76 protein-coding genes and 1 tRNA gene are annotated in these 83,922 nt (G+C 71.7%); 37 read left to right on the plus strand and 40 right to left on the minus strand.

The features are described from left to right. Positions 1-53: 53 nt before the first annotated feature. Entirely contained in the window at positions 54-1,172 is a 1,119-nt protein-coding gene (locus AB0J42_RS16645; protein WP_364294691.1) for a helix-turn-helix transcriptional regulator, read from the minus strand. A 341-nt stretch (positions 1,173-1,513) separates the two neighbouring features. Between AB0J42_RS16645 and AB0J42_RS16650 the strand changes: the two genes are divergently transcribed. Next, positions 1,514-1,660 (plus strand): hypothetical protein, encoded by a 147-nt coding sequence (locus AB0J42_RS16650; RefSeq protein WP_364294694.1) that lies wholly within the window; start codon positions 1,514-1,516, stop codon positions 1,658-1,660. A gap of 449 nt (positions 1,661-2,109) precedes the next feature. Here the strand turns inward: AB0J42_RS16650 and AB0J42_RS16655 are convergent. The 7 genes from AB0J42_RS16655 to AB0J42_RS16685 form a co-directional block, all read right to left on the minus strand. Continuing rightward, positions 2,110-2,181, minus strand: a tRNA-Val gene (locus tag AB0J42_RS16655). Between the two features lie 15 nt (positions 2,182-2,196). Beyond that, a complete protein-coding gene (locus tag AB0J42_RS16660) occupies positions 2,197-3,147 on the minus strand; it encodes an ROK family protein (RefSeq protein WP_364294697.1) in 951 nt (316 codons plus the stop codon). 54 nt (positions 3,148-3,201) lie between these two features. After that, the gene (locus AB0J42_RS16665) at positions 3,202-3,516 is read right to left on the minus strand and encodes a hypothetical protein (RefSeq protein ID WP_364294700.1); all 315 of its coding nucleotides are present in this window, start codon (positions 3,514-3,516) and stop codon (positions 3,202-3,204) included. 12 nt (positions 3,517-3,528) lie between these two features. Continuing rightward, the gene (locus AB0J42_RS16670) at positions 3,529-3,981 is read right to left on the minus strand and encodes a peroxiredoxin (protein WP_364294703.1); all 453 of its coding nucleotides are present in this window, start codon (positions 3,979-3,981) and stop codon (positions 3,529-3,531) included. Between the two features lie 38 nt (positions 3,982-4,019). Then, a complete protein-coding gene (locus AB0J42_RS16675; protein ID WP_364294706.1) occupies positions 4,020-4,448 on the minus strand; it encodes a DUF3052 domain-containing protein in 429 nt (142 codons plus the stop codon). A gap of 117 nt (positions 4,449-4,565) precedes the next feature. Beyond that, complete coding sequence (locus AB0J42_RS16680) at positions 4,566-4,973, minus strand: secondary thiamine-phosphate synthase enzyme YjbQ (RefSeq protein WP_364294709.1); 408 nt, start codon at positions 4,971-4,973, stop codon at positions 4,566-4,568. A 9-nt stretch (positions 4,974-4,982) separates the two neighbouring features. After that, positions 4,983-5,165 carry a DUF1918 domain-containing protein gene (locus tag AB0J42_RS16685; RefSeq protein ID WP_364294712.1) on the minus strand — a complete coding sequence of 61 codons (183 nt, stop codon included), beginning with the start codon at positions 5,163-5,165 and terminating at the stop codon, positions 4,983-4,985. Between the two features lie 509 nt (positions 5,166-5,674). Here AB0J42_RS16685 and aceE point away from each other — a divergent pair. The 3 genes from aceE (at position 5,675) to AB0J42_RS16700 (ending at position 10,838) form a co-directional block, all read left to right on the plus strand. Next, a complete protein-coding gene (aceE, locus tag AB0J42_RS16690) occupies positions 5,675-8,422 on the plus strand; it encodes a pyruvate dehydrogenase (acetyl-transferring), homodimeric type (RefSeq protein WP_364294715.1) in 2,748 nt (915 codons plus the stop codon). Positions 8,423-8,572: 150 nt separating this feature from the next. Then, a complete protein-coding gene (locus AB0J42_RS16695) occupies positions 8,573-10,087 on the plus strand; it encodes an alpha/beta hydrolase (RefSeq protein WP_364295232.1) in 1,515 nt (504 codons plus the stop codon). Between the two features lie 10 nt (positions 10,088-10,097). Next, positions 10,098-10,838 (plus strand): maleylpyruvate isomerase family mycothiol-dependent enzyme, encoded by a 741-nt coding sequence (locus tag AB0J42_RS16700; protein WP_364294718.1) that lies wholly within the window; start codon positions 10,098-10,100, stop codon positions 10,836-10,838. A gap of 101 nt (positions 10,839-10,939) precedes the next feature. Here the strand turns inward: AB0J42_RS16700 and AB0J42_RS16705 are convergent, their stop codons facing one another. Genes AB0J42_RS16705 through AB0J42_RS16715 form a run of 3 tightly spaced genes read right to left on the minus strand, consistent with a single transcriptional unit; the run spans position 10,940 to position 12,956 of the window. After that, positions 10,940-11,302, minus strand: coding sequence for a VOC family protein (locus AB0J42_RS16705; RefSeq protein WP_364294721.1), 363 nt, complete (start codon positions 11,300-11,302; stop codon positions 10,940-10,942). Next, positions 11,299-12,096 (minus strand): YafY family protein, encoded by a 798-nt coding sequence (locus AB0J42_RS16710; RefSeq protein ID WP_364294724.1) that lies wholly within the window; start codon positions 12,094-12,096, stop codon positions 11,299-11,301. Before AB0J42_RS16710 ends, AB0J42_RS16705 begins: the two co-directional genes overlap by 4 nt. Continuing rightward, positions 12,093-12,956, minus strand: coding sequence for a PHP domain-containing protein (locus AB0J42_RS16715; protein ID WP_364294727.1), 864 nt, complete (start codon positions 12,954-12,956; stop codon positions 12,093-12,095). Before AB0J42_RS16715 ends, AB0J42_RS16710 begins: the two co-directional genes overlap by 4 nt. Positions 12,957-13,046: 90 nt before the next feature. Between AB0J42_RS16715 and AB0J42_RS16720 the strand changes: the two genes are divergently transcribed. The 9 genes from AB0J42_RS16720 to AB0J42_RS16760 all read left to right on the plus strand — a co-directional run bounded on the left by AB0J42_RS16720 (position 13,047) and on the right by AB0J42_RS16760 (position 21,178). Next, entirely contained in the window at positions 13,047-13,442 is a 396-nt protein-coding gene (locus AB0J42_RS16720; RefSeq protein WP_364294730.1) for a hypothetical protein, read from the plus strand. A gap of 3 nt (positions 13,443-13,445) precedes the next feature. Next, the gene (locus AB0J42_RS16725) at positions 13,446-14,594 is read left to right on the plus strand and encodes a glutathionylspermidine synthase family protein (RefSeq protein ID WP_364294733.1); all 1,149 of its coding nucleotides are present in this window, start codon (positions 13,446-13,448) and stop codon (positions 14,592-14,594) included. Then, on the plus strand, positions 14,591-15,022 hold the full coding sequence (locus AB0J42_RS16730; RefSeq protein ID WP_364294736.1) for a DUF350 domain-containing protein: 432 nt from the start codon (positions 14,591-14,593) through the stop codon (positions 15,020-15,022). The genes AB0J42_RS16725 and AB0J42_RS16730 overlap by 4 nt, the downstream gene beginning before the upstream one ends. A 70-nt stretch (positions 15,023-15,092) precedes the next feature. After that, positions 15,093-16,211 carry a helix-turn-helix domain-containing protein gene (locus tag AB0J42_RS16735; RefSeq protein WP_364295235.1) on the plus strand — a complete coding sequence of 373 codons (1,119 nt, stop codon included), beginning with the start codon at positions 15,093-15,095 and terminating at the stop codon, positions 16,209-16,211. Between the two features lie 107 nt (positions 16,212-16,318). After that, positions 16,319-17,215 carry an ACP S-malonyltransferase gene (locus tag AB0J42_RS16740; protein WP_364294739.1) on the plus strand — a complete coding sequence of 299 codons (897 nt, stop codon included), beginning with the start codon at positions 16,319-16,321 and terminating at the stop codon, positions 17,213-17,215. After that, entirely contained in the window at positions 17,212-18,168 is a 957-nt protein-coding gene (locus AB0J42_RS16745) for a beta-ketoacyl-ACP synthase III (protein WP_364294742.1), read from the plus strand. Before AB0J42_RS16740 ends, AB0J42_RS16745 begins: the two co-directional genes overlap by 4 nt. Positions 18,169-18,242: 74 nt before the next feature. Beyond that, positions 18,243-18,482 carry an acyl carrier protein gene (locus tag AB0J42_RS16750; protein ID WP_364294745.1) on the plus strand — a complete coding sequence of 80 codons (240 nt, stop codon included), beginning with the start codon at positions 18,243-18,245 and terminating at the stop codon, positions 18,480-18,482. Positions 18,483-18,520: 38 nt separating this feature from the next. After that, complete coding sequence (gene fabF / locus AB0J42_RS16755; protein WP_364294748.1) at positions 18,521-19,753, plus strand: beta-ketoacyl-ACP synthase II; 1,233 nt, start codon at positions 18,521-18,523, stop codon at positions 19,751-19,753. Further along, positions 19,754-21,178: a carboxyl transferase domain-containing protein gene (locus AB0J42_RS16760; protein ID WP_364294751.1), complete on the plus strand. Its 1,425-nt coding sequence runs from the start codon at positions 19,754-19,756 to the stop codon at positions 21,176-21,178. It begins immediately after the preceding gene. Positions 21,179-21,252: 74 nt separating this feature from the next. Here AB0J42_RS16760 and AB0J42_RS16765 read toward each other — a convergent pair whose 3' ends face one another. Further along, positions 21,253-21,747 carry a DUF3145 domain-containing protein gene (locus AB0J42_RS16765; protein WP_364294754.1) on the minus strand — a complete coding sequence of 165 codons (495 nt, stop codon included), beginning with the start codon at positions 21,745-21,747 and terminating at the stop codon, positions 21,253-21,255. 176 nt (positions 21,748-21,923) lie between these two features. Here AB0J42_RS16765 and AB0J42_RS16770 point away from each other — a divergent pair, with 176 nt between their 5' ends. From AB0J42_RS16770 to AB0J42_RS16785, 4 genes are all read left to right on the plus strand, one after another. Further along, positions 21,924-22,937, plus strand: a complete 1,014-nt coding sequence (locus AB0J42_RS16770) for a S8 family serine peptidase (RefSeq protein WP_364294757.1) — start codon at positions 21,924-21,926, stop codon at positions 22,935-22,937. 73 nt (positions 22,938-23,010) lie between these two features. Then, a complete protein-coding gene (locus AB0J42_RS16775; protein WP_364294760.1) occupies positions 23,011-23,547 on the plus strand; it encodes a sigma-70 family RNA polymerase sigma factor in 537 nt (178 codons plus the stop codon). Then, positions 23,544-23,990: a hypothetical protein gene (locus AB0J42_RS16780; protein ID WP_364294763.1), complete on the plus strand. Its 447-nt coding sequence runs from the start codon at positions 23,544-23,546 to the stop codon at positions 23,988-23,990. The genes AB0J42_RS16775 and AB0J42_RS16780 overlap by 4 nt, the downstream gene beginning before the upstream one ends. Before the next feature lie 162 nt (positions 23,991-24,152). After that, entirely contained in the window at positions 24,153-27,017 is a 2,865-nt protein-coding gene (locus AB0J42_RS16785; protein WP_364294766.1) for a CHAT domain-containing protein, read from the plus strand. Here AB0J42_RS16785 and AB0J42_RS16790 read toward each other — a convergent pair. The 4 genes from AB0J42_RS16790 to AB0J42_RS16805 form a co-directional block, all read right to left on the minus strand. Beyond that, positions 26,957-27,772: a sulfurtransferase gene (locus AB0J42_RS16790; RefSeq protein ID WP_364294769.1), complete on the minus strand. Its 816-nt coding sequence runs from the start codon at positions 27,770-27,772 to the stop codon at positions 26,957-26,959. The genes AB0J42_RS16785 and AB0J42_RS16790 overlap by 61 nt on opposite strands. Continuing rightward, positions 27,769-28,890 (minus strand): nucleotide pyrophosphatase/phosphodiesterase family protein, encoded by a 1,122-nt coding sequence (locus tag AB0J42_RS16795; RefSeq protein WP_364294772.1) that lies wholly within the window; start codon positions 28,888-28,890, stop codon positions 27,769-27,771. The genes AB0J42_RS16790 and AB0J42_RS16795 overlap by 4 nt, the downstream gene beginning before the upstream one ends. Positions 28,891-28,933: 43 nt before the next feature. Then, positions 28,934-29,524 (minus strand): DUF5998 family protein, encoded by a 591-nt coding sequence (locus tag AB0J42_RS16800; protein WP_364294775.1) that lies wholly within the window; start codon positions 29,522-29,524, stop codon positions 28,934-28,936. A gap of 76 nt (positions 29,525-29,600) precedes the next feature. Then, positions 29,601-32,504, minus strand: coding sequence for a GNAT family N-acetyltransferase (locus AB0J42_RS16805; RefSeq protein WP_364294778.1), 2,904 nt, complete (start codon positions 32,502-32,504; stop codon positions 29,601-29,603). A 172-nt stretch (positions 32,505-32,676) separates the two neighbouring features. Here AB0J42_RS16805 and AB0J42_RS16810 point away from each other — a divergent pair, with 172 nt between their 5' ends. After that, a complete protein-coding gene (locus AB0J42_RS16810; RefSeq protein WP_364294781.1) occupies positions 32,677-33,567 on the plus strand; it encodes a sugar kinase in 891 nt (296 codons plus the stop codon). A gap of 78 nt (positions 33,568-33,645) precedes the next feature. On the opposite strand, the gene AB0J42_RS16815 is transcribed toward AB0J42_RS16810, so the two are convergent. Continuing rightward, entirely contained in the window at positions 33,646-35,733 is a 2,088-nt protein-coding gene (locus tag AB0J42_RS16815; protein WP_364294784.1) for a RecQ family ATP-dependent DNA helicase, read from the minus strand. Positions 35,734-35,945: 212 nt separating this feature from the next. On the opposite strand from AB0J42_RS16815, the gene AB0J42_RS16820 reads away from it, so the two are divergent. Further along, the gene (locus AB0J42_RS16820; RefSeq protein ID WP_364295238.1) at positions 35,946-38,432 is read left to right on the plus strand and encodes a DNA topoisomerase IV subunit A; all 2,487 of its coding nucleotides are present in this window, start codon (positions 35,946-35,948) and stop codon (positions 38,430-38,432) included. Here the strand turns inward: AB0J42_RS16820 and AB0J42_RS16825 are convergent. Continuing rightward, positions 38,359-39,507: a serine hydrolase domain-containing protein gene (locus tag AB0J42_RS16825; protein WP_364294787.1), complete on the minus strand. Its 1,149-nt coding sequence runs from the start codon at positions 39,505-39,507 to the stop codon at positions 38,359-38,361. The two genes, AB0J42_RS16820 and AB0J42_RS16825, sit on opposite strands and share 74 nt — an antisense overlap. Positions 39,508-39,650: 143 nt before the next feature. On the opposite strand from AB0J42_RS16825, the gene AB0J42_RS16830 reads away from it, so the two are divergent. Next, entirely contained in the window at positions 39,651-40,118 is a 468-nt protein-coding gene (locus tag AB0J42_RS16830) for a helix-turn-helix domain-containing protein (RefSeq protein ID WP_364294790.1), read from the plus strand. 87 nt (positions 40,119-40,205) lie between these two features. Here AB0J42_RS16830 and AB0J42_RS16835 read toward each other — a convergent pair whose 3' ends face one another. Continuing rightward, the gene (locus AB0J42_RS16835) at positions 40,206-41,447 is read right to left on the minus strand and encodes an FAD-dependent oxidoreductase (protein ID WP_364294793.1); all 1,242 of its coding nucleotides are present in this window, start codon (positions 41,445-41,447) and stop codon (positions 40,206-40,208) included. A 71-nt stretch (positions 41,448-41,518) separates the two neighbouring features. Beyond that, positions 41,519-41,887 (minus strand): VOC family protein, encoded by a 369-nt coding sequence (locus AB0J42_RS16840; protein WP_364294796.1) that lies wholly within the window; start codon positions 41,885-41,887, stop codon positions 41,519-41,521. 35 nt (positions 41,888-41,922) lie between these two features. Between AB0J42_RS16840 and AB0J42_RS16845 the strand changes: the two genes are divergently transcribed. Further along, positions 41,923-42,483: a thioredoxin family protein gene (locus tag AB0J42_RS16845; protein WP_364294799.1), complete on the plus strand. Its 561-nt coding sequence runs from the start codon at positions 41,923-41,925 to the stop codon at positions 42,481-42,483. Positions 42,484-42,540: 57 nt separating this feature from the next. Here AB0J42_RS16845 and AB0J42_RS16850 read toward each other — a convergent pair whose 3' ends face one another. Further along, entirely contained in the window at positions 42,541-42,876 is a 336-nt protein-coding gene (locus AB0J42_RS16850) for a hypothetical protein (RefSeq protein ID WP_364294802.1), read from the minus strand. 146 nt (positions 42,877-43,022) lie between these two features. Here AB0J42_RS16850 and AB0J42_RS16855 point away from each other — a divergent pair, with 146 nt between their 5' ends. Next, positions 43,023-43,514, plus strand: coding sequence for a carbonic anhydrase (locus AB0J42_RS16855; protein WP_364294805.1), 492 nt, complete (start codon positions 43,023-43,025; stop codon positions 43,512-43,514). Between the two features lie 12 nt (positions 43,515-43,526). On the opposite strand, the gene AB0J42_RS16860 is transcribed toward AB0J42_RS16855, so the two are convergent. Continuing rightward, positions 43,527-45,593, minus strand: a complete 2,067-nt coding sequence (locus AB0J42_RS16860; protein WP_364294808.1) for a DNA topoisomerase IV subunit B — start codon at positions 45,591-45,593, stop codon at positions 43,527-43,529. A 248-nt stretch (positions 45,594-45,841) separates the two neighbouring features. Here AB0J42_RS16860 and AB0J42_RS16865 point away from each other — a divergent pair, with 248 nt between their 5' ends. Then, entirely contained in the window at positions 45,842-46,072 is a 231-nt protein-coding gene (locus tag AB0J42_RS16865; RefSeq protein WP_364294811.1) for a hypothetical protein, read from the plus strand. Positions 46,073-46,157: 85 nt separating this feature from the next. On the opposite strand, the gene AB0J42_RS16870 is transcribed toward AB0J42_RS16865, so the two are convergent. Further along, on the minus strand, positions 46,158-46,862 hold the full coding sequence (locus AB0J42_RS16870) for a GNAT family N-acetyltransferase (RefSeq protein WP_364294814.1): 705 nt from the start codon (positions 46,860-46,862) through the stop codon (positions 46,158-46,160). Positions 46,863-46,934: 72 nt separating this feature from the next. On the opposite strand from AB0J42_RS16870, the gene AB0J42_RS16875 reads away from it, so the two are divergent. Further along, positions 46,935-47,651, plus strand: a complete 717-nt coding sequence (locus AB0J42_RS16875) for a peroxide stress protein YaaA (RefSeq protein WP_364294817.1) — start codon at positions 46,935-46,937, stop codon at positions 47,649-47,651. A 54-nt stretch (positions 47,652-47,705) separates the two neighbouring features. Here AB0J42_RS16875 and AB0J42_RS16880 read toward each other — a convergent pair whose 3' ends face one another. The 3 genes from AB0J42_RS16880 to AB0J42_RS16890 all read right to left on the minus strand — a co-directional run bounded on the left by AB0J42_RS16880 (position 47,706) and on the right by AB0J42_RS16890 (position 52,455). Beyond that, positions 47,706-49,355 carry an RNA polymerase sigma factor gene (locus tag AB0J42_RS16880; RefSeq protein ID WP_364294820.1) on the minus strand — a complete coding sequence of 550 codons (1,650 nt, stop codon included), beginning with the start codon at positions 49,353-49,355 and terminating at the stop codon, positions 47,706-47,708. A 242-nt stretch (positions 49,356-49,597) separates the two neighbouring features. After that, positions 49,598-51,691 (minus strand): SpoIIE family protein phosphatase, encoded by a 2,094-nt coding sequence (locus AB0J42_RS16885; protein WP_364294823.1) that lies wholly within the window; start codon positions 51,689-51,691, stop codon positions 49,598-49,600. A gap of 194 nt (positions 51,692-51,885) precedes the next feature. Next, complete coding sequence (locus AB0J42_RS16890; RefSeq protein WP_364294826.1) at positions 51,886-52,455, minus strand: HhH-GPD-type base excision DNA repair protein; 570 nt, start codon at positions 52,453-52,455, stop codon at positions 51,886-51,888. 152 nt (positions 52,456-52,607) lie between these two features. On the opposite strand from AB0J42_RS16890, the gene AB0J42_RS16895 reads away from it, so the two are divergent. The 6 genes from AB0J42_RS16895 to AB0J42_RS16920 all read left to right on the plus strand — a co-directional run bounded on the left by AB0J42_RS16895 (position 52,608) and on the right by AB0J42_RS16920 (position 57,755). Beyond that, positions 52,608-52,832: a hypothetical protein gene (locus AB0J42_RS16895; protein WP_364294829.1), complete on the plus strand. Its 225-nt coding sequence runs from the start codon at positions 52,608-52,610 to the stop codon at positions 52,830-52,832. Between the two features lie 123 nt (positions 52,833-52,955). After that, positions 52,956-54,452: a hypothetical protein gene (locus AB0J42_RS16900; protein WP_364294832.1), complete on the plus strand. Its 1,497-nt coding sequence runs from the start codon at positions 52,956-52,958 to the stop codon at positions 54,450-54,452. Positions 54,453-54,461: 9 nt separating this feature from the next. Further along, positions 54,462-55,220, plus strand: a complete 759-nt coding sequence (locus AB0J42_RS16905) for a thioesterase family protein (RefSeq protein ID WP_364294835.1) — start codon at positions 54,462-54,464, stop codon at positions 55,218-55,220. 102 nt (positions 55,221-55,322) lie between these two features. Beyond that, positions 55,323-56,078, plus strand: a complete 756-nt coding sequence (locus tag AB0J42_RS16910) for a 5-oxoprolinase subunit PxpA (protein WP_364294838.1) — start codon at positions 55,323-55,325, stop codon at positions 56,076-56,078. A 37-nt stretch (positions 56,079-56,115) separates the two neighbouring features. After that, entirely contained in the window at positions 56,116-56,901 is a 786-nt protein-coding gene (locus tag AB0J42_RS16915; protein ID WP_364294841.1) for an allophanate hydrolase subunit 1, read from the plus strand. Further along, complete coding sequence (locus AB0J42_RS16920) at positions 56,898-57,755, plus strand: biotin-dependent carboxyltransferase family protein (protein WP_364294843.1); 858 nt, start codon at positions 56,898-56,900, stop codon at positions 57,753-57,755. Before AB0J42_RS16915 ends, AB0J42_RS16920 begins: the two co-directional genes overlap by 4 nt. Before the next feature lie 210 nt (positions 57,756-57,965). On the opposite strand, the gene AB0J42_RS16925 is transcribed toward AB0J42_RS16920, so the two are convergent. The 7 genes from AB0J42_RS16925 to AB0J42_RS16955 all read right to left on the minus strand — a co-directional run bounded on the left by AB0J42_RS16925 (position 57,966) and on the right by AB0J42_RS16955 (position 68,300). Continuing rightward, positions 57,966-59,075 (minus strand): winged helix DNA-binding domain-containing protein, encoded by a 1,110-nt coding sequence (locus AB0J42_RS16925; RefSeq protein WP_364294846.1) that lies wholly within the window; start codon positions 59,073-59,075, stop codon positions 57,966-57,968. Positions 59,076-59,266: 191 nt separating this feature from the next. Next, complete coding sequence (locus AB0J42_RS16930; RefSeq protein ID WP_364294849.1) at positions 59,267-60,967, minus strand: ABC transporter family substrate-binding protein; 1,701 nt, start codon at positions 60,965-60,967, stop codon at positions 59,267-59,269. 27 nt (positions 60,968-60,994) lie between these two features. Beyond that, positions 60,995-63,007 carry an ABC transporter ATP-binding protein gene (locus tag AB0J42_RS16935; protein ID WP_364294852.1) on the minus strand — a complete coding sequence of 671 codons (2,013 nt, stop codon included), beginning with the start codon at positions 63,005-63,007 and terminating at the stop codon, positions 60,995-60,997. Continuing rightward, a complete protein-coding gene (locus AB0J42_RS16940; protein ID WP_364294855.1) occupies positions 63,004-63,921 on the minus strand; it encodes an ABC transporter permease in 918 nt (305 codons plus the stop codon). Before AB0J42_RS16940 ends, AB0J42_RS16935 begins: the two co-directional genes overlap by 4 nt. After that, positions 63,918-64,904 (minus strand): ABC transporter permease, encoded by a 987-nt coding sequence (locus AB0J42_RS16945; RefSeq protein WP_364294858.1) that lies wholly within the window; start codon positions 64,902-64,904, stop codon positions 63,918-63,920. Before AB0J42_RS16945 ends, AB0J42_RS16940 begins: the two co-directional genes overlap by 4 nt. A 92-nt stretch (positions 64,905-64,996) precedes the next feature. Next, on the minus strand, positions 64,997-67,339 hold the full coding sequence (locus AB0J42_RS16950) for an AAA family ATPase (RefSeq protein ID WP_364294861.1): 2,343 nt from the start codon (positions 67,337-67,339) through the stop codon (positions 64,997-64,999). A 64-nt stretch (positions 67,340-67,403) separates the two neighbouring features. Next, positions 67,404-68,300, minus strand: a complete 897-nt coding sequence (locus tag AB0J42_RS16955; RefSeq protein WP_364294864.1) for a haloalkane dehalogenase — start codon at positions 68,298-68,300, stop codon at positions 67,404-67,406. Positions 68,301-68,524: 224 nt separating this feature from the next. Here AB0J42_RS16955 and AB0J42_RS16960 point away from each other — a divergent pair, with 224 nt between their 5' ends. Continuing rightward, positions 68,525-70,054 (plus strand): MFS transporter, encoded by a 1,530-nt coding sequence (locus AB0J42_RS16960; protein ID WP_364294867.1) that lies wholly within the window; start codon positions 68,525-68,527, stop codon positions 70,052-70,054. A 35-nt stretch (positions 70,055-70,089) separates the two neighbouring features. Beyond that, entirely contained in the window at positions 70,090-70,788 is a 699-nt protein-coding gene (locus tag AB0J42_RS16965) for a DoxX family membrane protein (RefSeq protein WP_364294870.1), read from the plus strand. A gap of 4 nt (positions 70,789-70,792) precedes the next feature. On the opposite strand, the gene AB0J42_RS16970 is transcribed toward AB0J42_RS16965, so the two are convergent. Continuing rightward, complete coding sequence (locus AB0J42_RS16970; protein ID WP_364294873.1) at positions 70,793-71,044, minus strand: hypothetical protein; 252 nt, start codon at positions 71,042-71,044, stop codon at positions 70,793-70,795. Positions 71,045-71,197: 153 nt separating this feature from the next. Here AB0J42_RS16970 and AB0J42_RS16975 point away from each other — a divergent pair, with 153 nt between their 5' ends. From AB0J42_RS16975 to AB0J42_RS16985, 3 genes are all read left to right on the plus strand, one after another. Next, positions 71,198-71,635 (plus strand): hypothetical protein, encoded by a 438-nt coding sequence (locus AB0J42_RS16975; RefSeq protein WP_364294876.1) that lies wholly within the window; start codon positions 71,198-71,200, stop codon positions 71,633-71,635. Positions 71,636-71,715: 80 nt separating this feature from the next. Further along, entirely contained in the window at positions 71,716-72,168 is a 453-nt protein-coding gene (locus AB0J42_RS16980; protein WP_364294879.1) for a carboxymuconolactone decarboxylase family protein, read from the plus strand. Between the two features lie 294 nt (positions 72,169-72,462). Beyond that, on the plus strand, positions 72,463-72,636 hold the full coding sequence (locus AB0J42_RS16985) for a hypothetical protein (RefSeq protein WP_364294882.1): 174 nt from the start codon (positions 72,463-72,465) through the stop codon (positions 72,634-72,636). On the opposite strand, the gene AB0J42_RS16990 is transcribed toward AB0J42_RS16985, so the two are convergent. Both AB0J42_RS16990 and AB0J42_RS16995 read right to left on the minus strand, forming a co-directional pair. Beyond that, positions 72,633-73,259 carry a pyridoxamine 5'-phosphate oxidase family protein gene (locus tag AB0J42_RS16990; protein WP_364294885.1) on the minus strand — a complete coding sequence of 209 codons (627 nt, stop codon included), beginning with the start codon at positions 73,257-73,259 and terminating at the stop codon, positions 72,633-72,635. The genes AB0J42_RS16985 and AB0J42_RS16990 overlap by 4 nt on opposite strands. A gap of 62 nt (positions 73,260-73,321) precedes the next feature. Next, positions 73,322-74,419: a PrsW family intramembrane metalloprotease gene (locus tag AB0J42_RS16995; protein ID WP_364294888.1), complete on the minus strand. Its 1,098-nt coding sequence runs from the start codon at positions 74,417-74,419 to the stop codon at positions 73,322-73,324. A gap of 130 nt (positions 74,420-74,549) precedes the next feature. On the opposite strand from AB0J42_RS16995, the gene AB0J42_RS17000 reads away from it, so the two are divergent. Beyond that, a complete protein-coding gene (locus AB0J42_RS17000) occupies positions 74,550-74,948 on the plus strand; it encodes an ester cyclase (RefSeq protein WP_364294891.1) in 399 nt (132 codons plus the stop codon). Here the strand turns inward: AB0J42_RS17000 and AB0J42_RS17005 are convergent. From AB0J42_RS17005 to AB0J42_RS17020, 4 genes are all read right to left on the minus strand, one after another. Continuing rightward, positions 74,914-75,921: a PQQ-binding-like beta-propeller repeat protein gene (locus tag AB0J42_RS17005; RefSeq protein ID WP_364294894.1), complete on the minus strand. Its 1,008-nt coding sequence runs from the start codon at positions 75,919-75,921 to the stop codon at positions 74,914-74,916. The genes AB0J42_RS17000 and AB0J42_RS17005 overlap by 35 nt on opposite strands. Before the next feature lie 56 nt (positions 75,922-75,977). Beyond that, positions 75,978-78,785, minus strand: coding sequence for a vitamin B12-dependent ribonucleotide reductase (locus AB0J42_RS17010; protein ID WP_364294897.1), 2,808 nt, complete (start codon positions 78,783-78,785; stop codon positions 75,978-75,980). Further along, positions 78,782-79,237: a transcriptional regulator NrdR gene (gene nrdR, locus AB0J42_RS17015; RefSeq protein WP_364294900.1), complete on the minus strand. Its 456-nt coding sequence runs from the start codon at positions 79,235-79,237 to the stop codon at positions 78,782-78,784. The genes AB0J42_RS17010 and nrdR overlap by 4 nt, the downstream gene beginning before the upstream one ends. A 326-nt stretch (positions 79,238-79,563) precedes the next feature. Further along, the gene (locus AB0J42_RS17020) at positions 79,564-79,851 is read right to left on the minus strand and encodes a LysM peptidoglycan-binding domain-containing protein (protein WP_364294903.1); all 288 of its coding nucleotides are present in this window, start codon (positions 79,849-79,851) and stop codon (positions 79,564-79,566) included. A 2,865-nt stretch (positions 79,852-82,716) separates the two neighbouring features. Between AB0J42_RS17020 and lexA the strand changes: the two genes are divergently transcribed. Then, complete coding sequence (gene lexA / locus AB0J42_RS17025; RefSeq protein ID WP_364294906.1) at positions 82,717-83,424, plus strand: transcriptional repressor LexA; 708 nt, start codon at positions 82,717-82,719, stop codon at positions 83,422-83,424. Positions 83,425-83,922 lie beyond the last annotated feature (498 nt).

An 83,922-nucleotide genomic window follows, 5' to 3' on the forward strand; every position in this document is an offset into this window, starting at 1 on the left:
ACCAACATCGCCGCCGCCACCGATCACTACCGCAGCCACCCAGCCGACGGCCTTCAGCTACTCGGTCTCACCATCTGAGAACGCTTCGACCCTGGCCGGGCGTGGACGATGCCGAGGTCTATGTGGGCATCGGCTACTCGCATGGGAGCGTTGGAGCTGCCGTCTGGGCGGGTGTGCATTTGAATGGTTTCGCGGGCGTGTTCTTCGGCGCGATCATCGTCGGCGAGCCAGGTGTAGCAGGTGGCGGCGTAGAAGATCCACTTGGCGTGGTCGAAGACGAAGTGGTGATCCGGGTGCTCGGGTATGGGGAGGCGGCCGAGGACTTCGGCTCCGCGGGTCAGGGCGCGGTCCGCTTGGCGGCGGTCACCGATGCGGGCCAGACCGCGAGCCTCCTGCAAGGTGAGCTGGACCATGGCGCTGCTGGTGCCGGCCACTGCCTGCCCCATTCGAGCGGCGGTCACGACATCCTCGTACCGGCCCTCGACCAGGGCGAACCAAGCGGCCATTTCGTGTGCCCAGCCCACTAGCTCCCCGTGCCCGACCTGGCGGCCCATCTCGAACGCGGTCCGTCGCGCGGTCTCGGCCTCCTCCCTCTCCCCCAAGTCGTAGTGCACGCATCCCAGCAGGGCGGTAAGCCACCCGGTGATCACCAGCAGTTCGCGGTGCTGGTCAAGGGTGAGGCGTCCGGCGAGTAGACGGTTGATCTGGGCGAGGCGCTTCTGTGTACGGTCGCGTAGCGTGATTGCGGGCACGACCGGATAGGCACGACACAGCAGATCGACGGCTTCGGCCAGAGCCTCCAGCGTTCCACTACCCACGTCCGATGCCTGGAGTTGCTGGGCGAGTTCCATCGTGCCGTACAGCTCGGCCTCAGCCCTCAAGGCATCCACTGGCGTCAGGTGGGGCTCGATGAGGCTGTGTGTCCGCCTGTTCTGCGAGAACCCCAGCGCCTCAGGTTCCAGGCCGGTCAGTTGGGAGAGCGCCAGCCGGTAGGGCGTACGGGGCCATCGGACTTCACCGGTCTCCCAGCGCCGGATTCGCTCCTCGTCACATGCCAGTCGTTCGGCGATGCCGGCCGGAGTGGCGTTGATCTTCTCGGCTATCTCCATCCGGGAGAGACGCTGCTCGTTGCGCCAGGCCCGAAGGCGAACGTTGGGGATGTAGTCGGGCATCGGCGGGCCTTCCTCCCAGCTGGGGGATCGAAAGGAGAAACAAGGGAGCCGATCAGGGGTCCTGCGCAGACACGGTTGCCGGTGGACCTGTCATCAATCAACCACGGTACGTCACACGGCCTCCCGCACACAGGGAGCGCCGGATGAACGAGGAGATGGCCAGCCTCGACTGCCCCGGAGGCAGCCGGGCCGAAGGGAGCGCGATATGAATTCGATCATGGCGGTGGTGGCCGGTTATCCCACCGATCATGAGGAGGCCGACGCGCTGATCCGGTTGCGGGATCGGCTCGTGGGCCTCAGGCGTCAACGCCGAACTGCGCCACAACAGCACCGCCCTGTTGGTGCACCGGCCCGATCCGGGACTGCCGGTGTGGGTGTTCGTCGGGTACGGCGGGGCCTACTACTCCTGGCAGAACGCCGAGAGGCGGCACCCGACCAGCGATGTCGAGGGCGCGGCGAACGTCCTGGCGGAGCACGTCGCCAGGTGAAGACGGACGCGACGATGCTGGTGATGGAGTCCCGCCGGGAGGGGACGGGCCGTCACTCGTGCCTCGTCGCGTCCCCTGTCCCGGCAGGTGGTCTCAGCGGCGCCCCCGCGGCTACCCTTCCAGGCCGGCCGCTACGCCACCTGCCGGGCTTTCTCACGTACGGCTTGACCTCGGGTGCGATGATCATCCGGGCCTGCCGCTCCTGGCAGAACGCCGAAATGCCGGGTACGCGGTCCTGGCAGAGTACGTCCCCCGTGACAATGCCGGTCCATGCCCACCGGTGACACCGACCTCACCCTGTCTCAAACGCTCAACCTGGGGCGACAGCCGCCGGGCGAAGCCCGGCACCAAAGAAAACGCCCGAGCGCAGCGAGGCCCTTTGTGGACGGGCGGGCTGACGGGGTCAAGGGATGCCCGGGGCAACGGGTGGGCGGAGCAGAGGGTCAGGGTGGGCGGTACTGGGTTCGAACCAGTGACCCCTCGCTTGTAAGGCGAGTGCTCTACCGCTGAGCTAACCGCCCCTGATCGGCACAACCTTACGACACCAACGGAGTGGCTCGCACATCCACCTCCCAGCCCGGCCCGAGTTCGGGCCGCCCGGCCGCGCGCCATCCCAGGAGGGCCGCGCCGAGCATGCCCGCGTCCACGCCGAGGGCGGCCGGCAGCAGCGGCGGCGCCTCTCTGAAGGACAGGCGCTTGACGAGCCGGGTCCGTACGGGGTCGAAGAGGGCGGGCCCGGCCTGGGAGAGCCCGCCGCCGAGCACGATCATGGCGGGGTCGAGCAGGAGCGTGTAGGTGGCCAGGGCCAGCGACAGGGCTTCGACGGCCTCGTCCCAGACTTCGATGGCGATGGGGTCGTCGGAGGTGACGACCTGTTCGGCCTTGACGCCTTCCTGGCCGGTGCGCTGGCTGTAGCGCCGGCCGACGGAGGCGGCGGAGGCGTAGGTCTCCAGGCAGCCGTACTGGCCGCAGGCGCATTCCTCGCCGTCGGGGAAGACGGGGATGTGGCCGATCTCGCCGCTCCAGCCGGCCGTCCCCTCGTACGGGGCGCCGTTGACGATCATGGCGCCGGCGATGCCGGTGCCGATGGGGAGGAAGAGGAAGTCGGAGGCGCCGCGGCCGGCGCCGAGGACGCTTTCGGCGAGGCCGCCGGTGCGGACGTCGTGGCCGAGGACGACGGGGACGCCGAGGTCGGTGAAGTCCTTGGCGGGGACGTCCCGCCAGCCGAGGTTGGCGGCGTAGAGGGCGGTGTCCTCCGACACCAGCCCGGGCACGGCCAGGCCGACTCCTGCCGGGCTGCCGTCGCCGGTCTCGGCGAGGTGGCGGATGAAGTCGCGGATGGCGGCCACGACCGCCTCAGGACCGTCCGTACGGGGGGTGGGGCGCCGTTCGGAGAGCAGGACGGCGCCGTTCTCGCTGACCAGGCCGCCCTTCATGGACGTGCCGCCGACGTCGAGTGCGACGACGTACGCAGGTGTGTGGGACACGGAAGGAGACGATAGCGCAGCTCAATGTTTGTCTGGAAAAGTCCCCCGGATCATTCAGGCACGGCCGAGCACCCGGTTGAGGGCGGCCTCCACCTCGGCGGAGAGGCCGGGCGGCGATCCGGTGGAGAGCACGACCGGCGCGCCGGACCTGGCGGCCCGTACGGCTCCGCAGGCGCGGCATTCCACCTCTCCGAGCCGGCAGATCAGCGCCACGGACCCGCACCCGGCGCAGGTGTCGAGTTCGAGGTCGTGCGTCCGCTGGCAGTCGGGGCAGATCAGCACCTGGGAATCGTGACGGACGCCGCGCTTCCACGGGCTGACGCCGCGGACCGGGTCCGTCTGCCGGGCCCCGCAGCGGTAGCAGGGCATCGTCTCCTCCGTTCAGGCGAGGTCGGCGAGTGCCTTGAGGTAGTCGGCGACGTCTCGCGGCTCGCCGATCGGGTTGACCACCGACCAGCGGATCACGCCGTCGCCGTCGATGACGAAGGTCCCCCTGCGGGCGACGCCCTTCTCCTCGTCGAAGACACCGTACGCCCGAGCGACCTGTCCGTGTGGCCAGAAATCGGAGAGAAGCGGGAAAGCGTAGCCCTCCTGGTCCGCCCACGCGCGCAGCGCGAAGAGCGAGTCGACGGAGACGGTGAGCAGCTGCGCGTCGGCCGGAAACGAGCGCAGCGCCGACAGCTCACCGTGACAGATCCCGCTGAAAGCCAGCGGGAAGAAGACCAGCACGACTCGTCTGCCCTTGAACTGGGACAGCCGGACCGGGCTGCCATGCTGGTCCTGGAGCTCGAAATCCGGAGCGGTCGCGCCGACCTCGGCAGGATGTCCGTTCACACCTCTAATCCTGCCGTACGGTGCGGCGCGCTCGCCCCTTACCGCCTGCCTTTGGGCGGCACGAGCCGGGTTCCCGACCAGTCTGGCGCCGCGGAGATGGTGCTGGTCTGCGAGAGACCCGCGGTGATGGCGTCCTCGCCGATGTCGCTCGGCTCCACATGGCCTTCGCGCCCGGCCTTGGGAGTCAGCAGCCAGATCTGGCCGCCCTCGGCGAGTGATCGCATGGCATTGGTCAAGGCGTCGAAGAGATCTCCGTCTCCGTCGCGCCACCACAGCAGCGCCACGTCGACGACGTCGTCGGTGTCTTCGTCGAGCAGTTCGTTGCCGGTCAGGTCTTCGATGGACTCGCGGAGGTCCTCGTCGACGTCCTCGTCCCAGCCGATCTCCTGCACCACCTGACCCGGCTTGAGGCCGAGCCGTTCGGCCAGGCCGCGCTCGCCCTGCGCCTGACCCGCGGTCGCGCTCACGTTTATCCCTCCTGCTTGAGTGGCCCCGCATATGCGGTTATTCGCTTCGGGACAGTCCACACGCTGTGACCCTCGGTCGTCAACGGTCGCCACGGGTGCGGCCGTACTCGATCACGCTCAACCCGGCAGGAACGAGAGCCGAACCTGGCGTTGCGGATTGTCGACGTTCAGGTCGACGAGGGCGACGGACTGCCAGGTGCCGAGCGCCATCCGGCCGCCCAGCACCGGGATCGTGGCGTAGGGCGGGATGAGCGCGGGCATGACGTGGGACCTGCCGTGACCTGGTGAGCCGTGCCGGTGACGCCAGCGGTCGTCGGCGGGCAGCAGGTCGCGCAGCGCCGCCAGCAGGTCGTCGTCGCTGCCCGAACCGAGTTCGAGCAGGGCGACGCCGGCCGTCGCGTGCGGGACGAAGACGTGCAGCAGCCCGTCCTCGCCTGCCGCGCGGACGAAGTCGGCGCATTCGGCGGTGATGTCGTGCACCGTCTCTCGTGAACCCGTGGCCACGGAAATCAGTTCGGATCTCACACGCGGATCCTAGTGGGGCACGATGACGGCGTCCGGGCCCGGAAAGACCAGCCCGGTGTGGCCGTCGTCGAACCGCACCACGTACGGCGGGCCGCCGTCCGGGCCCTGGACCTGGATGATCTCCCCAGTCCGGTCCCTCTCGCCGACCGTGTTCGCGCGCACCAGGAGCCGGTCGCCTACCGTCGCATTCATAGCTCCAGACTCGTACGAAGGACGTCCGGGGGAAAGAGGGGATTCGTCCACGCTTGCCCAAGGGTCGGTAAGCACGATCACCCTCAAGCTGAGACTTTCCTGGCAATCTCCGCGAGAGCGGGACTTCCCTCGTTCAAGCGGGCACGGGAACAGGCAGTCGCCACTCCGTGGGAGCGGGATCCCCACGGCCCGTTCATCCCGGCACGGAACGGGTAGGGGCCGTCGCAGGGCGCGTTGTGGGCACCCGGGAGGTGACGAGGTGCCCTGCCGGGGGGATACTCATCGTATGAGGCAAAATTTCGTAGGTTTTCCCGTCTTGTTAAATTGACGGGCCGTTGTACCCTTGGCCCTTGATTCGTCCTACCATCGGTGGTCTAGGCCACCGGTGACCGCCCTGCCAGCAGGGACGTCCTGGTTACTCGGCGGTAGAGATGCACTTTCGACCGTGAGCGACCAGGATGGAAAGCGACCCAGACCAGACATCAGTCATCCTCGGAAGGCGAGACCCAGTGGCTTCCGGACGCCAGCGTTTCTCGATCATCAGCGACGGCCTACCCAGCCAGTTGCCTGATGTCGATCCCAGTGAGACCAACGAGTGGCTCGAGTCCCTCGACAACGTCGTCAAGACGGCAGGCCGCACCAGAGCTCGCTATCTCATGCTCCGCATCCTGGAGCGGGCCCGCGAGCACCAGGTCGGCGTGCCGGGGCTGCGCAGCACCGACTACATCAACACGATCCCGCCGGAGCGCGAGCCCTGGTTCCCCGGCGACGAGCACGTCGAGCGGCGCATCCGCGCCTACATCCGCTGGAACGCGGCGATCATGGTGTCGCGGGCCAACGCCCGCACCAACGTCGGCGGCCACATCGCGACCTACGCCTCCGCCGCGTCGCTCTACGAAGTCGGCTTCAACCACTTCTTCCGCGGCAAGGACCACGGCGAGTCCGGCGACCAGGTGTTCTTCCAGGGTCACGCGGCGCCCGGCATCTACGCCCGCGCCTTCCTCGAAGGCCGCCTCAACGAGGCTCAGCTCGACGCGTTCCGGCAGGAGCTGTCGCACGGCTTCCACGGCCTGCCCTCCTACCCGCACCCGCGGCTCATGCCCGACTTCTGGGAGTTCCCGACCGTCTCGATGGGCCTGGGCCCGATCAACGCGATCTACCAGGCGCGGTTCAACCGCTACCTGCTCAACCGCCAGATCAAGGACACCAGCCGCAGCCACGTCTGGGCGTTCCTGGGCGACGGCGAGATGGACGAGCCCGAGTCGCTGGGCGCGATCGGCGTGGCCGCCCGCGAGGAGCTCGACAACCTCACGTTCGTGATCAACTGCAACCTGCAGCGGCTCGACGGCCCGGTACGCGGCAACGGCAAGATCATCCAGGAGCTGGAGTCGTACTTCCGCGGCGCCGGCTGGAACGTCATCAAGGTCGTGTGGGGCCGCGACTGGGACCCGCTGCTGGCCGCCGACGTCGACGGTGTCCTGGTCAACCAGATGAACACCACCCCCGACGGCCAGTTCCAGACCTACTCGGTCGAGTCGGGCGCCTACATCCGCGAGCACTTCTTCGGCACCGACCCGCGGCTGCGCAAGATGGTCGAGCACCTAAGCGACGACGACATCCGCAAGCTGTCGCGCGGCGGCCACGACTACCGCAAGGTCTACGCGGCCTTCAAGGCGGCCCGCGAGCACGTCGGCCAGCCGACGGTCATCCTGGCCCAGACCATCAAGGGCTGGACGCTCGGCAAGGACTTCGAGGCGCGCAACGCCACCCACCAGATGAAGAAGCTCACCAAGGCCGAGCTGAAGGAGTTCCGCGACCGGCTCTACCTGCCGATCCCGGACTCGGCGCTGGAGGGCGACCTGCCGCCGTACTACCACCCGGGCGAGGACGACCCGGAGATCCAGTACATGAAGGAGCGGCGCGCGGCCCTCGGCGGCGTGCTGCCCAAGCGGGTCAACCGCGCCAAGCCGCTCAAGCTGCCCGGCGACGAGGTCTACAAGGGCTTCACCAAGGGCTCGGGCAAGCAGCAGGTCGCCACCACGATGGCGTTCGTGCGGCTGCTCAAGGACCTCATGCGCGACAAGGAGATCGGCCACCGGTTCGTGCCGATCATCCCGGACGAGGCCCGCACGTTCGGTCTCGACGCGATGTTCCCGACCGCGAAGATCTACTCGCCGCACGGCCAGATGTACGAGGCCGTCGACCGTGAGCTGCTGCTGTCGTACAAGGAGGCCGTGCAGGGCCAGATCCTGCACGAAGGCATCAGCGAGGCGGGGTCGATGGCCTCCGCGACCGCGGCCGGGACCGCGTACGCGACGCACGGCGAGCACATGATCCCGATCTACATCTTCTACTCGATGTTCGGGTTCCAGCGGACCGGCGACCAGATGTGGGCCCTGGGCGACCAGATGGGCCGCGGCTTCCTGCTCGGCGCCACGGCCGGCCGCACCACGCTCAACGGCGAGGGCCTGCAGCACGAGGACGGCCACACGCCGCTGATCGCCTCCACCAACCCGGCGGCGGTCATCTACGACCCGTCGTGGGCGTTCGAGGTGGCCCACATCGTCAAGGACGGCCTGCGCCGCATGTACGGCGACAAGCCGGAGGACATCTTCTACTACCTGACCGTCTACAACGAGCCCTACCTGCAGCCGGCGCAGCCCGAGGGCATCGACGTCGACGGCCTGCTGAAGGGCCTCTACAAGTACGCGGACGGCCCGCAGACGCAGGGGCCGAAGGCCAACATCCTGGCGTCCGGCGTGGCCGGGCCGTGGGCGATGGAGGCCCAGCGGATGCTGGCCGAAGACTGGGGCGTGTCGGCGGCCGTCTGGTCGGCCACCTCCTGGACGGAGCTGCGCCGCGAGGCGCTGGCCTGCGACGAGCACAACATGCTCAACCCCGACGCCGAGCCGCGGGTGCCGTACGTCACCCGCGCGCTGTCGCAGGCGGAGGGCCCGTTCGTGGGCGTCAGCGACTACATGAAGGCCGTGCAGGACCAGATCGCGCAGTGGGTGCCGGGCGACTGGTCCTCGCTGGGCACCGACGGGTTCGGCCTGTCCGACACCCGCTCGGCGCTGCGCCGCCACTTCCACGTCGACGCCGCCTCCATCACGCTGGCCGTGCTGACCAGCCTGGTCAAGCGGGGCGAGCTCGACGAAGAGGTGCTGAACGAGGCGGTGGCCCGCTACCACCTCAAGAACGGCGTGACCGAGGCCGGCGGCGCCGAGAGCAACGACACCCAGTCGATGGGCGTCTGACGCTCCCGCGCCCCCGCGGAGAGGTCTCCGCGGGGGCGCCCGATTCCGGAAGGCGGCGCGGCCGATGGGGTGGCGCCGCCGATTCCCGCGCATGATCCCGTATCGTGGGCAGGGCTTCCCCCGGCAACGACAGGGGGAGACTGTTCCGTGATGCGCCGTGTCCTGGCCACCGCACTCGTGGCCACCACCGCCACCGTGACCGCCGGTTGTGTCAGCACCGCCCGCACTGCCAGCGACGGCACGCCGGAGAAGACGACCGGCGGGCAGATCGCCTGGGGCCCGTGCACCGACATCCAGCGCGGCGACGGGGAGCCGCCCGCCCGGCAGGACCAGAACGTGCGCTGCGGGAAGCTGCGGGTGCCGCTCGACTACTCCGACCCCGGCGGCGAGCAGATCGAGCTCGCCATGATCAAGATTCCGGCGGTCGACCAGCGCGCCCGGATCGGCTCGCTGGTGTTCAACTTCGGCGGGCCGGGCGGCTCCGGCGTCGACACGCTCGACCAGGCGTCCAAGGCGCTGTCGTCGCTGCGCGCCCGCTACGACCTGGTCAGCTTCGACCCGCGCGGCGTCGAGCGCAGCGCGGGGGTGCGCTGCGGCACGCCCGCCGACCTGGACGAGTTCATCGCGATGGACACGCTCCCGCCCGGCGAGCAGACCCGCCGCAAGCTCGCGGCGGCCAACCGGAAGTTCGCCGACCTGTGCCAGCGTGACTCGGGCAAGGTCCTGCCGTACGTCGGCACCGTCAACGCCGCCCGCGACATGGACCGGATGCGGACCGCGCTGGGCGACGAGAAGCTCAACTACTTCGGCATGTCGTACGGCACCCAGCTCGGCGCCGTCTACGCCACCCTGTTCCCGAAGAACGTCGGCCGCATGGTGCTCGACGCCCCGCTGGACCCGTCGGTCAGCTTCGAGGAGCGCACGCTGGCCCAGACGCGCGGCTTCCAGCAGGTCTACGAGAGCTTCCTGAAGGCGTGCGTCAAGGAGCAGTGCGAGCTCGGCCCCACCGTGAGCAGCGCCAACAAGAACGTGGAGAAGCTGCTCAACGACCTGACCAAGCGGCCGCTGAAGGTCGGCGACCGGGAGCTCACCCAGGGGCTGGCCTCCACCGGCATCGTGTCGGCGCTCTACTCCGAGGTGACCTGGCCGTTCCTGGAGACCGCGCTCGGGCAGGCGCTCAAGGGGCAGGGCGGCGCGCTGCTGTATCTGGCCGACTCCTACACCGGGCGGAACGAGGACGGCACCTACTCCACCCAGATGACCAGCTTCCCGGCCATCACCTGCGTCGACACGGCCGAGCGGCCCGACGAGGCGACGCTGCGCCGCACCGAGGAGGCCGCGCTGAAGATCTCGCCGCTGTTCGGCAGCGAGGGTTCGGGCGGGCTGTGCAGCATCTGGCCGGCGCAGGGCAGCGACAAGGCCAAGCGGGTGGACGCCACCGGCTCGGCCCCCATCCTGGTGGTCGGGGGCAAGAACGACCCGGCGACTCCGTACGAGTGGGCGCCGAAGCTGACCGCGCAGCTCAAGACGGCCACGCTGGCGACCTACGAGGGCGAGGGGCACGGCGCCTACCTGTCGGGCAGCAAGTGCGTGACCAAGCTGGTCGACGCCTACCTGCTCGACGGCGAGATGCCCTCCCGGGGCTCGACCTGCCCGGCGGCCTAGGCTCTGTCGTGTGACGGACTACATCTCCCTGGTGGAGAGCGAGACGGCGCGGCTGGCCGAGCTGGCCGCCGCGCCGGCCGGGACGCCGGTGCCGGGCTGCCCCGGCTGGACTCTGGGCGACCTCATCACGCACCTGGGCACCATGCACCGCTGGGTGACCCACATGGTGTCCACCCGCAACCAGGACCGGCTCTGGCCCGGCCAGGTGCCCAACGGGCTGGCCGAGGGCGCGCACGGCGACCCGGCCTGGCTGGCGGAGGGGTCGGCCGAGATGGTGCGGACGCTGCGCGCCACCGACCCCGCGACGCCGCTGTGGACGTGGGGCCCGGGCGGGACCGCGGGCTGGTGGGCCAGGCGGATGGCGTTCGAGCTGGTGGTGCACCGGGCGGACGCCGAGCAGGCGCTCGGCCTGGAGCCGGAGGTGGACGCCGCGGTCGCCGCCGACGGCGTGGAGGAACTGCTCGCCAACCTGCCGGGCGCCCGCTGGGTGACCAGGCGGCTGGCGGAGCTGGGCCTGGAGGGCGCGACGTTCCACCTGCACGCGACCGACCTGACCGGCGAGTGGACGTTCACGCAGGGGCCCGGCGGCACGGTCACGTGGGAGCGCGGGCACGTCAAGGGCGACGCCGCGGTGCGGGCGCCCGCCCGCGACCTGCTGCTGATGATGTACGGACGACGCTCGTGCGACGGGCTGACCGTGTTCGGCGACCGTGAGTCGCTGGAGCGGTGGCTGTCGGCGGGCGGGCTGTGAGCCCCGGGCGCGCCGCCACTCGGCGGTCGGCGGCGTGCCCGGGGCGGAGGGCCGGACGCGGGCCCGGGAGGCGGGGAAGGCGCCTGCCCGGCCCGCGGCGATCAGCCCCGGCGGTGGAAGATCCCGAAGAGGCTGCCGGCGGGGTCGCGGAGGTAGGCGAAGTCGGTGCCGGCGCCGTCGTCGATCACCATCCGCTGCACCTCGCCGCCGAGCGACTCCACCTGCGCGCAGGTCTTCTCGACGTCGGCCACCTGGACGTGGAAGACGGCGTGCGGCGGGAAGCCGCCCTCGGAGTTGTAGAGGCCGCCCGCCGGGGCGCCGCCGTCGGCGCCGGTGATCAGGCGGTAGTCCATGGGCCCCTCGTCGCGGGCGAACGTCCACCCGAACAGGCCGCCGTAGAAGCGCTCGGCGCCGTCGGGGTCGTCGGTCGCGACCTCGAACCAGGTCACGGTGTTGTCACTCATTCGGTCTCCTCGTCGTTTCCTGACGAGACAAGAATGTGGCGGCCCGGCGACACCCCTATGTCGGTGTTTTCGAACTCGTCATCGAGAGAGGTGCCGTGGACGATCATGTCGGGCACGTCGGCGAACCTCTCCACCGGCCGGTCGGGGCAGCGCTCGCCGGTCACGGCTGCGCCGGTGATGCGGTCGAGGCGGAAGACGCGCACGTCGTCGCGGAGCCTGCACCAGCCCACGAGATACCAGAACCCGCCGCGGCCGCCCAGGAAGACGCCGGGCTCCACGTCGCGGGAGGTCAGCGCGCCCTTGGCGTCGGCGTAGTCCAGGCGCAGCACCCTGCGGCGCAGCAGCGCCTCCTCGATGACGCGGGAGACGCCCTCGGCGCCGAGGGGACGGGCGGGCTCCTCCGGCTCGGAGATGTGCAGCACGCGGCGGGCCAGCTCACGGGCCAACTCGCCCTCGCGGCCCGGCATGGCGGCCACGACCTTGCGTAACGCGCTGCGGGCCTGGCGGCCGAACGGCTGGTCACCGGCCCGGCTCAGCGCCACCGCGATGGCCACCGCCTCGGCGGGGGTGAAGTTGAGCGGGGGCAGCGACATCTTCTTGTCGAGCGCGTACCCGCCTCTGCGCCCCGGCGCGGCGTAGATCGGCACGCCGGACTCCTGCAGCGCCGCGATGTCGCGCTCGATCGTACGGACGCTCACCTCGAACCGCGCGGCCAGCTCGCGGGCCGAACGGCAGCGCGGCGAGACGGCGCGCAGGTGCTCGACGAGCGCGTAGAGCCGGTCGGTGCGGTTCACGCTTGTGACGGTACGCCCCGGCACCGACAATCGTCAGCGGGCCCACTCCAGGAGCTCGTCCAGCGGCCAGGTGTTGACGATCCGCTCCGGCTCCACCCCGCACTGGGCGGCCCGCTCGCAGCCGAAACGCTGCCAGTCGAGCTGGCCGGGCGCACGATCCGGCCGGTGCAGTGGCCGAGCACGTCGACGCGCGGGTTCGCGATCGCGGTGACCATCCTGCGGGTCATCTCCGTACGGTCCATCCGCAGCTGGGAGTGGACGCTGGCGACCACCACGTCGAGCCGGTCGAGCAGCTCCGGCTCCTGGTCGAGGCTGCCGTCGGGGTTGATGTCGACCTCGATCCCGGTGAGCACGCGGAACGGCGCGAGCCCGCGGTTGACCTCGGCGACCGCGTCGAGCTGGGCGCGCAGCCGGTCGGCCGACAGGCCGCGGGCGACGGTGAGACGCGGCGAGTGGTCGGTCAGTGCCAGGTAGTCGTGCCCGAGCGCGCGGGCGGCCCCGGCCATCTCCTCCATGGGCGAGCCGCCGTCGGACCAGTCGGAGTGGCTGTGCAGGTCGCCCCGGAGCGCGGCCCGCAGCGCGGCGGCCTCCTCCCCCAGGTCCTCGCCCTCGGTCGCGCGCAGCCTGCGCAGGTACGTCGGGACCTTCCCGTCCAGCGCCTCACCGATCACCGTGGCGGTCACCTTGCCGATGCCGGGCAGCTCGGTCAGCGTGCCCGCGGCGGCGCGCCGTACCAGCTCCTCGCGCGGCAGGTCCGTGACCACGGCGGCGGCGCGGCGGAAGGCGCGCACCCGGTACGTGGGCTCGCCCGCCCGCTCCAGCAGGAAGGCGATCTCCCGGAACGCCTCGACCGGTTCCATACGTCCATCCTTACCCGAGCGGCCCCCGGCAGGATTGAACGGCCGGTCGCGCCCCCGCTAGGCTGTGCGACCGCAAGAGACAGGAGCCCGATGGCGCAACACCCCAGTCACGCCCCCGTACCGAGCAAGCCGAAGAAGTCGTCCAACGTCGTGACCCTCTCCGTCATCGGCGCCGTGTCGGTGATGGTGGTGGGCTACTGCGCGGCCACCTCCGGCGCCAAGAGCGTCACCGCCGACTGCGTCGACTCCAGGCGGGCCGCCGACGGTTCCTACACGGTGGTCGAGGACCGCTACTGCGACGACGACGCCCGCTACTACGGCGGCTCCCGGGGGGCCTACCACTGGTACTACGGCGGCACCAGGGTCGGCAGCCGGGTCCACGGCGGCAGGACGGTCCGCCCGCACGGCGTCGAGATCACCAGCCGCAACGGGCGCGCGATCCAGCGCGGCGGGTTCGGCGGCGGCTCCCGCACCGGCGGAGGCTGAGCGGTGCGGCGCGAGCGCGGCCCGGTCCGCCAGGGCTGGGACAAGATCATCGAGAGCCAGGGCCTGGCCTTCCACCGGGCGGCCCACCCCGAGCACCTGACCAGGCCCTACTGGGACGAGTCGGTGCACTACGTCCTGTCGATGGCGGAGGTGGAGTCGCTGGAGGAGCAGGTCGAGGAGCTGCACGAGATGTGCCTGCGGGCGGCCGGCCACGTGGTCGAGACCGGGCGCTTCGCCGACTTCGCCATCCCCGAGTGGGCCGCCGAGGACGTGGCCCGGTCCTGGGAGCGGCGCGACGCCCACCTGTACGCCCGCTTCGACCTGCGCTACGACGGCACCGGCCCGGCCAAGCTGCTGGAGTACAACGCCGACACGCCGACCGCGCTGCTGGAGTCGTCGGTGATCCAGTGGTTCTGGCTCCAGGACACCCATCCCGGCGACGACCAGTGGAACTCCATCCACGAGCGGCTCATCGACCGGTGGCGCGAGCTGCCGCTGCCGCCCGGCCCCACCCACTTCGCCTGGACCAACATGGACGAGACCGGCGAGGAGGTCATGACGCTGGCCTACCTCCAGGAGACCGCCGAGCAGGCGGGCTTGCGGACGGTCGCCATGGCGATGGAGGACATCGGCTGGGACTCTCTCAACCGGTGCTTCGTCGACCTGGACGAGCAGATGATCCGCTCGGTGTTCAAGCTCTACCCGTGGGAGTGGATGCTGGCCGAGCCGTTCGGCCGGCACGCCGTGCGCCACGCCACCTGGATCGAGCCGCTGTGGAAGGCGCTGCTGTCGAACAAGGCGCTGCTGGCCGTGCTGTGGGAGCTGTACCCCGGCCATCCCAACCTGCTGCCCGCCTACCTCGACGGCCCGCGCGAGCTGGATTCGTACATCGCCAAGCCGCTGCTGGGCCGTGAGGGCGCCTCGATGCGGATCGTCACCCCGGCGTACACGGAGGAGACGTCCGGCTCCTACGGCACGGAGGGCTACGTCTTCCAGGGCTTCGAGGCGCTGCCGGAGTTCGACGGCCAGCGGCCGGTGCTCGGCGCCTGGGTGGTCGCCGACGAGGCCGCCGGGCTGGGCATCCGGGAGACCACCGGGCTGATCACCGACGACACCTCATCCTTCGTCCCTCACCGAATCGAGCTCACATGACCCTGCTGGACTATCTCGTCCGCGGCGCGGGCGCCATCGCCTCCTACGCCGCCGTCGGCGTCATCCTGATGATCATCGGCTTCTACGTGATCGACCTGGCCACGCCGGGCCGGCTGAGCCAGGTCATCCGCACCCAGCGCAACCCGAACGCCACGCTGCTGGCCTCCTCGGCGATGGCCGCGGTGGGGCTGATCGTCGCGGCCTCGATCTGGTCGTCCGGCGGGCGGCTGGCCGAGGGCCTGGCGGGCACCGCCGTGTTCGGCCTGGTGGGCATCGTGGTGCAGACGCTGGCGATGCTGCTGTTCGACCGGGTGGCGGGAATCTCGGTGCGTGAGCTGGTCAAGGAGCCGGAGCTGCAGCCGGGCGCCAAGCTGCTGGCGGTCACGCACATCGCGATCGGCCTGATCACCGCCGTCGCGGTCATATGACCGGACCTGGCACTCTAGGAGCGTGACAGACCGGACGCGGGAGGACACCACACGAAGGCTCGAGCGGGCCATGGGCGCGCTCGGCACCGCCGCCATGGCCCGCATGGACGATCAGCTGCCGTGGTTCCGCGCGCTCAGCGCCGAGGACCGCTCGTGGGTGGGGCTGGTGGCCCAGGCGGGCATCGCCGCCTTCGTGGAGTGGTTCCAGCACGCGAGCGAGGACCGGCCCACGCCCAGCATCGAGTTCTTCGGCACCGCGCCGCGCGAGCTGAAGCGCTCGATCTCGCTGCAGCAGACCGTCGACGTGGTCCGGGTCGTGGTGGAGGTGGTGGAGGCGCAGGTCGACCAGCTGGCCGCGCCGGGCGGCGAGGCCCAGCTCCAGCAGGCCATGCTCCGCTACACCCGCGACGTGGCGTTCGCCGCCGCCCAGGTCTACGCCCGCGAGGCGGAGGCCAGGGGGGCGTGGGACGCCCGGCTGGAGGCGCTGATCGTGGACGCGCTGGTGCGGGGCGAGGTCGACGACGGCCTCCACTCGTGGGCGGCCGCGCTCGGCTGGACGTCCTCCCCCGTGGTGGTGATCGCCGGTCACGCCCCCGACGGCGACCCGCGCGAGGTGATCGACGGGCTGCGCGAGCGGGGCCGCCGCATCGGCATGGAGCTGCTCGCCGGGGTGCAGGCCGACCGGCTGATCGTGATAGTGGGCGGGGCCGGCAGCGTGAACGACGCGGCCCGCCAGGTCGTGGCCCGGTTCGGCGAGGGCCCGATCGTCATCGGGCCGGAGGTGCCCGACCTGCACGCCGCCGCCAAGTCGGCCAGGGCCGCGCTGGCGGGGCTGCGGGCGAGCGCCGGCTGGCCCGACGCGCCGCGCCCGGTGCACGCCGAGGACCTGCTGGCCGAGCGGGCGCTCGACGGCGACGAGGACGCCAGGCAGCAGCTCGTGGAGAACGTCTACCTGCCGCTGGCGGGCACGCCGCTGCTCGACACGCTCGCCACGTACCTGGAGCAGGGCACGTCGCTGGAGGCGACGGCGCGGCTGCTGTTCGTGCACCCGAACACGGTCCGCTACCGGCTGAAGAAGATCACCGAGCTGACCGGATACCAGCCGACCGAGGGCCGTTCGGCCTTCACGCTGCAGGTCGGGCTCATCCTCGGCAGGCTCGCGGAAAGCGCCGTGTCGTGGCGGCCATAACGTAGTCGGCGCGAACCCGAACTGTAGGCTTCCTACAAAGCACCACGGACAAAGTGTGTGCAGATCTTCATCAGCGTGTCGGACTCCTACAGGGCATGGTGGTTTTCGTGCTTGTACTCGTCGCGCCCGGCCAAGGCGCCCAAACACCTGGCTTCCTCACTCCGTGGCTCGAACTTCCCGGCGTGGCGGAGCGGCTGGCCGCCTGGTCCGACATCACCGGGATCGACCTGATCGCCTGCGGCACCACCGCGGGAGCCGACGAGATCCGCGACACCGCCATCGCCCAGCCGCTGCTCGTGGCCGCCGCCCTGGCCTCCGCCGAGGTGCTCGGCGCGACGCCCGACGTGCTGGCCGGCCACAGCGTCGGCGAGTTCGCCACCGCGGCGCTGGCCGGCGTGCTCACCCCGGAGCAGGCGCTGGGCCTGGTCCGCGAGCGCGGGCAGGCGATGGCCAAGGCCGCGGCGATCACCGAGACCGGCATGACCGCCGTGCTCGGCGGCGCCGAGGACGACGTGCTGGCCGCGCTCGCCAAGCACGGCCTCACCCCCGCGAACATCAACGGCTCCGGCCAGATCGTCGCCGGCGGCACCACCGAGCAGCTCGCCGCGCTGAAGGAAGAGCCTCCGGCACGCGCCCGGCTGATCCCGCTGTCGGTCGCCGGCGCCTTCCACACGGCCCACATGGCGCCCGCCGTCGAGCAGCTGCGCGAGGCCGCCGGGCAGGTCGAGCCCGCCGACCCCAAGATCACGCTGCTGTCCAACGCCGACGGCGCGGCCGTCACCGGCGGCGCGGAGGTCATGCGCCGCCTCGTCGACCAGGTGAGCAACCCCGTCCGCTGGGACGCCTGCATGGCCACCATGGCCGAGCTGGGCGTCACCCGCATGATCGAGCTGCTTCCCGGCGGCACGCTGACCGGCCTGGCCAGGCGCGGGCTGCGCGGCGTCGCCACCGTGGCGCTCAAGACCCCCGACGACCTCGACTCGGCCAGGGAGCTGATGAAGTGAGGATCCTCGACACCGCACCGGGGGCGAAGCTGCTGGCGCTGGGCCACTACCAGCCCTCCACCGTCGTCACCAACGACGAGCTGTCCAAGACCATGGACACCAGCGACGAATGGATCCGCTCGCGCGTCGGCATCCAGGAGCGCAGGGTCGCGGGCGCCGACGAGTCCCTGGAGGACATGGCCGTCCACGCGGGCGGCAAGGCGCTGGCCGCGAGCGGGCTGGCCGCCTCCGACATCGACCTGGTGATCGTGGCCACCTGCACGATGGAGAGCCCGATCCCCAACGCCGCCGCCGTCGTGGCGCACCGCCTGGGCATCGAGGCTCCCGGCGCGTTCGACGTCAACGCCGCCTGCGCGGGCTTCTGCTACGCGCTCGCCACCGCCGACGCCTCCATCCGCGCGGGCTCGGCCAGGAACGTGCTGGTCATCGGCGCCGAGAAGCTGACGCAGTGGCTCGACTGGACCGACCGGTCCACCGCGGTGATCTTCGCCGACGGGGCGGGCGCGGCCGTCGTCGGCCCCTCCGACACCCCGGGCATCGGCCCGGTGGTCTGGGGCAGCGCGGGCGACAAGGCCGACGCCATCAAGATCCCCGACCGTACCGACCACCTCCGCCAGGAGGGCCAGACCGTGTTCCGGTGGGCCACCACCGCCCTCCACCCGGTCGCCAAGCAGGCGTGCGAGCGCGCGGGCGTCGACCCGTCGGAGCTGTCCGCCTTCATCCCCCACCAGGCCAACCTGCGGATCATCGAGGCGATCGCCCGCAGGCTGGGAGCGGACAAGGCCGTCGTCGCCCGCGACATCGTACACGCCGGCAACACCTCGGCCGCCTCCATCCCGCTCGCGCTCTCGCGCATGCTGGAGCGCGGCGAGGTCCGCTCGGGCGGGCTCGCGCTCGTCCTCGGCTTCGGTGCCGGTCTCACGTACGCGGGTCAGGTCATCGAGATCCCCTAGTCCCCCGTACGATCTCTCAGAGCTTGCACGGCCTGACCGTGCAGAACCCAGGAAAACTAAGGAGAACCAACGACATGGCTGCCAGCGAGCAGGACATCCTCGAAGGCCTCGGCAAGATCATCAACGAGATCACCGGCATCCCGGCCTCCGACGTGACTCCCGAGAAGAGCTTCGTGGACGACCTCGACATCGACTCCCTGTCCATGGTCGAGATCGCCGTGGCCGCCCAGGACGAGTTCGGCGTCGAGATTCCCGACGACCAGCTCAAGAACCTGAAGACGGTCAAGGACGTCCTCAACTTCATCCAGAACTGAGTCCGGCAAGACCAGCTGATCGACAAGGAGTGCGGAACGTGAGTGCAAACCGGGTACGTGTCGTCGTCACCGGGCTCGGCGCGACTACGCCCGTCGGTGGAGACGTCACCTCCTCCTGGTCGGCGCTCCTCGCCGGTCAGTCGGGCGTCGCCACGCTCACCGAAGACTGGATCGACACCGTCCCCGTGACGTTCGCGGGGACGGCCGCTGTCGACCCGGCGGAGGTGCTGCCCCGCCCCGAGGCCCGCAGGCTCGACCGCAGCGAGCAGTTCGCGATGGTCGCCGCCCGTGAGGCCTGGCAGGACGCCGGAGCCCCGGAGGTCGCGTCCGAGCGGCTTGGGGTGGTGGTGTCCAGCGGCATCGGCGGCATCAACACGACCCTGTCCGCCTACGACACCTACAAGGAGCGCGGCTGGAACCGGCTGTCGCCCTTCACGGTGCCGATGCTCATGCCCAACGGGCCGGCCGCCTGGATCGGCCTCGACCGGGGCGCCCAGGCCGGGGTGCACGCCACCGTGTCCGCCTGCGCCTCCGGAGCCGAGGCCATCGGCTACGCGATGGACATGATCAGGGCCGGCCGGGCCGACGTGGTGATCGCCGGCGGCACCGAGGCCGCCATCCACGGCCTCAACATCGCGGCATTCGCCGCCGCCCGCGCCATGTCCACCCGCAACGACGACCCGCAGGGCGCGTCGCGGCCGTGGGACCGCGAGCGCGACGGGTTCGTGCTCGGCGAGGGCGCCGGCATCGTGGTGCTGGAGAGCGAGGAGTTCGCCCGGGCGCGCGGCGCGCGGATCTACGCCTACGCCGCCGGGGTCGGCTACTCGGCCGACTCCCACCACATCACCCAGCCCGAGCCGGAAGGCCGCGGCATCATCACGGCGATGACGCAGGCCCTGACCGACGCCGACCTGACGGGCCAGGACGTCAAGCACGTCAACGCGCACGCCACCTCGACCCCCGCGGGCGACGTCATCGAGGTGCAGGCCGTGGCCAAGGCCATCGGCACCCACCCGCTGGTGACGTCCACCAAGTCCATGACGGGTCACCTCCTGGGCGGAGCCGGCGGCATCGAGTCCGTCTTCGCCGTCAAGGCGCTCCACGAGCGGATCGTCCCCGCCACCATCAACCTCAACGACATCGACGACGGCATCGAGGTGGACCTCGTCCACGGCGAGAACCGCCCGCTGCCGGACGGCGACATCGCCGCGGTCAACAACTCGTTCGGTTTCGGCGGCCACAACGTGACCGTCGTGTTCAAGGGGGCTTAAATGACCGTGCTCGACAACAGGGTGGCCGCCGACGGCTCCGATGCGGAGCCCGCCGATCCCCGCGACCCCGCCGTACGGCTCGCCGCGCTGCTCGACGAGGGCTCGGTGCGGCTGATCACTCCCCAGGACAAGAGCGGCGTGCTCGCCGCCATGGGCCGCGTCGAGGGTGTCCCCGTCGTCGCCTTCTGCAGTGACGCCCGCTTCCAGGGCGGTGCGATGGGCAGCGAGGGCTGCGAGCACATCGTGCACGCCTACGACGTGGCCGTCCGCGAACGGGTGCCGATCCTCGGGATCTGGCACTCCGGCGGTGCGCGACTCGCCGAAGGCGCCGAGTCGCTGCACGCCGTGGGCCGCGTCTTCGCGGCCATGACCAAGGCGTCCGGCGTGGTGCCGCAGATCTCGGTCGTGGTCGGGCCCGCCGCCGGCGGCGCCGCCTACGGGCCCGCGCTGACCGACCTGGTGATCCTGGCCGACTCCGGCCGCATCTTCGTCACCGGCCCCGACGTGGTGCGCAGCGTCACCGGCGAGAGCGTCGACAGCGCCGCGCTGGGCGGCACCGAGCCGCACAGCAAGCGCAGCGGCGTCGTCCACGTCACCACCAAGACCGAGACCGACGCGCTGCTCAAGGCGCGCCAGCTCGCCGTGCTCCTGGGCCACCAGGGGCGGGTGCGCCCGGGCGACATCGAGGAGACCGACTTCTCCACGCTGCTGCCGGAGTCGGCGCGCCGCGCCTACGACGTCAAGCCGCTGATCAAGGGCCTGCTCGACGAGCCCGGCATCGAGCTGCACCCCAAGTGGGCGCCGAACATCGTCACCTCGCTCGGGCGGCTCGGCGGCCGCACGGTCGGGGTGATCGCCAACAACCCGATGCGGCTGGGCGGCTGCCTCGACGCCACCTCCGCCGAGAAGGCGGCCCGGTTCGTCCGCATGTGTGATGCCTTCGGGGTGCCGCTGGTCGTGGTCGTGGACGTGCCCGGCTACCTGCCCGGCGTCGGCCAGGAACACGACGGCGTGGTGCGCCGCGGCGCCAAGCTGCTGCACGCCTTCGCCGAGGCCTCGGTGCCGCGGATCACGCTGGTCACCCGGAAGGCCTATGGCGGCGCGTACATCGCGATGAACTCCCGCTCGCTCGGCGCCACCAAGGTGTTCGCCTGGCCGACGGCCGAGATCGCGGTCATGGGCCCGGTGGCGGCGGTGCGCATCCTCAAGCGGCGCGAGCTGGCGGCGGCGCCCGAGGAGGAGCGGGCCGAGCTGGAGCACCGGCTCGCCGAGGAGCACGAGAAGCTCGCCGGCGGGCTCACCCGCGCGCAGGAGCTGGGCGTCGTCGACGAGGTGATCAAGCCTGAGGAGACCCGGGGCGCGATCGCCAAGGTCCTCGCCCAGGCCACCCCGGCCAGGGGCGCGCACGGCAACATCCCGCTGTAACCACGCGTTTCAAGAGGGCCCCGCACCGGCACGGTGCGGGGCCCCTTCGCGTGTTCGGGCGCGGCGGACGGCGGTCACACGGCGGCGTGCAGCCAGCGGACCGGCGCGCCGTCGCCGGCGTAGCGGAACGGCTCCAGCTCCTCGTCCCAGGGCTTGCCGAGCAGCTTGTCGAGCTCCTCCTCCAGCACGCACCGCCCCTGCGCCGCCATGAGCATGACGGCGCGCAGCCGGTCCTCCGGGATCATGATGTCGCCCGAGGCGCCGATGACCGCGCTGAACGCGCCGAGCGTCGGCGTGTAGGCGTGACGGGACCCGTCGACGCCCGGCGAGGCGTCCTCGGTGATCTCGAACCGCAGCCGCTGCCATCCCATGAGAGAGGACGCGATGGCGGCCGCGATGCCCGCGCGGCCCTCCCACTCCGCCTGCGCCCGCACAACGTTGGGCGCGGCGGGTTGCGGCGTCCACGTCAGGTCCACGGGCACGCCAAGGACACCCGCGACCGCCCATTCGATGTGAGGGCACAGCGCGGGCTGGGCCGAGTGGACGTACAGCACGCCACGAGCAGACACCGGACCTCCCGATCGGTACGAGGTGCGCCTTCCCCAACGGCCTCATACAGCGGGATGATCACAAGTGACTAGGGAGAGACTATCGTCGGTCGCAATCGGACACCAGAGGGGGGCCATACCAAGTTGGTGCGTGTGTGACACGTGACAGCCGCTCCATGGGGGATACATACCCGCACATGGAGATCCAAGCGGCAGGTCACGCGCTCATCCGCCCGGCCCAGGTGCTGACCGACCGCGCCGCGCTGTCGGTGGCCGGGCGGTGGACTCAGGCCGTGTCCGAGGCCGACGGCGTCTGCGTGGTGCATCTCTCGTCGGGCGTCGACCCGTGCGAGGTGACCGCCGACCTGCGGGAGCACGGCTTCCGGGCCTCCCCCAACCACGTGTTCACCGGCCAGCCGCTGTTCTTCGGCGGGCCGGCGTCGCGGCCCTTCCCCGCCGACCCGATCCACTACAGGCCCGGGCGGGCGCGGACGGACGTGACAGTCGGCCTGCTGGACACCGGCGTCGCCGAGCACCGGTGGTGGGCGGACACCGACTGGTACGAACGGGTCCCCGACGAGGCCCGCGACGCGACGGAGGGCGCGCAGGCCGGCCACGGCACGTTCATCGCCGGGCTGCTGGCCCGCCAGGCGCCCGGCGCGTCGATCCGGGTGAGCCGGGTGCTCGACGGCGACGGGCTGGGCGACGAGGCGACCGTCGTCCGGGCGCTGCACCGGATGCGCGACCGGCCGCCGCAGGTGCTCAACCTGTCCTTCGGCGGCCACACCTTCGACGACCGGCCGCCGCCCCTGCTTGCCGACGCGCTCGCCGAGCTGCCCGGCACCGTCGCGGTGGCCTGCGCCGGCAACACCGGGTCCGACCGGCCGTTCTACCCCGCCGCGCTGGGCAGCGTGGTGGCGGTCGGCGCCGTGGACCCGGACGGGCACGGGCGCGCTCCATACTCGGCTTACGGGAAGTGGGTGGACGCCTGCGCCCGCGGCGACTGGCTGACCAGCAGCTTTCTCGTACGGGACGAGTTCGCCGGATACGCGGCCTGGAGCGGGACGTCCTTCGCCACCGCCGTGGTCGCCGGGGCCATCGCCGCCGCCGCCTGCGACCGGCCGGCCACGCAGGCGGCCGACGAACTCCTCGATCTCCGGGAGGCCCGGCAAATTCCCGATCTGGGAGTTCTGGTTCCGTCGAGTCTGTAGAGTTTACGCTCGGTCCACAGGCGATCACGAGGAGGCAAAATGCGCCCCCTCCGCCGGTCGGGAAGGAGGCCGCATGCCTGATCCGCGCCAGCCCGCGGAATTGCTCCTCGCGGCCGCCTCCGGCGAACAGGACGCCTGGGACGCGCTCGAAGCCCGGTTCGGCCCCCGCATGTGGGCGGTCGCCCGCGCCTGCGGGCTCAACGAGCAGGACGCCGCCGACGCGGTCCAGGGAGCCTGGCTGCGGCTGCTGGAACACCTGCACGACATCAGGGAACCGGCCGGAGTGGGCGCGTGGCTCGCCACCACCACCCGCCGCGAAGCCCTCCATCTGATCAAGAAGGCGAAGCCCGCGCCCGTCACCTTCGACGTCATCCACACCCCCGACCCGGAGTCAGCCGTCCTGGAGGCCGACGGCAACCGCATGCTCTGGCAGACGGTCTCCACCCTCAAGGAGCCCTGCCGCAGCCTGCTCACGCTGGTCGCCAGCGACCTCGGCAGCCGTCAAGTTGCTGTGCGGCTGGGCCTGCCCTTCGGCAGCGTCGGCCCGACCAGGGCCCGCTGCCTGGAGAAACTGCGCACCCTGATCTCACTACAGGAGACGGTGCAATGATGGACGACGAGTACTTCCTGGCGGCCATCCGGCTCGCCACCGGGCAGGACCCGATCCCCGGCCACGTGTCCGCCGCCGCCCGCGAGGCCTTCGCCTTACGAGTCCCGCACGCGGTGACCGCCCTGCCCACCGGCTACACCCCCGCGCGGGGCGTCCGGGGTTCCGAGTGGCCGCAACTGGTCCGGTTCGTCACCGACGGTCTCACCTTCGACCTGGAGGTGACCATCGGCGACGGCCTCCTCGACGTGGCCGGGCAGATCTGCCCGCCGCCCGGCGAGGGCTGCCACGTCGACGTCCGCACCCCCCACCTCACGCTGACCAGGCACCTCGCCCCCACCGGCCACTTCGCGGCCACCGGCCTGCCTCCCGGCTGGCTCAGCGTGGTCTGCCACCGCCCCGGCCGCGCCCCCATTCAAACCAGATGGGTACGCGTCCGACCGTAACCCGAGGGGTCCCCTGTCACCCGTCGTGGCAGCGCCCAGCCCGGTGGGCACAGTCCGCGGGGTCGCTCCCCCTGTTTGCACCCGCCGGATGCGCGTCAGACCGTCACCCCGGCCGCCCTCCTAGGCAGCACATCATCCCGTCCGTTCCCCCCGAGGCAGTGCATGGCGACACCGGAGCTCATCCGTACCCTGGAACGTTCCCCCGGCAGCCCGCTGCTGGTCCGCGCGGCCGAGATGGCGGTGCAGCGCTCGATCATCGATCCGGCCCAGGCGCTGCGGGCGGGCCGCACGGTGCTGGCGGCGGCCGAGAAGGCCGGTGACGGCGAGGCTGCGTCGGTGGCACTGCGCGCGATGGCGCTGGCCTCGCGCGAGCTGGGCGATCTTCAGGACGCCGAGCAGCGGCTCTGGCAGGCCATCCAGACACCGGGCGCGCCCGCTAAACGGATCGCACAGGCCAGGCTCTCGCTCGTCACCGTACGGACCGAACGCGGCCACCCGCTGCAGGCGCTCCGGCTGGCCACCTTGGCGTGGGCCCACCTGTCGCCCCTCGATCGGGCCAAGCTCGACACCCAGCGCGCCGTGGCCCTCGCCCACCTCGGCCGCTACCAGGAGGCGATCGCGTCCTGCGACCGGGCGGTGCGGGCGCTGGTGGCGGCTCCCGGCACCGTCGACGACCGCCGGTTCCTGGCGGGCGGGCTGCTCAACCGCGGGCTGGTACACGCCTACCGTGGCGGCTGGGACCAGGCGATGCGCGACATCACCGCCTGCCTGCGGATCGCCCGCCAGGCCGGGTTGTCGCACCTGGTGCGCCTGGCCGCCGCCAACCTGCCCTTCCTGGCCGTGCGGAGGGGCGACATCGGCGCGGCGTTCACCCACTACCGGCAGGCCGAAGACAACCTGTTCGAATATCCCGAGCGGCTGGCGACGATGCGGGCCGACTTCGCGGGCGCCCTGCTCGCCGCCCACCTGCCCGGCGAGGCTCGGGCCCTGCTCCACCTGGCCGTCCCCGACCTGGAAAAGTCCGGAGCGCGGGTGGCGCTGGCCGAGGCGCGGCTCAAACTCGCCCAGGTAGAGCTCCTGACAGGCGATGCGCGAGAGGCCGTCGCGGTGGCCGAGCGGGCCATGCACGACCTGTCGGCGCAAGACCGCCAATCGTGGCTGCCGCTCGCCAGGGAGGTGGTGCTACGCGCCCGGCTGGCACTGACGCCACCGACCCCGGCGCTGCTGGTAGATCTGGCCGCGTGCGCCGACGACCTGGAACGGAACGTCGCCCAAGTGTCGGAGGGCGCCGCCCTGCGGCTGACGGCGGCCGAAACCGCGCTCGCCCTCGGTGACAAGGACACAGCGGCAGCGCACCTGTCCCGGCTGACCGCCCGGCCCCCACAGGCGTTCCCGCCGCGCGAACTCCGCACCCCACCCACCCAAACCGAGGATGCCGCAGCGACACCAGTCCCCTTGGACGGGCACCACACCCCGCCCGCACATACCGGAGATGGCACAGCGACGCCGCTTTCACCGGACGAGCACCACACCCTGCACGCTTCGCCTGCGTACACCGGTGATGCTACGGGGGCGCCGGTTCCGCTGCTGGTGAGGCAGCACGCGTTGGCTCTGGAGGCGGAGCTGGAAGGGGATGTGTCGGCTGCGTTCGGGGCCGTGCGGGACGGGCTGGCTGGGGTTGGCAGCCAGGTGGACGGTCTGGACGATCCGGCGCTGCGGGCACACGTGGCCCGGGCGGGGGCGCGGCTGGCGGCTTTCGGGCTGGGGCTGGCGGTGCGCGGCGGGTGCGCGGAGGAGGTGTTCGAGTGGGCGGAGCGCTGGCGGGCCGTCACCGCGCCCGTCCATGGCCGTTCCTGTGACGGTGTGCGCGTGGCGGACGTGCGGGCGGTGCTGGGGCGGGCGGCGCTGGTCGAGTACGTGTCGGATGACAGTTCGTTGTTCGCCGTGGTGGTGACGGGTGGGCGGGCGGTGCTGCGGTCGCTGGGGGCGCTGCGGCCGGTGCACGAGGGGCTGATCCGGTTGCGTTACTCGCTGCGCCGGTCGGTTCTGTACGACGGGGCGGCGGGGGCGGAGTCGGTCACGGCCGCCGGTACGGATCTGGAACGCCTCCTGCTGGCCCCGCTCGCTGCCGACCTCGGTGACGGCCCCCTGGTGGTGGTGCCTACGGGGATTCTGCACACCCTTCCGTGGGCGGCGCTTCCGTGCATGCGCGGGCGCCCGGTGACGGTGGTGGCCAGCGCCCAGTCCTGGCTCAGCACACCCTTCGGCCCCGTCACCGCACACCAGGCTCGCACGCTGACCCCCTCCCGCCCCCGAGTCTCACCGAAGGACGGGCCGGGGCTGAGGGTGGCCGCGGCGGCGGGGCCGGGGCTGAGGCATGCGGCCGAGGAGGTGGAGCGGGTGGTGGCCTGCCATGCGGGGGCGCGGCCGGTGGCGGCCCGGCGCGAGGAGGTGCTGGAGGCGCTGACCTCTTGTGACGTGGTGCATCTGGCGGCGCACGGGGTGTTCCATGCCCGCAGCCCGCTGCTGTCGAGCATCACGCTTGAGGACGGCCCGCTCATGGCCTACGACCTGCTCGGAAGGTCGCCTATGGCCCGGTTGGTGGTGTTGTCGGCGTGTGACTCGGGGATGGCGCGCACGCCCACGGACGGCGCTCCGCTGGGGCTGGCGGGCACGTTCCTGGCTGAGGGAGCGGCGTGTGTGATCGCCGGGATGGTGCCGGTGGCCGACGAGGACGCACTGACCGTGATGAGCCGGTTCCACGAACTGCTCGCAACCGGGCAGACTCCGGCGTCGGCGCTCGCGCTGGCGTCGGCGCAGACCGGTATCACGGTGTTCACCTGCTTCGGCGCCGGTGACCGGCCCCTGGTTCCGGACTCCGGCCGCTCGGCGGATACCCAGCCTCGGACGAGACAAGGCCACAGTCAGCAACCCATGAGTCAGCCGCGAAGGGTCCCCTGCCGAGGTCAGCCGGTGGCGACCGGTCTGGACGAGTCGGTGACCCATTCGGACCAGGAGCCGACGTAGAGGGCCGCCTGAAGCCCGGCCACCTCCAGGGCCAGCACCTGGTGGGCGGCCGTGACGCCGGAGCCGCAGTAGGCGCCCGCGGGGACGTCTTCGCGGACGCCCAGGTCGGCGAAGCGCTTCCGCAGTTCCTCGGGGGGCAGGAAGGTGCCGTCGGGGGTGATGTTCTCCGTGGTGGGGGCGCTGACCGCGCCGGGGATGTGACCGGCCACCGGGTCGACCGGCTCGACCTCGCCCCGGTAGCGCTCGCCCGCCCGGGCGTCGAGCAGTACGCCCGAGGAGGCGAGGTCCGCCGCCGCCTCGGCGTCGAGCACGGGCATCGCGCCCGGCCGGGCGGTGAAGTCGCCGGGCGCGGGCACGGATTCCTCCTGGACGATCGGGAGCCCGGCCGCTTCCCAGGCACGCAGTCCGCCGTCGAGGACTCGTACGTCCTGATGACCGAAGTAGCGGAGCGTCCACCAGGCGCGGGCCGCCGCGGTCGAGCCCGTGTCGTCGTACACCACGACCGGGCGCGCGTCGGAGACGCCGAGCCGGCGCATCGCCCGTTCGAACGCGTCGGTGGCGGGCAGCGGGTGGCGTCCGCCTTCGCCGGGCGGGCCGGCCAGGGCGCCCTCCAGATCGCAGAAGACGGCGCCGGGCAGGTGGCCCTGGCGGTAGAGCTCCAAGCCGGGCGGGCCGCCGAGCCGCCAGCGCACGTCGAGCAGGGTGACGTCGTCGAGCGCGGCGAGTTCGGACGGGGTGATCAGCGGGCCGGTCACCGGGTGCTCACCTCCAGGAGCGGGATGTTCTGCTCGTGTGCGGTCATCGAGCCGTGGTAGCCGACGAAGATCGCTTCGATCTTGTGTGTGGTCGGGGCGATGATGGCCAGGTCGGTGTACGGGACCGCGACCACGTCGCCGATGCGGCCCAGCCATTCGGTCCGCACCCGCGGGCCGAACCAGCCGGACTCGACGGCCTCCTCCCGCGACACTACCCACGCCCGGCCGCGCAGCACCTCGCTCCAGGCGGCGAGGACCTCGGCGGCCGCGCCCTCCTGCGCGTAGACGTGGCGTGCCCTGGCCTCGCCGCCGAGCAGCGCGACCCCGTGGGTCAGCTCGGGAGTGGCCTCGGCGTCGAGCTTCTCGGAGGCGTTGACCATGCCGTGGTCGGCCGTGATGTAGAGAGCCGAGCCGGGCGGCAGGCCGGCGGCGAGGCGCTCGGCCATACCGTCGACGATGGCGAGCTGGCCCAGCCACTCCTCGCTGCCCCAGCCGGTCATGTGGCCCATCGCGTCGAGGTCGCCGTAGTAGACGGTGACGTGCGCGCGGGGCTGCCGCAGCTCGGCGAGCGCCCGGGCGACCCGCTCGTCGGGGGTCTCGGCGGCGGCGTAGCGGACGCCCCGGTAGACGGCGCCGGTCAGGCCGGTGCCCTCGAACTCGGCGGGCGCCACGTAGACGGCGTCGATCCCGGCCGCCGCGGCGCGCTGGTAGACGGTCTCGCCCGGCTGCCATTCGAGCGGGTCCATCGGCACGCCGGACCAGCGCAGGCAGTTGAACAGGCGGCCGGTGCCGGGGACGGCCAGGGTCAGGCCGAGCATGCCGTGCTCGCCCGGCGAGACGCCGGTGCCGAGCGAGCACAGGCTCGTGACGGTGGTGGCGGGGAATCCGGCGGTGAGCGTACGGGACGAGTCAACCAGGCTCGACAGGAACGGCGCCGCGTCGGCGTGCGCGGCCAGGAGCTCGGCGCCGAGGCCGTCGACCAGGAACAGACAGGTGCGCTCGGCGGGCGGGATGCCCAGCGGGTTGGGCCCGTCCAGGCCCAGCGACGCCAGCAGCGACCGGGACAGGTCGGGGAGTGACCCGGCGCCGTACGCGGGAACCAGGGGCCCGTTGGTCATGCCCCAGATCCTAGCCGTCCCGCTGCCGGGCGGGATCGGCGTGTCAGGCGGCGGCGCGGGCGGTGGCTTCGGAGAGCGCCTTGGCGAAGGACAGGACGTGGGCGACCGCCTCGGGACCGTCGGCCGCCTCGCTGACGCGCAGGGACAGGTCGTCGGCGGTGATGGCGCCGGTGTAGCCGTGGTCGGCCTCGCAGTTCTCGTCGCCGCAGGTGGCCGGCTCCAGGTCGACGTGGGAGATGGCACCCCACCCTATGGTGAGCGTCACCTCCGTCGGGGGGACGCCCGGGACGTACGAGGCCGGCTCCGGGACGACTCGGGTGACCGCCACCGACTGGATGCGGTTCAGCTGGACGGCCTCGGTGGTGGTGGAGGCGTGCGCCGCCGAGACGCCCTCCACGGCGGGATGCTCGTCGGTGTGACAGACCAGGAGCCTCGTGCCGGTCAGCACCAGGACGGTGACGTGCCTGCGCACCTCCATCGCCGGATCGAAGGTGGCCTCGTGGTGGACCACGTAGGCCGCGACGGCTTCCTTGCCCAGCGCGGACTCGACCGCATCGGTGACGAGGTCGGGATAGTAGCCGCTGCGCTCGATCGCTTCACGCAGGCCCGCGGCTGAGACTCGGGTTTCCCTCATGGCTCCAGTTTGCCAGGGCCGCAGGGTGCAACCACCCGCCTGATGTAACGCTCTATAACGTCTCCAGGGGCGTCGATCAGCTGAGCCTGCGGGGGCCGCCGTCGAGCCGCGGGCCCGCCGGGGTGCGCAGGACGGCCCGGGCGCCGAGGATCGTCACGTCCTCCTCGCCCACCAGCAGCGGGTCCAGCACGAGCAGGTTCAGCTCCGGGAGGTCGTGGGCCAGGCGGCTCACCCTGAGGAGCAGGTCCTCCAGGGCGTCCACCGCCACCGGCGGGTAGCCGTACTCGCCGAACAGCAGCGGCGCGGCCCGCACCGAGCGGACCAGCCCGGCGGCGTCCTCGCGGGTGAGCGGCGCCAGCCGGAAACTCCGGTCCTGCAGCAGCCGTGCGGTCACGTCGCCCAGCCCGAACGACACGACGGGGCCGAACGCCGGGTCCTCCACGACGCGCACCACCGTCGGCACGGCGGGCTGCGGCGCCATCCGCTGCACGGCCAGCTGCGCGTCGCCGAACTGCCTCGTGAGCTCCTCGTACGCGTGACGCACGGCGTCGGCGGTCGGCAGGCCGAGACGTACCGTCCCCGCCCGGCGGGAGGCCTCCGGGCCGGCCACCTTGAGCACGACGGGCCACCCGAGCCGTTCCGCCGCCCGGGCGGCCTCCTCGGCCGACCCGACCGCCTCCGAAGGCCACACGGTCAGCCCGTAGCAGGCCAGCAGCTCGGCGGCGTCCGCCTCCACCGGCGGCCCGGCCTCCGCGAAGTACGGCGCCCGCCCACCGACCGGCCTGCCCTCCCCCTCCGATGCCTCCGCGGAGAGACCATCCGCAGGACCGCCTGCCTCCGCGCCGACGGGCGGACCAGTCGTCGGAGCAGGAGCACCCGCCGTCTCTCCCTCCGAGGAGGTTCGCCCGGCAGAGGACTCCGCTGATTCTTCAGGGGAGGTCGCGGAGACATGCGCGGTCGTACCACCGGCGGCGGGGAGGGCCTCTGAAACGCTTGTGGGGGTTTCCGGCTCGTCCTGAGGAGTGTGCGGGGCGAGGGCGCGGGCGAGCGTGCGGGAGGTGAGGGTGCGGGCGCGGGTGGTGTCGGCGTCCTCCAGTTCCGGCGGCGGTGAGGCCGGTTCGGAGCGCCAGCGGGCGTAGCGGACCGCCTGCGCCAGGGCCCGCACCGCTTCCTCGGGCGCCGCGTACGAGGGGATGGAGCCGCGCTGCGGCGTGGAGCCGACCCGCAGATAGGGGTGCATGCCGAAATGCCCCTGGAAGGTGGCGAGGACCGGCTTCGTGGAATTTTCCGCCGCCTGGAGCAGTGCGGCCGCCACTCCGGCCGCGTCGCCGGGGATGGGGGGCATGTAGATGACGACCGCCGCGTCCACCTCGGGTGAGGCGAGCTCGCCCGCGAGTCCCGTACCGAACTCGGACGGCCCGGCCCCCGCACCCAGGTTGACCGGCGCGCGGGGCGACAGGCCGGCGGCGACGCAGGCGTCGGCGGCGAGCAGGCCGAGCGCGTCGGAGTTGGTCACCACGGCGACGCGGGGCCCGGCGGGCAGCGGCTGGTAGGCCAGGAGCTGGCCCACGTCGAAGAGCTGGATCAGGTCGTCCACCCGGATCAGCCCCGACTGCTCGAACAGCGAGCTGATCGCCGAGTCGGGCAGGCCGAGCTCCTGGGCGGAGTGGCCGGACGGGGTGCCGCCGCTCTTGACCACCACGATCGGCTTGCTGCGGGAGATGCGCCTGGCCAGCCGGGTGAACTTGCGCGGGTTTCCCAGCGACTCGAGGTAGAGCAGGATCACCTCGGTCGCGTCGTCCTCCTCCCAGTACTGCAGCAGGTCGTTGCCCGACACGTCGGCCCGGTTGCCCGCGGAGACGAACGAGGAGATGCCCATGCCGCGCTGGGCGACCCGCTGCAGCAGGGCGGTGCCGAGCGCGCCCGACTGGCTGAAGAACCCGACCGTCCCCCGGCCGGGGACGGTGGCGGCGAGGGTGGCGTTGAGCTTGACGGCGGGGTCGGTGTTGGCGATGCCGAGGCAGTTGGGGCCGACGACGCGCAGGCCGTGGGCGCGGGCCATGCGGGCCAGCTCGTCCTGTCTGGCGCGGCCCTCCTCGCCCAGCTCGCCGAAGCCGGAGGAGACGACGACCAGGCCGTGCACACCCTTGCGGGCGCACTCCTCGACCACGTCGAGCACGCCGTCGGCGGGGACCGCGACCACGGCCAGGTCGACCTCGTCGTCGATGGCGCCGATGCTCGGGTACGCGCGCACGCCGGCCACCGCGCGGGCCTTGCGGTGCACGGGGTAGATGGGGCCGGCGAAGTCGGCGGCGAGCAGGTTGCGCAGCACGGTCTGGCCGACGCCGCCGGGCTCGCGGGAGACGCCGACGACGGCGACCGAGCCGGGGCTGAGCAGCCGGGCGATGGACCGGGCCTCGGCGCGGTGCTCGCGGGCGATGGTGACCTCGGTGGAGGTCTCGGTAGGGGTCAGGTCGAGCGTCATGCGGACGACGCCGTCGGCGAAGCTGCTCTCGGCGGTGTAGCCGGCCTGGCGCAGCACGCCCATCATCTTCATGTTGGCGGGCAGCACGTCGGCGACGAAGCGTTCGATGCCGCGTTCGCGGGCGGTGGCGGCGAGGTGTTCGAGCAGCACCGAGGCCACTCCCCTGCCCTGGTGGGCGTCCTCGACCAGGAACGCCACCTCGGCCTCGCCGGGCGCGATGCGGTCGTAGCGGATCACCGCCACCATGTCGGGCCCGATGGTGGCGATCAGCGCGACCCGGTTGACATAGTCGACGTGGGTGAACCACTCCACCTCGCGGTCCGTCAGCCGGGGCCGCGGCCCGAAGAACCGGAAGTAGATGGACTCGTCGGACAGCCGCGAGTAGAAGGCGCGCAGCCGGTCGGCGTCGGCGGGCCGGATGGGTCGCACGTGGGCGGTGCCACCGTCGGCCAGGACGACGTCCGCTTCCCAGTGGGACGGATATTGTGCCTCCACAGTCCCTAAACTAAACCCGTATCCCACATGCCAAGAATCCACGGGCTGTTTGGGCAACGGATATGCATCGACTCAGGCCGGGTGTCGGGGGTCCGCCCCACGAGCAGCCCGGAAGCTGTTAGTTTTGCCGTGGCCAGGCTCGATCCGTAGCAGCAAGCAAGGTGGTGGCATCATGACGCGGGTCGTCGTGGTGGGCGATCTCATGACCGACGCGGTGGCGCGCGCCCGTTATGCGCTCGCCAGGGCGAGCGACACACCCGCGATCGTGACGATGCACGGAGGCGGTTCCGGCGCGAACATCGCCTCCTGGCTGGCGGTGGAGGGCGCGGAGGTGGCCTTCATCGGCCGCCGGGGCGCCGACATCACCGGGCGCAACCGCGACATGGAGCTGATGGGCTACGGCGTCGACGCCCGGCTGGTCATGGACCCGGAGCGCCCCACCGGCACCTGCGTCGTGCTCGTGACGCACAAGGGCGAGCGCACCATGCTGTCCGACCCCGGCGCCAACGCCGCGCTGGCCCCCGAAGACCTGCCGCGCGACCTCTTCGGCGGCGGGCATCTCCACCTCTCGGGCTACACGCTGATCAACGAGGGCTCGCGCGACGCGGGTCTCGCCGCGCTCGACATGGCCCACCGCGCGGGGATGTCGATCTCCGTCGACTGCGCCTCCGCGGCTCCTCTTGAGCGTACGGGGGCGGAGCCGTTCCTGGAGTGGACCGGCGGCGCCAAGCTGCTCTTCGCCAACGCCGACCAGGCCAAGGTGCTGACCGGCCGCGACGAGCCCGAGGCTGCGGCCAAGGTGCTGACCGCGTGGTTCCCCGAGGTCGTGATCAAGATGGGTGCCGAGGGCGCGCTGTGGTACGGCAACGGGCGCCCCGAGCCGGTGCGGGTGCCCGCCGAGCCGGTCGAGCGCGTCGTCGACGGCACGGGCGCCGGTGACGCGTTCTGCGCCGGGTTCCTGCCCGAGTGGCTGGCGGGCAAGCCCCCGGCGGAGGCGCTGAGCGCGGGCTGCGGCCTGGCCGCCAAGGCGCTCATGCACCTGGGAGCCCGGCCGCGCCTCTAGGCCCTGCCGGTGGACAGGCGCGGCGGTCGCTCTCTGTTGCAGGTCGGCGCGTGATCCGCCGGACAGGAGCCGGCGCGCTCAGGAGTTGACGGCCAGGGCCAGCGGCAGGACTGCCGGGGCTCCGGCGTGGCGGATCAGGGCGGCGCCCAGGGTCATCGTCCAGCCGGTCTCGACGCGGTCGTCGACCAGCAGCACCGGGCCGCCGCACGCCGCCACGGCCGCGCCCAGGTCCTTCGGCATGGCGAGCGTCGACCGTACGGCCTGGACCCGCTTGGCGCTGTTGAACTGGCGGCCGGGCGGCCCCGAACGGTAGCCCAGCTCCCCGAGGTAGGACAGGCGGCCGACCTGCGCCAGCCGCTCGCCGAAGGCGCGCACGAGCTGCGGCCTGGTCGAGGAGGGCACGTTCACCACGGCCACCGGCCGCTGCGCCCACTCCCAGGAGGCCAGCACCTTGACCACGGCCGCGAACATGTCGTCGGGCATCGGCCCGTCGGGGCCCTGGAACAGCTCGCGCAGCCGGTTGCCCCAGCCGATGTCGGTGAGCCGGCCGAGGGCGCGGCCGGGCTCGGCGCCGAGGCCGGCCTTGATCCTGCCGGACAGGTCGGGCAGGCCGGTCGGCCACTGCTTGCGCGGGTCGATCTCCACGCCGGGGCGGGCCAGCCGTTCGCGGGCGTGCTCGACGGCGGGGGCGGCGATGTCGGGCGAGCGGTGGCGGCCGGTGCAGTTGTCGCAGCGCCCGCACGGCTCGGCGGCCTCGTCGTCGAGCAGCTCGCGCAGGTACTGTTCGCGGCAGCGGTCGGTGGTCAGGTAGGCCAGCATGGCCTCCTGCTCGGCCTTGCGCTCGGCGGCGATGCGGGAGTAGCGCTCGGCGTCGTAGGACCACGGCTCGCCGGTGGCCTCCCAGCCGCCCTTGACCCGGCGGACGGCACCGTCGACGTCGAGCACCTTGAGCATCATCTCCAGGCGGCTGCGGCTCAGGTCGACGGCGGTCTCCAGGGCCGCGGTGGACATGACGCCCCGCTCTTCCAGGGTCGCGAGCACGGTCCTGACGACCGGCTCGGGCGGGAAGGCCAGGGAGGCGAAATAGGCCCAGATCTCGCGGTCCTCGGTGCCGGGGAGCAGGATCACCTCGGCCCGTTCGACGCCGCGCCCGGCCCGGCCGACCTGCTGGTAATAGGCGACCGGCGACTGCGGCGCGCCCACGTGGACGACGAACCCCAGGTCGGGCTTGTCGAAGCCCATGCCGAGCGCGCTCGTCGCCACCAGCGCCTTGATCTTGTTGGCGAGCAGGGCCTCCTCGGCCGCCAGCCGCTCGGCCGGGTCGGTCTGGCCGGAGTAGGCGGCCACCTCGTGGCCCTGGTCGCGCAGGTAGCCGGCGATCTCGTGGGCGGCGGCGACGGTGAGGGTGTAGACGATGCCGGAGCCGGGCAGCTCGTGGAGCGTCTGGGCCAGCCAGGCCAGCCGCTGCTCGGCGCTCGGGAGCCGGACGACGCTCAGGTGGAGGCTCTCGCGCTCCAGCGGGCCGCGCAGCACCAGGGTGTCCTCGCCCATCTGCTCGGCCACGTCGCGGGTGACGCGGGCGTTGGCGGTGGCGGTGGTGGCGAGCACCGGGATGCCGGGCGGCAGCTCCTCAAAGAGGGTGGCCAGCCTGCGGTAGTCGGGGCGGAAGTCGTGACCCCAGTCGGAGATGCAGTGGGCCTCGTCGACCACGACCAGGCCGGCGCTCTCGGCCAGCTCGGGCAGGACGTTGTCGCGGAAGTCGGGGTTGTTGAGCCGTTCGGGGCTGACCAGGAGCACGTCGACCTCGCCCTCGGCGACCCGGGCGTAGATCTCCTCCCACGCCTCCGGGTTGGCCGAGTTGATCGTCACCGCGCGGATGCCGGCATGCTCGGCGGCGGCGATCTGGTTGCGCATCAGCGCCAGCAGCGGCGAGACGATGACGGTGGGGCCCTCGCCCAGCTCCCGCAGCAGCGCGGTGGCGACGAAGTAGACGGCCGACTTGCCCCAGCCGGTGCGCTGCACCACCAGCACCCTGCGCCGGTCGACCACGAGCGCCTCGATGGCGGTCCACTGGTCGTCGCGCAGCCGGGCGTGCTCGCCCGCCAGCGCCCGCAACTGCTCCTCGGCCTGCTCGCGCAGCATCGCCGCGCCGGGGGCGTCAATCATGGGTTCCTTGTTACCAGGTCCGCCCGACTGTTCCGACCCGACCCGGGGGAACACCTCGCGTTTCGTCTTCTCGGTGATGGTGAGCCGCCTGGCGGCCGGGGCGGGACATCGCGTACGAGGTCGTACCGTTCGTCCTTTTCGTCGGGTCGCAGCTCGGCTGAGGCGGGCCGCCGCCGGGGACGTGTCGCATGCACTGGCGTTTCTTCGGCACAATGTTCGACATGGCCCGACGCACGACCGCACCCCCTCCCGAGGACTTCGAGGAGCGCATCGTCGACATCGACGTGTCGTCAGAGATGCGCACCAGCTTCCTGGAGTACGCCTACTCCGTCATCTATCAGCGGGCGCTGCCCGACGCCCGCGACGGGCTCAAACCGGTGCAGCGGCGCATCCTCTACTCGATGAGCGAGATGGGGCTGCGGCCCGACCGGGGGCACGTCAAGTCCTCGCGCGTGGTCGGCGACGTGATGGGCAAGCTCCACCCGCACGGCGACAGCGCCATCTACGACGCGCTGGTGCGGCTGGCGCAGCCGTTCTCGATGCGGCTGCCGCTGGTCGACGGCCACGGCAACTTCGGCTCGCCCGACGACCTGCCGGCGGCGATGCGTTACACCGAGGCCAGGCTGGCCCCGGCGGCGATGCTCATGGTGGAGTCGATCGACGAGGACACCGTCGACTTCAAGCCCAACTACGACGGGCAGGAGACCGAGCCGACGGTCATGCCGTCGGCGTTCCCCAACCTGCTGGTCAACGGCACCACCGGCATCGCGGTCGGCATGGCGACCAACATGGCGCCGCACAACCTGACCGAGGTCGTCGCCGCCGCCCGCCATCTGATCAAGAAGCCGACCGCGACGCTCGACGAGCTGATGAAGTTCGTGCCCGGTCCCGACCTGCCGACCGGCGGCACGATCATCGGGCTGCAGGGCATCCGCGACGCGTACGAGACCGGGCGCGGCACCTTCCGCATGCGGGCCACCTGCACGATCGAGCAGATCACGCCGCGCCGCAAGGGCATCGTCGTCACCGAGCTGCCCTACAACGTCGGCCCGGAGCGCGTGGTCACCAAGATCAAGGAACTGGTGACCAGCAAGAAGCTGCAGGGCATCGCCGACCTGAAGGATCTCACCGACCGGCACAAGGGCCTGCGCCTGGTCATCGAGATCAAGAACGGTTTCATCCCCGAGGCGGTGCTGGAGGAGCTCTACCGGCTGACGCCGATGGAGGAGACCTTCGGCATCAACAACGTCGCGCTGGTCGACGGCGAGCCGCGCACGCTGGGCCTGCGTGAGCTGCTGCACGTCTACGTCAACCACCGGCTGGACGTCGTCCGGCGGCGCTCGGAGTTCCGCCGCCGCAAGCGCGAGGACCGGCTCCACCTGGTCGACGGCCTGATCATCGCGCTGCTCAACATCGACGAGGTCATCCAGGTCATCCGTTCCTCCGACGACTCGGCGCAGGCGCGCGAGCGGCTGATGAGCGTGTTCGAACTGACCGAGGTGCAGGCGGCCTACATCCTCGACACGCCGCTGCGCCGCCTCACCCGCTTCGACAAGCTGGAGCTGGAGCGCGAGAAGGAGACGCTGACCGAGGAGATCGCCGAGCTGACCGCCATCCTGTCGTCGGACACGCGGCTGCGCCAGGTGGTCTCCGGCGAGCTGGCCGCCGTGGCCAAGAAGTACGGCACGCCGCGCCGTACCGAGCTGCGGGAGGCCTCCGGGCAGACCCGCACCCCGGTGGTGTCGCTGCAGGTGGCCGACGACCCGTGCCTGGCGCTGCTGTCGTCCACGGGCCTGCTGGCGCGCACCGCCGACGCCCAGCCGCTGCCCGGCGAGGGCGAACGGTCGCCGCACGACGTGCTGGTCTCGGCCGTCCGCACCACCGTGCGGGGCGAGGTGGGCGTGGTGACGTCGCACGGCCGGCTGATCCGGGTCCAGGTGGTCGATCTGCCGACGCTGCCCGCCTCCGACGATCCGCCGTCGCTGTCGGGCGGCCATCCGGTCGCCGAGTTCGTGTCGCTGGAGCCGGACGAGACCGTGGTCGGGCTGGGCTCGCTCGACCCGTCGGGGCCGGGGCTGGCGATCGGCACGGCACAGGGCGTGGTCAAACGGGTGGTGCCCGAATACCCCGCCAACCGCGACGACTTCGAGGTCATCACGCTCAAGGACGGCGACACGGTGGTGGGCGCCGTGGAGCTGGAGTCCGAGGAGCACGACCTGGTGTTCATCACGTCCGACGCCCAGCTGCTGCGCTACCAGGCCTCGATGGTCAGGCCGCAGGGGCGGCCGGCGGGCGGCGTGGCGGGCGTCCGGCTCGACGGCGGGGCCAAGGTGATCTGGTTCGGCGTGGTCGACCCGTCCAGGCCCGCCCGGGTGGTCACGGTGGCGGGCTCGGCCACCGCCCTTCCCGGCACGCAGGTCGGCGGGGGCAAGGTGTCCGACTACGCCGACTTCCCGGCCAAGGGCCGGGCCACGGGCGGGGTGCGCGCCCAGCGGTTCCTGAAGGGCGAGGACGTGCTGCTGCTGGCCTGGGCCGGCCCGGCGCCTGCGAAGGCCGTCTCGCCGGTGGGCAAGCCGGTGACGCTGCCGGAGGAGCTGGGCCGCCGCGACGGCTCCGGCGTCCGGCTCACTCACACCATCGGCGCCATCGGCGGCGCCCTGGGCGCCGGTCCCGTTCCCGAGCCGCCGGAGGGTTCCTAGGCGACGGCCGCCCGTCCCGGTCTCCGGGGCGGGCGCGGGCCAGCAGGTCCAGGGTGAGCTCGGGCTCCAGGTCCTCGACCTCCCGGCCGGCCTGGTTGCTGATTAAGAAGGCCATCGTGCCGTCGCGCAGGGACCGGGCGTAGCTCGCCAGGGACCATCCGTTGCCGCCGTCGTGCCACGCGATCGGGCCGTCGCCCAGGATGTTCCAGCCGTACGCGTACGACTCGTCGGAATCGGGCACCGGCGCGTACGCGGTGAACAGCTTCTTCCTGGCGCCCGCCGGGAGCACGGCGTCGCCGGTCAGCGCGCGATGCCAGCGGAACAGGTCGCGGGCGGTCGACAGCATGCCGCCGTTGCCGCGCAGGTTCCAGTGCGGGCCGTCCGCCGCCCAGGGATGCTCGTACGGCCTGCCCATCGCTCGTCCCCCGGCGTCGTATTCGACGGCGACCCGGTCACGCTCCCAGCGGGGCAGCACGTACCCGGTCGCGGTCATCCCGGCCGGGCCGAACAGGTGCTCGGCCAGGAAGCGCTCGTAGCTCAGGCCGGAGGTCTTCTCCACGATCGCGGCGAGCACGCTGTAGCCGGTGTTGGAGTACCGGAACTCCGCGCCCGGGGCCGACAGCAGGCCGGCGGCCAGCGCCCTGGCCAGCATGTCGTCGCGGGACAGCGGCTCGTAGTCGTCGCCGACGGCTTCGGGCAGGCCCGCGGTGTGCGTGAGCAGGTGGTGCAGGGTGATGCCGCGCTTGCCGCCGGGGACCGGCCCGAGGTGCGCACCGATCGGGTCGCTCACCTTGAGCCGGCCCATCGCCTCCAGCTTGAGGATCGCCGCCGCGGTGAACTGCTTGGTGATCGACATGACGTCGTACACGGTGTCGCAGGTGGCGGGGATCCGCGCGGCGCGGTCAGCCAGGCCGAAACCCTCGCAGAAGGTGATCCGGTCGCCGTGGGCCGTGACGACGGTGCCGCCGAACCCCTCGGGGAGCGTGCGCGCCAGGAAGCCGGGGACGTCCGCGGGCGGGGAGCATCCCGCCAGCGCGACCAGGAGCAGCACGCCGGTCAGGGTCCGGCTCTTCATGCGGGCCTCCAAAGGGGTCGGAAGCCCACAGGTTGACCGGTGCGGCGCGGTGTGATCAACATGTCGGGGTGTCCGGATGTGTGCGGGACACCGTACGGCCAGCTCAGCGCCACTCTCCATGACGACCGACCGGCAGGAGCGACATGACCATCACGCCACCGCCGTCACCGGAGGCGGCCACCGACGAGGCCGCCTTCATGGCCGGGCTGCGACGGCTCAAGGACTGGTCGGGGCTGAGCTTCCGGCAGCTTGAGCGCCGCGCGTCCGCCGCCGGTGACGTGCTGCCTTACTCCACCGCCTCCACCATGCTCGGCCGGGACCGGCTGCCGCGTGAGGAACTGCTCGTGGCGTTCGTCCGGGCCTGCGGGCTCGGCGGGGACGACGTGCTGCGGTGGGTGTCCGTACGCGCGGAGATCGCGGCGGGGACCCGGGCTACCGTGCGGCCGCGTGGGAGGTCCTGGCTGTCCCGGTCCTCCGGGCGGCCGCGCGGAAGGTCCTGGATGCGTACGGTGATCGCGGCGGCGGTGCTGGCCGTGGCGTTCACCGGCGGGGCCGCGTTCGCGGCGGGCTCCGAGATGATCTCCGAGGAAACGGTCGTTCTCACCCCGTGAGCGCTCACGACTTGCTGTCCCACGGTTGTTCTCACCCGTGAACGCTAACGACCTGCTGTCTTACGGCCGTTCTCACCCCTTGAGCGCTTACGACTCCGACGGGGTCTTCTCGGGTGCGCGGCGGGCGAAGGCCGGGGCGCGTTCGGGGCGCGGGCCGACGCCGATGAGGTACGCGGGACCGTACGAGAGCGCCGGGAAGCGGCGCATGAGCCGCACCAGCAGCCGGGGAGGCCCCGACCAGGCGCCGCGGAGGACCTTCGCGATCAGCGTGCGGTGCACCATCCGCTGGAGGCCCTGCACGATCACTGTCGGGAAGACCCGGCGGGCGCGTACCCGGGCGAGCTCGGCCGGGGTGGGCCGCCCGCGCCTGAGCGGCCCGGCGAGGAGCGTCGCGGCGGCGACCGCGTCCTGGACCGCCAGGTTGATGCCGACGCCGCCGGCGGGCGACATGGCGTGGGCGGCGTCGCCGATGCACAGCAGCCCGTCGGTGTGCCAGCGGATCAGCCGGTTGACCCGGACGTCCAGGTGCTTGACGTCGTCCATCGAGGTCAGCGCGGCGACCTCGCCGGCCAGTTCGGGGGCGGCCTCGGCGATCTCGCGGCGGAGCGGTTCGAGGCCGCGTGCGCGCAGCTCGCGGTCGAAGCCCTTGGGGCCGATGTAGCCGATCTGGAAGTGGGTCTCGCGGGGCAGGACGATGAGCAGCCGGTCGGCGGTCATGCGCGGGATGAGCGCGCCGCGGTCCTGTTCACGCCGGCGCGGCAGCCGGAACCACCACACGTCGAACGGCACCGGGTACTCCTTGACCCGGAGCCCGGCCTCCCGGCGGGCCAGGGACCAGCGGCCGTCGCAGGCGAGGGTGAGGTCGGCGCGGATCTCCCCCTCCTCGCCGGCGGCGGTCCGGTAGCGCACGCCGGCGATGCGCCCGTCCTCGCGGAGGAGGCCGGTGACCTCGGTGCTCATCCGCAGGGTGAAGCCGGGCTCCTCGCGGGCGGCGTCGGCCAGCAGGGTGAGCAGATCCCACTGCGGGACCATCGCGACGTACGGGTAGCGCACCTTGAGGCGGGACATGTCGCCGAAGACCACCTCGCCGCCCTCGGCCGGGAACGCGATCTCCGTGAGGTGGTACTGCGGCAGGCGGGCGAACCGCTCGCTCAGGCCGAGGTCGTCGAGCAGGGCGAGCGTCGACGGGTGGACGGTGTCGCCCCGGAAGTCGCGGAGGAAGTCGGCGTGTTTCTCCAGCACCGTCACGCGGACGCCGGCCCGGGCGAGCAGCAGACCGGCGATCATCCCGGCGGGACCGCCTCCGATGACGACGCAGTGACCGGTCATCGAGATCACCCAATCTCATCACTCGTTGAATAATCTCATCATGCGCCTGCCGCCCGCGGCCCGTCAAGAAGCTAGGTCGTCAGGCAGAAGGGATGCCCGGCCGGATCGAGGAAGACCCGGAACGCGCCGTCCTTGCTCGGCTGGACCTCGGCCTTGGTCGCGCCGATCTCCAGCACCCGCCTCTCCGCCTCGTCCAGATCGTCCACCAGCACGTCGATGTGGAGCTGCTGCGGCCGCTCCCCCTCGGGCCAGGTCGGCGGCCGGTGGTCCGCCACGAGCTGGAACGCCAGCCGGTCGGGCGAGCCGCCGTCGCTCACCACCACCCAGTCGTCCTCCTCCGCGGTCACCGGCCAGCCGAGCAGCCGCGAGTAGAAGCCCGCCAACGCCCGCGGGTCAGGGCAGTCGATGACCGTGGACCGGAAACGCGCGATGCCTTCCATGCACTCACCCTCCTGAAGCCGCGACAATGGGAGGCATGGCAGCCCACTCGTTCATGGTGCCGCTCGGCACCCCCGCGCCGTCCTTCGACCTTCCGGCCGTCGGCGGCGGCAACGTGTCCCTGGCCGACTTTGAAGGATCACCCACGCTGGTGATCTTCCTCTCGAACCACTGCCCGTACGTCCGCCACATCGAGCACGGGCTCGGAGAGCTGGCCGCCGACTACGGCTCCCGGCTGTCGATCGTCGCCATCTGCAGCAACGACAGCGAGCAATACCCCGACGACGATGCCGCACACCTGGCCGAGCAGGCGGCCCGCGCCAAGTTCACCTTCCCGTACCTGCTGGACGAGACCCAGGAGGTGGCCAAGGCCTACCGGGCGGCCTGCACGCCCGACTTCTTCCTGTACGACGCGGACCACAAGCTGGTCTACCGGGGCGAGTTCGACGGCTCCAGGCCGCGCAACGACGTCCCGGTGACGGGCTCGTCGCTGCGCGCCGCCATCGACGCGGTGCTGGCCGGCAAGCCTCTCGACGGCGACCAGGCGCCGTCGATCGGCTGCGGCATCAAGTGGAAGCCCGGCAACGAACCGGCCTGAGCTGACCGAGGGCAGGCGACCCCGCCGGGGCGGCGGCCCTGGTGGGGCGCCTGCCCGTCAGCGGTGCCTGGAGTCGCACTCCTGCGCCTCGATGATCGCCGCCGGGAGCGCAGCGAGGAGCTCGTGCGGCTCCGACCCCTCCCACGAGCGGATGAGCCTGGTGCCCGCTTCGCCGGGGTCGAACGACTCGCAGCCGAGCGGCCCGTAACAGCCGGCCTGGTCGAGCGTGAGGATCAGCGGGTCGTCGTCGGCCAGCCCGCCGGCGTAGGCGGCGGCGTCCAGCAGGCTCAGGGCGCGCCTGGCGTTGCGTCCGCCGTCATCGGACTCGACTCGGTCCAGACAGCGGCGGGCCTGGGCACGGAGATACGCGGCGAGCGATTCGGACCTGCTCAAGACGACCTTCTTCGATCATGCACACGAGGGGCTACGGAACCGTCACGCAAAGTTAGCAGTGATCGCGCGCACTTGCCGCCTGCAGGCCCCGATTTAAGCGCCCCCCGCGCGATTCGATCAGAAGTCCATGCGGAATCATCTGACGCATGGATGCGTTCGACGACCTATTCGCAGCAAACGCGGAGTTCGCCCGTACCTTCAAAGGGTCGGGCCTGACTGGACGGGCGGCGCGCGGGCTGGCCGTGGTGACCTGCATGGATTCGCGCATAGATCCGCTCGGCCTGCTGGGGCTGGAGCCGGGCGACGCGAAGATCCTCCGGAACGCCGGCGCCCGGGTCACGGACGACGTCCTGCGGACGCTCGTGCTGGGCGTCTTCCTGCTGGGTGTGGAGCGTGTCCTGGTCATGCCGCACACCGACTGCGGCATGAACAAGGCCACCGACGCGGACGTGCACGAGCTCACCCAGAGCAAAGGAGTCGACACCCGCAGCCTGGACTTCCACATGGTGCCCGACCAGCGTCAGGCGCTCGCGCACGACCTCACGCGCATCACGTCGTCGCCGTTCCTGCCGTCGGACATGCCGGTGACGGGCGCCATCTACGACGTGAAGACGGGCCGCCTGATCGCCGTGGACTGACCCGCGCCGGGGTCACGCGTCGATGTGGTCGCGGTCGACCTCGGCGGCGCTCTTGACGATGAACTCGCGGCGCGGGGCCACCTCGCTGCCCATGAGCAGGCTGAAGATCTGCTCCGCCTCCTCGGCGTCCTCTATGCGCACCCGGCGCAGGATGCGGTGGCGCGGGTCCATGGTCGTCTCGGCCAGCTGGTCGGCGTCCATCTCGCCGAGGCCCTTGTAGCGCTGGACCGGGTCCTTCCAGCGCTTGCCGCGCCGCTCCAGGTCGCGCAGGACCTTGTGGAGCTCGGCGTCGGAGTAGCAGTAGATGTACTTGTTCTTGCCGCGCCCCGGGTTGGTCAGCTCGATGCGGTGGAGCGGGGGGACGGCGGCGAAGACGCGCCCCGCCTCGATCATCGGCCGCATGTAGCGGTGGAAGAGCGTGAGCAGCAGGCAGCGGATGTGGGCGCCGTCGACGTCGGCGTCGGCCATCAGGATGACCTTGCCGTAGCGGGCGGCGTCGAGGTCGAAGGAGCGGCCGGAGCCGGCACCGACGACCTGGATGATGGCGGCGCACTCGGCGTTCTTCAGCATGTCGCTGACGGACGCCTTCTGCACGTTGAGGATCTTGCCCCGGATGGGCAGCAGGGCCTGGAACTCGGAGTCGCGGGCCAGCTTGGCGGTGCCGAGGGCCGAGTCGCCCTCGACGATGAACAGCTCGCTGCGGTCGACGCCGTCGTAGCGGCAGTCGACCAGTTTGGCGGGCAGCGCGGAGCTCTCCAGCGCGCTCTTGCGGCGCTGGTTCTCGCGGTGCTCGCGGGCGGCGATCCGCGCCTTCGCGGCGGCGACGATCTTCTCCAGCACGGCGCGGAGCGCCTGCTTGTAGCCGCGCGGCGGGTTGTCGAACAGCTCCTTGAGGTCGCGGCTGACGACGTGGGAGACGATGCGGTTGGCGGCGGAGGTGCCGAGGATCTCCTTGGTCTGGCCCTCGAACTGCGGCTCGGGCACGCGGACGGTGACGACCGCGGTGAGCCCTTCGAGGATGTCCTCCTTGGTCACGGGGTCGTCGCCGTTCTTGAGCAGGCGGGTCTCGCGGAGCTGCTCGTTGATCGTACGGACGAGGCCGCGCTCGAAGCCGGTGACGTGGGTGCCGCCCTTGGGGGTGGCGATCACGTTGACGAAGGAGCGGACGGTGGACTCGTACCCCTTGCCCCAGCGCAGGGCCACGTCGACGCTGAGCTCGCGCTGGACCTCGGTGGAGGTCATGTGGCCCTGGTCGTCGAGGACGGGGACGGTCTCGCGGAAGTGGCCGACGCCGCGCAGGCGCAGCACGTCGCAGACGGCCTCGTCGCGGGCGAGGAACTCGGTGAACTCGGAGATGCCGCCCTCGAAGCGGAACTCCTCGCGGACCTGCTCCTCGTGGCGGCTGTCGACGACGGCCAGGGTGAGGCCCGGCACCAGGAAGGCGGTCTGGCGGAGGCGGACGTGGATCTCGTCGAGCGAGACCTCGGCGTCGGGCAGGAAGATCTGCGGGTCGGCCCAGAAGCGCACGCGGGTGCCGGTGGCGCCGGCGGGCGCCTCGCCGCCGTCGCGCAGGCCGGACTTCCGGCGGAACTTGGCGGTCGGGCCCGGCCCGTCGAACACGCCGGGCTTGCCGCGCCGGAAGCTGATCTCGTGGACCTTGCCGTCGCGGTCGACCTGGACGTCGAGCCGCGCCGACAGGGCGTTGACCACGGATGCGCCGACGCCGTGGAGCCCGCCGGAGGCGGTGTAGGAGCCGCCGCCGAACTTGCCGCCCGCGTGGAGCTTGGTGTAGACGAGCTCGACCCCGGCCAGGCCGCTCTTGGGCTCGATGTCGACCGGGATGCCGCGGCCGTTGTCGCGCACCTCGATGGAGCCGTCGGCGTAGAGCTCCACCTCGATGCGGTCGCAGTGGCCGCCCAGCGCCTCGTCGACGCCGTTGTCGACGATCTCCCAGAGGCAGTGCATGAGGCCGCGGCTGTCGGTCGAGCCGATGTACATCCCCGGGCGCTTGCGGACGGCTTCGAGGCCCTCAAGCACCGAGAGGTGTCGAGCCGTGTACCCCGCCTCCACTAGCGTCACTCCAGCTCCTCCGGGTTTACGTTCGAACAGGTGTGCGTAGCTTACCGTTTCTTCCCCTACGCACGCGCACAAGCTTGCCATGAGGTCACGTTTGCCGTTACCAGCAGGGTGATCCTCATTACTTTCGGACACATTCCGCTCTGGGCGTAGAGACCCGTGGGTTGGGAACGTCCACGTCCGGTTAGATGTTGTTCCAAGTGACTGACGCCAGATCCTCGCTTCGGCGGGGGTGACCCGAAAGGCGATACGTGACTGGAGCTCTTGCCCCCGTTAAGCCGCTGACGGCCCTCGACCGCTGCGACCGTTGCGGTGCCCAGGCATACATTCGCGCGACCCTGCCGGTTGGCGGGGAGCTGCTGTTCTGTGCCCACCACGGGCGCAAGCACATCGCAGCGCTGCGTGAGAAGGGCGCCGACATCCTGGACGAGTCGGCACGTCTCAGCGAAACCCCGAAGATGGCCCAGAACGACGAGCGCTGACGCACTCGCCGTGACGACATAACCACATATATGCAGACAAGACGGCGATCCTGGTTCCCCGGGGTCGCCGTCTTGCGTTCGGGAGTCACCGGGCGCCGCGGATCCGGTAGTGGTAGCCGCCCTTCGGCTGCAGGCCCTCACTCCGGTACAGGGCCCGCGCGGCCGTGTTCCGCTCGGTGACGACCAGGTACGCGCCAGGCATCCCGCTCTCCACGGCCAGCGCGCGCAGGACGGCCCGGCCCAGGCCGCGGCGGCGCGCCTCCGGCAGGGTCGCCATGCAGTAGATCCCCAGCGTGCCGCCCTGCGGGACGCCCCGCCCGACGGCCACCGGGATCCCGTCCTCCTCCACCGCCACGTAGAGCGCCGGAACGCCGGTCAGGATCCGCTCGGCCGCCTCCGGCCCGGTGGAGCGGCGGCCGTCGACCGCCCACCACGTCTCCAGCCAGCCCCGCCAGGGCCGCTCCTCGACTCGTACCGGAACCGAGGGCCGCCCCGAGATCGCGCCGGCCATGACGACGGTGGGGTCCACCAGCGCGTAGCCGCGCGCCTCCAGCGCGCGGTCCAGGCCGGGCGGCGCGCCCGCGCCGATCGAGAAGGCGCACGGAGCGCCGCGCTCGGCGTAGAAGGCCTCGGCCGCCGAGATCGCGGCGTCCAGGTCGTCCGGCTCCCCCAGGGCGAGCACCGAGTTGGCCCGTTTCGTCACGCCTCCCGCGTAGCGCAGCACCCAGCCGCCGGCTTCCCGCCGCTCCCAGGCCGGCCACGCCTCGTCCACGAGAAGATCGGCATCCACCCCGGAAGCCTAACCCGGCCGGCCGACCGCCCCCCGCTGACCTGCGCCGACACCCCGGTAGGCTGCCTGACTGTGCTGATTCTGCTGCCTCCGTCGGAGGGCAAGGCCCCCGCGGGCGACGGCCCGCCCGTCGGCGGCCTGTCGTTCCCCAAGCTGGACCGGCCCCGCAAGCGGGTGCTCACCGCGCTCATCCGCGCGTCCCGCCGCCGCGACGCGCTGGACGTGCTCGGCCTCTCCCCCGGCCTGGCGCCGGAACTCGCGAAAAACCTGGAGCTCCAGACCGCGGGCACGCTGCCCGCCGCCGAGCTCTACACCGGCGTGCTCTACGACAACCTCGGCCTGGACCGGCTCTCCCCGCAGGCCCGGGCCAGGGCGGAGGAGAGCGTGCTGATCTTCTCGGGCCTGTGGGGCGTTCTGCGGCCCGCTGACCGCGTTCCGCCCTACCGGCTGGCCATGGGGGTCAACCTGCCGCCCATCGGGCCTCTCGCGACCTTCTGGAGGCCGCTGATCACGCCTGAGCTGGAGCGCCTGCCGGGGCTGGTGGTGGACATGCGCTCGTCGGCGTACGCGGCCGCCTGGCGGCCGGGCTCCCGCGGCGTCTCCGTACGGGTGCTCAAGGGCGGCAAGGTCGTCAGCCACATGGCCAAGGCCACCCGCGGCGAGGTCGCCGGGCGGCTGCTGGAGAGCGGCCTGACCCCCGAGACCCCGGACGAGCTGGTCAAGGCCCTGGAGGACCTGGGTTACCGGGTCGCGCTCACCGGCGGCAGGCTCGACGTCCTGCTCCCCTGACGGCAGCGGAAAGGGCACGGCCCGCGCAGGACCGTGCCCTTCCCGGAACGTCACCTAGTCGAGGTAGTCGCGCAGCACCTGCGAACGGGACGGGTGGCGGAGCTTCGACATCGTCTTCGACTCGATCTGCCGGATGCGCTCACGCGTCACGCCGTAGACCTTGCCGATCTCGTCGAGCGTCTTGGGCTGCCCGTCGGTGAGGCCGAACCGCATCGACACCACGCCCGCCTCGCGCTCCGACAGGGTGTCGAGCACCGAGTGGAGCTGCTCCTGCAGCAGCGTGAAGCTGACCGCGTCGGCCGGGACGATGGCCTCGGAGTCCTCGATCAGGTCGCCGAACTCGCTGTCGCCCTCCTCGCCCAGCGGCGTGTGGAGGGAGATGGGCTCGCGGCCGTACTTCTGGACCTCGACCACCTTCTCGGGGGTCATGTCGAGCTCGCGGGCCAGCTCCTCCGGGGTCGGCTCGCGGCCGAGGTCCTGCAGCATCTGCCGCTGGACGCGGGCCAGCTTGTTGATCACCTCGACCATGTGGACCGGGATGCGGATGGTCCGCGCCTGGTCGGCCATGGCCCGGGTGATCGCCTGCCGGATCCACCACGTGGCGTAGGTGGAGAACTTGTAGCCCTTGGTGTAGTCGAACTTCTCGACCGCCCGGATCAGGCCCAGGTTGCCCTCCTGGATCAGGTCCAGGAAGAGCATACCGCGGCCGGTGTAGCGCTTGGCCAGCGAGACCACCAGGCGGAGGTTGGCCTCCAGCAGGTGGTTCTTGGCCCGGCGGCCGTCCTCGGCGATCCACTCCAGCTCGGCCCGGACGTCGACCGGGAGGCTGTCGCCGTCGCTGGCGAGCTGCTCCTCGGCGAACAGGCCCGCCTCGATGCGCTTGGCCAGCTCGACCTCCTGCTCGGCGTTGAGCAGGGGAACCTTGCCGATCTGCTTGAGGTAGTCCTTGACCGGGTCCGCGGTCGCGCCGGCGGCGGCGACCGTCGCCACGGGGGCGTCATCGTCGTCGTCGGAGAGGATGAGGACCTCGTCCTCGCTCTTGTCCTTGGCCGCCGGGGCCGCCTCGGCCTTCGGCTCGTCCTCGGTGTCGTCGTCGCTGTCGCCCTCGGCCTCGGAGTCGCCCTCCGCGACGATCTCCTCGTCCTCGACCTCGAGCTCTTCGAGCTCGTCCAGCTCGACCTCGCCCTCCAGCTCGATGTCCTCGTCGACCTCGGACTTGGGGCCCTGGGCGGCCTTGGGCTTGGTCTTGGCCGCGGCGCTGCCGGCCTTGGCCTTCTTGGGCGCGCTCTTGGCCGGAGCCGCCTTCTTGGCCGCGGCGGCCTTCTTGGCGGAGGCCGGCTTCTTCGGCGCGGGCTCGGCTTCGGCGGTGCCGACGACCGCGGTCACGGTCTCCGGCTGCTGCTCCTTGGCGGCCGCCGCCGTCTTGCTCTTGACGGGCGCGGCGGTCTGGCGCTTTGCTGGACCTCGAGACTTCTTCTTCGGCGCAGCCGAATCCGCGGCGGTCACCACCACGGTCACGCCCTCTTTGCTGAGGTTCCGCAAGAACGCGGCGGCGTGCGACATGGGGATGTCCGCCTCCTCGAAGGCCTGACGGACATCCTCAGACTCGAGGAAACCCTGCGAGCGCCCACGCTCGAGCAGTCGCTGAATGACGGGCTCGTTCAGCTCTTGTGGCTTCGAGCGAGTCGAACTTGCAGGCGACACGAACACCTCTCGAACGAACGCGTGGCGACAATGGACCCAGATGCCCGCTAGGGGGCTGTTGCCTCTCTCGGAGATCGGTGAGGCCGTGCGGACCGCTACGGGCCTTCCCAGCATTCTGGCACGGCCCGGCACTCCATACGGCCACCTCCCGGCGGTTGACCTCCACCCTAGGCCGACCGAAGGAGTACTGCGTACGCGAGGGCGGCACTGATACCCGAAAGCAACCCTTATGACTGTTTCATTCAGTCACTCTTCGTGACGGCAGGAACGTGAATTGCCAACGCGGTAACGTCATCATCCTGTTCATAACCCGACAACATCCCGTCAACCAGGAAATCAAGCAGCATGTGCGGATTCGCCACGACGTCCGGCGGCGCTTCGGTCACAACACTGCAAATCTCTGCGAGACCGGCGTCCAGCCCGCGCTTGCGGTTCTCCACCAGCCCGTCGGAGTAGAGCACGGCGGTGTGTCCCGGCGGCACCACGAACCGGAACTGCCGGCGGCTGGTCGGCCAGCCCAGCGGCGTGCCCGGCTCGGCGTCGCACAGGATCGCCGTGCCCTGCGGGGAGACCAGCACCGGCGGCGGGTGACCCGCCAGCGCGAGCGTGCCCTCGCCGGTGGACGGCTCGACGACCATGTAGGCCAGCGTGGTGACCTGGTCTTCCTCCTCGGTGGCCTCGAAGACCCGGTCGAGGCCGCTCAGCACCGCGGCGGGCGGCGGGTTGGTCAGCGCCAGCGCCCGCATGGCGTTGCGGATGCGGCCCATCCCGGCCGCCGCCTTGACGCCCTTGCCCATCACGTCGCCCACGACGGCCGCGACCCGCCCGTCCTGCAGCACGAACGCGTCGTACCAGTCGCCGCCGACCTGCACGTGGCGGCTGCCGGAGCGGAACCGCTGCGCCAGCTCCAGGCCCTTGACCACGGGCAGGTGGTCGGGCAGCAGGCTGCGCTGGAGCGTCTCGGCGGTACGGTGCTCGCGCTCGAAGAGCGTCGCCCGCTCCACCGCCAGCGCGCACTGCCCGGCCAGCGCCTCCAGGAAGACCCCGTCCTCCTGGGAGATCTTCTGCGGCCGGGTGAACGAGAAGCGCAGCGCGCCCAGCGCCCGGCCCGCGGCCAGCAGCGGCAGGCCCACCCAGGCCTGCTCGTCGCTGTTGGCCAGGTAGTGGGCGAGCACCTGCTCGTCGCCGCCCGCCTCCAGCAGCTGCATCTTCAGGCTCACCGGCGACTCGGCGAAGACCGGCCGGCGGCTGTTGACCGCCATCGTCATCACGCTGGAGTGCGACAGCGGGATCTCCTCGCCGGAGGAGCCGGACGCCTCCGGGATGCCCTCGCCGTTGATCAGCTTGAGCGCGGCGCGGTCGGTGTCGAGCAGCGCCACGGCGGACCGGTCGGCGGCCAGGGCGGTGCGGCCGACGTCGATGATGACCTGCACCACCTGCTCGACCGTGAGCGCCTCGGCGAGCTGGGCGGTGGCGCCCTGGAGCCGGGCGGTGCGCAGGGCGGCGGCGCCGAGCTGGTCGGTCAGCCGGCCGCGCATCTCCTCGGCCTCGCGCTGCGGGGTCACGTCGGTGTTGGCGCCGACCCACTCGACCACGCGGCCGTGGCGGATGATCGGCACGGCGCGCACCTCGAAGTGGCGGTAGCCGCTGGCGCGGGTGCGCACGCGGTAGTTCCACTCGAACATGGTGCGCCCGCGCAGCGCCTCCTTCCACGCCTCCTCGGTGGCCGCGCGCTCGTCGGGGTGGACGACGTCCAGCCAGCCGTAGGCGAGGTACTCCTCCAGCCCCTGGCCGGTGATGGCGCGCCACTGCGGCGCGTCCTCGGCGACCGTGCCGGTGGGCGTGGTTATCCACACCAGCTGGGACTGCGCCTCCACCAGCGAGCGGTAGCGCTCCTCGCTGCGGCGCAGCTCCTCCTCTATCTGGCGGCTCTCGGTCACGTCGAGCCCGACCAGGGTGACGGCGCGCAGCTCGCCCGCCTCGTCGTGGACCGGCGAGAACGACATCGACCAGTGACGGTCGCCGCCCTCGGCGGAGCGCACCCGCACCCGCCGCTCGGCGACGGGCCCCTCGCTCTCGATGACGGCCTGCACGCCCTGCGTGACGGCCTGGCTCAGGTCGGCGGCGAGCACTTCCACGGGGGCGCGCCCGACCAGCCGCTCGGCGGGCACGTCGACGAGGTCGCTGAAGACGTCGTTGACCCGCTGGACGCGGCCCTGGACGTCGAAGAAGGCGAAGGCGAACTCCGCCTCGGACAGCAGGCCTTTGAGCAGGGCGGAGTCAGAGATGTCCACATCCGACTCCCGGGGACGGGGAACGGAGGTCTCGGCGCTCATGGTCCGTACCTCCGTCGCGTGCCAGGGTCTCCCACGCGGCACATCTCCATAGTCGTGTATCGGCGTGACGCAGCTCCGGGCGACCGGATTCTGCAGTACATCATCGGCGATGGGCATGCGCGGACGGAAGCCCCAGCAGCCATACGGTCAACGCATCCTGTCAAAATCGCTCCACGTTGCGCAGCAAGATCAGGCTACTCGGCCTTCGCCGCCTGCTTGGCGGCCTGCTTGAAAGCCCTCACTTTCGCCAGGCTGTCGGCGTCGACCACGTCGGCCACGGACCGGTAGGAATCCTCCTCGCCGTACGCGCCGGCGGCCTCGCGCCATCCCGGCGGCCTGACCCCCAGGCGCTTGCCCAGCAGCGCCACGAAGATCCGGGCCTTCTGCTCGCCGAACCCCGGCAGCGCGCGCAGGCGTTTCAGCAGCTCATCGCCATCGGCGGCGTCGGCCCAGATGAGCTCGGCCCTGCCGTCGTACTCCGCCACGAGATGCGCCGCGAGCTGCTGGATGCGGGCCGCCATCGCCTTGGGGTAACGGTGGACGGCGGGCTTCCGGGCGAGCAGCGCGGCGAACGCGTCGGGGTCATAAGAGGCTATCTCTTCGGCGGTCAGATCGTGCCCCAGCCGCTCGGAGATGGTGTGCGGACCCGTGAACGCTCGCTCCATCGGCACCTGCTGATCAAGCAGCATGCCGACGAGCAGGGCTAGCGGGCTGCGGCCGAGGAGCTCGTCGGCCTCGGCTCGCTGCGTGAGCTGGATACGCATGGAGACAGCTTCGCATGAAAGCCGTCCCGGAGAAGCGAACACGGTCGCCTCTCCCCCTTGACACTGCCCTGATAAGGGATGAAATGAGAGCGCAAGTCGCCTGCGTCCACTCCTGGGGGTTTGCCCCCGGACTCCAGAGGAATTTGACACCTATGCTCGCTCTGGCCACACGCCTCCTGCGGGAGCCGGTCAGTCATCGGCTGGCCGAAGAGTTCCTCACCGTGCCGGTGGACACCATCGACCGGTGTGTCGCCGACGTGTGCGCGTGCGCGCAGCACCTCGGCATCACGGCGACGCCCGAGATCGTGGAACGGGTCGCGCGTGAGCATCTGCTCGCCATCGTCAACTCCGCACCGCCGCCACGCAGCCATCGATAACATCGAGGTCATCAGGCCGCGTTCTACGCACCGTTTGCGCCTGGAATGCGAGAGAGTGAGGGCGTGCGCCGACATCGACGAGACCCCCGGGAGAAGATTCCAGCCGAAGACGTCTTCAAGGAGATGCTGCAGGCCTCACGCGAGCTGCTCGCCGTCCGGAGCCCGCTCGACGCGGAGCTGATGGTCTCCGACATGATCGGCGCCTGGTGGGGCAGGCGCGTCCGGGGCGGCGACGTCGAGCAGGTGCTGGGCGAAGGGCTGGTCGACTACGCCGCAAAGGCCGGCACGCCCGCCTCGCTGACCCTGCTGATCTGCCTGGCCTATCTCGGCACCTCGCGCCAGGGCGCGAAGGCGGAGGGCGCGGCGCTGGCGATGATGGAGAGCGGCGTGGCCCGGCCGGGCTGGGCCGACCGGGTGGGCGCCGTCAAGCCGACCGGCTGTTACGTCTCGCGCGACGCCTACGGCGACCAGGACACGGTCATCTGCACGTTCGCCTACAGGTGGAACGGCGACGAGGCCCGCAACCAGCAGGACCGCCACGCGCTGGTGATGGTGGTCGACTACAACATGTCGGGCATGGCGCGCGACGCCTGGGTGTCCTCCCAGGTCGACAAGCTGCTGGAGCAGGCTGAGGCGGAGGCGTCGGGCAACCCGATGCTGCGCTTCGAGGAGATCGAGCCGCAGCAGGCCAGGGCGCTGCTGGAGTCGGCCATGAAGGCCACCGGCGAGCCGAAGACGCCGCCGCCCGTCAGCGACAGCTACAGCGCCTACCACGCCTTCGCCAGGTCGCGGCTGAAGGCCCTGCCGCCGGGGCGCAAACGGCCCGCGCCGCTCCACATCGAGGCCCCGTACAACCGGGAGCGGCGCGCGATGCTGGCCGCCGAGTTCCTCGCCTCGGACGCCGCCGAGCACCTGTCGGACCCGTCGGCCGCCTCGCGCTGCGCCGACCACATCATCGACTACGGGTGCGACCAGGACTTCAGCAGGCCGCTGCGGGTGAGCCCGACCAAGTGCGAGACGTTCCTGCTCGACTGGCTGCCGCGCAAGGTGATGCTGTCGGAGGCCGAGCAGGAGGCGATGCCGCACGTGCTGGCGGCGTGGGCGCGCTTCGCCGCGCACCGCACGGGCCTGCCCGACGAGGGGCTGAAGGCCACGCTGGACGCGGTGTGGGAGGCGACGGGCAAATTCCCGGAGGCCTACCGCGACCCCGCCTCGTTCGGCCTGGACCGGTCGCTGCTGGAGCGGCTGCTGCCCGACGGCGACCTGTCGGCGCTGGCCCGGCGGGTGTTCGCGTTCCCGTTCCTCCAGGGCTCGCACAACGGGATCGACCTGGACCGGCTCAACCCCGGCGACGAGGGCGACCGGCGTGTCCTGCTGGAGATCGACCACGTGGGCGGCATAGACCGCGAGCACCTGGCCTGGCACGAGGAGATCGCCACCCGGCTCTGGGAGGGCGACCCGCCGCAGCTGTGGGAGGCCGCGCAGCGCCTGCTGGACCTGGGCCACGACCGCCACGACGTGCTGCACGTCCTGATGGAGATCGCCGAGCGGATCGGCGGCGACCCGGACGAGCTGGCCGCCGCCCTGGACGACATCGCGGACATTCCGGACGAGTTCTAAGCTGCGCTCATGGCGATGTACGTCCCGCTGCGCGAGGGACACTACCGCGCGACCGAGCACACGCAGGGGCCGTGGGACCCGCGCACACAGCACCTCGGCCCGGTCACGGCCCTGATCGTGCACGAGCTCGCCCGGACCGCGCCCCGGCCCGGGCTCGGCCTGGCCAAGCTCAACGTCGACGTGTTCGCGCCGGTGCCGGTGGCCGAGCTGGCCGTCCGTACCGAGGTCGTACGGGACGGCAAGCGCGTGCAGTGCCTGGCCGCGTCGGTGTCCTCGGGCGGCCGCGAGTACGTCCGGGCCACCGCGTGGCGGATCCGCGAGGCGGAGACGCCGGGCGCGCGCCGCCCGCCGCCGCCCCTGCCGCCGCGGGAGGACGCGCCGTCGTGGCTGTCGACCGGTTTCGGGTACGGGCGCGCCACCGAATGGCGTTTCACCCGTGGCAGCCCCGACGAGACCGGCCCCGCCGCAGCGTGGGGCCGGGCGCGGGTGCCGCTGGTGCGCGACGAGGAGATCACCCCGCTGGAACGGCTGGCGCTCTTCGCCGACTGCGGCAACGGCATCAGCTACACGCTCCCCTTCGACGGCTACCTGTTCGTCAACGTCGACCTGGTGATCTCGCTGTTCCGCGCGCCGGTCGGCGAATGGATCTGCCTGGACGCCGAGACCGTCGTCGGCCCGTCGGGGCGCGGCCTGGCCCGGTCCACCCTGTACGACGTGGACGGCGAGATCGGCTCCGCCTCCCAAACCCTGTTCGTCTCCCCCCGCTGACGGCCGGTCTGTGGGCATAAGTCCTGGTTATCCGGCCGGCGATCGGGCAGCGTCCGCCGGGAATCCCCTCCCCCGGGAGGGAGGAGCGGTAAAGATGGACCCATGGTGATCGACCTCAACGCGGACCTCGGCGAGGGCTTCGGGATCTGGCGGCTCGGCGACGACCTCGCCCTGCTCGACATCGTCACGAGCGCCAACGTCGCCTGCGGCTTCCACGCCGGCGACCCCGCGACGATCAGACGCACCTGCGCCGCCGCGGTCGACCGGGGGGTGGCGATCGGGGCGCAGGTGTCCTACCGCGACCTGGCCGGCTTCGGCCGCAGGGAGATGAACGTCGAGCCGGAGGAGCTCTGCGCCGAGGTGCTCTACCAGCTCGCCGCCGTCGACGGCATCGCCAGGGCGATGGGCGGCCGGGTCTCCTACGTCAAACCGCACGGCGCTCTCTACAACCGCGTCTGCCGCGACCGCGTGCAGGCCCTGGCGGTCGTGGAAGCGGTGGCCGACTACAACCCGTCCCTGCCGGTGCTGACGCTGCCCGGGTCCGTGGTGCACGAGGTCGCGGCGGCGGCCGGGGTCCCGACGGTCAGCGAGGCGTTCGCCGACCGCGCCTACACCGCCGCGGGCACGCTGGTGTCGCGGCGCGCGCCCGGCGCGGTCGTCCACGACGTGGACGCGGTGGCCGCGCGGGCGGTACGGATGGCCAAGGAAGGGCTGGTGACCTCGGTCGACGGCACCGACGTGCCCGTGACGGCCCGGTCCATCTGCGTCCACGGCGACACCCCCGACGCGGTCGGCCTGGCCCGCGCCGTCCGCGACCGGCTCCTGACGGCCGGTGTGGCTCTGCAGGCGTTCACATGACCGGTCACCGGATGCCCCGCCCCGTCGTGGAGGTCACATGATCCGGCGCGCCGGGGAGCACGGGCTGCTCGTGGAGACGGGCGCGCTGGAGGTCTCCCACCGGCTGGACGCGGCTCTGCGGGCCGAGCGTCCGCCGGAGGTCCGGGAAGTCGTACCCGGCCCCGAAACCGTGCTCGTGGTGGCTCCTGGGGCCGATCAGGGCAGGCTGCGCGGGCTGCTGGAGAGGCTCGTGGCCGACTGCCGCTCGGAGGCCGGCGGCCGGGCCGCGCGAGACGGCGGCTCCGCTACGGGCTCCGCCTCCCGCGGCCAGTCTCTGTCCAGGAGGACGTATCCCTCGTCCCGCGGCGAGTCTCCGTCCAGGAGGACATATCCCTCGTCGCGCGGCGGAGCGGACCAGGCGGCAAGTCCCCCTACAGGGGTGGAGCCTCCGTTCCACGAGGGGGCGGATGTGGTGACGATTCCCGTGGTGTACGACGGCGAGGACCTCGAATCCGTGGCCGAGGCGGCGGGGATCCCGGTGGACGAGGTGGTGGAGCGGCACACCGGGCGGGAGCTGGTCGTCGGGTGGCTGGGGTTCGCGCCCGGGTTCGCCTACCTGATCGGGCTCGATCCGGTGCTGCACGTCCCCAGGCTGGCGACCCCGCGCACGGCCGTCCCAGCCGGGTCGGTGGCGGTCGCGGGCCCGTACTCGGCGGTCTACCCGACCGCGTCGCCCGGCGGGTGGCGGCTGCTGGGCCGTACGGATCTGCGGGTGTGGAATGTGTCAGCCGAGCCGCCGACGCCGTTCCGGCCCGGCACCCGGGTGCGTTTCGAGGTGGCATGATCGAGGTTCTGACGCCGGGCCCGTACGCGACTGTGCAGGATCTGGGCCGGCACGGCTACGCGCACCTGGGCGTGCCGTGCTCGGGCGCGGCCGACGCGGCGAGCCTGCGGCTGGCCAACCGGCTCGTCGGCAACCCGGAGCGGCTGGCCGGCATCGAGATCACGTTCGGGATGGCCAGGCTGCGGTTCCCGGCGGGGGCGTGGGTGGCGCTGGCGGGCGCGCCGTGCCCGGTGTCCGGAGGTGCGCCCGGGGCCGGGATGGGGGTGCCGTTCTGGGTGCCGAAGGGGGCCGAAGTACGGCTCGGGACGCCGCCGTGGGGCCTGCGGACCTATCTCGCGGTGCGGGGCGGCGTCGCGGTGGAGCCGGTGCTGGGCAGCCGCTCGACCGACTCGCTGTCGGGACTGGGGCCGCCTCCGCTGCGCCCGGGCACGGTGCTCCCGGTGAGCCCGGCCGCGGAGCTGGACGACATCACAGCGGATCTGGCCCCACTCGCCGGACCCCGGCCACCGGTGCTCCGGGTGCTGCCCGGACCACGTGACGACTGGTTCGCCCCCGGTGCCTTGGAAACCCTCTGCGCGACCCCGTACACCGTGAACCAGGACAGCAACCGCGTAGGCGTACGGCTGCGCGGCGCGGAACCCGCACGGGCCCGGCAGGGCGAGCTGCCGAGCGAAGGCATGGTCACAGGGGCGGTCCAGGTGCCGCCGAGCGGTCAGCCGATCGTGTTCCTCAGCGACCACCCGCCCACCGGCGGCTACCCGGTGATCGCGGTCGTGGCGGAGGCGGACCTGCCGATCGCCGCCCAGCTCCGCCCCGGCGACACCGTACGCTTCAAGATCGTCCCCCACCGCTGACAGCGTCCCTCGCCGTTCAGGCGAGCCCGGAGTCGGTCACCCCGTCGCGCCCGCCCGTCGCTGCGGAGATATGGAGCGACGGTCACCCCGTCTCGCCCGCTCGCCACCGTAAAAGGGAAGCGGGACATGGACCGACGGCCACCTGCGGCACCTGCACACCACGCAGCACCCACCCATGGAGTAGGCGGTAGGCGGACACGAGCAGGCTGGTCACGCCGGGGTGTTCGCGGTCTCCAGCAGGGTCTCGATGCGGGCCGTCGCAGCGGCGAGACGTGTCTGAGGCACGTCTTCGAACAGGTCGAGTTCTACTCTGCCTGCCTCGGGCTTCCAGACTCCGGCGACGCGGCCCTGGTGGAGGACGACCGGGGAGATCCAACCGGCCTGGCGGCTCACCTTGGGTTTGGCGGCGGGCGGGATGAGGGGTTCCAGGGTGCGGGGCGCGCCGAGGATGTACGGGTCGAAACCGGGGAGCAGGTGGACCTCGTCGGCAGGGCGGGTGGCGGCCAGGTCGTCGAGGTGTTCGGCGAGTGCCTGCAAGCGGAGGCCGTCTTCTGTTTCCACCTCGACCAGTTCGGGGGCGAGGTCGCGGAACCAGCCCTTGAGCAGGGCCTTCCTGGCGACGCCGCCGAACAGCCAGCCGTCGAGCATCGCGGGCGTGGCGGGACCGTGGGCGGCCAGGAAGGCGCGGACCACCCGGGCTCCGGCCTCCTCGGGCGGCGGAAGGGCGGCGGGCCAGCCGGGAAGCCACGCGCGGGGGGCGACGAAGGTGACGCGGCCGTCGCGGGGCGGGCCGTAGCAGAGCTGGCCGAGGCGGCTGAGCGGTTTGAGCAGGGCGCCCCAGCCGGAGCCGAGCGCGTCGCGCAGGTGGTCGTCGCCGGTGGCCGAAACGACCGCCTCGACCAGTTCCTCGCGGGTGAGCGGGCGGTCGCCGAGGATCCGCGGGACCGTGTCAAGGATGGCGGCGATCTCGCCGGCCGTGACGCCGTGGCCGCGCTGCCAGGACCCCTTCTCCCAGAAGCGCACCGTGGCCAGGACCGCGCAGTAGTCGGGCAGGGTGTCGGCGGGCACCAGGTGGAGGGTGCCGCGCATGATCCACGTCTTGGCGAGCGTGCGGTCGGCCCACAGCGCCCGGTCGACCGCGCCGGGGGCGGGCCGGGCACTCCGCACCGCGACGGCGAGCTGGGCGGAGGACGCCACCTGCGCCTGCACTCCGCAGAGCCGCCGGGCGACCGCCTCCGGCCCGCCCTCGCAGGGCGAGCTCACGAACTGGCGGCGCAACCGCCACGACAGGATCTGGGGCCAGGTAACCGGGATCGCCACCCGATCACTTCTACACCCGGCCCCCGACAAAGACGTCTCAGCGCGGAAAGCGTGATGTGGGTAATCGCTCTCAGCGCAGGAAGCCGATCCCCAGGCTGCGCGGGTCATCGCTTCCAGCACAGGAAGCCGATGCCCCGGCAGCACGCGTCATCGCTTCCAGCACAGGAGGCCGATGCCCTGGCAGCGTGGGCTCAGCGCAGGAAACCGATGTCCTGATAGCGCAGATCGTGGAAGCCGCGGGCGCCGATGTTGGCCAGTGTCTCCCGGGCGGCGACCACCTGCGGCCGCTGGTAGAGGGGCAGGACGTTGGCCTGCTCCCAGATGAGCCGGTCGGCGGCGTTGACGGCGGCACGCGCCTCGGCGGGGTCCAGGGAGGCCACCGCGCGGTCGAGGGCGGCGTCGATCGTGTCGGAGCCGGACCGGCCCAGGTTGGCGTTCCAGGTCTTGCCGTCGGGGCTGTTGGCGTAGGTGCCGTAGCTGCTCGAGACGGGGTACGGGGTGCCGAGGTATGAGAACGCCGCGATGTCGAAGTTGCCGGGGATGACGTACTCGGTGAAGAAGTCGTCGGTCGGCACCACCTGGAGGGTCAGTTTCACCCCGATCGCGGCGAGCATGGTCTGCGCCAGCTCGCCTTCCGACTTGCCGATCTGGGACCCCGACGGCACGACGAACCGCAGGTCCAGAGCCTTCCCGGCCTTCTCGCGCACGCCCGCGTCGAGCTTCCATCCGGCCTCGTCCAGCAGGCGCTTGGCCCGCTCGGGGTCGTAGGCGCCGAAACCGCCCGAGTTGTCGCGGTAGCCCTCCTGGGTGGGCATGAAGAAGTGGTTGCCGAGCGGCGTGGTGGGCCAGTCGAGGCCCTGGAGGTCGGAGCGGGCGATGGCCGCCCGGTCGATGCCGAGCTGGACGGCCTGCCGCACGCGCACGTCGCGGAGCTTCTGGCTGGAGCCGTTGAGCGTGAAGTGGCGGAAGTCGGGCCCGGCCGCGAGCCGTACCTCGCCGCCGGTGGTGTCGGCGGCCCTGGCGTAGGCGGGCGCGGAGGGACCGATGTCGGCCACGTCCAGCTCGCCGTTGCCGAACATGCCGGTGAGCGCGTCCTGTTCGGCGGCGCGGTAGACGATCCGGTCGAGTTTGGCCGGGTCGCCCCACCAGGCGGGGTCGCGGACGAGGGTGACGGTCTTGCCGGTGTGGTCGAGCGCGCCGACCTTGAACGGCCCGGCGGTCACCGGGATGGCGTTCACCCACGAGGAGTTGAACGCCTCGGCGTCCTGGTGGACGGAGGCGGGCAGCAGCGGGCTGAACAGCGACTGCCAGTCGCCGAACGGCCGCGCGAAGGTGACGACCACCTCGTGGTCGTCCTTGCCCCGCCCGACCATGGCGATGTCCTGGTAGCCGGTGGCGGAGACGATGTGGAAGTCGGGGTCGTCGCCGCGCATCACCTCCCACTGGGCGCGGTAGTCGGCCCAGGTGATGGGCCGGCCGTCGGACCACCGGGCCTTGGGGTTGAGCGTGTAGGTGACGACCTGGCGCGGGTTGCGGCGGGTGATCCGGGCGTCGAGCACGTAGTCGCGGTCGACGGACAGCCGGGCCTTGCCGTCGGAGACGAACGCGGACGGCAGCAGCGCGTCGCTGATCACGGCGGCCGAGGCGAGGTTGCCGTCGATGTGGTTGCGGTTCCACTGGGCAGGGAACTCGCCGATGCCCCAGCGCAGCGTGCCGCCTTCCTTGACCTGGTCGCGCGGCCGGAGGTTGAGGTCGGCCGCCTTGACGGTGTCGTCGCCCCGCCCCGGGCGGGGGCCGGCGCCGACGCCGGCGCCCGGCGCGCCGCAGCCGGCCTGGGACAGCGCGATGAGAGCGGCGACGGCGAGCCGCACGCCGGTGAACGGGGCTTTCATGGGTGGTCCTCCTCGGGGCGGGCGGGGTCAGACGACGGCGAGCCTCTCGGCGTAATGGCAGGCGGCCGACTGGTCCTCGCCCAGCCGCCGCATCTCCGGCTCGGTGCCGGCGCACAGGCCGCGCTCGGCCTCCGTCAGCACCGAGCGGAACGTCGGGCACCGCGTGCGGAACCGGCATCCGGACGGCGGGGCGGCCGGGTCGGGCCGCTCCCCGGCGAGCAGGATGCGCTCGCGGGCGCGCTCGCGGGCCGGGTCGGGCAGTGGCACCGCCGACAGCAGGGCCCGCGTGTACGGGTGGGCGGGCGCGGTGTAGACGGCCCCGACCTCGCCGATCTCGGCGATCCTGCCGAGATGCATGACGGCCACCCGGTCGGCGATGTGCCGCACCACGGCCAGGTCGTGCGCCACCAGCAGGTAGCTCAGCCCGAGTTCGGCCTTGAGCCGGGCGAGCAGGCCGAGCACGCCTGCCTGGACGGACACGTCCAGCGCCGACACCGGCTCGTCGAGCACCAGCAGGCGGGGTTGGAGCGCGAGCGCGCGGGCGATGGCGACGCGCTGCCGCTGGCCGCCGGAGAAGTCCTGCGGGTAGCGGGCGGCGTGCGCGGGGTCGAGGCCGACCAGGGCCAGCAGCTCGGCGATCCGCCGCCCCGGGGAGGGCCCGCGCCGGTGGGTGCGGAGCGGCTCGGCAAGGATGTCGTAGACCGTCATGCGCGGGTCGAGCGAGGCCAGCGGGTCCTGGAAGACGACCTGGACGTCGCGCCTGATCTCCATGCGCTGGGCGGCGGTGAGCGCGGCGGTGTCACGGCCGAGCACCACGACGCGGCCCCGCTGCGGGCGGGTGAGCTCCAGGATCTCGGTCAGCGCGGTGGTCTTGCCGGACCCGGACTCGCCGACGAGGGCGAGCGTCTCGCCCTCGCGGATGTCGAAGCTGATCCCGGCGACCGCCTGGACGGTGCCGACCCGCCTCCTGAACAGGGCGCCCTTGACCAGCGGGTAGTGGCGGACCAGCCCGTCGACCGCGAGGACCGTGCGCGGCCCGCGCCTGACCGGCCCGCTCCCGGCCGCGGGAACGGGGACCGGCGGGCTCGCCGCGTCCCACCGGATGCAGGCGGCGCGGTGTCCGGGGCCCACCTCGAACAGCGGCGGTTCGCGCTCGTCGCACGCCTCCACCCGCAGCGGGCAGCGCGGCGCGAACGGGCAGCCGGGCGGCAGGTCGCCGGGCGTGGGCGGGGCGCCGTCGATCGGCGCCGGCGCGGGCCGCCCGGCCGCGTCGACGCGCGGCACCGCGCCGAGCAGCCCGGTCGTGTACGGCATACGGGCCCGGTAGAAGACGTCGTCCACGTCGCCCGACTCGACCGGGCGGCCCGCGTACATGACGAGCACCCGGTCGGCGAAGCCGGCCACCACCCCGAGGTCGTGGGTGATCAGGACGATGGCCGCCCCGGTCTGCCGCTGCGCGGTCTTGAGCACCTCCAGCACCTGGGCCTGGACGGTGACGTCGAGCGCGGTCGTCGGCTCGTCGCAGATGATCACGTCGGGGTCGTTGGCGATGGCCATGGCGATCAGCACCCGCTGCCGCATGCCGCCGGAGAACTCGTGCGGGAAGGCCAGCGCCCGCCGGGCCGGGTCGGGGATGCCGACCAGGTCGAGCAGGTCGACGGCGCGGACCGCGGCCTGCTCCTTGGTGACCTTGCGGTGGGCCCGCACGGCCTCGGCGATCTGGTCGCCGACGCGGTAGACGGGGGTGAGCGCGGAGAGCGGGTCCTGGAACACCATGGAGACGGCGCCGCCGCGGACGGCGGCCAGCTCACGCTCGCGCAGGCCGACCAGCTCCCTGCCGTGCAGCCGGATCGAGCCGGTCACCCGGGCGCCGGGCGGCAGCAGGCCCATCACCGCGGCGGCGGACACCGACTTGCCGCAGCCGGACTCGCCGACCAGGCCGAGCACCTCGCCCTTGCGCACGCTGTAGCCGAGGCCGCGCACGACCGGCGTCCCGCCGATCGTGACGGACAGGTCGTCGACCTCCAGCACCGGGCTCATCGGCGCTTCCCCGTCGTACGGGACGCCGGGTCGAAGGCGTCGCGCAGGGCGTCGCCGACGAGGTTGACCGCGAGCACGGTGACGACGAGCAGCCCGGCTGCGAACCAGAACGTCCACGGCGCGTAGACGGCGGTCCGGGAGCCGTCGGCGATGAGCGTGCCGAGCGACACGTCGGGCGGCTGGATGCCGAACCCGAAGTACGACAGCGAGGTCTCGGTGAGGATGGCGGCGCTGACGTTGAGCGTGGCGTCGACGACGAGCAGCGACGACAGGTTGGGCAGGATGTGCGAGAGCACGATCCGGACGGGCGGCACGCCCAGGTAGCGGGCGGCCCGCACGAACTCGCGCTGGCGCAGCGAGATCGTCATCGCGCGGGCCATCTTGGCGGTCACCATCCACAGCAGCAGCGCAAGCAGGAGCACGAACAGCGGCCACCGCCCCGGCCCGGCCAGCGGCGACAGGACGGCCAGGACAAGAAAGGCGGGCAGCACCAGCAGCAGGTCGGTCACCCAGGTGATGACCCGGTCGGTCCAGCCGAGGAAGTAGCCGGCGAACGCCCCCGCCAGCGCGGCCAGCGCCGTGCAGACCACGGCCGCGAGCAGCCCCACGGCCAGCGACCGCCGGAGGCCGCTGAGCGTGACGGCGAACACGTCGGCACCGGTGCGCAGGGTGCCGAACCAGTGGGCGGCCGACGGCGGGGCGAGGAACGAGGTGAAGTCCTTCGCGGTGGCGGACCACGGGCTGACCAGCGGCCCCGCGAACGCGAGCAGGAACACCAGCGCCAGCACCAGCGCCCCCGCCCGGCCCTGCCAGGAGGACAGGAAACGGCGGGCCACCATCCGGCCCCGGGACGGCGGGGGCGGCGGCGCGGCCTCGCCCGCCGACTCCTCGGCGACCTCCTCCGAGAGCGTCATCCGGCCCTCACCCGGGGGTCGAGCAGGGCCTGCAGCACCGCGGCGGCCAGCGACGCGACCAGCACGGCGACCGCGGCCAGGCACGCGATGGCGGCCACGGTGTTGACGTCGTCGGTGAGGATCGAGCTGATGAGCCGCTCCCCCAGCCCGTGCCAGCCGAAGATCTTCTCGGTGAAGGCCGCGCCGGTGAGCAGGGCGCCGAAGACGAAGGCGAAGTAGGTCGCCACCGGGATGAGCGCGGTGCGCAGCCCGTGGCGGATCAGTGCCCGCCGCCTGGTCAGGCCCTTGGCCATCGCGGTGCGCAGGTAGTCGGCGCCGAGCACGTCGAGCATCGCGTTGCGCTGGTAGCGGCTGAACACGGCGGCCAGGCCGAGCGTGAGCGTGACCGTCGGCAGGACGAGGTGGCGGGCCCGGTCGAGCAGGGTCTCCCAGAACCCGGCCTCCAGCCCGGCGGTCGCCTCCCCCGCCACGAGCAGCACCCGGGCGCCGAACAGGTGGTCGTTGGCCCAGGTGCCGGCCAGGATCAGCACGTTGGCCAGGACCACGACGGGCACCGCGAGCAGCAGGAAGGCGACGGCCGCCGACAGCCGGTCGAACCATCCGTACTGCCGGGCGGCGGCGAGCGCGCCCGCCATGACGCCCAGGGCGCTCCCGCACACCAGCCCGAGCAGGACCAGGCGCAGGGTGACGCCGGCCCGGCGTTTGAGGTCGTCGCCGACCGGCGCGCCGGTGACGCTCCGGCCGAAGTCGCCGCGGAGCACCCCGCCCGCCCAGGTGAGGTAGCGCTCGGCGAGGGGCGTGCGGTCGTTCAGGTTGAGCGCGGTGAGCTGCGCGTCGACCACGGCGGCGGGCGGCGGGGGCGTGCGGCCGGCGTAGGCGGCGCGGGGGTCGAGCGCGGCGGCGGCGAGCAGGTACGCGAGCGAGGCGGCGACGGCGACCAGCGCGACCGAGCCGATCAGCCTGCGGGCCAGGAACCCCGCCATCACCCCTCCTTCGAAAAGCGTGTACCGGGCGTAGCCATATTGCTACAGCACGGAACCGACAGTCTGCAGGCGAGTGCCAAAGAGGGGTCTGATTAGCGTCCGGAAAGCTCGTCGACGGCGGTGCGGACGTCGTCGCTGGTGATGGTGGTGAGTTCGGCGGCGCTGGCCGGCTTGTCGGCGGAGGCGGCGGCGGCCAGCCGCACGTCGCGGCGCATCGCGGCGCGCTCGAACAGCGACCTGGCGAACCGGCCGTTGCCCAGCCCGTCGATCAGCCGTTCCTCGCACACCCAGGTGAAGACCTCGTCCAGGTCGTTGAGCGCCTCGTCGTCGAACCGGTCGCCGGCCTGCTCGGCGAGGAGCACGGCGATCTCGGTGAGCTCGCGCGGCGAGTAGCTGGGGAAGGCCACCCGCTGGTTGAACCGGCTGGCCAGGCCGGGGTTGGTGGCGAGGAAGGCGTCCATCTCGCGCTGGTAGCCGGCCAGCACGATGACCAGGCGGTCGCGCTCGTCCTCGGCGCGTTTGAGCAGCGTCTGCACGGCCTCGGCGCCGAACGCGTCGCCGCCGGAGTATCCCGGGTTGACCAGGCTGTAGGCCTCGTCGATGAACAGGACGCCGCCCAGCGCCCGGTCGACCAGCTCGTTCGTCTTGATGGCGGTGGCGCCGAGGTGCTGGCCGACCAGGTCGGCCCGGTGCGCCTCGACCACGTCGGGGCGGGCGAGCAGGCCGAGGGCGGCGAAGACGCGGCCCAGCACCCTGGCGACGCTGGTCTTGCCCGTGCCGGGCGGGCCGGCGAAGACGAAGTGGCGCATCTGCGGCGGCGTGGGCAGCCCGCGTTCCTGCCGCATCCGGGCGACCTGGAGCTGGGCCGCGATGGCGTGGACCTGCCGTTTGACGGGGGCGAGCCCGGCCATCCGGTCGAGGTCGGCCAGCGCCTCCTCCAGCGTGGGCGTGGCGACGTAGCCGCGGAAGCGGGCCGTCAGCTCCTCGAAGGCCTTGGTCACGTCGGCGGTGGTGGTGGTCACCAGGTCCTCGGTGGTCGGCGTGCCGCCCGCGCCCACCACCCGCACGTCGCGGGCCTGGGCTGCGGCCTCGACGAGGCTGCGCGCGAACCGGGCGTTGCCCAGCTCGTCGACCAGCCCGCGCCGGTGCACGTCCTCGTAGAGGCCGAGCAGCGTGGTCTCGGCCTCCTCGCCCATCTTGTCGCCGCGCCTGCGCTGCAGCAGCTCGGTGATCTCCAGCAGCTCGGCGGCGGAGTAGGCGGGGAAGCGCACCCGGGTGGCGAACCGGCTGGCCAGCCCGGGGTTGCTGGACAGGAACGAGGTCATCTCCTGCTCGTAGCCCGCCAGGATGATGATCAGCCGGTCGCGGTCGTCCTCGGCCCGTTTGAGCAGCGTCTGCACGGCCTCGGCGCCGAACCGGTCGGGCTGGCCGTCGGAGGAGTTGATCAAGCCGTACGCCTCGTCGATGAAGAGCACGCCGCCCAGCGCCCGGTCGACCAGCTCGTTCGTCTTGATCGCCGTCGCGCCGAGGTACTCGCCGACGAGGTCGGCGCGCTGCGCCTCGACCACGTACGGGGTCTCCAGCAGGCCGAAGGCGTAGAAGATCTTGGCGAGTGTACGGGCGACGCTGGTCTTTCCGGTGCCCGGAGGACCGGTGAAGACGAAGTGGCGCACCGGGCGGCCCGCGGTGTAGCCCGCCTCGGCGCGGAGCCTGGAGGCCTCGATGGAGGCGGCGATCGAGCGGACCTGCTCTTTGACCGGATTGAGGCCGATCATGGCGTCGAGTTCGGCGAGCGCCTCCTCGACGGAGATCTGCGGCAGGCCCTGGGCCTTCTCCTGCTGCGGCTCGGCCCGGCCTTCGCGGGCGCGCACCCGTACCCGCTCCTGCGCGGTGAGCTCGGCCCTGGCGCGGCGGGCGAGCAGGAACCGGTGGCCGAGGACGGCGGCGGCTGCGCCGTAGCCCGCCCAGACAGCGAGGTTGTCCGACACGGACGCGAGGGCGGCGGCCAGCGCCCCGGCGGGCACGAGCGCGAGCAGCGCGGACACCCACGGGGTGACCCAGCGGATCAGGTGGGCGGCGACGGCGACCGGCAGGGCGAGCAGCATGAGCAGGGTCGGTGCCAGGGACCAGGCCGGGAAGAGCGAGGCGAAGACCGGCAGCAGCGCAAGCCAGCCGGCCACGACCAGCGCCGTGGCGGCGGCCTGCGGGAAGCGCAGCGTCAGCGCGACGAAGCAGAGGATGACCGCGGTGGTGAGGAAGGTGTTGAGCAGGTCCCAGCCGAGCGCCGCGCCGGTGCCGACCGCCCCGATGAGGATCACCGCGTACAGGACTCTGCGCGCGGCGGGGGGAAGCCGGAAATAGCGCATCCGCACCTGTTCGAACAGATCTCGCACGGCGGCTCGTCCCGCGGCGCGGGTCCTGCCGGACTCCTGCATCACGCCTCCCCGGTCCGCCCCCGGTTATACCGCACGAGGTGCCCGCGTGGGCGGTCCTGACACGCTAGGTGGAGGTCACGAAAGAGGCTATGTGTCGGCCGAGTTCGGCACCTGCGTCTTCTTGCAGGAAGTGGCCCGCGCCCTTGATGACGGGATGGTCCAGGCCCGCGGCACCGGCCATCGACCGGCGCAGGATGGGGGCCATCCCGCCGGTGATCGGGTCGCTGTCGGAGAAGGCGACGAGGAACGGCCGGTCGAGCGTGGTGAGCACCTGCCAGGCGGCGCGGTTCGCGGGCCCGGCGGGGTCGTCGGGCGTGTGCGGGACGAGACCGGGCATGGCGCGCGGGCCCGCCTTGTACGACTCGTCGGGGTAAGGGGCGTCGTAGGCGGCGCGGACCTCCGGGGAGAGCGTGGTGACGCAGCCGGACTGGACGAACCGGGCGATGTCCAGGGTGGGCGCGCCGGCCACCGCGTCCTTGAAGCGGTGCCACACCTCCGGCATGGGAATGTCACCTGTCGGCAAGCCGGTGTTGGCGGCGACGATCCTGGCGACCCGCTCCGGGTGCTCGGCGGCCAGGCGCAGGCCGATGAGGCCGCCCCAGTCCTGGCCGACGATGGTGACGCCGGTGAGGCCGAGCGCGTCGTAGAGGAGGGTGCGGGTCCATTCGACGTGGCGGGCGTAGGTGTGGTCGGCGGGCTCGGCCGGTTTGTCGGAGCGGCCGAAGCCGATGAGGTCGGGGGCGATCGCGCGGAGGCCGGCGGCGGCCAGCTCGGGCATGACGTGGCGGTAGAGGAAGGACCAAGAGGGCTCGCCGTGCAGGAGCACGACCGGCTCTCCGTCGGCGGGGCCGGTCTCGACGTAGGCCATCCGCAGCCCGTCGCCGATCTCGGCGTAACGGGGCGGGTACGGGAAGCCGGGCAGGTCGGCGAAGCGCTCGCTGGGAGTACGCAGGATCCGCATAGAACATCATTCTAGTCCGGCTGCCGGTCCGGACGAAGAGTCCGGCTACCATGAGAATCCGATCCGGATATTCGGCGATATTTCGGCCTAAAGATTGTTTCGGTCGATATGAACCGCCGCTCGTGGATCATTCGATACCGCTACACCCATGGCGTGGCATGCCCTAAGCTGCCACGCAAGTTCGTGCGGGCCTGCTGTGAACGGATCGGCCTGCAAGGAGGTCCATGACCGTCACCCAGGCCGTGCCCCTCGCACGCCGCGCCGGCCGCGAGCATCAGGACAACCGCTGGAAGATCCTGGTGCTGCTCTGTGTGAGCCTCCTGCTCATCACGGTCGACGCGACGGTCCTGCACATCGCGGTCCCCGCGCTCACCGCCGCCCTGGAGCCGTCGGCGGTCCAGCTGCTCTGGATCATCGACGTCTACTCGCTGATCGTGGCCCCGCTGCTGATCCTGTTCGGCACGCTCGGCGACCGCTACGGGCGCAAACGCCTGGTCCTCGCGGGTTTCGTGCTCTTCGGCGTGGCCTCGGCCGCGGCCGCCTTCGCCCCGACCCCGATCGCGCTCATCCTGGCCAGGGCCCTGCTCGGCATCGGCGGCGCGATGATCATGCCGGCCACGCTGTCGCTGATCCGCCAGGTGTTCACCGACCGCCGCGAGCGGGCCATAGCGCTCGGCGTGTGGAGCGCGGTCGCCGCCGCCGGCGCCGCCGTGGGCCCCATCATCGGCGGCGTGCTGGTCGGCCTCTGGTGGGGCGCGGTCTTCCTGATCAACGTGCCGATCCTGCTCGTCCTGCTGCCCGCCGCCGTCCGGATGCTGCCCGAGTACCGCGACGCCGAGCCGAAACCGTGGGACGCGACCAGCGCCGCACTGTCCGTGCTGGGCATCCTGGCGCTGGCGTTCGGGCTGAAGGAGGCCGGGTCGGGCAGCCTGATGCCGTTCCCGGTGGCCGTCGCGGTCTTCCTGACCGGGGTGGGGCTGCTCGCCTGGTTCGCGCTGCGGCAGACCCGGCTGGAGACGCCGCTGCTGGACGTCTCGCTGTTCCGGCGGCGCGAGTTCACCACCGGCGTGCTGGGCGTGCTGCTCGGCGTGTTCTCCCTGGTCGGGCTCCAGCTCATGCTCGCCCAGTATCTTCAGCTCGTGCTCGGCGACACCCCGGTGCGCGCCGCGTTCCGGATGCTCCCGCTGGTGCTGTCGGCCGTCGCGGGCGGGCTGGTCGCCGCCCATTTCCTGCCCCGGCTCGGGCTGCGCGCCACCATGAGCGGCGGCCTGGCGCTCGTCGCGCTCTCCCTGACCCCCACGCTCACCTGGGGCGTCGAGGGCCATCCGGTGATGCTGGCCTGCTGTTTCGTGGGCATCGGCTTCGGCGTGCAGATGGCGCTGCTGGCGGCCTCCGACACGATCATGTCGGTCGCGCCGGCGTCGCACGCGGGCGGCGCCGCCGCCATCGAGGGGACCGCGTACGAGCTGGGCGCCGGCCTCGGTGTCGCGGTGCTCGGCACGATCACCACCATGGCGTACGCGCCCTCGGTCCCGGAGGTGCGGGGCGTCCCGGACGGCGGCATCGACCAGGCCCGGCAGTCCCTCGCGGGCGCCGCCCACGTCGCCGAGGAGGTCGGCGGCAGCGCCGGCGGCGCGCTGCTGAACGCGGCCCGGTGGGCCTTCGTGAACGCCCTGCACACGACCGTGGTCGTGAGCGTCGTCCTGCTCAGCTTGACCGCCGTCGCGGTGGCCATGCTGCTCCGCCGTGAGTGAGGTGTGCCATGTCCCCCTTAGGGCAGACAACAAACGTGAGACAGGCCCTCTGTGACGTCGCCGCGTTAGTCGCCCGCCTCGGTGTCGGCGGCATCTTCTTCGCCAACGGCTGGCGCAAGCTGGAGATCGGGCTGCTGGAGACCGGGGCGCAGTTCCGGTCCCAGGGGGCTCCCGCGCCGGACGCCTGGGCCACCGTCACCATGCTGGTCGAGCTGGTCGGCGGCGCGCTGCTCATCGCGGGGCTGATGGTGCCGGTGATGGGGCTGATCCTCTTCGCGGAGGCGGTCGCGGTGCTCTGGGTGGCGCCGCCGCTCAACCCGATAACGCTGAACGAGCTGATCCTGCTCGGCGCGGCCTCGCTGCTGCTGGCGGTGGTCGGCGCGGGCCGGATCTCGGTCGACCACATGGTGGTGATCAGACGGCGCGAGTCGGCGGCGGCCCACGAGTTCGCCGCCGACGACGAGGCCGACGCCGTCATCGCCTCCCTGCGCGACCCCGACAGACCCGCCGCCCCGGACGAGCAGGCCAAGCCCGCGAAGAAGGAGCCCGCCGCGAAACCGGCCCGCCCCCGTACCGGAAAGGACCAGGACGCGGAGCCCAGCCTGGAGGACACCGCGCCCCACCCCCGGCCGCGACCGGCGGCCACCGAGGAGTCCTCTCCCGCGCCGGGCGACACGCTGGTGGCGGGGAAGAAGAAGCCCGCCTCCCGGTCCCGGCGCGCCACGGAAGGCTAGGCCGTCAGGCGGTGGCGCCCGCCGGTACGCGGTCGACGAGGCCGCTGGAACCCTTCTGGCGGGCGCAGTGGGCGCAGCAGTACCAGTGGTCGCCCGCCTGCACGCCGTGGCCGATGATCTTGGTGCCGCAGTGCTCGCACAGGGGCGCCATCTTGTCGATCGCGCACTGGAAGGAGTCGAAGGTGTGCACGGCGCCCTGGGCGCGCACCTCGAACGCCATGTCGTAGTCGTTTCCGCAGGTCTCGCAGACGGCCATGATGATCCCCCTCGTTGGTTGGCCTTGCCCCCGTCTCATTTCCCCGCCGCGCCGTCCTATGCAGGCCCGGCTCTTCACTCGTTCCGCTTGATTTCCGGACAGCCTCCGGTCAAGATCGGCGATGTCCTGAAAGCCCGCGGTGAAGGGGAATCCTTGTTCACGAGAACGGTCGTCGCGGCGGTCCTGGCCGCCGCCGGGGTCGCCGCCGCCCCTGCGCCGGCCTACGCCGAGACCCCCGAACGGGTCTGCGGCAAGGGCTTCAAGCGGGTCCAGGACGGGCATCGGGCGATGCGGACGCGTGCGGGCGCGGTGTTCGGGCACGTGTACCTGATGTACGACAAGCGCTCGGGCAAGAACTGCGTGGCGGCGATCAAGACCGCCTACCGGGGGCAGCGCACGGTCACCGGCGCGATCCTCGTGGTCAAGGGCGGCGCCCGGTCCGCCGACGCCGGGCGCTACCGCTACTACGCCGAGACCGGCCACCTCTCCGGCGCGTGGAAGTGCGTCCGGTACGAGGGCTGGACGAAGGATCCGTCGGGCGCGGTCACGGCGCGGGGCGGCCGCAAGGCGTGGGGCAACTGCCGGGGCTGAGAATTTTTCCCGGAAGCTGTCACATCAGGCCGGGCTGTCCCGTCCATGAGACGTCCACTACGACTCACATGGAGGTTCCGATGACCGCACGACTCAACGTCGCCGCCCTCGCACCCGAGCCCTACAAGAGTTTCCTCGAGGTCGAGGCGTTCCTGGGCGACTGCGGGATCCCGTCCGCCACGATCGAGCTCATGAAGCTGCGCGCCAGCCAGATCAACGGCTGCGCGTTCTGTGTCGACATGCACAGCCGCGACCTGAAGAAGAAGGGTGAGAGCGACCGGCGGCTCTGGTCGGTGGCGGCCTGGCGGGAGAGCACGGTCTACACCCCCGCCGAGCGGGCGGCGCTGGCGCTGACGGAGGAGGCGACCCGGCTCGCCGACCACGGCCGGGGCGTGTCCGACGAGGTCTGGCAGGAGGCGGCCGAGCACTACGACGAGAAGCAGCTCGCGTCGCTGGTGGTGGCCATCGCGATGATCAACGCGTGGAACCGGGTCGCCGTCACGTCCCGGACCGTGCCCGGCACCGCCGTCTGACCTTCCCGGCGGGCGTCACGGCCGGCGCCGTGACGCCCGCGAGTGCGTACAAAACGATTGAGAGTACGCCGCCCGCCCGGCTAGGTTGTCGCCCAGGCAGCGGGAGGGGGCAGACCCATGAAGCGCGTACGCATCCCCAGGACGACGGCCAAGCGGCGACCGGTCCGGAAGGCGGAACTCGACCTGCGGACCCCGTCGGGCCGCCGCCTGCCCTACTGAATTTCTCGCTTACACCGTCCTTACCCGGCTTTCTGTTAATAACATAGGTAACAGGAACATCACGGGGGAGGACGATTGAGAAGGCTGGTCACGGTTCCGCCGCGCATCGCCAGGCACAAGATCCGCGACATCCGGTCGGCGCCCGAGCGCCGCAAGCAGACGACCTCGGATCCCAAGGTCGTCGACCTGCGGGCCTACACGGGACGCAACGTGATCCGCTTCCCCGGGGGCCCCACCCCGGCGGCCTAGACGCCGTACAGCTTCTTGCTGTAGTTGGCTTCCGCGTAGTACGCCTCCAGCTCGTCCACCGTCTCCGCCGTCACCTGCACCTCCTTGACCAGGGCGGCGTGTGACGGGAGCGGGTCGGCGGGCCACTTCTCGGGACGCCACAGGGCGCTGCGCATGAACGCCTTGGCGCAGTGGTAGAAGATCTGCTCGATCTCCACCACCAGGGCGAGCAGGGGCCGGTGGCCCTTGACGATCATCTCGTCGAAGAACGGCGCCTCCCGCACCAGCCGGGCACGGCCGTTCATGCGCAGCGTCTCGTTCCGGCCGGGGATCAGGAAGATCAGACCGGCGTGCGGGTTCGACAGCACGTTCCGGTAACCGTCGCCGCGGCGGTTGCCCGGCCGCTCGGGGATGGCGATCGTGGTGTCGTCGATCACGTGGGCGAGCCCGGACGGGTCGCCCTTCGGCGAGACGTCGCAGTTGCCGTCGGCGTCGGCCGTGGCGACCAGGCAGAACGGAGAGGTGGCCAGCCACTGCCGGTCACGCTCGTGCAGGCGGGTGCGCTCCTTGTTGGCCGCCCGCGGCATCACCTCGCCCAGCAGTTCGCGCAACTCGGCCTCGGACTCGATCTCCGCCCAGCTCATCCGCTCTCCCCTCGGGTCGACGGCGGCATTATGTCAAGAAAGCGGTTTCCGGCACCATCCATTTACCAGCGGCGGGCCCGGGCCATCTCCCCCAGCAGCAGGTCACGCTCGACCGCGAACCGGGCCGGGTCCGCTCCTTCCCGCTCGGCGCGCAGGTGGAGCATCGTCAGCTCGGTGGCCGCCTGCTGGTAGTCGCTCATCTGCCGGCCCAGGCCGGCGCTCCTGGCCCACTTGCGGGCCGCCCGGCGGGCGGGGATCGTGCTCAGCATCCGGACGTCCTGCTCGGTGATCAGGCCCGTGTGCGCGTACTGGGGGAGATACCTGCTCATCCGTGAGACGAGCTGCTTGCGCTCCACCACGGTGATGACGATCAGCACGATCAGCACCACCATGATCACCAGGTACGCGCCGGCGACCGCCGCCAGCGACCCGGTCGAGGCCGCGCCGTTCCACAGGGCGTGCAGGGCGACCGCGCCCAGATAGCCCAGCGGGATCGCGGCGAACCGGAAGGCGTTGCGGCGCGTCAGGGCGTAGGCCACCCCCACCCCGATCATGGACGTGTACACCGGGTGACCCAGCGGGTCGATCAGCCCGCGGATGACGAACAACTGCACGGCCGCGCCCACGCCATCCTCGCCGAAGGCCATCAGGTAGTAGCCGACGTTCTCCACCGTGGCGAACCCCAGGCCGGCCATCGACGCGTACACGATGCCGTCCGTCAGCCCGTCGATCTCCCGCCGGCGGCGCAGGAGCAGCAGCAGCGCCGCCCCCTTCAGCGCCTCCTCGATGACCGGCGCCAGCACCACCGCGCCGATGAGGTCCACCGCCTGCTCGCCGTAGCCGGCGCGGCTGAACAGCGCCACCCCCAGCAGGCTCAGCAGGATGGCCACCGCCACCGCCACTCCCGCGCCCCAGAGGAACGAGAACGCCAGGTGCAGCCGCGGCTCCGGCTCCAGCCGGTCCAGCGAGAGCACCGCGGCCAGCAGCACCGGCAGCGGGGCGACCGCCAGCAGCGCCGACAGGCCGAATCCGGCGGCCCCGCCGTTCAGCAGCAGCACCCCGAGCACGGCCAGCGCCAGCAGGCTCGACACCACCAGGGCGGCGATCAGCGCCTTGCTCGGCCGCTGGGAGAGCATGGGGGAACGGGGCGGAACCGTCATGACAGGTCCTTCCTTCTCCAGGGGACACCCAGCATGCGCCGCCGTGCTCGACGCCCGATTACAGACTGCTTGCGGGTCTTACGCGCGGCATGCAATCTATCGAAGGGCCGATGCCGGGTATAGCCGCCCCATGAACGCCGAACTGTACGAGCGATGGCTGCTCCGCATGTGGCAGGGCGACTTCTCCCTCGCCCACGAACTGGTCACCCCCGGCTTCACCGGCCACTGGCCCGGCATGGACGTCCACGGGCCGGACCAGCTGATCGAGACGCTCCGGCAGGGGCACGAGCCGTTCGACGACGTGATGCTCACCCTGGACGCCGGGCCGATCGTGGACGGCGACCTGGTGGCCGCCCGCTGGACGTTCGCCGGCGCCTACCGCGGCGGCATGCCCGGCGCGACCGCCGCCCCCGGCACCCGGATCGCCTTCAGCGGCCACGACATCCTGCGCGCCGAGGGCGGCAGGTTCGCCGAGTACTGGGTCATCTCCGACGTCACCTCGCTCTCCCGGCAGCTCGGGACGGGCTGACCAGCAGCCGCAGCGTCCCCTTGGTCGCCATGAGCATCTCCCCCGCCCCGAGGTCGCGGAGCCCGTACACCCTGGTCGCGGACGACCAGGACCGCTCGATGATCCGCCCGTCCGGCGCCAGCCGGAACAGCACGCCTCCCAGCCCGGCCAGCACGAAACCCTCCCCGTCCCGCACCACGCCGGACGCGAAGGGCTGACCGGCGTCCGCCTCCCACCGCACCGCCCCCGACCCGGGATCGACAGCGAGGTAGCCGCCGCCCCAGGTGCCCAGCCACACCACACCCCCGGCCAGTTGAGGGGGCCAGGGCATCAGGTCGGCGTCGTGCTCGTAGATCCGTCCGGCCTGCCCCGCGCCGGGACGGACGCACACGACCGAACGCGGGCCGCACCGCACCAGGCAGCGGTCGGAGCCGGCCCTGATGAACGCCGGCCCGCTGTCCATCGTCGTCAACGGCTCCGGCAGGCGCAGGCGCGTCAGCTCCCGGCCGTCACGCGGATCGACCAGCCACACCTCCGGCCCGCTGCCCAGCAGCACGGCGCCGCCCCACGGCAGGGGACGTTCCGTGGCGACGCGCCGTGGCGTCCGCCAGAGCAGCCGCCCGTCCGCGAGGTCCAAGGCGCCCACGGGCGAGTAATCCCGCCACCCGCCGACGACCACCGTCTCGCCGACGACGACGACGTGGCCGGAGAACGGGCGTAATCCGGCCTGCCACACCACGGCCCCTGTCTCCAGGTCGAAGCAGAAGAGCCCGTCCTTGTCCTGCGGCAGCACGAGACAGCGGTCACCGGCGGCGACGACGGCCCGCGGATAGGTGCCCACCGGGACGTCCCATCGGACCGAACCGTCACGGCGATCGAGACAGACGAGCCGGGTGCCGCGCTCGTGCAGCACGACCCGGTCCGCCGTCACCGCCACCGTCGTCAGAGAGCCCTGCTGATGGAGGCGCCGCTCCCACACCGTCGTCGCGATCACCTGGGGACTCTACCGGGACGAGGTGCCGGACCCTTCCGGCACCTCGTCCCCCGTTCTCAGCTGCAGCCGCTGGTCGAGCCGCAGCCCTCGCAGACGTAGCAGCTGCCCGCCGGGCGCATCTTCGTGCCGCACGTCATGCAGAGGGGCGCGTCGGCGGTGTAGCGCTGGTGGCTCTCCAGGGTCCGCTGCTCTTTGCCGGACTCCTGCTTCGGCGCCTCCCCGGCCGGAGCCTTCTCGATCGGCGCCGACTGGGCCAGCGACTCCACCGTCTCCTCCAGCGCCGCCGGGTCCTCGCCGCGCTCCTGCGCCGCCCGCTCGGCCGCCGAGAAGATGCCGAGCGCGGCCCGCTCCTCGTAGGGCAGGTGGTCCAGCGCCAGCCGCCGGAAGATGTAGTCCATCACCGACGTCGCCATCCGGATGTCCGGGTCGTCCGTCATGCCCGCCGGCTCGAACCGCATGTTGACGAACTTGCTCATGTACGTCTCAAGCGGCACCCCGTACTGGAGCCCGATCGAGATCGCCACCGAGAAGGCGTCCATCACGCCCGCCAGCGTCGACCCCTGCTTGGACATCTTGAGGAAGACCTCGCCCAGCCCGTCGTCGGGGTAGGTGGAGGCGGTCATGTAGCCCTTGGCGCCGCCGACCGTGAACCGCGTCGTGGTGCTCGGCCGCTGGCTCGGCATCCGCCGCCGGGTCGGCCGGGCCACCTCGACGACCCGGACCTCCGGCTCGTCCTTCTTCTCGTCCTTCTTGCCGCCCGCCGACAGCGGCTGGCCCACCTTGCAGTTGTCGCGGTAGACCGCCAGCGCCTTCAGTCCGAGCCGCCAGCCTTCCATGTAGACCTGCTCGATGTCGTCGACCGTGGCCGACTCGGGCAGGTTGACCGTCTTGGAGATCGCCCCGGACAGGAACGGCTGGGTGGCCGCCATCATCCGCACGTGACCCATCGGCGCGATCGCCCGCTCGCCCATCGCGCAGTCGAACACCTCGTAGTGCTCACGGCGCAGGCCCGGCGCGTCGACCACGTGACCGTGCTCGGCGATGTACTCGACGATCGCCTCGATCTGCTCCTGCTGGTAGCCGAGCTTCTTGAGCGCCCGCGGCACCGTCTGGTTGACGATCTGCATGGACCCGCCGCCGACGAGCTTCTTGAACTTGACCAGCGCCAGGTCCGGCTCGATGCCGGTCGTGTCGCAGTCCATCATCAGCCCGATCGTGCCGGTCGGGGCCAGCAGGCTGGCCTGGGCGTTCCGGTAGCCGTTCTTCTCGCCCAGCTTGAGGCACTCGGCCCACTGCCGCGACGCCTCGGCGTGGATCTTGGCGTCCATCGAGCCGATCGTCCGCAGGTTGTCGTTGGCCGCGGCGTGCTTGCGCATCACCCGCTTGTGCGGCTCGGCGTTGCGGGCGTACCCGTCGTACGGGCCGACCACCCCGGCCAGCTCGGCGCTGCGGCGGTAGGACACGCCGGTCATCAGCGACGTGATCGCCCCGGCCACCGCCCGGCCGCCGTCGGAGTCGTACGCGTGACCGGTCGCCATGAGCAGGGCGCCGAGGTTGGCGTAGCCGATGCCGAGCTGCCGGTAGGCGCGGGTCGTCTCACCGATCTTCTCCGTCGGGAAGTCGGCGAACGTGATCGAGATGTCCATCGCCGTGATGATCAGCTCGGTCAGCTTGACGAAGTTCGGCACGTCGAACGAGCCGTCGTCCTTGAGGAACTTCAGCAGGTTGATGCTCGCCAGGTTGCACGAGGAGTTGTCCAGGTGCACGTACTCCGAGCAGGGGTTGCTGGCCGTGATCCGCCCCGTCTCCGGGGTGGTGTGCCAGTCGTTGATCGTGTCGTCGTACTGGACGCCGGGGTCGGCGCACTCCCACGCCGCCTGCGCCATCTTGCGGAACAGGTCGCGGGCGTCGACGGTCTCGATCACCTCGCCGGTGAGCCGGGCGCGCAGGCCGAACTTGTCGCCCTTCTCCACCGCGCGCATGAACTCGTCGGAGACCCGCACCGAGTTGTTGGCGTTCTGGTACTGCACCGAGACGATGTCCTTGCCGCCCAGGTCCATGTCGAACCCGGCGTCGCGCAGCGCGCGGACCTTGTCCTCCTCGCGCGCCTTGGTCTCGATGAACTCCTCGATGTCGGGGTGGTCGACGTCGAGCACCACCATCTTGGCGGCCCGGCGGGTCGCGCCGCCGGACTTGATCGTGCCGGCGCTGGCGTCGGCGCCGCGCATGAACGACACCGGCCCGCTGGCCGTGCCGCCGCTGGAGAGCAGCTCCTTGGACGAACGGATGCGGGACAGGTTGACGCCCGACCCGGAGCCGCCCTTGAAGATGACTCCCTCTTCCTTGTACCAGTCGAGGATCGACTCCATGGTGTCGTCCACCGACAGGATGAAGCACGCGCTGACCTGCTGCGGAGACTGGGTGCCGACGTTGAACCAGACCGGGGAGTTGAACGCGAAGATCTGGTGGACGAGGGCGTACTTCAGCTCGTGGTCGAAGATCTCGGCGTCCTCTTCGTCCGCGAAGTAGCCGTTCTCCAGCCCCGTCCTGGTGTAGACGCCGACGACCCGGTCGATGAGCTGCTTGAGGCTGTGCTCGCGCTGGGGCGTGCCGACCGCGCCGCGGAAGTACTTGGTCGTCACGATGTTGGTCGCGTTGAGCGACCAGAAGTCGGGGAACTCGACGCCCCGCTGCTCGAAGTTGACCGAGCCGTCGCGCCAGTTGGTCATGACGACGTCGCGGCGCTCCCACGCGATCTCGTCGTACGGGTGAACGCCGGGCTTGGTGAAGATCCGCTTCATCTTCAGGCCCTTGCGGGGACGCTTGCCTCCGCGCGTCACTGATCCGCTGGACGTCTCCGTCATGACTCCCCCTTCTCCGCCTTCAACTGTTGGATCTCGGCCTCGAAGTCCGCCAGGCTTTCGAAACCGCGATAGACCGATGCGAACCGCAGGTAGGCCACCTCGTCGAGCTCGCGCAGCGGCCCGAGGATCGCCAGCCCCACTTCGTTGGAGGCGATCTCGGCCGCGCCCTTGGCCCGGATGGCCTCCTCCACCCTCTGCCCCAGCTGCGCCAGTGAGTCCTCACTCACGGGCCTGCCCTGACATGCCCGCCGCACGCCCGCGACGACCTTGTCCCGTGAGAACGGCTCGGTGACCCCGCTGCGCTTGCTCACCATGAGGAGCACGGTCTCCTGGGTGGTGAACCGCCGCCCGCACTCCGGGCACGTGCGCCTGCGCCTGATCGCCGCGCCGTCCTCGGTGGAACGGCTGTCGATGACCCGGGTGTCGGGATGGCGGCAGAACGGACAGTGCACGCTAACGCCTCCTCGCTTTCAGGGGTCACCACAGGCGTGGAATCCGCCCCGGCGAACGCTCGCGCACGCACCACGGCTGCTTCGTGGTGCGTTCGTCAAACACAAGGTGTGGTGAACTACATCGGTGTAACTACTAGATGTTGTGGTCCAACCGTAGAAGCGCGCGACCATGAACGCAAGTTGACCGGCCCCGTCCCGCCGAAGTCGCTGATCAGCCGGGGACTCTCCGGCGCGCCTCGGGCGTGTCGCCGGTGCGTGTCACATCTGTTGGTACGGGTCACGTATGTGGCGGTCGTTCACATGAGGAGCGACGCTCGCCCAGCCCTCTATTGTCCCTGCTGTAAAGGGGTGACGGAGCCACCGGGGACGTACAGCCGGGTCCCCGGCCGGACGAGCTTGCCCCTCAGCCCGTTGAGCCGCCTGATCCCGGCGGCGACGGCGCCGGGGTCCTCGCCGGGGTGCGCGACCGCGCCGGCGATGCTCCCCAAGGTGTCGCCCTCACGCACCTCCACCCACGGCAGGCTCGGCGGTTGCCCGGCGTGCGCGTACCCGGCGGCCCTGGTGCCGAGCCAGAAGCCGCCCAGCGACAGCAGCGCCACGACGGTCACCAGCACCGCCCGCCCTCGTCGCGTCAACCGCACCGGCGCAGCCCCGGCGTGCGCGCCTTTACCGGCCCGCGCCCCACCCCGTCTCCGCGCCCCTTCCCCCGGACGCGCCTTGTCGCCTGTCCGCGCCGCTCTTTCTCGACGCGCCTCGCCTCCTGCCCGCGCCGCCCTCCCCCGACGCCCTCCATCCCCAGCCCACGCCGCCCTCTCTCGACGCCTCTCGCCCTTAGCCCACGCAGCGCTCCCACGACGCCTCTCATCTCCAGCCCACGCAGCACTCCCCCGACGCGCCCCGCCCCCAGTCCACGCAGCACTCCCCTGACGCCCCTCATCTCCAGCCCACGCAGCACTCCCCCGACGCGCCCCGCCCCCCGTTTCCGCCCGACGCCGCCTCCGCGTCGATTTCCCGGCGTGCGCGTCACTACCGGCTCGCGCCCCCGCCACCGAGCGCGCCGCTCTGCCGAGCCGCGCCACGGGCCGCGACTCTGGGGATGCGTCTGCGCCGGTCTGGGCTCGACTGCCGCCGACAATGCCGAGCCAGGCGCTCCTCTTGGGCCTCCCGGTCCTGGCCGTCGCGCTGGACCTGCCCTCCTGGCCCGTGATTCCGCGCTCGCTCGTGATGGCGCGCTCAAGCGGGCGGCGGGCCGTCACCCTGCCTCTTGCCGGTGCTCGATCTGCGAGGTCCCGTTCGAGCGCCCGCTCACGGCTTCGGGGTGCCATCGACTCCCCGTCCCGTCTGATTCCTCGCATTCTGGACGAGCCCGTTCGCTCGGTGAGGTCATCTGGTCTGCCTTTACCGACCGAACGCGCCCGCTGCAGAGGTCCGTCGTCGGTCAAGCGTCTTCCGCGCGCGCCCTGCCCTCGACGCCACCCCTCGGCCCGTCGCGCGCCTGCTGGCACCGGGGGTCCCTCGCCCGCTGCCACCCGGGGTCGCTCGCTCCCTGCAGTCCGAGGTCCCCGGCCGTTTCCGCCGTCGATCACGTGGCCGGCTTCGGCCGGGTGCTTTCCCGTACGGACCGGTCCCCCGTCGCTCCGCCCCCACCTGCTGGGGCCCGACGGCGCGTCCTCGTCGAGAGGGGGAACGAGGTAGAGGTGCGGACGCTTTCCAGTGGCCGCCCGCCGGGCACGGGGTCCTCCTGGCGCTTCCCCTTTCCGCTTCCGCCGAGGCGTACGGCCCTCCTGAGCGCCGCCGCGTACAGGCGGAGTGAAGCCATCAGCGACAGGCCGCCTCACCTCAGGGAGATCGCCGTGTGAACCCACCACCCTCACCTGCCTTTCCCTGGACGCCTGTGCCACCGTCTCTCCTGCTACGGGCAACTCGCTCGCCGGATCTGCGACTCCCGCCTCATTCCGGGCTGATTCTTGGGGATCCGCCTCGGAGAGATCGCCTGCCCCGCCCACGCCCCGGTTGTTTCTGGATCCAGGAGCGGGACCGCGCATCACGGGCGGGGGCTCCGTCCGGCCGGACTCCATACGCCGGGCCTAAGGTCGGAACGATGGAGTGGACTCCGACAGCTCGCTACCGCCGGTTTCCTCCTGGCGCAGCTTCTCCGACGCGTGATCCGTACGGTCGAGGACCGGGTGTCGCGACACGGGGCGGAAGCGTGACGCCGACCCGGCAGGGTGATCCGTACCGTCGAAATGCGACGCAGACTCAGCCGCGTGATCCACACCCTCCGACGCGGGGTACCCCGACTCGGAGCAGAACCGCGAGGCAGGCCCGGCCGTGTGATCTGCGTCCTCCAGGGTGAGGTGTTCCCTCGCAGAACGGAACCGCGAGCCAGGGCCGACCGAGCGATCCGGGACGTCCAGGGCCGGGTGTTGCCACGCAGAACGGAATCGCGGGACAGGCTCGACCGAGCGATTCGCGCCATCCAGGGGCGGGTGTTCCCACGCAGGGCGGAACCCCGAGCCAGGGCCGACCGAGAGATCCTCGACCTCCAGGGTGGTTTGCCACGCAGGGCGGAACCGCGGGACAGGACCGACCGAGAGATCCGCGACCTCCAAGGCCGGGCGTTCCCGCACAGAACGGAAGGCGGGTCTCGCCAAGGGGCCCGCACCCTCGAAGACTGGCTGCTGCGCCGCGGAACGAAACGGCGACGCCGACTCAACCACGTGATCCACACCCTCCGACGCGGGGTGCTCCAACTTGAGCCAGCGCTGTGAGACAGGACCGGCTGTGTGATCCCCGTCTTCCAGGGCCGGGTGCTGCGGCGCGGGATGGGACGGCGAGGCCGGGTGCTCCATGCTGCCGGAGGTCAGAGACGGCGTCCTGTGGGTGGTCGGGGTGTCTGCTGAGGCGGAGGGCTGGTCGGACGAGCCGGTGGGCGTGGGATGTCGTTCGCGGGTGGGACCGGTGGGCGTGGGATGCCGTTCCCCAGTGGAACCGGTGGGCGTGAAATGCCGTTCCCGGGCGGGGTCGGTGGGCGTGGGATGCCGTTCGCGGGTGGGACCGGTGAGGCGTTGGGTGGTGTCGCCGGGCAGGTCGGTCATCGGGTCCTCCCGTGGGTGCCCGGGGGTCGCGGACTGCGGCGGAGAGCGGGGAGAGGCCGGGGGCCGCCGTCGGGGCAGATCCGTTCGGTATGGGTGCGGAGGGCTTGGTCATCTGGGTCACCTCCGGGTAGTGGTCGCTGGGGCCAGCCCGCCTCGCGTGCGTGTGACTGAAAAGGCCGAGGAAGATCGGCGAATCGAACACGGTGTCGATCGAACTCCCGTACGATGTTGTACACCACGCTGCCGACGATTTCGAGGAAGACTCGAACAACTGTTTGAAGATGATCTTCAACAGAGATACGGTCGCTGTGTGCGACATGAGGACCACGGACCGGGAGGGGCGCCGAGCAGGGCGAGCCGCCGGCGGAGGAGGAGAGAGGCATGAGCGAGCGGGATGCCGCCCAGGGGGTCAGCGACCTCGCGGTGCGAAGGCGTGACTCACTGGGGCTCACCCCCAGGCAGCGCAAGATCCTCGAAGTGATCCGCGACTCGGTGCAGCAGCGCGGCTATCCGCCGTCCATGCGCGAGATCGGCGAGGCCGTCCAGTTGACCAGCACGTCCAGTGTGTCCCATCAATTGACCGCGTTGCAGCGTAAGGGCTATCTGCGGCGCGACCCGCACCGCCCGCGCGCGCTCGAGGTGCGGCTGCCGGGCGAGCCGGTGATGTGGGTCGATCCCGGCACGGCCACCGAGGACACCCCGGTCAACCGGCCCACCGCCGCCTACGTCCCGCTGGTGGGGCGCATCGCCGCGGGTGGTCCGATCCTCGCCGAGGAGAGCGTCGAGGACGTCTTCGCGCTCCCCAAGCAGCTGGTCGGCGAGGGCACGCTCTTCCTCCTCCAGGTCACCGGTGACTCGATGATCGACGCGGCGATCGCCGACGGCGACTGGGTCGTGGTCCGTCAGCAGCCGGTGGCGGAGACCGGCGACATCGTGGCCGCCATGATCGACGGCGAGGCGACGGTCAAGACCTTCAAGCGCAAGGACGGCCACGTCTGGCTGGTGCCGCACAACGACAACTACGAGCCGATCCCGGGCGACGAGGCCACCGTCCTGGGCAAGGTCGTGGCGGTGCTGCGCCGCCTCTGACCGGCTCGTGCCCACCGGTGCCGGCTCGCCGTTCGTAGGTGAGCCGTGCCCGCGCCCACGGGTCCCCACTCGCCGTTGATTGAGCCGTGCCCGCGCCCACCGGTGCCCACTCGCTGTTCGTGGGTGAGCCGTGCCGCCGCCTGCCGTGGCTCGCACAGAGCTGCGGTGCTCGTCCAAAGCTGCTGTGCCCATGCACAGCTAACGCGCTCGTGAGAAGCTGCCGTGGCTCGTTGAATGCTGCCGCGCTTCTGCGAAGCTGCCGCGCTCGGATAACACTGCCGTGGCTTACGCACAGGAGACGCGCGTGTACGGCCTGACACGGAGGTACCCGGACGTACGGACGTACGCAGAGCTGCGCGGATGTAGGCGGACGCAGGCCGGACGGAGGGACGCGGAGTTACGCGGACGTACGGAAGGGTGCGAACGTACGACATCACGCGGATGTACCGCACGGGCGTACGGCATCACGCGGACGTAACGCATCACGCGGAGGCACCG

It is taken from the genome of Nonomuraea sp. NPDC049649, assembly GCF_040675175.1.
GTDB lineage: Bacteria > Actinomycetota > Actinomycetes > Streptosporangiales > Streptosporangiaceae > Nonomuraea.

Bases quoted from the DNA above. Each gene is read 5' to 3' on its own strand.
- AB0J42_RS16730 (WP_364294736.1), top strand. From the start codon at position 14,591: ATGACCCTGCTGGACTATCTCGTCCGCGGCGCGGGCGCCATCGCCTCC.
- AB0J42_RS16885 (WP_364294823.1), bottom strand. From the start codon at position 51,691: ATGAGCGCCGAGACCTCCGTTCCCCGTCCCCGGGAGTCGGATGTGGAC.
- AB0J42_RS16910 (WP_364294838.1), top strand. From the start codon at position 55,323: ATGGTGATCGACCTCAACGCGGACCTCGGCGAGGGCTTCGGGATCTGG.
- AB0J42_RS16645 (WP_364294691.1), bottom strand. From the start codon at position 1,172: ATGCCCGACTACATCCCCAACGTTCGCCTTCGGGCCTGGCGCAACGAG.
- AB0J42_RS16945 (WP_364294858.1), bottom strand. From the start codon at position 64,904: ATGGCGGGGTTCCTGGCCCGCAGGCTGATCGGCTCGGTCGCGCTGGTC.
- AB0J42_RS16935 (WP_364294852.1), bottom strand. From the start codon at position 63,007: ATGAGCCCGGTGCTGGAGGTCGACGACCTGTCCGTCACGATCGGCGGG.
- AB0J42_RS17010 (WP_364294897.1), bottom strand. From the start codon at position 78,785: ATGACGGAGACGTCCAGCGGATCAGTGACGCGCGGAGGCAAGCGTCCC.
- AB0J42_RS16890 (WP_364294826.1), bottom strand. From the start codon at position 52,455: ATGCGTATCCAGCTCACGCAGCGAGCCGAGGCCGACGAGCTCCTCGGC.
- AB0J42_RS16735 (WP_364295235.1), top strand. From the start codon at position 15,093: ATGGGCGCGCTCGGCACCGCCGCCATGGCCCGCATGGACGATCAGCTG.
- AB0J42_RS16825 (WP_364294787.1), bottom strand. From the start codon at position 39,507: ATGAAGAGCCGGACCCTGACCGGCGTGCTGCTCCTGGTCGCGCTGGCG.
- AB0J42_RS16955 (WP_364294864.1), bottom strand. From the start codon at position 68,300: ATGCGGATCCTGCGTACTCCCAGCGAGCGCTTCGCCGACCTGCCCGGC.
- AB0J42_RS16810 (WP_364294781.1), top strand. From the start codon at position 32,677: ATGACGCGGGTCGTCGTGGTGGGCGATCTCATGACCGACGCGGTGGCG.
- AB0J42_RS16990 (WP_364294885.1), bottom strand. From the start codon at position 73,259: ATGAGCTGGGCGGAGATCGAGTCCGAGGCCGAGTTGCGCGAACTGCTG.
- AB0J42_RS16685 (WP_364294712.1), bottom strand. From the start codon at position 5,165: ATGAATGCGACGGTAGGCGACCGGCTCCTGGTGCGCGCGAACACGGTC.
- AB0J42_RS16930 (WP_364294849.1), bottom strand. From the start codon at position 60,967: ATGAAAGCCCCGTTCACCGGCGTGCGGCTCGCCGTCGCCGCTCTCATC.
- AB0J42_RS16665 (WP_364294700.1), bottom strand. From the start codon at position 3,516: ATGCCCTGCTACCGCTGCGGGGCCCGGCAGACGGACCCGGTCCGCGGC.
- AB0J42_RS16760 (WP_364294751.1), top strand. From the start codon at position 19,754: ATGACCGTGCTCGACAACAGGGTGGCCGCCGACGGCTCCGATGCGGAG.
- AB0J42_RS16855 (WP_364294805.1), top strand. From the start codon at position 43,023: ATGGATGCGTTCGACGACCTATTCGCAGCAAACGCGGAGTTCGCCCGT.
- AB0J42_RS16920 (WP_364294843.1), top strand. From the start codon at position 56,898: ATGATCGAGGTTCTGACGCCGGGCCCGTACGCGACTGTGCAGGATCTG.
- AB0J42_RS16750 (WP_364294745.1), top strand. From the start codon at position 18,243: ATGGCTGCCAGCGAGCAGGACATCCTCGAAGGCCTCGGCAAGATCATC.
- AB0J42_RS16995 (WP_364294888.1), bottom strand. From the start codon at position 74,419: ATGACGGTTCCGCCCCGTTCCCCCATGCTCTCCCAGCGGCCGAGCAAG.
- AB0J42_RS16785 (WP_364294766.1), top strand. From the start codon at position 24,153: ATGGCGACACCGGAGCTCATCCGTACCCTGGAACGTTCCCCCGGCAGC.
- AB0J42_RS16795 (WP_364294772.1), bottom strand. From the start codon at position 28,890: ATGACCAACGGGCCCCTGGTTCCCGCGTACGGCGCCGGGTCACTCCCC.
- AB0J42_RS16950 (WP_364294861.1), bottom strand. From the start codon at position 67,339: ATGCAGGAGTCCGGCAGGACCCGCGCCGCGGGACGAGCCGCCGTGCGA.
- AB0J42_RS16715 (WP_364294727.1), bottom strand. From the start codon at position 12,956: ATGGAACCGGTCGAGGCGTTCCGGGAGATCGCCTTCCTGCTGGAGCGG.
- AB0J42_RS16840 (WP_364294796.1), bottom strand. From the start codon at position 41,887: ATGGAAGGCATCGCGCGTTTCCGGTCCACGGTCATCGACTGCCCTGAC.
- AB0J42_RS16695 (WP_364295232.1), top strand. From the start codon at position 8,573: ATGCGCCGTGTCCTGGCCACCGCACTCGTGGCCACCACCGCCACCGTG.
- AB0J42_RS16720 (WP_364294730.1), top strand. From the start codon at position 13,047: ATGGCGCAACACCCCAGTCACGCCCCCGTACCGAGCAAGCCGAAGAAG.
- AB0J42_RS16905 (WP_364294835.1), top strand. From the start codon at position 54,462: ATGGCGATGTACGTCCCGCTGCGCGAGGGACACTACCGCGCGACCGAG.
- AB0J42_RS16815 (WP_364294784.1), bottom strand. From the start codon at position 35,733: ATGATTGACGCCCCCGGCGCGGCGATGCTGCGCGAGCAGGCCGAGGAG.
- AB0J42_RS16845 (WP_364294799.1), top strand. From the start codon at position 41,923: ATGGCAGCCCACTCGTTCATGGTGCCGCTCGGCACCCCCGCGCCGTCC.
- AB0J42_RS16830 (WP_364294790.1), top strand. From the start codon at position 39,651: ATGACCATCACGCCACCGCCGTCACCGGAGGCGGCCACCGACGAGGCC.
- AB0J42_RS16705 (WP_364294721.1), bottom strand. From the start codon at position 11,302: ATGAGTGACAACACCGTGACCTGGTTCGAGGTCGCGACCGACGACCCC.
- AB0J42_RS16835 (WP_364294793.1), bottom strand. From the start codon at position 41,447: ATGACCGGTCACTGCGTCGTCATCGGAGGCGGTCCCGCCGGGATGATC.
- AB0J42_RS16970 (WP_364294873.1), bottom strand. From the start codon at position 71,044: ATGGCCGTCTGCGAGACCTGCGGAAACGACTACGACATGGCGTTCGAG.
- AB0J42_RS16800 (WP_364294775.1), bottom strand. From the start codon at position 29,524: ATGAGGGAAACCCGAGTCTCAGCCGCGGGCCTGCGTGAAGCGATCGAG.
- lexA (WP_364294906.1), top strand. From the start codon at position 82,717: ATGAGCGAGCGGGATGCCGCCCAGGGGGTCAGCGACCTCGCGGTGCGA.
- AB0J42_RS16900 (WP_364294832.1), top strand. From the start codon at position 52,956: ATGCTGCAGGCCTCACGCGAGCTGCTCGCCGTCCGGAGCCCGCTCGAC.
- AB0J42_RS16980 (WP_364294879.1), top strand. From the start codon at position 71,716: ATGACCGCACGACTCAACGTCGCCGCCCTCGCACCCGAGCCCTACAAG.
- AB0J42_RS17000 (WP_364294891.1), top strand. From the start codon at position 74,550: ATGAACGCCGAACTGTACGAGCGATGGCTGCTCCGCATGTGGCAGGGC.
- AB0J42_RS16820 (WP_364295238.1), top strand. From the start codon at position 35,946: ATGTTCGACATGGCCCGACGCACGACCGCACCCCCTCCCGAGGACTTC.
- AB0J42_RS16780 (WP_364294763.1), top strand. From the start codon at position 23,544: ATGATGGACGACGAGTACTTCCTGGCGGCCATCCGGCTCGCCACCGGG.
- AB0J42_RS16915 (WP_364294841.1), top strand. From the start codon at position 56,116: ATGATCCGGCGCGCCGGGGAGCACGGGCTGCTCGTGGAGACGGGCGCG.
- AB0J42_RS16770 (WP_364294757.1), top strand. From the start codon at position 21,924: ATGGAGATCCAAGCGGCAGGTCACGCGCTCATCCGCCCGGCCCAGGTG.
- AB0J42_RS16960 (WP_364294867.1), top strand. From the start codon at position 68,525: ATGACCGTCACCCAGGCCGTGCCCCTCGCACGCCGCGCCGGCCGCGAG.
- AB0J42_RS16895 (WP_364294829.1), top strand. From the start codon at position 52,608: ATGCTCGCTCTGGCCACACGCCTCCTGCGGGAGCCGGTCAGTCATCGG.
- AB0J42_RS16940 (WP_364294855.1), bottom strand. From the start codon at position 63,921: ATGACGCTCTCGGAGGAGGTCGCCGAGGAGTCGGCGGGCGAGGCCGCG.
- AB0J42_RS16775 (WP_364294760.1), top strand. From the start codon at position 23,011: ATGCCTGATCCGCGCCAGCCCGCGGAATTGCTCCTCGCGGCCGCCTCC.